Annotated in this window: 95 protein-coding genes (2 of these 95 only partly in view); 45 read left to right on the plus strand and 50 right to left on the minus strand. The window is 71.5% G+C overall.

The genetic code is table 11. From position 1 onward, the window contains the following. On the minus strand, positions 1-117 hold the 5' portion of the coding sequence (locus ACZ7LU_RS01375; RefSeq protein ID WP_471915307.1) for a VOC family protein. It extends 276 nt beyond the left edge of the window; 117 of the gene's 393 nt are visible here — the first part of the coding sequence; the start codon lies at positions 115-117; the stop codon falls past the left edge of the window. Between the two features lie 236 nt (positions 118-353). On the opposite strand from ACZ7LU_RS01375, the gene ACZ7LU_RS01380 reads away from it, so the two are divergent. Continuing rightward, positions 354-1,517, plus strand: a complete 1,164-nt coding sequence (locus ACZ7LU_RS01380; protein WP_471148357.1) for a S1 family peptidase — start codon at positions 354-356, stop codon at positions 1,515-1,517. A 46-nt stretch (positions 1,518-1,563) separates the two neighbouring features. On the opposite strand, the gene ACZ7LU_RS01385 is transcribed toward ACZ7LU_RS01380, so the two are convergent. Both ACZ7LU_RS01385 and ACZ7LU_RS01390 read right to left on the minus strand, forming a co-directional pair. Then, positions 1,564-3,237 (minus strand): FAD-binding oxidoreductase, encoded by a 1,674-nt coding sequence (locus ACZ7LU_RS01385; RefSeq protein WP_468085248.1) that lies wholly within the window; start codon positions 3,235-3,237, stop codon positions 1,564-1,566. 116 nt (positions 3,238-3,353) lie between these two features. Continuing rightward, complete coding sequence (locus ACZ7LU_RS01390) at positions 3,354-4,271, minus strand: sigma-70 family RNA polymerase sigma factor (protein WP_468085249.1); 918 nt, start codon at positions 4,269-4,271, stop codon at positions 3,354-3,356. 86 nt (positions 4,272-4,357) lie between these two features. Here ACZ7LU_RS01390 and ACZ7LU_RS01395 point away from each other — a divergent pair, with 86 nt between their 5' ends. Then, entirely contained in the window at positions 4,358-4,816 is a 459-nt protein-coding gene (locus ACZ7LU_RS01395; RefSeq protein ID WP_471915308.1) for a carboxymuconolactone decarboxylase family protein, read from the plus strand. Here the strand turns inward: ACZ7LU_RS01395 and ACZ7LU_RS01400 are convergent. After that, positions 4,801-5,064, minus strand: coding sequence for a DUF397 domain-containing protein (locus ACZ7LU_RS01400; RefSeq protein WP_471915309.1), 264 nt, complete (start codon positions 5,062-5,064; stop codon positions 4,801-4,803). The two genes, ACZ7LU_RS01395 and ACZ7LU_RS01400, sit on opposite strands and share 16 nt — an antisense overlap. Beyond that, the gene (locus ACZ7LU_RS01405) at positions 5,061-5,888 is read right to left on the minus strand and encodes a helix-turn-helix domain-containing protein (protein WP_471915310.1); all 828 of its coding nucleotides are present in this window, start codon (positions 5,886-5,888) and stop codon (positions 5,061-5,063) included. Before ACZ7LU_RS01405 ends, ACZ7LU_RS01400 begins: the two co-directional genes overlap by 4 nt. Positions 5,889-5,972: 84 nt before the next feature. Between ACZ7LU_RS01405 and ACZ7LU_RS01410 the strand changes: the two genes are divergently transcribed. Continuing rightward, entirely contained in the window at positions 5,973-6,509 is a 537-nt protein-coding gene (locus ACZ7LU_RS01410) for an ATP-binding protein (protein ID WP_471915311.1), read from the plus strand. A gap of 525 nt (positions 6,510-7,034) precedes the next feature. Here the strand turns inward: ACZ7LU_RS01410 and ACZ7LU_RS01415 are convergent. Both ACZ7LU_RS01415 and ACZ7LU_RS01420 read right to left on the minus strand, forming a co-directional pair. Further along, positions 7,035-11,525 carry a DUF6531 domain-containing protein gene (locus ACZ7LU_RS01415; protein WP_471915312.1) on the minus strand — a complete coding sequence of 1,497 codons (4,491 nt, stop codon included), beginning with the start codon at positions 11,523-11,525 and terminating at the stop codon, positions 7,035-7,037. A gap of 137 nt (positions 11,526-11,662) precedes the next feature. Further along, positions 11,663-12,283 (minus strand): hypothetical protein, encoded by a 621-nt coding sequence (locus tag ACZ7LU_RS01420; RefSeq protein ID WP_471915313.1) that lies wholly within the window; start codon positions 12,281-12,283, stop codon positions 11,663-11,665. Between the two features lie 167 nt (positions 12,284-12,450). On the opposite strand from ACZ7LU_RS01420, the gene ACZ7LU_RS01425 reads away from it, so the two are divergent. Next, the gene (locus ACZ7LU_RS01425) at positions 12,451-13,035 is read left to right on the plus strand and encodes a hypothetical protein (RefSeq protein WP_398305616.1); all 585 of its coding nucleotides are present in this window, start codon (positions 12,451-12,453) and stop codon (positions 13,033-13,035) included. Positions 13,036-13,122: 87 nt separating this feature from the next. On the opposite strand, the gene ACZ7LU_RS01430 is transcribed toward ACZ7LU_RS01425, so the two are convergent. Beyond that, the gene (locus ACZ7LU_RS01430) at positions 13,123-17,022 is read right to left on the minus strand and encodes a GH92 family glycosyl hydrolase (protein ID WP_471915314.1); all 3,900 of its coding nucleotides are present in this window, start codon (positions 17,020-17,022) and stop codon (positions 13,123-13,125) included. 155 nt (positions 17,023-17,177) lie between these two features. On the opposite strand from ACZ7LU_RS01430, the gene ACZ7LU_RS01435 reads away from it, so the two are divergent. The 7 genes from ACZ7LU_RS01435 to ACZ7LU_RS01465 all read left to right on the plus strand — a co-directional run bounded on the left by ACZ7LU_RS01435 (position 17,178) and on the right by ACZ7LU_RS01465 (position 25,171). Further along, positions 17,178-18,152: an epimerase gene (locus ACZ7LU_RS01435; RefSeq protein ID WP_471915315.1), complete on the plus strand. Its 975-nt coding sequence runs from the start codon at positions 17,178-17,180 to the stop codon at positions 18,150-18,152. Positions 18,153-18,498: 346 nt separating this feature from the next. Continuing rightward, positions 18,499-19,932, plus strand: coding sequence for an N-acetylglucosamine/diacetylchitobiose ABC transporter substrate-binding protein (gene ngcE / locus ACZ7LU_RS01440; RefSeq protein WP_471915316.1), 1,434 nt, complete (start codon positions 18,499-18,501; stop codon positions 19,930-19,932). 116 nt (positions 19,933-20,048) lie between these two features. Continuing rightward, positions 20,049-20,996 carry a carbohydrate ABC transporter permease gene (locus ACZ7LU_RS01445; protein ID WP_471214818.1) on the plus strand — a complete coding sequence of 316 codons (948 nt, stop codon included), beginning with the start codon at positions 20,049-20,051 and terminating at the stop codon, positions 20,994-20,996. A gap of 21 nt (positions 20,997-21,017) precedes the next feature. Next, positions 21,018-21,911: a carbohydrate ABC transporter permease gene (locus ACZ7LU_RS01450; RefSeq protein ID WP_471915317.1), complete on the plus strand. Its 894-nt coding sequence runs from the start codon at positions 21,018-21,020 to the stop codon at positions 21,909-21,911. Positions 21,912-22,061: 150 nt separating this feature from the next. Further along, the gene (locus ACZ7LU_RS01455) at positions 22,062-23,324 is read left to right on the plus strand and encodes an extracellular solute-binding protein (protein WP_468713259.1); all 1,263 of its coding nucleotides are present in this window, start codon (positions 22,062-22,064) and stop codon (positions 23,322-23,324) included. 27 nt (positions 23,325-23,351) lie between these two features. Next, on the plus strand, positions 23,352-24,299 hold the full coding sequence (locus ACZ7LU_RS01460; RefSeq protein WP_398305633.1) for a carbohydrate ABC transporter permease: 948 nt from the start codon (positions 23,352-23,354) through the stop codon (positions 24,297-24,299). Further along, positions 24,299-25,171 carry a carbohydrate ABC transporter permease gene (locus tag ACZ7LU_RS01465; RefSeq protein ID WP_468306365.1) on the plus strand — a complete coding sequence of 291 codons (873 nt, stop codon included), beginning with the start codon at positions 24,299-24,301 and terminating at the stop codon, positions 25,169-25,171. Before ACZ7LU_RS01460 ends, ACZ7LU_RS01465 begins: the two co-directional genes overlap by 1 nt. Before the next feature lie 73 nt (positions 25,172-25,244). On the opposite strand, the gene ACZ7LU_RS01470 is transcribed toward ACZ7LU_RS01465, so the two are convergent. The 8 genes from ACZ7LU_RS01470 to ACZ7LU_RS01505 all read right to left on the minus strand — a co-directional run bounded on the left by ACZ7LU_RS01470 (position 25,245) and on the right by ACZ7LU_RS01505 (position 34,787). Beyond that, positions 25,245-25,547 (minus strand): putative quinol monooxygenase, encoded by a 303-nt coding sequence (locus ACZ7LU_RS01470; RefSeq protein WP_471915318.1) that lies wholly within the window; start codon positions 25,545-25,547, stop codon positions 25,245-25,247. 76 nt (positions 25,548-25,623) lie between these two features. After that, positions 25,624-26,907: a homoserine dehydrogenase gene (locus ACZ7LU_RS01475; protein ID WP_471915319.1), complete on the minus strand. Its 1,284-nt coding sequence runs from the start codon at positions 26,905-26,907 to the stop codon at positions 25,624-25,626. Then, positions 26,904-27,434 carry a flavin reductase family protein gene (locus tag ACZ7LU_RS01480; protein ID WP_398305641.1) on the minus strand — a complete coding sequence of 177 codons (531 nt, stop codon included), beginning with the start codon at positions 27,432-27,434 and terminating at the stop codon, positions 26,904-26,906. The genes ACZ7LU_RS01475 and ACZ7LU_RS01480 overlap by 4 nt, the downstream gene beginning before the upstream one ends. After that, positions 27,431-28,198, minus strand: coding sequence for a transporter substrate-binding domain-containing protein (locus ACZ7LU_RS01485; RefSeq protein ID WP_471915320.1), 768 nt, complete (start codon positions 28,196-28,198; stop codon positions 27,431-27,433). Before ACZ7LU_RS01485 ends, ACZ7LU_RS01480 begins: the two co-directional genes overlap by 4 nt. Further along, on the minus strand, positions 28,188-28,742 hold the full coding sequence (locus tag ACZ7LU_RS01490) for a gamma carbonic anhydrase family protein (protein WP_398305647.1): 555 nt from the start codon (positions 28,740-28,742) through the stop codon (positions 28,188-28,190). The genes ACZ7LU_RS01485 and ACZ7LU_RS01490 overlap by 11 nt, the downstream gene beginning before the upstream one ends. Before the next feature lie 3 nt (positions 28,743-28,745). Continuing rightward, positions 28,746-29,894 (minus strand): MupA/Atu3671 family FMN-dependent luciferase-like monooxygenase, encoded by a 1,149-nt coding sequence (locus ACZ7LU_RS01495; RefSeq protein WP_471915321.1) that lies wholly within the window; start codon positions 29,892-29,894, stop codon positions 28,746-28,748. Next, positions 29,887-32,907, minus strand: coding sequence for a beta-ketoacyl synthase N-terminal-like domain-containing protein (locus tag ACZ7LU_RS01500; RefSeq protein ID WP_471915322.1), 3,021 nt, complete (start codon positions 32,905-32,907; stop codon positions 29,887-29,889). Before ACZ7LU_RS01500 ends, ACZ7LU_RS01495 begins: the two co-directional genes overlap by 8 nt. A 29-nt stretch (positions 32,908-32,936) precedes the next feature. Next, a complete protein-coding gene (locus ACZ7LU_RS01505) occupies positions 32,937-34,787 on the minus strand; it encodes a non-ribosomal peptide synthetase (protein ID WP_471915323.1) in 1,851 nt (616 codons plus the stop codon). Between the two features lie 569 nt (positions 34,788-35,356). On the opposite strand from ACZ7LU_RS01505, the gene ACZ7LU_RS01510 reads away from it, so the two are divergent. The 9 genes from ACZ7LU_RS01510 to ACZ7LU_RS01550 all read left to right on the plus strand — a co-directional run bounded on the left by ACZ7LU_RS01510 (position 35,357) and on the right by ACZ7LU_RS01550 (position 47,243). Further along, positions 35,357-36,073 (plus strand): MmyB family transcriptional regulator, encoded by a 717-nt coding sequence (locus ACZ7LU_RS01510; RefSeq protein WP_471915324.1) that lies wholly within the window; start codon positions 35,357-35,359, stop codon positions 36,071-36,073. 152 nt (positions 36,074-36,225) lie between these two features. Beyond that, a complete protein-coding gene (locus ACZ7LU_RS01515; RefSeq protein WP_471916452.1) occupies positions 36,226-37,104 on the plus strand; it encodes a DMT family transporter in 879 nt (292 codons plus the stop codon). 140 nt (positions 37,105-37,244) lie between these two features. Beyond that, entirely contained in the window at positions 37,245-38,444 is a 1,200-nt protein-coding gene (locus ACZ7LU_RS01520; protein ID WP_468085267.1) for an ROK family transcriptional regulator, read from the plus strand. Positions 38,445-38,566: 122 nt separating this feature from the next. Continuing rightward, a complete protein-coding gene (locus ACZ7LU_RS01525; RefSeq protein WP_398305665.1) occupies positions 38,567-39,667 on the plus strand; it encodes a sugar ABC transporter substrate-binding protein in 1,101 nt (366 codons plus the stop codon). Positions 39,668-39,862: 195 nt separating this feature from the next. Continuing rightward, positions 39,863-40,663 (plus strand): ATP-binding cassette domain-containing protein, encoded by an 801-nt coding sequence (locus ACZ7LU_RS01530; RefSeq protein WP_362991728.1) that lies wholly within the window; start codon positions 39,863-39,865, stop codon positions 40,661-40,663. Then, positions 40,660-41,979: a sugar ABC transporter permease gene (locus tag ACZ7LU_RS01535; protein WP_471915325.1), complete on the plus strand. Its 1,320-nt coding sequence runs from the start codon at positions 40,660-40,662 to the stop codon at positions 41,977-41,979. The genes ACZ7LU_RS01530 and ACZ7LU_RS01535 overlap by 4 nt, the downstream gene beginning before the upstream one ends. A gap of 126 nt (positions 41,980-42,105) precedes the next feature. After that, the gene (gene dxs, locus ACZ7LU_RS01540; RefSeq protein WP_468306392.1) at positions 42,106-44,034 is read left to right on the plus strand and encodes a 1-deoxy-D-xylulose-5-phosphate synthase; all 1,929 of its coding nucleotides are present in this window, start codon (positions 42,106-42,108) and stop codon (positions 44,032-44,034) included. Positions 44,035-44,168: 134 nt separating this feature from the next. Further along, complete coding sequence (locus tag ACZ7LU_RS01545) at positions 44,169-45,698, plus strand: amino acid permease (protein WP_468085270.1); 1,530 nt, start codon at positions 44,169-44,171, stop codon at positions 45,696-45,698. Between the two features lie 21 nt (positions 45,699-45,719). Continuing rightward, positions 45,720-47,243, plus strand: a complete 1,524-nt coding sequence (locus ACZ7LU_RS01550) for an ArnT family glycosyltransferase (RefSeq protein ID WP_471915326.1) — start codon at positions 45,720-45,722, stop codon at positions 47,241-47,243. Here the strand turns inward: ACZ7LU_RS01550 and ACZ7LU_RS01555 are convergent. Further along, positions 47,240-48,235, minus strand: coding sequence for a hypothetical protein (locus ACZ7LU_RS01555; protein WP_471915327.1), 996 nt, complete (start codon positions 48,233-48,235; stop codon positions 47,240-47,242). The two genes, ACZ7LU_RS01550 and ACZ7LU_RS01555, sit on opposite strands and share 4 nt — an antisense overlap. Positions 48,236-48,258: 23 nt before the next feature. Between ACZ7LU_RS01555 and ACZ7LU_RS01560 the strand changes: the two genes are divergently transcribed. The 5 genes from ACZ7LU_RS01560 to ACZ7LU_RS01580 all read left to right on the plus strand — a co-directional run bounded on the left by ACZ7LU_RS01560 (position 48,259) and on the right by ACZ7LU_RS01580 (position 55,135). Next, the gene (locus ACZ7LU_RS01560; protein ID WP_468306400.1) at positions 48,259-49,461 is read left to right on the plus strand and encodes a CapA family protein; all 1,203 of its coding nucleotides are present in this window, start codon (positions 48,259-48,261) and stop codon (positions 49,459-49,461) included. A 215-nt stretch (positions 49,462-49,676) separates the two neighbouring features. Continuing rightward, positions 49,677-51,914: a cache domain-containing protein gene (locus ACZ7LU_RS01565; RefSeq protein ID WP_468085273.1), complete on the plus strand. Its 2,238-nt coding sequence runs from the start codon at positions 49,677-49,679 to the stop codon at positions 51,912-51,914. A 6-nt stretch (positions 51,915-51,920) separates the two neighbouring features. Next, a complete protein-coding gene (pgsB, locus tag ACZ7LU_RS01570) occupies positions 51,921-53,564 on the plus strand; it encodes a poly-gamma-glutamate synthase PgsB (protein WP_471915328.1) in 1,644 nt (547 codons plus the stop codon). Then, on the plus strand, positions 53,561-54,043 hold the full coding sequence (locus ACZ7LU_RS01575) for a poly-gamma-glutamate biosynthesis protein PgsC/CapC (RefSeq protein WP_125515658.1): 483 nt from the start codon (positions 53,561-53,563) through the stop codon (positions 54,041-54,043). The genes pgsB and ACZ7LU_RS01575 overlap by 4 nt, the downstream gene beginning before the upstream one ends. Before the next feature lie 15 nt (positions 54,044-54,058). Then, positions 54,059-55,135: a C40 family peptidase gene (locus ACZ7LU_RS01580; RefSeq protein WP_468085275.1), complete on the plus strand. Its 1,077-nt coding sequence runs from the start codon at positions 54,059-54,061 to the stop codon at positions 55,133-55,135. A gap of 9 nt (positions 55,136-55,144) precedes the next feature. Here ACZ7LU_RS01580 and ACZ7LU_RS01585 read toward each other — a convergent pair whose 3' ends face one another. Further along, positions 55,145-55,516, minus strand: coding sequence for an NYN domain-containing protein (locus ACZ7LU_RS01585; protein ID WP_468085276.1), 372 nt, complete (start codon positions 55,514-55,516; stop codon positions 55,145-55,147). A gap of 67 nt (positions 55,517-55,583) precedes the next feature. Between ACZ7LU_RS01585 and ACZ7LU_RS01590 the strand changes: the two genes are divergently transcribed. After that, complete coding sequence (locus ACZ7LU_RS01590) at positions 55,584-56,654, plus strand: PLL family lectin (RefSeq protein ID WP_471915329.1); 1,071 nt, start codon at positions 55,584-55,586, stop codon at positions 56,652-56,654. Between the two features lie 63 nt (positions 56,655-56,717). Here the strand turns inward: ACZ7LU_RS01590 and ACZ7LU_RS01595 are convergent, their stop codons facing one another. The 5 genes from ACZ7LU_RS01595 to ACZ7LU_RS01615 all read right to left on the minus strand — a co-directional run bounded on the left by ACZ7LU_RS01595 (position 56,718) and on the right by ACZ7LU_RS01615 (position 63,744). Further along, a complete protein-coding gene (locus tag ACZ7LU_RS01595) occupies positions 56,718-58,850 on the minus strand; it encodes a 3-hydroxyacyl-CoA dehydrogenase NAD-binding domain-containing protein (protein WP_471915330.1) in 2,133 nt (710 codons plus the stop codon). Continuing rightward, a complete protein-coding gene (locus tag ACZ7LU_RS01600) occupies positions 58,847-60,073 on the minus strand; it encodes a thiolase family protein (RefSeq protein ID WP_471915331.1) in 1,227 nt (408 codons plus the stop codon). Before ACZ7LU_RS01600 ends, ACZ7LU_RS01595 begins: the two co-directional genes overlap by 4 nt. Before the next feature lie 694 nt (positions 60,074-60,767). Continuing rightward, positions 60,768-62,045, minus strand: a complete 1,278-nt coding sequence (locus tag ACZ7LU_RS01605; RefSeq protein ID WP_468085278.1) for an HRDC domain-containing protein — start codon at positions 62,043-62,045, stop codon at positions 60,768-60,770. A gap of 78 nt (positions 62,046-62,123) precedes the next feature. After that, positions 62,124-62,786, minus strand: a complete 663-nt coding sequence (locus ACZ7LU_RS01610) for a response regulator transcription factor (RefSeq protein WP_016643199.1) — start codon at positions 62,784-62,786, stop codon at positions 62,124-62,126. Between the two features lie 298 nt (positions 62,787-63,084). Beyond that, positions 63,085-63,744: a DUF3000 domain-containing protein gene (locus ACZ7LU_RS01615; protein ID WP_398305712.1), complete on the minus strand. Its 660-nt coding sequence runs from the start codon at positions 63,742-63,744 to the stop codon at positions 63,085-63,087. Between the two features lie 85 nt (positions 63,745-63,829). On the opposite strand from ACZ7LU_RS01615, the gene hemE reads away from it, so the two are divergent. Beyond that, positions 63,830-64,903 (plus strand): uroporphyrinogen decarboxylase, encoded by a 1,074-nt coding sequence (hemE, locus tag ACZ7LU_RS01620; RefSeq protein ID WP_471915332.1) that lies wholly within the window; start codon positions 63,830-63,832, stop codon positions 64,901-64,903. A 99-nt stretch (positions 64,904-65,002) separates the two neighbouring features. On the opposite strand, the gene ACZ7LU_RS01625 is transcribed toward hemE, so the two are convergent. The 3 genes from ACZ7LU_RS01625 to ACZ7LU_RS01635 form a co-directional block, all read right to left on the minus strand. Continuing rightward, positions 65,003-65,929 (minus strand): NAD-dependent epimerase/dehydratase family protein, encoded by a 927-nt coding sequence (locus tag ACZ7LU_RS01625; RefSeq protein ID WP_471148308.1) that lies wholly within the window; start codon positions 65,927-65,929, stop codon positions 65,003-65,005. 345 nt (positions 65,930-66,274) lie between these two features. Next, the gene (locus ACZ7LU_RS01630; RefSeq protein WP_471915333.1) at positions 66,275-67,660 is read right to left on the minus strand and encodes an FAD-dependent oxidoreductase; all 1,386 of its coding nucleotides are present in this window, start codon (positions 67,658-67,660) and stop codon (positions 66,275-66,277) included. 38 nt (positions 67,661-67,698) lie between these two features. Then, positions 67,699-68,676: a DUF4349 domain-containing protein gene (locus ACZ7LU_RS01635; protein ID WP_471148303.1), complete on the minus strand. Its 978-nt coding sequence runs from the start codon at positions 68,674-68,676 to the stop codon at positions 67,699-67,701. A 121-nt stretch (positions 68,677-68,797) separates the two neighbouring features. Between ACZ7LU_RS01635 and hemG the strand changes: the two genes are divergently transcribed. Continuing rightward, the gene (hemG, locus tag ACZ7LU_RS01640) at positions 68,798-70,264 is read left to right on the plus strand and encodes a protoporphyrinogen oxidase (protein WP_471915334.1); all 1,467 of its coding nucleotides are present in this window, start codon (positions 68,798-68,800) and stop codon (positions 70,262-70,264) included. A gap of 4 nt (positions 70,265-70,268) precedes the next feature. Next, the gene (gene hemQ / locus ACZ7LU_RS01645) at positions 70,269-70,997 is read left to right on the plus strand and encodes a hydrogen peroxide-dependent heme synthase (protein ID WP_398305728.1); all 729 of its coding nucleotides are present in this window, start codon (positions 70,269-70,271) and stop codon (positions 70,995-70,997) included. Positions 70,998-71,013: 16 nt separating this feature from the next. Here the strand turns inward: hemQ and ACZ7LU_RS01650 are convergent, their stop codons facing one another. The 7 genes from ACZ7LU_RS01650 to ACZ7LU_RS01680 form a co-directional block, all read right to left on the minus strand. After that, the gene (locus ACZ7LU_RS01650; protein WP_471915335.1) at positions 71,014-72,615 is read right to left on the minus strand and encodes an alpha/beta hydrolase; all 1,602 of its coding nucleotides are present in this window, start codon (positions 72,613-72,615) and stop codon (positions 71,014-71,016) included. A 109-nt stretch (positions 72,616-72,724) separates the two neighbouring features. Next, positions 72,725-73,501 (minus strand): TIGR04222 domain-containing membrane protein, encoded by a 777-nt coding sequence (locus tag ACZ7LU_RS01655; protein ID WP_468085285.1) that lies wholly within the window; start codon positions 73,499-73,501, stop codon positions 72,725-72,727. A 93-nt stretch (positions 73,502-73,594) separates the two neighbouring features. Continuing rightward, positions 73,595-74,350 (minus strand): DUF4142 domain-containing protein, encoded by a 756-nt coding sequence (locus ACZ7LU_RS01660; protein ID WP_468306434.1) that lies wholly within the window; start codon positions 74,348-74,350, stop codon positions 73,595-73,597. 142 nt (positions 74,351-74,492) lie between these two features. Continuing rightward, positions 74,493-75,578, minus strand: coding sequence for a TIGR04222 domain-containing membrane protein (locus tag ACZ7LU_RS01665; RefSeq protein WP_471915336.1), 1,086 nt, complete (start codon positions 75,576-75,578; stop codon positions 74,493-74,495). Positions 75,579-75,582: 4 nt separating this feature from the next. Then, on the minus strand, positions 75,583-76,899 hold the full coding sequence (locus ACZ7LU_RS01670; protein WP_471915337.1) for an MbnB/TglH/ChrH family RiPP precursor modification enzyme: 1,317 nt from the start codon (positions 76,897-76,899) through the stop codon (positions 75,583-75,585). A gap of 82 nt (positions 76,900-76,981) precedes the next feature. After that, positions 76,982-77,749: a DUF4142 domain-containing protein gene (locus ACZ7LU_RS01675; protein WP_398305746.1), complete on the minus strand. Its 768-nt coding sequence runs from the start codon at positions 77,747-77,749 to the stop codon at positions 76,982-76,984. Positions 77,750-77,917: 168 nt separating this feature from the next. Next, complete coding sequence (locus ACZ7LU_RS01680; protein ID WP_468085685.1) at positions 77,918-78,625, minus strand: peptidyl-tRNA hydrolase; 708 nt, start codon at positions 78,623-78,625, stop codon at positions 77,918-77,920. A 58-nt stretch (positions 78,626-78,683) separates the two neighbouring features. Between ACZ7LU_RS01680 and ACZ7LU_RS01685 the strand changes: the two genes are divergently transcribed. Continuing rightward, positions 78,684-79,613 (plus strand): ABC transporter ATP-binding protein, encoded by a 930-nt coding sequence (locus tag ACZ7LU_RS01685; RefSeq protein WP_471915338.1) that lies wholly within the window; start codon positions 78,684-78,686, stop codon positions 79,611-79,613. 35 nt (positions 79,614-79,648) lie between these two features. Continuing rightward, complete coding sequence (locus tag ACZ7LU_RS01690) at positions 79,649-80,317, plus strand: ABC transporter (protein ID WP_471916453.1); 669 nt, start codon at positions 79,649-79,651, stop codon at positions 80,315-80,317. 59 nt (positions 80,318-80,376) lie between these two features. Here ACZ7LU_RS01690 and ACZ7LU_RS01695 read toward each other — a convergent pair whose 3' ends face one another. From ACZ7LU_RS01695 to ACZ7LU_RS01705, 3 genes are all read right to left on the minus strand, one after another. Then, a complete protein-coding gene (locus ACZ7LU_RS01695) occupies positions 80,377-80,553 on the minus strand; it encodes a hypothetical protein (RefSeq protein WP_468713215.1) in 177 nt (58 codons plus the stop codon). Between the two features lie 10 nt (positions 80,554-80,563). Continuing rightward, on the minus strand, positions 80,564-81,418 hold the full coding sequence (locus tag ACZ7LU_RS01700) for a polysaccharide deacetylase family protein (RefSeq protein ID WP_471915339.1): 855 nt from the start codon (positions 81,416-81,418) through the stop codon (positions 80,564-80,566). Between the two features lie 118 nt (positions 81,419-81,536). Beyond that, on the minus strand, positions 81,537-82,229 hold the full coding sequence (locus tag ACZ7LU_RS01705; RefSeq protein WP_471915340.1) for an alpha/beta fold hydrolase: 693 nt from the start codon (positions 82,227-82,229) through the stop codon (positions 81,537-81,539). 260 nt (positions 82,230-82,489) lie between these two features. Between ACZ7LU_RS01705 and ACZ7LU_RS01710 the strand changes: the two genes are divergently transcribed. The 7 genes from ACZ7LU_RS01710 to ACZ7LU_RS01740 all read left to right on the plus strand — a co-directional run bounded on the left by ACZ7LU_RS01710 (position 82,490) and on the right by ACZ7LU_RS01740 (position 88,156). Next, complete coding sequence (locus ACZ7LU_RS01710; RefSeq protein WP_468085293.1) at positions 82,490-82,960, plus strand: hypothetical protein; 471 nt, start codon at positions 82,490-82,492, stop codon at positions 82,958-82,960. A gap of 162 nt (positions 82,961-83,122) precedes the next feature. Continuing rightward, the gene (locus tag ACZ7LU_RS01715) at positions 83,123-84,331 is read left to right on the plus strand and encodes a methyltransferase (protein WP_471915341.1); all 1,209 of its coding nucleotides are present in this window, start codon (positions 83,123-83,125) and stop codon (positions 84,329-84,331) included. A 139-nt stretch (positions 84,332-84,470) separates the two neighbouring features. Next, positions 84,471-85,688, plus strand: coding sequence for a Cmx/CmrA family chloramphenicol efflux MFS transporter (locus ACZ7LU_RS01720; protein WP_471915342.1), 1,218 nt, complete (start codon positions 84,471-84,473; stop codon positions 85,686-85,688). Further along, positions 85,685-86,104 (plus strand): RidA family protein, encoded by a 420-nt coding sequence (locus ACZ7LU_RS01725; protein WP_471915343.1) that lies wholly within the window; start codon positions 85,685-85,687, stop codon positions 86,102-86,104. The genes ACZ7LU_RS01720 and ACZ7LU_RS01725 overlap by 4 nt, the downstream gene beginning before the upstream one ends. A 45-nt stretch (positions 86,105-86,149) precedes the next feature. Then, positions 86,150-86,728: a TetR/AcrR family transcriptional regulator gene (locus tag ACZ7LU_RS01730; RefSeq protein WP_468085297.1), complete on the plus strand. Its 579-nt coding sequence runs from the start codon at positions 86,150-86,152 to the stop codon at positions 86,726-86,728. Positions 86,729-86,850: 122 nt separating this feature from the next. Further along, positions 86,851-86,964: a tryptorubin family RiPP precursor gene (locus tag ACZ7LU_RS01735; protein ID WP_398305779.1), complete on the plus strand. Its 114-nt coding sequence runs from the start codon at positions 86,851-86,853 to the stop codon at positions 86,962-86,964. A 139-nt stretch (positions 86,965-87,103) separates the two neighbouring features. Beyond that, on the plus strand, positions 87,104-88,156 hold the full coding sequence (locus tag ACZ7LU_RS01740; protein WP_471915344.1) for a cytochrome P450: 1,053 nt from the start codon (positions 87,104-87,106) through the stop codon (positions 88,154-88,156). Here the strand turns inward: ACZ7LU_RS01740 and ACZ7LU_RS01745 are convergent. Then, on the minus strand, positions 88,153-88,917 hold the full coding sequence (locus ACZ7LU_RS01745; RefSeq protein WP_471915345.1) for a class I SAM-dependent methyltransferase: 765 nt from the start codon (positions 88,915-88,917) through the stop codon (positions 88,153-88,155). The genes ACZ7LU_RS01740 and ACZ7LU_RS01745 overlap by 4 nt on opposite strands. 345 nt (positions 88,918-89,262) lie before the next feature. On the opposite strand from ACZ7LU_RS01745, the gene sph reads away from it, so the two are divergent. Then, positions 89,263-90,249, plus strand: coding sequence for a sphingomyelin phosphodiesterase (gene sph / locus ACZ7LU_RS01750; RefSeq protein ID WP_471915346.1), 987 nt, complete (start codon positions 89,263-89,265; stop codon positions 90,247-90,249). Positions 90,250-90,265: 16 nt separating this feature from the next. Here the strand turns inward: sph and ACZ7LU_RS01755 are convergent, their stop codons facing one another. The 3 genes from ACZ7LU_RS01755 to zapE form a co-directional block, all read right to left on the minus strand. Beyond that, complete coding sequence (locus ACZ7LU_RS01755; protein ID WP_471915347.1) at positions 90,266-90,880, minus strand: DinB family protein; 615 nt, start codon at positions 90,878-90,880, stop codon at positions 90,266-90,268. 69 nt (positions 90,881-90,949) lie between these two features. Further along, positions 90,950-92,311: a PhoX family protein gene (locus ACZ7LU_RS01760; RefSeq protein ID WP_471915348.1), complete on the minus strand. Its 1,362-nt coding sequence runs from the start codon at positions 92,309-92,311 to the stop codon at positions 90,950-90,952. Positions 92,312-92,481: 170 nt separating this feature from the next. Further along, a complete protein-coding gene (zapE, locus tag ACZ7LU_RS01765) occupies positions 92,482-93,573 on the minus strand; it encodes a cell division protein ZapE (protein WP_398305797.1) in 1,092 nt (363 codons plus the stop codon). 36 nt (positions 93,574-93,609) lie between these two features. On the opposite strand from zapE, the gene ACZ7LU_RS01770 reads away from it, so the two are divergent. The 4 genes from ACZ7LU_RS01770 to msrB all read left to right on the plus strand — a co-directional run bounded on the left by ACZ7LU_RS01770 (position 93,610) and on the right by msrB (position 96,941). Beyond that, complete coding sequence (locus tag ACZ7LU_RS01770; RefSeq protein ID WP_471915349.1) at positions 93,610-94,398, plus strand: pyrimidine reductase family protein; 789 nt, start codon at positions 93,610-93,612, stop codon at positions 94,396-94,398. A 136-nt stretch (positions 94,399-94,534) separates the two neighbouring features. Continuing rightward, positions 94,535-95,017: an indole-3-glycerol phosphate synthase gene (locus ACZ7LU_RS01775; protein WP_468085305.1), complete on the plus strand. Its 483-nt coding sequence runs from the start codon at positions 94,535-94,537 to the stop codon at positions 95,015-95,017. Positions 95,018-95,107: 90 nt separating this feature from the next. Continuing rightward, positions 95,108-96,520: a UDP-N-acetylmuramate--L-alanine ligase gene (murC, locus tag ACZ7LU_RS01780; RefSeq protein ID WP_471915350.1), complete on the plus strand. Its 1,413-nt coding sequence runs from the start codon at positions 95,108-95,110 to the stop codon at positions 96,518-96,520. A gap of 13 nt (positions 96,521-96,533) precedes the next feature. Next, entirely contained in the window at positions 96,534-96,941 is a 408-nt protein-coding gene (gene msrB, locus ACZ7LU_RS01785; RefSeq protein ID WP_398305808.1) for a peptide-methionine (R)-S-oxide reductase MsrB, read from the plus strand. Positions 96,942-97,309: 368 nt separating this feature from the next. Here the strand turns inward: msrB and ACZ7LU_RS01790 are convergent, their stop codons facing one another. After that, positions 97,310-100,348 carry an AfsR/SARP family transcriptional regulator gene (locus ACZ7LU_RS01790; protein ID WP_471915351.1) on the minus strand — a complete coding sequence of 1,013 codons (3,039 nt, stop codon included), beginning with the start codon at positions 100,346-100,348 and terminating at the stop codon, positions 97,310-97,312. 244 nt (positions 100,349-100,592) lie between these two features. On the opposite strand from ACZ7LU_RS01790, the gene ACZ7LU_RS01795 reads away from it, so the two are divergent. Continuing rightward, positions 100,593-103,094 carry a tetratricopeptide repeat protein gene (locus ACZ7LU_RS01795; RefSeq protein WP_471915352.1) on the plus strand — a complete coding sequence of 834 codons (2,502 nt, stop codon included), beginning with the start codon at positions 100,593-100,595 and terminating at the stop codon, positions 103,092-103,094. Between the two features lie 351 nt (positions 103,095-103,445). Here ACZ7LU_RS01795 and ACZ7LU_RS01800 read toward each other — a convergent pair whose 3' ends face one another. The 7 genes from ACZ7LU_RS01800 to ACZ7LU_RS01830 all read right to left on the minus strand — a co-directional run bounded on the left by ACZ7LU_RS01800 (position 103,446) and on the right by ACZ7LU_RS01830 (position 112,283). Then, complete coding sequence (locus tag ACZ7LU_RS01800) at positions 103,446-104,702, minus strand: hypothetical protein (RefSeq protein WP_468713190.1); 1,257 nt, start codon at positions 104,700-104,702, stop codon at positions 103,446-103,448. A gap of 144 nt (positions 104,703-104,846) precedes the next feature. After that, positions 104,847-106,157: a M28 family metallopeptidase gene (locus ACZ7LU_RS01805; RefSeq protein WP_471915353.1), complete on the minus strand. Its 1,311-nt coding sequence runs from the start codon at positions 106,155-106,157 to the stop codon at positions 104,847-104,849. Positions 106,158-106,352: 195 nt separating this feature from the next. Continuing rightward, complete coding sequence (gene rbsD, locus ACZ7LU_RS01810; protein ID WP_471915354.1) at positions 106,353-106,742, minus strand: D-ribose pyranase; 390 nt, start codon at positions 106,740-106,742, stop codon at positions 106,353-106,355. Continuing rightward, positions 106,739-107,680: a ribokinase gene (locus ACZ7LU_RS01815; RefSeq protein ID WP_471915355.1), complete on the minus strand. Its 942-nt coding sequence runs from the start codon at positions 107,678-107,680 to the stop codon at positions 106,739-106,741. Before ACZ7LU_RS01815 ends, rbsD begins: the two co-directional genes overlap by 4 nt. Before the next feature lie 55 nt (positions 107,681-107,735). Further along, the gene (locus tag ACZ7LU_RS01820; protein ID WP_468560992.1) at positions 107,736-109,682 is read right to left on the minus strand and encodes an ABC transporter permease/substrate-binding protein; all 1,947 of its coding nucleotides are present in this window, start codon (positions 109,680-109,682) and stop codon (positions 107,736-107,738) included. Beyond that, a complete protein-coding gene (locus ACZ7LU_RS01825; protein ID WP_471915356.1) occupies positions 109,672-111,204 on the minus strand; it encodes a sugar ABC transporter ATP-binding protein in 1,533 nt (510 codons plus the stop codon). The genes ACZ7LU_RS01820 and ACZ7LU_RS01825 overlap by 11 nt, the downstream gene beginning before the upstream one ends. Then, a complete protein-coding gene (locus tag ACZ7LU_RS01830) occupies positions 111,201-112,283 on the minus strand; it encodes a LacI family DNA-binding transcriptional regulator (protein ID WP_471915357.1) in 1,083 nt (360 codons plus the stop codon). The genes ACZ7LU_RS01825 and ACZ7LU_RS01830 overlap by 4 nt, the downstream gene beginning before the upstream one ends. 355 nt (positions 112,284-112,638) lie before the next feature. On the opposite strand from ACZ7LU_RS01830, the gene ACZ7LU_RS01835 reads away from it, so the two are divergent. Next, positions 112,639-113,025 carry an SH3 domain-containing protein gene (locus tag ACZ7LU_RS01835; RefSeq protein WP_398305838.1) on the plus strand — a complete coding sequence of 129 codons (387 nt, stop codon included), beginning with the start codon at positions 112,639-112,641 and terminating at the stop codon, positions 113,023-113,025. A gap of 35 nt (positions 113,026-113,060) precedes the next feature. On the opposite strand, the gene ACZ7LU_RS01840 is transcribed toward ACZ7LU_RS01835, so the two are convergent. Further along, positions 113,061-114,383: a DUF1266 domain-containing protein gene (locus ACZ7LU_RS01840; protein ID WP_471915358.1), complete on the minus strand. Its 1,323-nt coding sequence runs from the start codon at positions 114,381-114,383 to the stop codon at positions 113,061-113,063. A 49-nt stretch (positions 114,384-114,432) separates the two neighbouring features. Then, positions 114,433-114,475: the 3' end of a cytochrome P450 gene (locus ACZ7LU_RS01845; protein ID WP_471915359.1), read on the minus strand. 1,259 nt of this gene lie beyond the right edge of the window; 43 of the gene's 1,302 nt are visible here — the last part of the coding sequence; its start codon lies off the right edge, out of view; it ends in the stop codon at positions 114,433-114,435.

A 114,475-nucleotide genomic window follows, 5' to 3' on the forward strand; every position in this document is an offset into this window, starting at 1 on the left:
CGCGATGAACGGGCCCCATTCAGCGGCGATTTCAAGGCCCAGCAGGTCCGCGAAGAACTCGGCGGACTCCCGGTTGTCCCGGGCGTGGACGATCGTGTGATTCAGCTGTACCGACAAGGAATGCCTCCAACAGGCATGTCCCGGCACCTCCATGCCTCACCCGGCCGGTGACCGGCACGCGATGCCGCCGTGGATCTTACACCGCGTCCTGATCGGGCCTGGACTTGGCTGCGTGGGCTCTCTACGCTCATCCGTACCACGGTGTGAGAGCGCTCTCTTCTCGCTCCGCATCTTCACGGTTCCTCGCAATTCCGGTCCACCACACCCCTGTTGGAACGACGAGAGGTCCCCCTGTGAGACGCAAGACCAGTGCACGTCTCGGCCTGTCCGCGTTACTGCTCGCGACCGCCTGTGTCGGCACCGCGCTCGTCCCCGCCGCTGCCGCCGACCCGGGCACCACCTCCTCCGGCTCCGCGAAGGCGCCCGCCTCCGATGGTCTTCTGCGGGCCATGGAGCGTGACCTCGGCCTGTCGCCCGCCGCCGCGCGTGAGCGGCTCGCCGATGAGCGGCGGGCCGTCAAGACCGAGCGTGCGGCGCGGAAGGCGGCCGGGGCGGCGTACGGCGGGGCGTGGTTCGATGCCGGGCGCGGGCGGCTCACTGTCGCCCTGACCGAGCGGAAAGCCGCCGCCGACGTGCGTGAGGCGGGCGCCGACGTCCGGTTCGTCGCGCACAGCGCCGCCCGCCTCGACGCGGCGAAGAAGCGCGTCGACAAGCTCAAAGCGCCGAAGAACGTGGCCAGTTGGCGGGTCGATCCGCGGGCCAACCGCGTCGTCGTCGACGTCGTCGAAGGGCACCGTGCCGACAACGATGTCAGCACCTTCCTCCGGCGCGCCCGCGCCACTGCCCCCGTACGCGTGGACACCGTCCCCGAGGCGCCGAGCACCTTCGCCGCCGGGACCGTGGGCGGCGACCCGTACTACACCGGCAACGTCCGCTGCTCCATCGGCTTCTCCGTGCACGGCGGCTTCGTCACGGCCGGGCACTGCGGTGGCGTGGGCGCGAGTGTGCGCGGCTGGGACGGATCCGCCATCGGCTCGTTCCAGGGCTCCTCGTTCCCCGACAACGACTACGCGTGGGTGTCGGTGGGCAACGGCTGGTGGACCGTGCCGGTCGTGCTCGGCTGGGGCACCATCCCGGACCGGCTCGTGCGCGGTTCGGCGGAGGCGGCGGTCGGCTCGTCGATCTGCCGTTCCGGCTCCACCACGAAGTGGCACTGCGGCACTCTTCTCGCCAAGAACGAGACGGTCAACTACTCGGGCGGCGCCGTCGTCCGCCAGCTGACCAAGACCAGCGTGTGCGCCGAGGGCGGCGACTCGGGCGGCTCGTTCATCAGCGGCGACCAGGCGCAGGGCGTGACGTCCGGCGGCTGGGGCAACTGCAGCAGCGGCGGCGAGACGTGGTTCCAGCCGGTGAACGAGATTCTCCAGCGGTACGGGCTGCGGCTGCACACCGCGTGACCCGAGGTGCGCCCGGCGCGTGCAGCCGCCGGGCGCACCCCGCTCGTCACCGCGCCGGGCGGATCGCCAGCCGGTGCCGGAACTCGTCGCGCGGGTCGTACTTCGCCTTCACCCGTTGCAGGCGCGGGTAGTTGTCCTTGTAGTAGAGCGTGTACCAGGGCACGCCCGAGGTGTTCTGCTCCGGGTCGGCGAGGTCGGCGTCGGGGTAGTTGATGAACGCGCCGTCGCTGACGGCGCCCGGCACCGGGACGCCGCCGCTGTCGGCGTACACCCCGCGGTACAGCGAGCGCACCCACTCGGTCTCGCGGGTGCCGTCCTGCGTCTCCGCGTCCCAGCCCGCCATGTAGACGGCCTTCAGGATCGAGTCGCGCTGGGCGACGGCGGTGGCGTCGGGGGCGACCTTGCGGGCGGCGCCGCCGTACGCGACGAGCCACAGCGTGCCGCTGATGCGCTCGGCCGGGTCGTCGGACGGCCGCAGGTGTTCGTGCAGGACGTCGATCTGCCGGTCCGTGAAGGTCTTCCGCAGGTACGCGCTCTTGACCTTGAAGGGCGAGGATCTGGTGTCCGTGATGGAGGTCAGCGCGTTCAGCCACGACAGCGGGGGCCTGCGGATCGCGGGCTCGGCGCCCACCCCGCGTCCGACGGCGGCGATGTAGTCGTCCACGAGCCGCCGCGCGCCCGGCACCGCCGCGTCGATGACACCGGCCAGGACGGCGCCGGAGCCCGCCGCCTGGGTGGTGTTGACCATCAGCACGCTGAACAGGTTCGCGAACGGCGAGTCGGGGTCGCTGTTGCGCTCGTGCCACTCGCCGTGGTTGCGCATCAGGGCCTTGAAGCCCCGCGCGTCGAGGTCCTTCCAGGTCCAGCCCGCCCGGAAGGCGAGGAAGGAGCCGGGGGCCTTGGGCAGCAGCTTCGTCGGGTCGTCGCCCCGGGCGCCGGGGGTGCGGAACCAGTAGCGCGTCACGATGCCGAAGTTGCCGCCGCCACCGCCGGTGTGCGCCCACCACAGGTCGTGGTGCGGGTCGTCCGGGTCGCGCTTCGCGACGACGGCGCGGGCGGTGCCGTCCGCGTCCACGACGACGACTTCGAGGGCGTGCAGGTGGTCCACGGAGACGCCGTCGCGCCGCGACATCACGCCGTACCCGCCGCCGACCACGTGCCCGCCGATGCCGACCTCGGCGGTCGCGCCCGCCGGAATGGTCACCCCCCACCCCAGGAACAACTCGCGGTACACCTCGGCCAATTGGGCGCCTGGCTGCACACAGAACGCCCGCTGCTTCGCGTCGTACGAGATCTCGCGCATCGGCGACATGTCGATGACGGCCTTGATGTCCGGGTGGTCGACGAAGTCCTCGAAGCAGTGGCCGCCGCTGCGTACGGCGATGCGTCTGCCCTCGCGCACGGCGCGCTGGACGGCGTCGACGACCTCGGCGGTGGAGTGCACCACGCGGTAGTAGTCGGGCTTGCCGATGAACCGCCCGTTGCAGCCGCGCTGGGTGAGGGAGAGGTAGCGGGGGTCGTCGGGACGGATGGGGTCGGTGGAAGCGCCGACCGCGGCGACTGCGGTGACCGGCGCCCCAGTCGCGCCGGCTGCGGCGGCCGCGGTGCCTGCGGGCGCGAGGACCGGCGCCGCAAGCGCCGCCGCGCCACCCGCCGCCGTGGCCGCGAGCACGCGCCTGCGAGTCGGGGCGGGTGATGAATCGGACCGTGGCTCTGTCATGGGTCGTCCCCCGAACGGTGAGGTGTGGTTGACCCACCACCATCACGACGCGTGTGACCCCACACATCCACCGTGCGGCCAAGCGACGCGTGCTCCACAGGGTGCAGACGCACCCCTTAGGGGTGGGCCCGCAGACGGAGCGCTTTCCGGCCAGCGGGCAGCTTCATGCGCGCGAGTTCGGCCGGGTCGACCACAGCGGTGATCTCCGTGATGCGGCCGTCGGCGACGGTGAAGGCGAGGAGGGAGAGCGGGGTGCCGTCCTCGCTCCAGGAGATCACGCCGGGGTGGCCGTCGACGTGCACCGGATGCGCCCGGACCACGCTGCGCGCCACCCGCGCACGCGTGGCGACCTCGGTCGCTCCGAGCGTGACGAACCGGCCTTCCGGCGTGTGGACGGTGAACTTCACCTCGGGGTGGAGAATCTCCAGCAGCCGCTCGAACCGGCCCTCACCGGCCGCCGCCAGGAAGGCCTGGACCACCTCGCGCTGCTGCCGCCCGGCGCTCTCCTGCTGCCGGGCAGCCCGCACTTTCCTGCGGGCACGGCTGGTGAGCATCTTGGTCGCGTCGGCGGACTTGCCGAGAATCGTGCCTATCTCCCCGTGCGGTACGGCGAACACGTCGTGCAGCACGAACGCGAGCCGTTCGTCCGGGCGCAGCGAGTCGAGGACCGTGAGCAGCGCGAGGCCGACGGAGTCCCCGAGCGCCACGAGCTCCTCCGGATCGGGAGCGTTGTCGAGCGTAACGGTGCATTCGGGCAGCCGGTCGTCGAGAGAGACCTCCGGGCGGGTCCGCCCCGACCGCAGTACGTCGAGGCTGATCCGGCCGACCACCGTCGTCAGCCATCCGCCGAGATTGTCGATGGTGCCGGCGTCCTGGCGGGAGAGCCGCAGCCACGCCTCCTGGACGACGTCCTCCGCGTCGGCGTGCGAGCCGAGCACGCGGTGCGCGACGGCCCTGAGCCGGTCGCGCTGCGACTCGAAGGCCTCGGCGATCGAGTCCGTGGGCCGGGTCTCCATGGGCTGGGTGCCGGTCATGTTGTTACCTCTCTCGAAGCCGCTCCGTCATAGGGGTGACGGGCACGAGCCCCGGAACGTAACGCGATGACGAGGAGCACACTCACATGGAAAACCGTCTCAAGAACAAGAACACGCACAACCCCGACCTGTGGACCGCCATCAAGCACCTCCACAAGGCGATCGGCGCCGGAGGCGTCGACCCGAAGCTGCTCACCCTGGTCCACCTGCGCGCCAGCCAGATCAACGGCTGCTCGGCATGCGTCCACGCCAGTGTCACCGGCGGCAAGAAGGCCGGCGAGACCGACGAGCGGCTGCACAACGTGGCGGCCTGGCGCGAGGCGCCGTTCTACACCGACGCGGAGCGTGCGGCGCTGGCACTGACCGAGGGCGCCACCCGCCTCCAGGACGGCGCGGAGGGTGTCACCGACGCGGTCTGGGACGAGGTCAACGTCCACTTCACCGAGGAGCAGATCGGCGCGATCAACCTGGAGATCGCGCTGACCAACTTCTTCAACCGGCTCAACCGCACGGTCAAGGAACCGGCCGGTCAGACCTGGGGCTGAGCCCCGTCAAGGGTCTGCAGGGGCAGGAAGGCGGTCCAGGTCTCGGGCGAGACGGTGAAGTGCGGGCCGTCCGGGTTCTTGGAGTCACGGACGTGTACGGCGGTGGGGTGGGCGGCGATTTCGAGGCAGGCGCCGCCTTCACTGCCGCTGTAGCTGGACTTGCGCCAGGCGTAGGCGACTTCAAGGCACTCGCCGCCCTCGCTGCCGCTGTAGGTCGACTTGAACCACATAAGCGCGGTGCCGCTCATTGCTCTCCTAGCAGACGGTCCAGCAGGTCCCTGGTGTCCTCGGGATTTAGGGCCTGCGTCCGCAGCATCGCACATTTCTGCGTCAGGATCGCCACCTCGTCCGGATCGGCGATCAGTTGGCTTCCGCGCTGGGTTTCGGTGTACGCGAGCCGCTGATGCTCGGGTGTCTCCAGGAGTACGAATGGGCCGTCGAGTGCGGCGTGAGTAATGCGGCCGAACGGCAGGATCTGTAGGGCGAGGCCTGGCAGCTCGGCGTACTCTCGCAGACGCCGCAGCTGCTCGGAGTAGACCTGCGAACCGCCTAGGCAGTCGTGCAGCACTGCCTCCCAGATTACGAAACTGGTCGTCGGCGGAACCTTGCGATGCAGGATCTCCTGGCGCTCTACCCGTGCCGCCACGAACTGTTCGATCTCGTCCTCGTCGAAGACCGGCACCCGACTGCGGAACACTGCTCGTGCGTAGGCCTCCGTCTGGAGTTGGCCAGGCAACACCTGGTTCGCGTACAGCGAGATGGCAATCGCCTCCCGCTCACAGTCCAGGTACTCCTCCGCCCACCTCGGGACCAGGTCCACCTCAGGCATGTGCTCGACCGCCGTCTGCAACGTCCGGTTCGTGCCGAGGAAATCGTCCAGCTGGACCGCCAGGTCCATCTTCAGGGGGCGCCGCCCCTGCTCGATGGAGGCGATCAGCTCCTCGCTGATGAGCAACTGCTGGGCCAGCGCCCGCTGTGTGTACCCGGCCGCCTCCCGGTGGACGGCGAGCAGCGCGCCCACCATCTTCATCGCCGACGCGTTCCTGCGTGACCGTCGCTTTGGGCTGCTCATACGGTTCAACTCCCCACCAGAAGCCGTGCCTTCACACAGTGAACCCGTACATAACAGCTGTACGGGTTCACGCAGTGCTCCATCATGGCCACGGAGCGTGACACTCGTCACGTGAACCGAGAAAGTTTCTACCGGCGCGAACGCCAGTCCATCCCGGCGGCCCGCGCCTTCGCCGCCGCCGCCCTCGTCGACTGGGGGATCGATGGCGAGCGCGCGGACGATGTGACGCTCTGCGTCAGCGAGCTGGCGACCAACGCCCTGCTGCACGGCGTCCCGCCGGGGCGGGGATTTCGCCTGCACTTGAACCACGCCGACGGCGTGCTCCGCGTCGAGGTGCACGACAGCGGAGGCGGCTGGCCCCGATGCGGCGGCATCGAGGACGACGACGATGCCGACGAATCGGGGCGGGGCCTGCTGCTCGTGGCCGCGCTCACGGACAAGTGGGGCGTGACGGAGCGCGACCCGGGAAAGATCGTCTGGTTCGAGCTCAATACCGGCGTCAGTTCCCGAGCATTTCCTCCAGCGCGTGCCCGTACTCGCGGTAGCGCGTTCGCGCCTCCGGGCGAGCAGGTGAATCGGGCAGCAGGAGATCAGCCAGGAAAGCGACCCGCCACATCCTGAACACCTCCCGCCGGGCGGCCGCGTCGCCGTCCGACGCCCCCACGACCAGCCCGGTCGCGATCCGCAACGCCTCGGCGATCAATTCCGCGCCCCGCGCGACCTCGGGGCCGCGCGCGATCGCTGCGTCGACCAGCGCCTGGAGAAGCCGGGTCAGCTGCAGATCAGCACCCAGGCGGCTCATCCGCCGCACCGCGACGGGATCTTCGAGCCGGGACGACACCTCTTCGTAGCCGGAGGACCACAGCAGCAGGGACGGCGCCGCCACGGCGTGGTCCCTCGCGTAACCCAGTTCATCGAAGATCGCCATGACCGGCTCCGTGAAGTCACCGATGTCCCGGATCGTCTCCAGGAGACGCGTCACGTCGTCCCGACGCTCCGACACGAACTCGCCCACGGAGACGTCCGCGAGCGACCACGTCCCGGTTGCGGCGACCGCGCCGATCTCGATGATCCCACCAAGTGGTCCGAAGACGGCACGGCCCAGAACGCTCTCCGACATGCTCATCCTCAACTGCTTTGCTCCACTCAGAAATTGCCCATGAAGTGCTGCATGATCGCCTCACCCTGCGGCAGCACGCGTGGCCCGCCGTTGTTGAGGACGTCCACACCCTCGGGGGTGTTCACAAAATACTCCGGAAGGTTACCGGCGGGCCCACTGTGGTTGCGCAGCACACTGTCGGCGAACTCCCGCGGGACCTCGACCCGTACGACATGGCCGGACGGACCCGCGTATTGCGTGGCGGCCCTGTTGAAGTCGTCGGTCAGATAGACACCCGCGTCCGGCGTGTAATCGCGCTGGTCCTGGATGGACCGGGGCAGAGAGAACTGATCCCCGTGCCAGTTCTGTGAGCCGTGGTAAAGGACGACCGTCTCGCACCCCGAGAGACCGAACGGGTCGATCTGCCGGAATGGATTGGTGACGTATCCGTAAGGGTCGGGTGCCGGTGCCAGCCCGAGGGGGTCGAGCGTGCTGTAGCGGGCGGTTTCCGGGTCGTAGTAACGCTGATAGTTGTAGTGGAGCCCGGATTCCGGGTCGAAGTACTGGCCGGGGAAGCGCAGCGGGGTGTACGCGCTGCTGCGGGCAGGCCAAGTGGTGACGCCCCAGACGGTTCTGCGGGCCTGCCACGCGGTCGTCCCTTGTGCGTCGACCAGTTCCGTAGGCGTCCCGACCAGGTCGGTGACGATGGCGAAGAAGCGGGAGTCGATCTCCGCCCGGTCGGCCTGGCCGATGAGCCGCTCCGTCTGGGCGATCGGGCGCAGCCCGTCGTAGTCCCAGGTCAAAGCGATGTGGTGCGGCACACCCTGGACCGTGGTGAGCTGCTCGGCGACGAGCGGGCCGTCCCAGGTGAAGTCGGTCTGTTCCACCACGTCCGTACCGCCGTCGGCCAGGCGCACTTTCGCGGTGCGGCGGCCCAGCGGGTCGTACACGTAGCGCCAGACCGTTCCGTCGGGTGTGGTCAACGAGGTCAGCCGGTCCTCGGCGTCCCAGGAGTAGCGCCAGATGTCGGGTTTCCGCGACAGCCGGGTCTTGCGGCGGAGCACCACACGGCCGGCTTCGTCGTACTCATAGCGCACCGCCCCCGCACCGGTGAGGCGGTTTCCTGCATGGGCGCGGGTGCCTCGCACCTCCTGGCCGGGGTGGTGGTCGGGCCAGTCGGCCACCGATTGGCGTCCTGCCCCGTCGTACGCGTACGTCTCCGTCCAGTCCTGAGCCCGGACTCCGGTGACGCGGCCGGCCGCGTCGAGCCCCAAGGTGACCTCACCGAGGTACGGGTCGGTGACACCGACGAGGTGACGGTCCGGGCGGTAGTCGTAGGCGCGGCGCAGGACGGGACGGTCCGGGGCCACCACCGTCTGTTCGAGCGGCCGGCCGAGTGCGTCCCACGTCTGGGTGATCGCCAGCGAGTCGTCCATGACACGTCCGGTCTCGCGGCCGCATGCGTCGTGCGAGAACGACACAGCATGACCCGACGAGTCCAGCGCGCACGGCCGGCCCACCGCGTCATAGCTGTGGTGGGCCAGGGCGCCCGTGGGCGTGGTGCGCCGCACGCGGCGCCCCATGGCGTCGTAGGCGAAGGAAAGCGGACGGCCATTGACGCGCTCGGTCAGTACCCGGCCGTTCCTGTCGTGCTCCCAGGTCACCTCGCAGTCAGGCCCCGCGGCCCGCACCAGGCGGCCCGCCGGGTCGTAGGCGAAGGTGCTGACCTGCCCGTCCGCGTTCTTGGCTCGCGGCCGGCCCAGCGCGTCGTAGGAGAGAACGACGCGCTGTCCGGCCGGGTTCATCCGCTCGGCCAGACGACCCGCGGCATCCCGCGTGTAGCGGGTCAGCCGGTCGTCGAAGTCGCTCTCGGCCACCAGATGCCCGGCCGCGTCATAGGTGTAGTCCCAGGTGAGGCCCAGGGGATTGGTGACCTGGACGAGCCGCAGGGAGGCGTCGTGGCGGAATTCGTGACGCACTCCGTCCGGACCGGTGCGCGCGCGGACCAGGTCGAAGTGCGTGTATTCGTACGTGGTGGTCGCGCCGCCGGCGTTCGTGTGGCGGACACAGTTGCCCTCCCCGTCGTACTCCCACGACTCCTGAGAGCCGTCGGGGCCCATCACGCGGGCTATGCGGCCCTCGACGGTCCACCACATACGGGTCGTCGCGCCCATCGCGTCGGTGGTCCGGACGAGGCGGCCGAACGCGTCGTATGCGCGGTGGACGCGTTCTCCGAGCGCGCTGGTGATCTCGATGTGCAGCCCGGCGGCGTTGCACCGGACGGTGGTGGTGGCGCCGAGGGGATCGGTGACCGAGGCGGGGCTGCCCATCCCGTCGTAGGTGAACCGCGTGATCGCACCGTCGGGACCGACGAGTTCGAGACGGTTGCCCCGCTCGTCGTAGACGTGTTCCCAGCACGCGCCGTCCGGCGTCACCACCCGCACGGGCAGGCAGAGGTCGTTGTACTCGGCGTGCGCCTCGGTGCCGTCGGCACGGGTGACCGTGAGGGGCTGCCCGTAGGCGTTGTTGGTGAAGGACGTGGTGTTCCCGAGCGGGTCGGTCCGGGACAACAGGTGGTGGTGCTCGTCGTACGTACTCTGTGTGACCGCGCCGTTCCCGTCGACCTCTCCGACGACCTGGCTGAGGTCGTTGATCAGGAAGCGGTCGGTGTGACCTTCGGCGGAGGTGACGGTGGTGACGCGGAGACCGGGCCAGGCGGGATCGGCGCCGTCGTAGTGGAATGTATGGGCGAGGTGCCCCGCCTGGCCGCCCTGGGCCACGCAGCGGTCCCGGTGGTCGTAGGTGTAGTCGTAGCGGCTGTGATTGGTGTCGGTCCACGAGGTGATGCGCAACCGCTCGTCGTAGCTGAACCTCTGCGGCTTGCCGGACGAGTTGACGACTTCGGTGAGGTTGCCTTCGGTGTATCCGTACCTCTTGACGACGGTGTCCGTGCCGTCCGCGCCGCCACCCGCGAGGACGAGCTCCGTGAGACGTCCGTCCTCCACCGACAACTTGAGGTGGTAGCCCCCGGAATGGCGCAGGGCCATCGGAGTGCCGTGTCCGTCGTAGTCGAAGTCGATGGTGTTGCCGTTGCGGTCGCCGACGCGCTCGATGCGCGAGACACCGCCTTCGGGGACGGAGAAGTGGTAGTGGAGTCCGACGAGGGGGTCCTCGATCCGGAAACCCCCGCCCTGCAGCCGCGTCAACGGACGGCGGGGACCGGACTCGGGCAGCACGGGCTGATGGGGCGGGCAGGGGTGGGGATAGGCGAGGAGCATGCCGTCTTCTGTATGGAAGACGATGCCCTCGTCGTCGACTTCGAGATGTTGGTCGATGGTGGAGGACCAGGACGGGCCGAACCAACGGCCGCTGCGGTAGTCGGAGGCGGCGCGGCGGGTGAACGCGAAGGGGAGGGTGCCGGGGAGGTCGATGTCGGTCTGCGTCAGGAACATCTGCCCGGTGGCCGCGTCCACGGGGTCACCGCACCCCTTGACCTTGCTCTTGACCCGGTTGTAGGCGCCCTTGGCGCCGTTGGCGATCGTGTCACGGCCGGACTTGGCGAGTCCGCGGACGCTGTCGGCCATGCCCTTGAGGCCCGCCCCTTTGAGCCCCTTCAAGCCCTTGCCGAGTTTGGCGGCGGTGGTCAGGCCCTTCATGCCGGGTACGCAGTCCAGGGCGGCGAAGGCGACGTCCATCAGGCCGGCTTGGCCTTTTCGGTATTTGTTGAGGGTGTCCGCGAGGACGATGGCTCCGGCGACGATGACGATGGCGGCGAGGATGGGGCCGCCGATGATGATCGCGATGACGCCGACGACGGCGACGACGACCTTGCAGACCGCGACGATGGCGTCCCAGTTGTCGGTGACCCAGTCGCCGATCTCTTCCCACCACTTGCGGTTGCGTATGCCCGCGTCGGAGGCTTCGTCGATCTTGCGTTTGGCGGTTCCGGCGGCCTCCTCGCGCATCCTGCGGGCGTCGGCGGCCATCTTCTTGGCCGCTTCCAGCGCACTCGTGGCGGCATCGACATCGCCCTGGGCGGACTTCTGGGCCTTTTCGGCGGAGGCGGCGTTGCGGGTGGCGGCCTTGACCTTGTCCGGGTCGGGCGGGGGCACGTCCTTGCCTCCACCGGAGGCTTTGTCGTCCTTGTACTTGTCGGCTTCCTTGCCGGCCTTTTCCATCCAGGAGTCGGCTGAGGTGAGGCGGGACTTGGCGGAGGACAGGTCGGCTTGTGCCTCTCGGCCCTTGACGAGGGCCTTGTCGGCCAGGGCCTGGGCGCGTTCCAGTTCGGGCCAGTAGGCGGCGAGGGCGTCGCCGGCCATGCCGTAGGACTTCTTGAGCTTCTTCAGCTTGTCGGGGGCCTTCTCGAACTTCTCGGTGAAGGCATCGGCGGTCTTGCCCGCCCACTGGAGGATGGCGTCCTCGCCCGCCATTCCCTTGATGTCGCGAAGCACCTTGCCGACGTCGTCGGAGAAGTCGTGCAGGTCCTTGGCGAGTTTGCGCACCCGGTCCGGGTCACCCGGCGTCGGATCCTTGTCCAAGTCCAGGACATGCCAATCTCGCGGCCGATTGCCCGCCATACCGCAACCCCCGTCACTCCCGGCCCCGGTCCGGCCGGGGTCTTCGCCCGCACCGGCCAACGACTCCTCGCCCACTGAAGACGCAGGACTCATTTCGTCTAGTGCGGCTGCTTCTTGCTGATCATGTGGGCTACGCCGAAGGCGCCCCCCGCGGCAACGGCGAGGCCCGCGAGGGCGACCCCGCTCTCCAGGCGCTCCCACCAGAACTTGTGCGGGGCCATGGGCTCGTGGTCCAGCACCGCTTCGAGCAGGTCGGTGCCGCCGGCGTCGAGGATGGTGAACACGTAACCGTTGGCGACGCCGAAGTACGCGCCGAGCGCGGCGAGGATCGCGGCCCAGACGTGCGGTCCGGCCCCGCGGCCGCCGGTGCGGCCCACCACGGCTCCGACGGTCACCGCGAGCACGGCGGCGACGGCCAGATAGCTGGCCTGGAGGCCGCCCTGTGACAGATCCTCGTTGGAGGCGAGCAGGATGCCCGCGTAGACGAGCCCGAGGCCTCCCGCGACGAGCAGGCCGAGGAAGAAGGCCTTGCCGGGCTTCGCGCCGCCACCGGGAGGCGGGAAACCGGGAGCGAAGGGGTAGGGGTTGCCGGGCTGCATGGGCTGCATCGGCTGCTGCTGGTACGGGGCGGCCGGATAGCCGTACCCCGGCTGCGGCTGCACGGGCTGCTGCCCGTACGGGTTGTGCTGCGGCGGCTGTGGCTGCCAGGGCTGGTTCATGTTCCGGTTCCCCCGATGGTGAATGCGATCCCCGCGCAGGTGTGCGCGAGCGGCGCCCAAAGTACCAACATGGCTCGATCCGGTAGCCTGCCCCGGGCTCTTCGCCCTTCAAGCAACCGTTCGCATCATCAGACAATCTGCGCATTCTGTTTTCGGGGGATCATCACATGCGTGTCCGTCGCGCCGTCGGCGCCGCCACTCTCGCTCTCGCCGCCATAGCCCTGCTCACCGGCTGCACCGACAATCCGAACGACAAGGCCTTCGGCGGCCTCGGCGGCGACATGCCCTCGGCGCCCTCCATGCCGAGCATGCCGACTCCGTCGCTCACGCTGAGCCCGCCGAGCGGAATGCCGAGCGACCCCGGCACCTCCTCCGGCGGCAGCTACGGCGGCGGCTACGGCGGCAGCAGCTCCACTCCCACCGCGATGCCCTCGTACAACGCGGACGCGCTCAGCGAGGTGATCGGCGAGAACTGCCGGTACGAGCGCTCCGCCGGGCGGATCAGCTACGACGTCGACATCCAGAACGCGTCGACCGACTTCGCCTACCGGTACAACTTCACGGTGGAGTTCAAGATCGGCGAGTCCGCCAACTCCGCCGTCGCGAGCAGGAGCATCGGCTCCCGGTTCGAGACGGTGACGGTCACCCCGGGCGGCGACCGCTCCGTCACGGTGCACGCCTCGCACAGCACCAACGACCGGCTCGTCTACTCCTGCCAGGTGACCTCCGCCACGAAGTCCCCGTCGTCGTAACACGGCAGCGCGGGGACGGGGTGAACGCGACCGCGCCACACCCGTCCCCGCGTCACACCGTCCCCGCACCGGCGACCTTCCGCCGGATCAGCGGAGCAACTCCACCTCCGCCAGGGTCGCGGAGCCGTCCGGCACCAGCCGGTAGTGGTCGTACGTCCCCGGCCGGGCGACCGTGAAGACCCGGGTCTGCTGGTCCCACGCGAAGGACTCACCGGACCGCTTGTCCAGCCGCTTCCAGCTCTCGCCGTCCTTAGAACCCTCAAGGACCCAGCCGCGCGGCGCCTTCGCCCGGTCGGCGGACGACGTAAGGGTGTACTGGACCGCCTTCGTCCCCTTGGCCGCCGGCAGTTCGATCGCCGAGCCCGCGGCCGACGTGGCATCCGTCGCCGACGTGTCGTCGAAGAGCGCGCCCTCACCCTTGAGGGCGTCCTTCCGCGGTGACGGCACCTTGTCGTCCTGCGTGATCGACACGGGCTGGGCGTTCTTGCCGCTGCCCCACGCCGACGGCTTCGGGCCCATGTCGAACTCCAGGACCCCGCCGCGCGCGACGATCTCGTGGGGGAGCGCGGTCGACTTCCACGCCTTGCCGTTGACCTTGAGCCCCTGCACGTACACGTTCTCCGCGCTGTTCTTCGGCGCCTTGACGACGAGGTCGCGGCCGTTGTCCAGGTGCACGGTCATCTTCGTGAACTGCGGCGAGCCGATGGCGTATTCACCGCTGCCCATGACCAGCGGATAGAAGCCGAGCGACGAGAAGAGGTACCAGGCCGACTGCTCGCCGTTGTCCTCGTCGCCGTGGTAGCCCTGCCCTATCTCGCTGCCGGTGTAGAGGCGGCGGAGGACCTCGCGGACCTTCTCCTGCGTCTTCCACGGCTGCCCGGCCGCGTCGTACATGTACGCCACGTGGTGGGCGACCTGGTTGGAGTGGCCGTACATCCCCATGCGTACGTCGCGTGCCTCGGTCATCTCATGGATGACGCCTCCGTAGGACCCCGCGAACTCGGCGGAGCCGGTCTCCGGAGTGGCGAAGTACGTGTCGAGCTTGGTGCCGAGGCCCTTGCGGCCGCCGTACAGGTTCGCCAGGCCGCGCGAGTCCTGCGGGGCGGTGAAGGCGTACCCCCAGGCGTTGGTCTCCGTGTAGTCGTGGCCCCACACGCGCGGGTCGAACTTCTCCGAAGGCACCCGCCAGACGCCCTTCGCGTCCTTGCCCTGGAAGAAGCCGGGCGGTGTGCCCGCGCCGGCCGCCTTGTCGTCGAAGAGGTTCACGTAGTCGCGGGCACGGTTGAGGAAGTACTCGGACTCGTCCTTGTAGCGCTTCTCACCCGTCTTCTTGTAGAGGGCGGCGCCCATGCGGGAGATGCCGTAGTCGTTGAGGTAGCCCTCCAGCGCCCACGACAGGCCCTCGTGGGTCTCGCTCGGCGTGTAGCCGAGGAACGGCGACGTCTTCATGCCCTTGCGGCCGACGCCCGCGCTCGGCGGGACGACCGTCGCGTTCTTCAGCGCGGCCTCGTACGCGGCCTTCGCGTCGAACTTCACGCCCTTCACGTACGCGTCGGCGAACGCCACGTCCGACGAGGTGCCCGTCATCAGGTCCGCGTAACCGGGCGAGGACCAGCGCGACGTCCAGCCGCCGTCCTTGTACTGCTGCACGAAGCCGTCGACCAGCTCACCCGCCTTCTTCGGAGTGAGCAGGGAGTAGGCGGGCCACGTCGTGCGGTACGTGTCCCAGAAGCCGTTGTTGACGTACGGCTTGCCCTCGACGATCTTCGCGCCCGTGTGGGTCGGGGTGTCGGGGCCGGTCTGCGGCGAGAACGGGGAGGCGTACTTGTACGTCGACTTGCCGCCCGCCGACCGGACCTTCTCGAAACCGGAGTTGGGGTAGAGGTACAGGCGGTACAGACTGGAGTACAGGCTCGTGCGCTGGCCCTCGCTCGCGCCCTCGACCTCCACCTTGCCGAGGATGGCGTCCCACTGCTTCTGGGCCCGGTCCTTGACGCGGCCGAAGGACGTGCCGGACGGGATCTCCTGGGCGAGGTTGGCCTTCGCCTGGTCCAGGCTGATGAGGGACGTCGCGAGCCGCAGGCTGACCGTGCGGTCCTTGCCGGGGCGGAAGCGCAGATAGCCCGTGACGTCGCCGCCACCGCCGCCCTCCAGCTTGCCGCCCGCGGTGACGGGGGAGTCGAAGACGCCGTACACGAAGAGCCGCGTCGCGCCCGTGGACAGGCCGGACTTGACGTCGGAGAAGCCGGAGACGATCCCCTTCTCCTTGTCGAGGGTCAGCCCGCCCTTCTCCGAGACGTTGTCGAAGATGACGCTCGCGTCGTCACCGGGATAGGTGAACCGCATCATCGCCGCGTGGTCGGTCGGCGCCATCTCGGCCTTCAGGCCGTTCTCGAACGTCACGCCGTAGTGGTGCGGGCGCGCCGTCTCCTTCTCGTGCTTGAAGGGCAGCGCCCGCTTGGTCCGGGACGCGCTCGGCGTGTCCTTGTCGACGGACGGCATCAGCTGGAACGTCTGCCGGTCACCCATCCACGGGCTCGGCTCGTGGCTCGCGCTGAACGCCTGGATCGTCGGCAGGTTGTCGTCGTTGTTGCCGCGCGCGTAGTCGTAAAGCCAGCTCAGCGAGCCCGCGTTGGTCACCGGTGTCCAGAAGTTGAAGCCGTGCGGGACCGCGGTGGCCGGGAAGGTGTTGCCGCGCGAGAAGCCGCCGCTGGAGTTGGTGCCGCGCGTCGTGTCGGCGTAGTCGGAGGGGTGCGCCTTCGGCTTCGCCGGGGCCTTCTCCTTCAACGACACGTCGTCGAGCCAGCCGCGGAACTTCGCGGGCCCCTTCGGGGCGTCGTACGCCAGCAGGATCCGGTCGACCGTCTTGCCGCCCGCGACCCGCCCGATGCGCGCCTCGACGTTGTTCCACTGGTTCACGTAGAGCGCCTTGGACGCGCCCTGGCCCCGCGGGGTCAGCGGGAAGCCGTGCTGGTCGACGGCGCTCAGGTCGCTGAGGTACGTGCCGTCGGTGAAGGCGAGGTCCACGGAGACGTTCGTCGCCTGATAGTCGAGGTCGCCCTCGGCCATCGAGGGGAAGACGCGGTAGCCGAGCTCGGTGTTCCGGCGCACCTTGACGTTGACATCGAAGACCTTGTTGTACGAGTAGCCGCGCCCGTCCACCTTGTGGGTGCCCGCGTACCGCAGCGCCTGCTTCCCCGTGAACCCGGCGCGGGACTTGGCGGTGGGGGAGCCGCTGGGTCCGCGGTCCACCAGGCTCAGCATGTCCTCGGGCGCGGGGGCCTCCGTACCGCCGACCGACAGCTGGAGGTCGGCGAGCTGAAGGGCGTCCGCGGCGCCGTTGTTCGCGGTGACGTCGAGGCGGTAGTGCGCGTACGCCGTCCCGTTCTGGAAATCGTATTTCTTCGTCTTGTGCCGGCCGTCGAAGGTCTCGCCCTTGCGCTCGTCGAGGACCTTCCACTCCTTGCCGTCCGTCGAACCCTTGAGGGTCCAGTCCTTCGGGTCGCGCGGGGCATGGTCGTTGGCGGAGGTGAGCGCGTACGTCACGGCCTTGGCGGGGCGGTCCAGCTCGAACTCGACCCAGCCGTCCTTGGCGAAGGTCAGCCACTTGCTGGTCGCCTCGCCGTCGACGAGGTTCGCGGCGACCTCGCCGGAGCCGGTGTTCTCACCGCTCGCCCGGACCTCGGTGACGTGGTCGTTCACGCTGCCCGGGAGCCCGGAACTGAACTCGCCGTTCACCCCGGACGCCTTCTTCTTGCCGTCGGGACCCGTCTCGACGGTGCTCAGCCAGTCCGGCAGGGCCTCGCCCGCCTCGAAGGACGAGGCGAACTCCCGCTCCGCACGGGGCGGCCGCTCGGGCTCGGCGACGGCGGCGCCCTGAGCGGCCACGACGACCGCGAGCGCGAGCACCGGCGCGCCGATGACGACTGCCGGACGTTGGTGTCTGTAGCGGGATCTGCGTGCGGTGTTGCGTGCCGAGTACGGCATCCCCGAGCCCCTCCTTGCGAGTTGGACAACGTTGTCACGATCGCTGCGCAAGGTCTAGTAGGGCGGCAAGTGTCAAGTGGTGTCAAGGGTGCTGACGGGGCAGCGGATACCGACCCGTACGCTCGCCGTACGGCGTCGGCGTCAGGGGAGGGCCAGTGAAGATCGTGCTGCCGGGAGGGACCGGCCAGGTGGGCGGCGTGCTGCGGCGCGCGCTGACCGCCGCGGGACACGAGGTCGTGGTCCTGACCCGACGTCCGGTGCGGGACGGTGAGGTCCGGTGGGACGGCCGGACGCCCGGCCCCTGGACGGAGGCGGTCGACGGCAGTGACGTCGTGATCAACCTCGCGGGCCGCAGCGTCAGTTGCCGCTACACCGACGAGAACCTGCGCGCCATGATGGACTCGCGCGTGGACTCCGCACGCGTGGTCGGCGAGGCGATCGCCGGTGCCAGGAAGCCGCCCCGGGTCTGGCTCCAGATGAGCACGGCGACCATCTACGCCCACCGTTTCGACGCGCCCAACGACGAGGCCACCGGTGTGATCGGCGGGGCCGAGCCCGGCGTCCCCGACTACTGGGCGTACAGCGTCGAGATCGCCCGGAACTGGGAGCGGGAGCAGGAGCGGGCCGCGACGCCCCGGACGCGCAAGGTGGCCCTGCGCTCGGCCATGGTGATGAGCCCCGACCGCGGCGGCGTCTTCGACTACCTGCTGTGGCTGGCCCGGCTCGGCCTCGGCGGGCCGGTCGCGGGCGGCGCCCAGTACGTGTCCTGGATCCACGACCGTGACTTCGTGCGTGCCGTGGAGTTCCTGATCGACCGGGACGACATCACGGGGGCGGTCAATCTCGCGGCCCCCGGCCCGCTGCCTCAGCGGGAGTTCATGCGCGTGCTGCGCGGCGCCTGGGGCATGCCGGTCGGGCTGCCCGCGACGCGCTGGATGGCCGGGCTCGGGGCCTTCGCGCTGCGCTCCGACACCGAACTCCTCCTGAAGAGCCGGAGGGTGGTGCCCGGGCGGCTGACGGAAGCCGGGTTCGGCTTCGAGCACGGTTCCTGGCCGACGGCGGCGGCCGACCTCGTGGGCCGGGCGCGCCGTGAGCGGTCCCGCTCCCGGCGGAACGCGGCACGTTCCTGAGCACGGCCGCGGCACGTTCACGAGCGCGGCCGCGACCCGCACCCGGCCACTCGGGTGACCCGAGGGAAAGTCCATGGAAACCGGCGCGAAAGTCCACGCTTTTGGACGGTGATGTGCGAGAGGTTCGACCGGGGATCGTCGCAGGTCTCAACTCGGACAAGGCTGCCGGGCAAAGTCGTATTCGATCTTGCCCACCCGACGGCGAGTGGACTATACCTGTCCGCGTCCGACGTCAACTGCCCTGGCCGGTGGGAGAACCCGGCGCACGACCCCAGCTTCACACCACCGCGGTGCCGGGGAGGGTCCGGTTCACCGCCTGAGTCCTGGAGAAGGCGAGGACTTGAGCATGGGATCCACCAGCGTCAACCGTCGTGATGTCATGAAGAGGGCGGCGGCCGCCGGTCTGCTCGCGGTGCCGGCCGTGGGGGCGCTCAGCTCCTGCGCCAGCGGAGGCGGCGAGGAGAACAAGGCCGAGAAGGGCACGAAGTCCAAGAAGAACCCGCTCGGGGTGAAGGAGGACGCGGGCCTCTCGGTCTACATCTTCAACGGCGGATACGGCGACAAGTACGCCCAGTTCGTCACGGACATGTACGCCAAGAAGTACCCGAAGGCCGATCCCGAGCAGAAGTCCACCGAGAAGATCGCCACCCAGGTCCAGCCGAAGATCGTCCGGGGCAAGCCCACGGCGGACGTCGTCAACAACAGCGGCGCCGACCAGATGAACCCCGGCAAGCTCGTGCACAACAAGCAGGTCGCCGACCTCAGCGAGGTCCTGGACGCCCCCTCCTGGGACGACCCGGACGTCACCGTGCGCGAGACCCTGGTGCCGATCGTCGAGGAGATGGGCCGCTTCGGCGGCCGGGAGTGCTACAGCCTGAACATCGCGCTGACGGTGTACGGAAACTGGTACTCCAAGAAGCTCCTGGAGGACGGGCTCGACTCCTCGTATCCCAAGACCTGGGACGAGATGCTCGCCGTCTGCAGGAAGGCCAAGGCCAAGGGCATCCACGGCTGGAGCTACCCCGGCGGCCACCCGCGCTACATGTTCTTCAGCATGTACGCGATGTTCGCCCAGCGCGGCGGCCGCGAGGTCACCACCGCCATGGACTACCTGGAGCCGGGCGCCTGGAAGCACGACGCGGTCAAGGACGTCTTCGAGGCCTGGGAGGAGCTGGTCGCCAAGAAGTACGTGCTGACCGGGTTCGACGGCACCGAGGCCCACACCGAGATGCAGACCGCGTGGACGAAGGAGGGCAAGTGCCTCTTCGTGCCCAACGGCTCCTGGGTGGAGAACGAGGCCAAGGACACCACGCCGAAGGACTTCCGCATGACGGTGGGCGCCACGCCCTCCCTGGACTCCGGCGACAAGATGCCGTTCGGCACCCTCTTCGCCCCGGCCGGTGAGCCCTTCATCGTGCCCGCCAAGGCCAAGAACCGGCAGGGCGGCCTGGAGTGGCTGCGGATGATGTACAGCAAGGAGGCCGCGCTCAACCTCTTCAAGGAGATCGGCTCGATGCCGGTCGTCAAGGGCGCCATCGACGGCCTCGAACTGCCCTCGGGCGCGGCGAGCGCGCAGGCGGCGATCAAGGCCGCCGGGGACAACGTCGTGATCCCCAAGTTCTACGACTGGTACAACGAGCTGTTCCGCGAGGACTTCAACAACATGATCCACAAGTTCATGCAGGGCCAGATCGGCACCAAGCAGGCCATGGACACCATGGAGAAGGCCTCCCAGCGGATCCTCAAGGACCCCGACATCACCAAGGTCAAGAAGGCCTGAGCGGCGTGAAGACCGACACCCGGGTGGCCGGCACCCCACCGCCGAAGCCGACGAAGAAGCGGGCGGAGGCCAAGCCTCCGCCCCGCCCGGCCAACTGGCCGCTGCTGTGTCTCGCGATGCTGCTCCCGCCCCGCTTCACCCCCCGCCGCGTCCGCTACGACCGGCGCTACCGCACCCTCGACAAGTACCGCTTCATCGTCGGCTTCCTGGCCGTGCCGCTGGGGTTCTACGCGCTGTTCGTCATCTCGCCGTTCCTCCAGGCGATCTACTACTCGTTCACCGACTGGTCCGGCGGCCCCGTCGCGAACTTCGTCGGGTTCGACAACTACCAGAAGATGTGGAACGACGACCGCTTCTGGGACTCGCTCCAGGTCAGCACCCTGCTGCTGGTCATCGCCCCGGTCGTCACGCTCGTGCTCGGCATGTTCTTCGCCTTCATGATCACCTCGGGTGGCCGGCACCGCAGGGGACAGGCCATCGCGGGCGTCGCGGGCTCCTCGGTCTACAAGGTCGTCTACTTCTTCCCGCAGGTCCTGTCCGTCGCCATCATCGCCGTGGTGTGGGGCCGCGTCTTCAACACCAACAGCGGCCTGATCAACGGCGGCCTGGACAAGGTGGGTGTCGACGGCCCCGCCTGGCTCGGCGGCGACCAGACGCTCGGCCTCGTCGCGCTGCTCACCGTCATCAGCTGGAGCTTCGTCGGCTTCTACGTCGTGCTCTTCTCCGCGGCGATGGGCGCGATCCCCAGGGAGATCTACGAGGCGGCGCTGCTCGACGGCGCCGGCCGCGCCCGCACCTTCTTCAACGTCACGCTCCCGCTGATCTGGGACACGGTGCGCACCGGCTGGATCTACATGGGCATCCAGGCGCTCGACACCTTCGCCATCTGCCTGGTCATGGTGCCGCCGCACGTCCTGAAGGTGACCCCGGTCTTCCTCTACGAACGGTTCCGGGACGGCCAGTACGGCTACGCCACCTCCATCGGCGTGGTCCTCCTCGTCCTGAGCATGGCGTTCTCCCTGATCGTCATGCGGGTCGGGAACCGCGACCGGATCGAATACTGAGACCGCGGGAGCCACTGCATCATGACCACCACGACCACCACCGCGCCCCGCCCCGCCACCACCGACGCGCCCCGCCGCGAGAAGGAGACGGGCACCACCCTCAACGTCTTCTCGCACGCCTTCCTCGTCCTGTGGGTGATCCTCGCCGCCGGGCCCCTGATCTGGGTCGCCCTCACCGCGTTCCGCCCCTCGGCGGAGATCCTCAGCGACCCGATGGGCTGGCCCGCCTCCTTCCACTGGGAGAACTTCACCAACGCGTGGAACAAGGCCAACATCGGCCAGTACACCGTCAACTCACTGATCATCCTGGCCGGTTCGCTGACCGGCACCATGCTGCTCGGCTCGATGGCGGCCTACGTCATCGCCCGCTTCACCTTCCCCGGCAACCGCGTCGTCTTCATGCTGTTCGCGGGCGGCATGATGTTCCCCGTCATCCTGGCGCTCGTCCCGCTCTTCGCGGTGATGGAGAACTTCGGCCTCCTCGACACCCGGCCGGGGCTGATGATCGCGTACATCGCGTACTCACTGCCCTTCACCACCTTCTTCCTGACCTCCTTCTTCCGCACGCTGCCGACCGGCGTGCAGGAGGCGGCGATGGTCGACGGAGCCTCGCACACCCGCACCTTCTTCCAGATCATGCTGCCCATGGCCAAGCCCGGCCTCGTCAGCATCGGCATCTTCAACTTCCTCGGCCAGTGGAACCAGTACCTGCTCCCGCTGCTGCTCAACAACGAGGACGAGAAGAGCTACGTGCTGCCGCAGGGACTCGCCTCCCTCGCCGTCTCGCAGGGCTACCGGGGTGACTGGGGAGCGCTCTTCGCGGGCCTCACCATCGCCATGCTCCCGGTGCTCGTCGTCTACGCCGTCTTCCAGCGACAGGTACAGGCCGGTCTGACGGCGGGAGCCCTCAAGTGACCTGGTGAGGCAGGTGATTTCAGCTTGGCCACGAAAGTGGTCTAGGCCTGTCGAGGCGAATCGGGCCGTGAGTAGTGTCTGCGCCACGGCGCCGCGGGGGGCGACTGGAAGCGCTCAAGTCGACACCGATGTCGAAGGGTTGAAAACAGCATGAGGAACCGAATGGTCGCCACCGGCGCGGCAACACTCGCCATGGCGCTGGGACTTACCGCCTGCGGCGGCGACAGCGACAGCGGCGACAGCAAGACGATCAAGCTCGTCGCCGCCGACTACGGGGACAAGGCGTCCAACGCCTCGAAGGTGTACTGGGCCGAGGTCAAGAAGGAATTCGAGGCGGCCAACAAGGGCTACAAGGTCGACGTCCAGGTCATCAACTGGAACGAGATCGACAAGCAGGTCAAGAACATGATCCAGGCGGGCAACGAGCCCGACCTGCTGCAGACCGGCGGCTACGCCGACAAGGTCGCCGACGACCTGCTCTACAAGGCGGACGAGGTGATGTCCGCCAAGACGCGCGACAACCTCATACCCAGCTTCGCCAAGGCCGGCGAGGTCGACGGCACCCAGTACGGCATCCCGTGGGTCTCCTCCAGCCGCGTCATGTTCTACAACAAGTCCGTCCTCAAGAAGGCCGGCGTCAAGTCCCCGCCGAAGACCTGGGCCGAACTCGCCGACGCCGCGAAGAAGATCAAGGCCAAGAAGGCCGCCGAGACCCCCTACGCCCTGCCCCTCGGCCCCGAGGAGACCCAGGGCGAGACGATGATGTGGGAGCTCGGCAACGGCGGCGGATACACCGACGCGGACGGCAAGTACACCCTCGACAGCCCGCAGAACATCGAGACCTTCGAGTGGCTCAAGACCAACCTGGTCAAGCCCGGCCTCACCTACGCCAACCCCGCCTCCACCGACCGCAAGACGGCCTTCGCCGACTTCGCGGCCGGCAAGGTCGGCATGCTCAACGGCCACCCGAGCCTCATCCAGATGGCCAAGGAGGGCAAGGTCGACTACGGCGTCACGCCCATCCCCGGCAAGGAGGGCCCGCTGGAGTCCACCCTCGGCGTCGCCGACTGGATGATGGCGTTCAAGGACGGCGGCGCGGAGAAGGAGGGCGTGAAGAAGTTCCTGGACTTCACGTACTCCAAGAAGATGCTGGCGTTCGACGAGATGTACAACCTGATGCCCGTCACCCAGGACGCGCTCAAGGAGATGAAGACCAACGGCAAGCACAAGGACTTGGAGCCGTTCTTCGAGGTGCTGCCGAACGCCAAGTTCTACCCGCTCGGCGACACCTCCTGGGACCTCGTGTCCGCCGAGATGAAGAAGACCGGCGGCAAGGCCGTCTCCGACGACCCGAAGCAGGTCCTCGGCGACCTCCAGAAGAAGGCGGAGTCGGCGGCGGCCGACGCCAAGTAGCGGCCGACGCCGAACGAAGGAGTTTCCGTGTCGCTGAAGGCCCCTCCGTCCCCGGCCGGGTCCGGCCGGGGACGGGGCGGGCGCGCACCCAGGCCGGTGAGCCGCCGCAGCGGCCTGGCCCGGCTCGGCCCGCTGCCCTGGATAGCGCCCGTCATCCTGCTGATCCTCGCCGTCGTCGTCTGGCCCGTCGTCGAGCTGATCCGCACCTCGTTCCTCAACATCTCCATCTCCGGCAAGGTGCGCGGCAGCGCCGGGACCGACAAGTTCAAGAAGCTCTTCGAGGAGAGCGACTTCGGCGCCGTCCTCACCTGGACCGTGATCTGGACGGTCGTCGTCGTCACCGCGACGATGCTGCTCTCGCTCGCCCTCGCCCAGCTCTTCAACCAGAAGTTCCCCGGCCGCCGCATCACCCGCTGGGCGCTCATCGCCCCCTGGGCGGCATCCGTCCTGATGACCGCCATCGGCTTCAAGTGGATGCTCAACCAGACCGCGGGCGTGCTCAACACGCTGATGCTCGACCTCGGCCTCATCGACAGCTCCAAGGACTGGCTCGGCAAGCCGGAGACCGCCTGGCCGTGGATGATGGCCGTCGCCGTCTTCGTGTCGCTGCCCTTCACCACGTACACGCTCCTTGCGGGCCTGCAGACCATCCCGCAGGACGTCTACGAGGCGTCGCGCATCGACGGGGCCGGGACCTGGCAGACGTACCGCCACATCACGCTCCCGATGCTGCGGCCCGCCTTCCTCGTCGGCGTCGTCATCAACCTCATCAACGTCTTCAACTCCTTCCCGATCATCTGGGCCATGACCCAGGGCGGCCCGGGCTACGACACCTCCACGTCGATGGTGTTCATGTACAAGCTGAAGGAGACCGACATCGGCGAGTCCGCGGCCATGTCGGTCGTCAACTTCCTGATGGTCGTGGTGCTCGTGCTGATCTTCCTGAAGGTCAGCCGGTGGAACGAGGAGGACTGATGGCCACCGCGACGGCGACCCGCCCTGCGCCGAAAAAGGGCCGCACACCCAAGCGCGCCTTCCGGCCCCGCACCCTGGTCATCACGGCCTGCGCGTGGCTCCTTGCCGCGGTCTTCCTCGCGCCGTACCTGGAGATGATCGTCACCGCGCTCCGCCCCAAGGAGGAGCTCCGCGACCGCACATACCTGCCCCAGAACCTGGAGTGGGCCAACTTCATCGACGTGTGGAAGGAGTCCGAGCTCGGCCAGAACCTCCAGGTGACGCTGCTCGTCGCAGGCGGCGCGACCCTGCTGGTCCTGCTCGTCTCGCTGCCCGCCGCGTACTACACGGCCCGCATGCGCTACCGCGGCCGCAAGCTCTTCCTGCTCCTCGTCCTCGTCACCCAGATGTTCCAGCCCACGGCGCTCCTGGTCGGCCTCTACCGCCAGTTCCACCAGCTGGACATGCTCAACTCGGTCTGGACGCTGATCCTCACCAACGCGGCGTTCAACCTCGCCTTCGCGGTGTGGATCCTGACGGCCTACATCAGCTCGATCCCGCCGGAGCTGGAGGAGGCCGCCATGGTGGACGGCACAAGCCGCTTCGGCGCCATGATCAAGGTGACGCTGCCGCTCGCCCTGCCGGGCGTCGTCACGGCCGTGATCTTCACCTTCATCACGTCCTGGAACGAGTTCGTGATGGGCCTCACCCTGACCACCGAACCGGACAAGCAGCCGCTGACGGTCGGCATCAACAACTTCATCGGCAACTACACGGTGCAGTGGAACTACCTCTTCGCCGCGTCCGTCGTGGCGATCGTGCCGGTCATCGTGCTGTTCGCCTTCATCGAGAAGCACGTGGTGTCGGGCCTCACGGCAGGCTCCGTCAAGTAGTCGGCGGATACGCGGAACGGCCGTCCGGAGGGCTCCGGACGGCCGTTCTTCGGATTACGGGTACGGGCGCGCGTCAGGCCAGCGGCTCGGCGTCGAGCCGTACGACCCGGGCGGGACCGGCGCGGAACGCGGGGCTCGCCGCGTCGGCCTCGACCATGTGCGGGGTGGCGTCGTGCGCGTCGAGCGCCTCCTGCGACGCCCACCGCTCGATGAGGACGAACCGGTCGGGCTCGCCGCTCACCTGGTGCAGGTCGTACTGCAGGCAGCCGTCCTCGGCCCGGACGAGCGGCGCGAGACGCTCGAAGGCGGCGATCTGCTCCTTTCCGCGGCCCGGCTGGGTGGTGATGTGGATGACGAGCTGGATCGGCTGGGACATGGGTGGGACTCCTCTGGTGCTGTGTCGTGCTGTGGTGTTGTCGTTCTGCGCGGCGTCAACGGGCCGCCGGGGATGGCTACTTGTAGATGCGCAGCACCCGGCCCACCCGCCGCACCTGGCCGAGGCCCCGCAGCTCGTCGAGCGCGGCGTGCAGCGCGTGCTCGGGTGCGGGGAACGTGATGAACACGATGCGGGCCCGCGACTCCGAGCCGTGCTGGTCCACCGTGCGGATCGACACACCGTGCCGCGCGAACACCCCCGTCACCTCGGACAGGACGCCCGGCGCCTCGTCGACGTCCGCGCGGACGTAGTACGAGTGCACCAGGTCCCGCGTCGGCCGCATGACCGCGGGCGGGCCGACGGGGACGCGCCGGTGCGTGCCGCGCACCAGCTGGTCCGCCGCGCCCGTCACGTCCCCGAGGATCGCGGACGCGGACGGGCGGGGGCCCGCCCCGTGCCCGTAGAACATGAGCTCACCGGCGGCGGAGGTGGTGAGGAACACCGCGTTGAAGCTGTCACGGACGCTGGCCAGCGGGTGCTCGCGCCCGATCAGGGCGGGGAAGACCTGCGCGCCCACCGCCCCGCCGCCGGAGAAGCGCTCCGCCACGGCGAGGAGCTTGATGTCGAACCCGAACCGGTCGGCCAGCTCGAAGTCCTCCCGTTCGAGCCCGGCGATGCCTTCCCTGCTGACATCGTCCGCCACGACCGACCGGTTGAAGGCCAGCGAGGCGAGGATGGCGATCTTGGACGCCGCGTCGGCGCCCTCGACGTCGGCGGTCGCGTCGGGCTCCGCGTACCCCAGCTCCTGCGCCTTCGCCAGCGCCTCGTCGAAGTCGAGGCCGTCGGCCGTCATCCGGGTCAGCATGTAGTTGGTGGTGCCGTTGACGATGCCGACCACCCGCGTCACGTCCTCCGCCTGCAAGGACTCCCGCAGGGGGCGCAGGATGGGCACCGCGGCCACCGCGGCGGCCTCGAAGAAGAGGTCGACGCCCGCCCGGTCGGCCGCGGCGAACAGCGCGGGGCCCGCGCTCGCGATGAGCTCCTTGTTGGCGGTCACGACGGGTTTCCCGGCGTCAAGGGCCGCCATGACCAGCTCACCGGCGGCCGACGTGCCGCCGATCAGCTCGACCACGAGGTCGACGTCGTCGGCCTTGACCACGTCGTGGGCGTCGCCGGTGAACAGCTCCGCGGCCAGCGCGGGCGGCCGCGGCTTGAGCGGATCGCGCACCGCTATCCGTACGAGCTCGAGCGACAGGCCCGTGACGGACTCGATCGCCGCCCGCCGCTCGACCAGCAGCGCGGCGAAGTCCGCCCCCACCGTGCCGCAGCCGAGGAGCCCGACCCTGACCCGGTGCGTCATGCCGGCACCCCCCGGGCGGGGTCGTGGCAGGGCTGGTGGGTGCCGAAGCGGCGCCGGTGGTAGACCAGCGGCGCCCGGCCCGCCGCGGCCTCCGCTGCGTCGACGCGGCCGAGGACGATGACGTGGTCGCCGCCGTCCGCGAAGTCGGCCACGGTCGAGGCGATCCACGCCGACGCGCGGGCGACGCGGGGCAGGCCGTGCTCGATGCTCCAGGACGTCCCGCGGAACTTGTCGGCCCCGCCCTTGGCCGCGAACGACATCGCCAGGTCGCCCTGGTCGGCGCCGAGCACATTGAGCCCGAAGCGCCCCGACTCGCGGATCACCTCAAGGGTCCGCGACCTTCTGTCCAGGCTGACCAGGACCATCGGCGGGGAGACCGACAAGGAGGAGAAGGCGCTGACGGTCGCACCGCACGGCGCGCCGTTGTGGGCCAGGGCCGTCACGATCGACACGGGTGTCGCCACGCCGGCCATGACGTCCTTGAACGTGTCCTGCAGTACGGAGGGAGCGGTGTCGGTGGTGTTCATCGCGGGTGCCTGTTCCGGTCGGGGGAGCTCGTCGGATCGGGGAGCTCGTCGAACCACGTGTCGAGGAGCGTGGGGTACGCGTCGGACGCGAACACGTCGGCCAGCGCGGCGTCGACGGCACGGACGAACTCCGGGTCGTCCTTCCGCAGGAGGAATCCGTAGCTCTCCTCGCCGAGCCGCACGTCGAGCAGGCTGACGTCGTCCCCGGCCCGGCCGGCGCCGCGCAGCAGGGACAGGAGGATCACCTCGTCCGCCACGATCGCGTCGACGAGCGGGTCGTCGAGGAAGGCGTCCAGGGCCGCCCCGATGGACGGCACACCGGTGAAGGTGAAGGCGAAGCCCGGGTCCGGTGCGCTTTCGAGCGCGGCCTGGCTCGTCGATCCCTGGATGCCGACCACGCGCAGCGGGCCCGCTCGCACACCGGACTTCACGGCGACCCGGTGCGAGGTCCGGAAGATGGGCCTACTGAACGCGTGGCGCCGCAGCCGCTCCTCGGTGATGGTCGTCGACCCGCACTCGATGTCGATGCGGCCCTCGGTGAGCAGGCCCTCCCTCGTGGTGGACGTGACCTCGACGGCCTCGATCCGCGGCACCGGCTCCGTGCCGTCGAAGACCTTCGCGAGGACGAGGCGGGCCAGATCGACGGAGTAGCCGACGGGTTCGAAGGCCGTGCCGTCCGTGCCGGGGGCGACGTAGGAGAACGGCGGAGTGTGCCGCTGGAACCCGACGCGGAGGGTTCCGCGCTCGCGTGCGCTACTCGACAACGCCGGCCGCCTCGGGGCGGGGGCCGAGGGGGCGCAGGCCCGCGCGGTACCGCGCGGCCAGCTCCCGGTACTCGGCGGCCGTCTCGTCGAGCACGGCCACGTCACTGTCGCTCAGCGTCATCAGGACGGTCGCGGGGTTGCCCGCGATGAGGCTCCTGGGCGGGCGGACGGGCCCGGCACTGAGCACCACACCCGCGGAGACCCGTGAACTCGCCCCGACCGACACGCCGTTCAGCAGGACCGCGCCGATCCCGACGACCGTGCCGGCCCCGACCGAGCAGCCGTGCAGGACCGCGCTGTGGGCGATCGTCACGTCGGGCCCGATGGTCAGCGGCTGCCCGGGGTCCGAGTGCAGCATCGCGTGGTCCTGGATGTTCGACCCGCGGCCGATCCGCACACTGCCCTTGTCGCCGCGCACGGTCACACCGGGCCAGAGGCTGACGCCCTCCTCGATCTCGACGTCCCCGATCACCACGACGTCGTCGAAGGCGTAGACGCTGGGGTGGATACGTGGCTCGATGCCCTCGAAGCTGTACGTCTTCACGGCTCAGGCCCCCTTCTTCGGCAGCAGCGGGGAGAGGCGGGCGAGGCTGGCGAGCACCTCGTCCTTGGAAAGTCCGAAGTCGACGAGGCAGGCGACCTCGTCCACGCCCATCTCGTGGAAGCCCTCAAGGGTCGCGCGGGCCTGCTTCGCATCGCCGATGAGCGAACTCGACGTGACGTACCGCTGGAACACCATCTCCAGGAATTCCTGCCGGTCCCGGTCGAGGCTCCGCAGCGTCTCGGACTTGTCGCGCGACTCGCTCTGGCCGGAGGTCGCGTGCTGCGTCACGAAGGAGCTCAGGTACTCGATCATGGCCGGCCTGACCGTCTCCACGGCCTCGTCCATGTCGGCGCCCACGTAGGTGTGCAGCATCAGCGACACGACGCCGGAGTCGGGGTCGAGCCCCACCCGGGCCCGCGCCTCGCGGTAGATGTCGATCCGCTTCTTCAGCTCGGGCGGGCCGAAGTTGATGAGCGCCGACAGGACGTTGAAGCCGTTCTCGCCCGCGAACCGCCACGCGTCCTCGCTCTTGGACGAGGTCAGCCAGACGGGCAGCTCCGGCTGGACGGGCCGCGGGAAGGTCAGGATGTCGTGGCTCTCGCCCAGGGCGTCGGTGCGCTGGACGGTGTTGCCGCGCCACAGGTCCTGCAACTGCTCGCGCGACCGGTTGAGCACCTGGGCCCGGTCCTCGAACGCGTCGGGGTTGAGGACGAAGTCCCGCGCGTGCCAGCCGGGTGCCACCGCGAGATCCACGCGCCCGCCGGACAGGTTGTCCACGAGCGCCCACTCCTCGGCGGCGCGCAGGACGTTGTGGAGCGGGAGGTTGATGCTGCCCGCCCGGATCCGCACGTTCTCCGTGATCATCGCGAGGGCGGCGCCGAGGACGGCCGGGTTGGGATAGGCGCCGCCCGCGTCGGTGAAGTGCCGCTCCGGCGTCCAGATGGCGCCGAACCCGGCCCCGTCGACATAGCGGGAGACTTCGAGCAGCAGGTCGTAGGGGTCACTGTCGCCGCTCAGCCCGGAGAAGAAGATGACGCCCAGGTCGGGCAGGGACGGCGGCGGAGGTGCGTCGGCGGTGGGCTCGGACCCGGACCTCAGCTTCGCCTTGAGGCTCGCCAGCTGTCCGGCGTCGAGGAAGGAACTGTCAGACACGGGCGGGCTCCTGGAGCAGCAGTGACTTGATGACGTTCGTGGTGGCCGCGACCGAGCTGTTCTCGTAGAAGTCCCGGACGGAGAAGTCCAGTTCGAACGTCTCGCGCAGCTTGTTGATCAGCTGGATGGCCATGAGAGAGTTCCCGCCGAGCTCGAAGAACTCGCGGTCGTGGTCGGCGGCCGGGCCCCCGAGGAAGGTCTCGAAGATCTTCGCGACGACCTTGCGGATCTCTTCGGTCGGTCCGTCGAGGTCGTCGTCGGCGGCGGCCGCCGAAGGCGCGGACACCGGAGCGGACGCGGATACGGATGCAGACGCGGGTGCGGGATCGGCCGGGGGCGCGGTCGCAGGCGTGGCGGGAGCGCTCACGTCCTCCGTCCCGAAGCCGAGTACCGGCTCCACCCAGTGCACGTGCCGTTCGAACGCGTACGTCGGCAGGGGCACCATCCGCGGAGCGCTCGCGTACTCCTCGATGGGCACCTCGGGGTCGACGGCCCAGCCGAGCGCGACCGCGTCCGCGAACGACTCCTCCTCGTGCTCCGGCTCGCCCAGGGTCTGCGCGAGGTCGAGGCCAGGACCGGACTCGGACGCGAGGTTGGCCCGCACCAGGTTGCTCATCGAGCGGCCGGGGCCGATCTCGACGAACCTGCGCACGCCCGCCTCCCGCAGCGTCTCCATCGACCCGGCGAAGTCGACGGGGCGCAGCAGGTGGTCCGCCCAGTAGTGCGGGCTCCTCGCCTCGTACTCCGTGAGGAGGCGGCCGGTGATGTTCGAGACCAGCGGGATGCGCGGCGCGTGCAGGGTGACGGTCCCGAGGAACTCGCGGAACGCTTCCGCGGCGTCCCGCATGAGCGGCGAGTGGAAGGCGTGCGACGTCGCGAGACGCTGGTGCCGGACTCCGGCGTCGGCGGCCCGTGCGGCGGCCGCCTCGACGGCCTCGTGGGTGCCGGACAGCACGTGCTGGGCGGGCGAGTTGGTCGCCGCCACCACGAGGTCGCCGCCGGACAGGAGGTCCGCGAACGCGTCGAGGCGGTCCACCGCGAGCATCGCCCCGCTCGGGCAGCGCCCCATGAGCCGCGCCCGCGTCGCGACGAGCGCCGCCGCGGTCGGCAGGTCGAAGACGCCCGCGACGGTCGCGGCGACGATCTCGCCGAGGCTGTGGCCGAGGACGTGTCCCGGCCGGACGCCCGCGTCGATGAGCGAGGTCGCCAGGGCGTACTCGACGGCGAAGAGGAGCGGCTGTGCCACCGAGGTGTCGATGCCGTCGACCTCGCCGTCGGGGCCGAGGTGGGCCCGCACGTCGAAGTCCGTGTGCTCGTTCACCGCGTCGACGGCCTCGTCGAGCCGCCGGGCGAAGTGCTCGTTCGTCGCGGTGAGCGCGGCGCCCATCGCCCGGCGCTGCGTCCCCTGCCCGGCGAAGACGAACGCGATCCCGGCCGGGTCCGCCTCGGCTCCCCGGTGGTAGCGCCCGGCGCGCAGCCGGGTGATCGCCTCGGCCCGGTCGACGGCGGCCAGCGACGCGCGGTAGGGGTGCAGCGTCCTGCCCTCGCGCAGCGTGTACGCGGCCGCGGCGAGGGAGGTGTCCGGGTGCGCGGCGAGGTGGTCGGCCAGCGCGGCGGCCTGGTTGCGCAGGGCGGCCTCGGACCGGGCCGAGAAGGTGAGGACGCTCGGCCCCTCGGCGGCTCCGGGGACGGCGGCGGGCCCGTCGGCGGGGTCGGCCGGGTCCGGCTCGAAGCTCTTGAGGATGACGTGGCCGTTCGTACCGCCCATGCCGAAGGCGCTCACCCCGACCCAGTTGTCCGTGCCGCGGTCGAGGGGCAGGCCTTCGGTGGTGACGAAGTAGCGCGAACCGTCCAGCTCAAGGGCCGGGTTGACCTCGTCGACGTTGACGGTCGGCGGCACGTACTTGTGCTTGAGGACCAGCGCCGCCTTGATCAGGCCGATGATGCCCGCGGCGATGTTGAGGTGGCCGAAGTTGCCCTTGAGCGAGCCGATGCCGCAGGGGTCGCCGTCGAGGCCGTACGCCTGCTTGATCGCCTCGATCTCGATGGGGTCCCCGAGCGCGGTGCCCGTGCCGTGCGCCTCGATGTACGCGATGTCCGTCTGCTTGGCGCCGGAGATCTGGAGGGCGTCGCTCAAGACGTCGACCTGGCCGGAGACGCTGGGGGCGGTGAAACTCACCTTCTCCGCACCGTCGTTGTTCACCGCGGAGGCGGCGATCACGGCGTGCACCTCGTCGCCGTCGGCCACCGCGTCGCGCAGCCGCTTCAGCAGGACGAGCCCGATGCCGTTGGTGAAGACGGTGCCGTTGGCGCCGGAGTCGAAGGGCCGGCAGACCCCGTCGGGCGAGAGCACGCCGCCGACCTGGTGGCGGTATCCGGCCTGCTGAGGCAGGCGCACGTGCACGGCACCGGCGATGGCCGCGTCGCACTCGTCGAGGAGCAGGCTCTGCACGGCGGAGTGGACGGCCACGAGCCCGGTCGAGCACGCCGTCTGCACATTGACGCTGGGGCCCCGCAGATTCAGCTTGTACGAGGTCCGCGTGGCGAGGAAGTCCTTGTCGTTGCCGTGCCGGATGACCATTTCGCCGAGGGATTCGACCAGGTCGCGACGGCGCAGGGCACCGAAGAGGTACGTGCTCATCCCGGAACCGGCGAAGACGCCGATCCGCTGCCGGGTGCGGTGCGGATCGATGTTGGCCCGCTCCAGGAGCGACACCGACGACTCCAGCATGAGGCGCTGCTGCACGTCGAGGATGTCCGCCTCGCGCGGCGAGTAGCCGAAGTACGTGGAGTCGAACTCGGCGAGGCCGTCGAGGACTCCGGCCCGCTTCACGTAGTCCGGGCGCGAGCGCTGGTCCGCGGGGACGCCGGCCGCGGCGACCTCCGCGTCCGTGAGGTCGCTGATGGCGCTCTCGCCGGCCACCAGCTTCCGCCAGAACTCCTCGACGCCGTCGGCCTGCGGCAGCCGGCACTCCATCGACACGATGGCGATCAGCTCGTCGTCACTTTCCATGTTCATCCTTGCTCGGGTAAAGGGAGTGGTTACGGGCGGCGACGGGCGCGCCGGGTCGACAGCACACGGCTCCGCGTGGCGCGGCCCGCGGCGGCCGGGGCGCTCGGCGCGCGGTCGCGCGGCTCGTCGGTCACGGAGGTGAGGAAGCGCCGCTGGGCGTTGAAGGACGCGTGCTCGAAGAGGCGGACGAGCGGGAAGCGCACGCCGAACTCGCGCTGGAGTTCGGAGTGGAGGACCACGATGGTCAGCGAGGTCCCGCCGACGTCGAAGAAGTTCGCCTCGCGGTCGGCCAGCGGCCCCGCCCCGCCACCGGCCACGTCCAGCCAGATGCGTTCGAGCCGGTCGGCCACCGAGCGGCTCTGCGCGCCCGGCTCCCGCGCGGCGGCGGCCCGCTCGTCGGCGGCGCGCCGGGCCCGCTCCTGGACGTGCACCCGGGCGGCCTCCGAGAGCGCCTTCCGGTCGGCCTTGCCATTGGGCAGCTTCGGCAGCTCGGGCAGGAAGAGGAAGGCGGACGGGAGCATGACGCTCATCAGGCGCCCGCCCAGATAGTCGCGGAGCTCCCGCTCGGCCGAGGCGTCGCCCTCCACGACGGCCACGATGACCTTCGTGAACCGGTCCTCCTGCGCGCAGACGAACACGTCGCGGACGCTCGGATGCGACTGGATCGCGGAGCGGACCTCCTGCAGCTCGATGCGGACACCGGCGATCTTGATCTGGTCGTCGGCCCGGCCGAGGACCTCCAGGCCGCCGTCCGCGCCGCGCCGTCCGAGGTCTCCCGTCGGATAGGCGACGACCCGCTCCCCGTCGATCCGCAGCTCGACGAAGGGCGAGACCATCCGGCCGTCGACCAGATACCCGTGCGAGGGGTGGCCGGCGGCGATGTGGATCTCACCGGCGGTGCCGTCGGGGCACACCTCCCGCTTCTCGTCCAGGACGAGGCTGCGCGAGCCGGGGAGGCTCTGGCCCACGGGCTGGATCCCGGGGGCCGGGTCCCGCGGGACGCGGTGGAAGTGCTGGGCCAGCGTCGTCTCGGTGGGGCCGTAGAGGTTCACCACCTGGCACTGAGGGAAGAGCGTCTGCCAGCTGCTCACCAGGGCGCCGTCCAGCGGCTCGCCCGCGAAGAAGGAGAGGCGGACGGTGGGCAGCGGCGCGGTCTGCGCGGCGGCGGACAGCCACACCTTGCCGAGCGAGGGCACCAGGTGGAAGCCCGTGATCTCGTTGTCCCGCAGGAATGCGAGGACGCCGTCGGCATCGAGGTGCCGCTCGTCCGGGACGCACAGCGTGGCGCCCGATATCAAGGGCGTCAGGGCGTCGCGGAACCAGACGTCGAAGGAGAGATTGGTGAGGTGGGCGAAACGGTCGTCCGGGCCGATGCCGAATTCGGCCGACTGCCACTCCAGGAAATGGGAGAGGCCCGTGTGGCTGCCGACGATGGCCTTGGGCCGGCCGGTGGAACCCGAGGTGAAGGCGATGTACGCGTAGTCCTCGTCGTCCAGGTCCGCGGGCGTGGCGCCCTCTTCCCCGGGGGCGAGGGGCCGCAGCGCCACGCGGTGACCGTCCGCGCAGTCGACGGTCGCCCGGGCGGGACCGGAATTCAGCATCGTCTCGCGCCGCACTTCGGGCAGCGAGTCGTCGACGAGCATGACGATCGCCCCGGACATCCACACGCCGAGGACGGCCACGACGGCCGCCGCGCCGCGCCGCCCGAGAATGCCGACGACGTCGCCCCTGCCGATGCCCTGCGCCCGCAGCTCGTCCGCCACCTGCCCGGCGCGGGCCAGCAGCGCGGAGTACGACATCGAATCGGCAGAAGAGGTGATCGCGGTCGCGTCAGCGAATTTCTCGCACGCCCGCTTCAAAAGGGTGTCGACCGCCTGCACGGGTAACTCTCCATGGGATGGGGTTTCGGCCTGAAACGGAAGCGAAACAGAATCGGAAACGAAACGAAACGGAGAAGGAAGCGAATCGGAGACGAATCGGAAACGAATCGAGAACGAATCAAAGGGGGAATCGGAGACGGAACGAATCGGAAACGTTCTCCGTGACATCTGGCGATGATGCTTCCAGTGAAAAACGATCACCGTCAAGCGGCAAATATCTGCCGCCTCGCACCGCATGGCATCGCGTAACCGGCAAATATTTGCCGCTCGTTGGGCGACCCGCGCTGCCGCACCGGCACACCGGCAGGTCAGGGGCGCGGGTGCCGGAGATCACACTGCGTGCTCTGGGAGTGACGGTAGTATGCGGGCTCGGCCGTGATGATCTTGTTTCGGCGGGCCCGTTTCCATTTCGGGCCCGTGCACGACGCGTGTATGGCGCAACTGAGAGGTAATTCCAGGTGGTTCAGCACACCGCGAGGCTCCCGGACTTGTTGCGTGCGTGGCGGGCCACCGCCGGAAAGAAAATGCAGCGCGGCAAGCCGCTGCCCCAGAAAGAAGTCGCCCGGCGCATGGAAGTGAGCGAGCGCTGGTACCGCAATCTGGAGAGCGACGCGGGTGTGCCGCTCACGCCCGACGCGCTGATGCGGCTCTCCACGGCGCTGGCGCTCGGCCCGGACGAACGCCTGGCCCTGTACGGGAACGTGCACGCCGACGCCGACCCGGCCGTACCCGGACGCACCGTCGACGGAGCACCCCGGTGCGCCCTCTCCCAACTCCTCGCCACCCAGGAGCAGTTCCCCGGCTACCTCGTCGACCAGGCCTGGAACATCCTCGACCACACGCCGACCATGGCCACCTGGTTTCCGTGGGTCCTGGAGCCCGGCGCCAATCTCCTGCGCTGGGTCCTCCTCTCGGCCGAGGCGCGCGAACAGCTCACCGACTGGCAGGGCCATGCCGGCGTCTACCTCGCCCAGCTGCGCTTCGCCCTGGTCACGAGCCGCGGCGACCGCCAACTCGGCGCGCTCCTCGACGAAGTGCTCGACGACCCCGAGTGCCGGAGCAGATGGAGCCAGGACCTCAACGTCATCGCGTACCGGCAGGGCCACCGCTTCAGACTGCGCCTCCCGCACGTCTCGGCGGAGGAGATCACCGTCACGTCGCAGGTGCTGCTCCCCGCGTACCGGCAGGAGATCCGTTACGTCCTCCTGCTGCCCGACCCCGCAACCCCGACCCCCATCCCCACCGCGGGCCCGGACCCGGTGACTTCCAGGAGGACACGAACGTGAGCCGAGAGTCGGGAACAACACCGGGAACGACATCGGGAACAACAGGGGCGGCACAAGAGGCGGCGACGCCAGGAGCGGCGGGCACGCCGACAGCGGCCGACGCTCCCGGGCAGCCGAAGAAGAACGAGCAGCCGAAGAAGAGGGAAGGCCTCGTGCTCGCGGCCGCCTCCGTCACGGTGGTGCTGTGGGCCTCGTCGTTCATCTCGATCCGCAGCTCCGGCGAGCACTTCGGCCCCGGCGCGCTCGCCTTCGGCCGCCTCGCGGTGGCGTCCCTCGTGCTCGGCGCCATCCTGCTGGCCCGGCGCGAGGGATTCCCGCCCCGCGAGGCCTGGCTCGGCATCGCCGCCTCCGGAGCCCTCTGGTTCGGCGCGTACATGGTCGCGCTGAACTGGGGCGAGCGGGAGGTGGACGCCGGTACGGCCTCCATGATCGTCAACGTCGGGCCGATCCTGATGGCGCTCCTCGGCGGCTGGCTGCTCAAGGAGGGCTTCCCGCCGAAGCTGATGGCCGGCATGACGGTCTCGTTCGCCGGGGCCGTGGTGGTCGGCATCGCCACCTCCGGCGGGGGCGAGTCGTCCTCTGTCCTCGGCGTGCTGCTCTGCCTGGTCGCGGCGGTGGTGTACGCGGTGGGCGTGGTGCTGCAGAAGCCGACGCTCAAGCACGCCACACCGCTGCAGGTGACGACGTTCGGCGCGCTCGTCGGAGCGGTGGCGTGCCTGCCGTTCGTCGGGCAGTTCGTGTCGGAGGTGGGCAGGGCCCCGACGTCGGCGACGCTCCAGGTGGTGTATCTGGGCGTCTTCCCGACCGCCCTCGCGTTCAGTACCTGGGCCTACGCCATCTCCCACAGCACCGCGGGGAAGATGGGCACGACGACCTACGCGGTGCCGGTGCTCGTCATCCTCATGTCGTGGCTGTTCCTCGGTGAGGTGCCGGGCTGGCTCGCGCTCCTCGGCGGACTCCTCTGTCTGTCCGGTGTCGCCGTGTCGCGCATGCGCGGCAAGCCGCGCGAGGAGAGCTCAGCCGACTCCTGATTTCCGTCAACGACTTGACTGCGGCAGCTCCTTCAGCGGAGTTTGGAGTTCACAACTTGTACATGGCCCGGTACCCGTTCCAGAGGCCGGTGTCACGGGGGACCACAGGTCGCCCGAATGAGGGCAAAGGGTGAGAGTCAATGGAGACTCCGGGGTCGCAGTCGTCTCTGCACCGGGCCAATCTCGAGCGGGTCGTGCGCGCGGTGCGGCTCGCGGGATCGCTCACGCAGGCGGAGATCGCGAGGACGACGGGCCTGTCGGCCGCGACGGTCTCCAACATCGTCCGGGAGCTCAAGGACGGCGGGACGGTCGAGGTCACACCCACCTCGGCGGGCGGCAGGCGGGCCCGCAGCGTCTCGCTCAGCGGTGACGCGGGCATCGTCATCGGCGTCGACTTCGGCCATACGCACCTGCGCGTGGCGGTCGGCAACCTCGCCCACCAGGTGCTCGCCGAGGAGTCCGAGCCGCTGGACGTGGACGCGTCCGCCGCGCAGGGCTTCGACCGGGCCGAGCAGCTGGTCAGCAGGCTGATCGCGGCCACCGGAGTGGACCGTACGAAGATCGCCGGAGTGGGGCTCGGCGTGCCGGGACCCATCGACGTCGAGTCCGGGACCCTCGGCTCCACGTCGATCCTGCCGGGCTGGACCGGCACCAAGCCCGCCGAGGAGCTCGCGGGCCGCCTCGGCGTGCCGGTGCAGGTCGACAACGACGCCAACCTCGGCGCGCTCGGCGAGCTGGTCTGGGGGAGCGGCCGGGGGGTCAAGGACCTCGCGTACATCAAGGTCGCGAGCGGTGTGGGCGCCGGGCTCGTGATCAGCGGGCGGATCTACCGGGGCCCCGGCGGCACCGCGGGCGAGATCGGGCACATCACGCTCGACGAGTCGGGCCCGGTCTGCCGCTGCGGCAACCGCGGCTGCCTGGAGACCTTCACCGCCGCCCGTTATGTCCTGCCGCTCCTCCAGTCGAGCCACGGCACCGACCTGACCATGGAGCGGGTGGTCGGCCTCGCGCGCGACGGCGACCCGGGCTGCCGGCGCGTGATCGCCGACGTCGGGCGGCACATCGGCAGCGGCGTCGCGAACCTCTGCAACCTCCTCAACCCCTCCCGTGTCGTGCTCGGCGGTGACCTCGCCGAGGCGGGTGAGCTGGTGCTCGGGCCGATCAGGGAGTCCGTCGGGCGGTACGCGATCCCGAGCGCCGCGCGTCAGCTGTCGGTCCTGCCCGGGGCGCTCGGCGGCCGCGCCGAGGTGCTCGGCGCGCTGGCGCTCGCGCTCAGCGAGATGGGGGATTCGACCCTTTTGGACGGAACGCTGCCCGCGGGCACCCCTGCCTTCACTTAGATAACGCATGGCACCGTTGTCATCTCGTTAAGGATTTACTCCTTGACGCTGGTGTGGCGGCCGAGTTGACTTCGAGCCACCTCGGCCGCAACGACGCGGCCTCGTCAGGGAGGCACCCCACCATGAACGCAATGACGCGTCGCGTCGTCATAGGCACGGCCGCGGTTTCGATGGCACTCGCCATGACCGCCTGTGGCAAGGCCGGAGACGGCGACGACGACAAGGCGAGCGGCGGCGACGGCAAGACCATCGGCCTGCTGCTGCCCGAGAACAAGACCACGCGCTACGAGACCTTCGACCGCCCCATCATGGAGGCGAAGATCAAGGAACTCTGCTCGGACTGCAAGGTCAAGTACAACAACGCCGCTCAGGACATCGAGAACCAGAAGAAGCAGTTCGACGCGCTCGTCACCCAGGGCGTCAAGGTCATCATCCTGGACGCGGTGGACTACAAGTCGACCAAGTCGTGGGTCAAGCAGGCCGAGAAGCAGGGCGTGAAGGTCGTCGCGTACGACCGCCTCGCCGAGGGCCCCCTCGCCGCCTACGTGTCGTACGACAACGAGAAGATCGGCCGCCTCCAGGGCGGGGCCATGGTCAAGGCGCTCGGCTCCGAGGCCAAGAACGCCAACGTCGTCATGATCAACGGCTCGCCGACCGACCCGAACGCCCCCTTCTTCAAGAAGGGCGCCCACTCGGTGCTCGACAAGAAGGTCAAGAAGATCGCGTACGAGCAGGACATCCCGGACTGGTCGCCCGACGAGGCGAACAAGAAGATGTCCTCCGCGATCGACAAGCTCGGCAAGGACGGCATCCAGGGCGTCTACGCGGCCAACGACGGCATGGCGGGCGGCGTGATCACCGCCCTCAAGCAGCGCGGCATCAAGGTCCCGGTCGGCGGCCAGGACGCCGAACTCGCGGGCGTGCAGCGCCTGCTGAGCGGCGACCAGGACTACACGATCTACAAGCAGATCCGGCCGGAGGCCGAGACCACCGCCGAGATCGCCGTGAACCTGCTCAAGGGCAAGAGCATCGACACCCTCACCGACCGCAAGGTCGACTCGCTGAGCGGCGACTTCAAGGGCATCCCGGCCAAGCTGTACGACGCGCAGGCGATCACCAAGGACGAGGTCGCGGACACGATCGTCAAGGACAAGGTGTACAAGGTCAGCGAGATCTGCACCGCCCAGTACAAGAAGGCGTGCGACGACGCGGGTATCAAGTAACCCCCGCTTGCGGTAAATCCGTTCGTACGAGACGCGGCCCGCGGGCGCGCGAGAGCGCTCCCGGGCCCCTGTACGGAACGGCATTCCCTTACCGGTCCGGTGCCCGCCCCATTCACACCGCCCCGCAAACGGGGGGCGGGCACCGGACCTGCCCTTGCTGCACCACCATTCCCCGCCGGTCAGGCGGCGAAGGAGATGATTCACGTGTCCGCTACGCCCGTGCTGGCGTTGCGCGGGGTCTCCAAGCGGTTCGGCGCCGTCCAGGCGCTCACGGACGTAGACCTCGAAATCCACACCGGTGAGGTGGTCGCCCTCGTCGGCGACAACGGCGCCGGAAAGTCCACCCTCGTCAAGACGATCTCGGGCGTCCACCCGATCGACGACGGCACCATCGAGTGGGAGGGCAGGCCGGTCCGCATCGGGCGCCCGCACGACGCCCAGAACCTCGGCGTCGCCACCGTCTACCAGGACCTCGCCCTCTGCGACAACCTCGACGTCGTCGCCAACCTGTTCCTCGGCAGCGAGCTGAAGACGGCCTCCGTCCTCGACGAGATCAAGATGGAGAAGCGGGCCAAGGAGCTCCTCGACACGCTCTCCATCCGCATCCCCAGCGTCCGCATCCCGGTCGCGGCGCTCTCCGGCGGTCAGCGCCAGGTCGTCGCCATCGCCCGCGCGCTCGTCGGCGACCCCAAGGTCGTCATCCTCGACGAGCCCACCGCGGCCCTCGGCGTCGAGCAGACCGCGCAGGTCCTCGACCTCGTCGAGCGGCTGCGCGAGCGCGGCCACGGAGTGATCCTCATCAGCCACAACATGGCCGACGTGAAGGCGGTCGCGGACCGCGTCGCCGTGCTGCGGCTCGGCCGCAACAACGGCACCTTCTCCGTCGCCGACACCACCAACGAAGAGATCATCGCCGCCATCACCGGGGCCACGGACAACGCCGTCACGCGCCGCAGGGCGCGCACGGCCACGGCGACGAAGGAGGACGCGAAGTGAGCGACCTCGCCAAGACTCCCAAGACCTCCACGACCCCCGAGGCCCCCTCAGGCGCCGCGACCGACGCGTCGGCCTCCGCCGCGCCCGGCGCTGCCGTCGACCCGCGCCTGCTCGTCCGCGAGGAGGGCCTGGCCGGTTACTGGACCGAGTTCAAGCGCAAGATGCGCGGCGGTGAGCTCGGCTCGCTGCCCGTCGTCGTCGGCCTGATCATCATCGCGGTCATCTTCCAGCTGAAGAACGACCACTTCCTGGACGCGAGCAGCCTCGCGAACATCGCGGTCTTCACCTCCGGCCTCGGCATCATGGCCGTCGGCATCGTCTTCGTCCTGCTGCTCGGCGAGATCGACCTCTCGGTCGGCTCGGTGGCCGGCATGGGCGCGGCGGTCTGGGCCGTGCTGAGCGTCACCCACGAGCTGAACGACTGGCTCTCGGTGCTCATCGCCGTCCTCGCCGGCCTGGTCATCGGCGCCCTGCACGGCTTCTTCTTCGCCAAGATCGGCGTGCCCGCCTTCGTGGTCACCCTCGCGGGCTTCCTCGGCTGGAGCGGTCTGCAGATCTGGCTGATGGGCGGCGAGGGCAGCATCAACACGCCCGAGGGCAGCGTCGTCGAGGACCTCACCGGGCACTTCTTCGCCGAGAAGATCGCCGCGTACGGCCTCGCGGGCGTCGCGATCATCGCGTACGCGGGCTCCCTGCTCCTCGACAGCCGGCGCCGCAAGGCCGCCGGGCTCCCGTCGCGGCCGGTCAGCGAGATCGTGCTGCGCACGGCCGTCGTCGCCGTCCTCGCGGGCGGTGCGGCGTACGAGCTGAACGAGCCGGCCGGCGCCCGCGGCCTGCCGCTGGCCCTGGTGCTCTTCCTCGCCGTCCTGGTGATCGCGGACTTCGTGGCGCGCCGCACCACCTTCGGCCGCCAGGTCTTCGCGGTCGGCGGCAACGCGGAGGCCGCGCGACGGGCCGGCATCAACGTCGACCGGATCCGGATCACGGTCTTCGCCATCTCCGGCATGCTCGCCGCGTTCGGCGGCCTCTTCATCGCCAGCCTCTCCGGCGGCGCGACCAAGAGCCTCGGCGGCGGCAACACGCTGATGATGGTGATCGCGGCGGCGGTCATCGGCGGCACGAGCCTGTTCGGCGGGCGCGGCAAGGTCTGGTCCGCGCTGCTCGGCATGCTGGTCATCCAGTCGATCCAGCAGGGCCTGAACATGCTGGGCATGGCGAGCGAGATCCAGTTCATGATCACCGGAGCGGTGCTGCTGGCCGCCGTGGTCATCGACTCCGTTTCGCGGCGTACGCAGAAGTCCGCGGGCCGCGCGTAGCGTTCCCTGTCACAACCCCGCGCCCATCGGGGCGCGGGGTTCGTGCGTTCAGTAGCGGAACATTAGACTCGGCGGACCCGGCAAGGCTAGAACCGCACATCTCAGCTCTACTGCAAGGAGGCACGGGTGCCGCTGCTGACCCGCATCACGGGACCGCGCGATCTGGACCGTCTCAGCCCTGAGGAGCTGAATGAGCTGGCCGGAGAGATCCGCGGCTTCCTCGTCGAAGCAGTCTCCAAGACCGGCGGCCACCTCGGCCCGAACCTCGGCGTGGTCGAGCTCACCATCGCCCTGCACCGCGTCTTCGAGTCCCCCAAGGACAAGGTTCTCTTCGACACCGGCCACCAGAGCTATGTGCACAAGCTGCTCACCGGCCGCCAGGACTTCGACAAGCTGCGCAGCAAGGGCGGCCTGTCCGGCTACCCCTCGCGCGCCGAGTCCGACCACGACGTCATCGAGAACAGTCACGCCTCCACGGTCCTCGGCTGGGCCGACGGCCTCGCGAAGGCCAACGAGGTGCGCGGCAAGGACGACCACGTCGTCGCCGTCATCGGTGACGGCGCGCTCACGGGCGGTATGGCCTGGGAGGCGCTGAACAACATCGCCGCCGCCAAGGACCGCCCCCTCGTCATCGTGGTCAACGACAACGAACGTTCGTACGCACCCACGATCGGCGGTCTCGCCAATCACCTGGCGACGCTGCGGACCACCGACGGTTACGAGCGGTTCCTGGCCCGTGGGAAGGACATCCTGGAGCGCACGCCCGTCGTGGGCAGGCCGCTCTACGAGACCCTGCACGGCGCCAAGAAGGGCCTGAAGGACTTCATCGCCCCGCAGGGCATGTTCGAGGACCTCGGCCTGAAGTACGTCGGCCCGATCGACGGCCACGACATCGAGGCCCTGGAGTCCGCGCTCCAGCGCGCCAAGCGCTTCGGCGGCCCGGTCATCGTGCACTGCCTCACCGAGAAGGGCCGCGGCTACAAGCCCGCCGAGGAGGACGAGGCCGACCACTTCCACGGCATCGGCCCGATCCACCCCGACACCGGCCTGCCCATCGCCGCCGGCGGCATGGACTGGACGTCCGTCTTCGGCGAGGAGATGGTCAAGCTCGGTCACGAGCGCGAGGACATCGTCGCCATCACGGCCGCCATGCTCCAGCCGGTCGGCCTGGAGAAGTTCTCCAAGGCGTTCCCCGACCGCGTCTACGACGTCGGCATCGCCGAGCAGCACGCGGCGGTCTCGGCGGCGGGCCTGGCCACCGGCGGCCTGCACCCCGTCTTCGCCGTCTACGCGACCTTCCTCAACCGCGCCTTCGACCAGCTCCTGATGGACGTGGCCCTGCACAAGTGCGGCGTCACCTTCGTCCTGGACCGCGCGGGCGTCACCGGCACGGACGGCGCCTCGCACAACGGCATGTGGGACATGTCGATCCTGCAGTGCGTGCCCACCGTGCGGATCGCCGCGCCGCGCGACGCCGACCAGGTCCGCCTCCAGCTGCGCGAGGCCGTCGAGGTCGACGACGCGCCGACCGTCGTGCGCTATTCCAAGGGCGCGGTGGGCCCCGCGGTCAAGGCCGTCGGCACGGTCGGCGGCATGGACGTGCTGCGTGAGCCGGGCGCCGAACGGCCGGACGTGCTGCTCGTCTCCGTCGGCGCGCTCGCGCCCATGTGCCTGGAGATCGCCGACCTGCTGAACAAGCAGGGCATCACCACGACCGTCGTCGACCCGCGCTGGGTCAAGCCGGTCGACGAGGCCATGGCGCCCCTCGCCGAGCGGCACCGCGTCGTCGTCACCGTCGAGGACAACTCGCGCGCGGGCGGCGTCGGCTCGGCGATCGCCCAGGCCCTGCGCGACGCGGGCGTCGACGTGCCGCTGCGCGACTTCGGCATCCCGCCGCGCTTCCTCGACCACGCGTCCCGCAAGGAGATCATGGCCGAGATCGGCCTGACCGCCCCGGACATCGCCCGTCAGGTCACCGGCCTGGTCGCCAAGCTCGACGGCCGGTTCGAGCGCGGCAACGCCGCGGTGGACGCCGTGGAGCCCGCCCGCGACTGAGCGCCGCCGCCGGGCCGCGCCGTCAACGCGCGCCGCCGAAGGGCCGGTTTCAGCACCCTGTACGGGTGGTGGGACCGGCCCATTCGCGTGAAAGGGCCCGCGCCGGGGCGTACCGGGTACTCGCTCTCTCGATCATGTCGGGGACGACAAGCGTGGGAGGTACGCCCGTGAGCAGCACCCTCTTCAGGACGAAGAGCGTCGAGCAGTCCATCAAGGACACCGAGGAACCGGAGCACGCGCTCAAGAAGTCGCTGTCCGCCCTCGACCTCACGGTCTTCGGCGTCGGCGTCATCATCGGCACCGGCATCTTCGTACTGACCGGGAAGATCGCCAAGGAGACGGCGGGCCCCTCGGTGGCGCTGGCCTTCGTCGTCGCCGGACTCGTGTGCGGGCTCGCCGCGCTCTGTTACGCCGAGTTCGCGTCGACGGTGCCGGTGGCCGGGTCGGCGTACACCTTCTCGTACGCCTCGCTCGGGGAGTTCCCCGCCTGGATCATCGGCTGGGACCTGATCCTGGAGCTGGCGCTGGGCTGCGCGGTGGTCGCGGTCGGCTGGTCGGGCTATCTGCGGTCGCTCCTCGACACCGCGGGCATGCATCTGCCGCAGGCGCTGAGCGGGACGCACGAGGGGAGCTTCGGCTTCGACCTGCTCGCCTGCCTCCTTGTGCTCGCGCTGACCGGCATCCTGGTTCTCGGCATGAAGCTGTCGTCGCGCGTGACGAGCGTCGTCGTCGCGGTCAAGGTGACCGTGGTGCTGCTGGTCATCATCGTCGGCGCGTTCTTCATCACCGGCTCCAACTACGACCCGTTCGTCCCGCCGAGCGAGCACAGCGAGGGCGCAGGGGGCGTCGCCGCGCCGCTGGTCCAGCTCATCTTCGGGTTCACGCCGTCGAACTTCGGCGTGATGGGCATCTTCACCGCGGCGGCCGTCGTCTTCTTCGCGTTCATCGGCTTCGACATCGTCGCGACCGCCGCGGAGGAGACCCGCAACCCGCAGCGCGACGTGCCGCGCGGCATCCTCGGCTCGCTCTTCATCTGCACGATCCTGTACGTCGCCGTGTCGGTGGTCGTCACCGGCATGCAGAAATACAGCGAACTCTCCACGGACGCACCGCTCGCCGACGCCTTCAAGGCCGTCGGGCACCCCTTCTGGGCGGGCCTGATCAGCTTCGGCGCGGCCGTCGGCCTCACCTCCGTCTGCATGATCCTGCTGCTCGGCCAGACCCGGGTCTTCTTCGCGATGAGCCGCGACGGACTGCTGCCCCTGACGTTCTCCAAGGTCCACCCCAAGTTCGGCACGCCGTACCGCTCGACCATCCTGCTCGGCGTGGTCGTGGCGGTCGTCGCGGGCTTCACCTCCATCGACGAGCTCGCCGAACTGGTCAACATCGGCACACTGTTCGCCTTCGTCGTCGTCGCCCTCGGCGTCATCCTGCTCCGCAGGCAGCGCCCCGACCTGCCGCGCGCCTTCCGCACCCCGCTGGTGCCGCTCGTGCCGGTGCTCTCGGTGCTCGCGTCGCTGTGGCTGATGCTGAACCTGCCCGCCGAGACCTGGATCCGGTTCGGCGTCTGGATGGTGCTCGGCGTCGCCATCTACTTCGCGTACGGGCGCTCGCACAGCCGCCTGCACGCGCGTGACCCGCACGCCGCCGACAACGCACGGTAGTCACCCCTCTCCGTGCACCGTATGCTCGCGCCGCCCTCCGCGTCACCGGGCTCCGCACGCGGTCTGCGGGTGCCGGGCCCGCGCAAGGAGTACGTCCCCGAGGGCGGCGCGCGCGGCTCCTACTGGCTCCGGCTGCTCCCGCTGCTCGCCGCCCTGGCCTGCGCGACCCGGCTGCCGTCCTTCCGGTGGCCGCTGTGGAACCCGGACGAGGGCTATCTCGCCGTCCAGGCACGGATGCTGGCGGACGGCGGCGCGCTCTACGAAACCGTCGTCGACCGCAAGCCGCCGCTCGTCCCCTGGCTCTACGCCGGATCGTTCGCGCTCTTCGGCGACGGCACCCTCCTCCCGCTGAAGGCCCTCGCGGTGGCCGCGCAGCTCCTGACGGCGGTGCTCCTGGTCTCGCTGGCCCGGCGCCGCTGGGGCGACGCCGCCGGCCGCACCGCGGGCGTCCTGTACCTCCTGATCTCCATCGGCCTGCACCCGGAGGACACCCAGGCGGCCGCCTTCGAGGTCTTCATGCTGCCGTGCACGGCGGCCGCCATGTGGTGCGCCGACCGCCGCAGATGGGGCGCCGCGGGCACGGCGGTGGCCTGTGCCTTCCTCGCCAAGCAGACCGGGGGAGCGGTGCTGCTCCCGGTCGTCTGGCTGGTGTGCCGGGGCGGGGTGTCCCGGCGGGACGCGGGGCGCCTTGCGGCCGGGCTCGCCGGGCCCGTCCTCGCCGCGGCCCTCCTGACCAACCCGTCGGGCTTCGTGTTCTGGACGGTGACGGGGTCGGGCGCGTACGCCTCCTTCACCGGGTCCGAACTCCACGTCCTCGGCCGCGGTCTGGTGAACGCGGTGGTCCTCGCGGCGGCCTGCGCGGGGATCGTGCCGCCAGTCGTACGCGTCCTGCGCATCGCCCGCACCGGGGCGGCCGAGCTCTGGCTCTGGCTCGCCTCGTCGGCCGCTGCGGTCCTGCTCGGCTTCCACTTCTTCGGCCACTACTACCTGCAACTCATGCCGCCCATGGCTCTGCTGGGCGCGGCGGCCCTGCAGATCCTGCCGCGCGAGCGGACCGTGCGGGCGGTCACCGTCTCCGGCTGCGCGTGCGCGGTCTTCCTGGCCTGGGGCCTGCTCGCGCCCCGCCCCGAACTGGCCCACGCCACACGCCTCGCGGACACCGTGAGGGCACGCACCGCACCGGACGACCGGGTGCTGTTCTGGGGCATACATCCGGAGGCGTACTGGCTGGCCGACCGCGCCCCCGCCAGCCGCTACCTCACGGCCGGGCTGCTCACCAACTACAGCGGCGGCAGGAACGGCCCGCAGGTGGGCGAGAAGTACGGGGTCGAGGGCGCCTGGCCGGTCTTCCGCGACGAACTGCGCACCCACCCGCCGGCCCTCGTGATCGACGACTCCCGCGGCAAGCCGTACGCCCCCGCACGCGTCCCTTCGCTGCGCCGGCTCCTCGCGGTCGGGTACGAACCGGTGACGCGGGTGGGCGGAGCGGTGGTGTACGTACGGGTGGGGCCTGGGAGCGCCGCCGGTCAGGGTGGGGACACCTAGGAGCGACGCCGCCAGGTGCGCGTGAGGTCCGCCAGCGCGCCCACCGCCTCCCGCGCGTGATCGCGGTCCTCGCGGATCTTCGGGCCGAACTCGATGTGCAGGAACGGGACGTCGTGGGCGGTGGCGGTGCGGCCCTGGACGTTGGTGCGGCCCGCGAGGGGGCAGTCCCTGGCCCAGGCGCGGCAGACGTCGTAACCCCGTTCCCGGAGGGCGTCGGCGAGGTCGCGGCCCTCGGTGAGCGCCTCCCTGCCCTTGCCCGTGGAGGCGACCACGTCGTGATCCGGAGCCGAGTCGTCCGCCATGCCGTGCAGTTGCACACCGGGCAGTCCGCGCCGCACCAACGCGTCGCAGACGGCGTGGAACACGGTGTCCCGGCGGTGCGCGACGTCCGCCTCGTCCCCGCGCCCGGCTTTGCGATGTGCTCCCGCGATGACGAGTACGCCGCCGGGGGCGCGGGTCATGAGCTCCGCGCCGAGCCGTTCGGTGTACCGGTCGGCGACGGGGTGCGGGATCTGGACCGACCAGCGGACGGGGGAGCCGAGGTCGAGGTAGACGCGCCCCCAGCCGCGCGGGGCCGCGCCGCCCTCGGAGCGGTCGGCGATCTCCGCGTACCGCCGCCCGGTGGCCTCGTCGGTGACCGTGCGGACCGCGAAGTCCACGTCGGCCAGGCGGTGTTCGGCCTCCTTGCGGCGGCCGTCCAGGAGCAGCTCGACGCCTTCGGCGACCGTCCGCCGGTCGGTGCGGGACGGCGGGCGGTATCCGGTGTCCTCGCCGAAGGCTGCGGTGTAGTCGATGACCGTCTGCTCCAGGCCGTCGCCGACGCGGTCGCCCGGCGCCGTGGGGGAGGGTCCCCGGCGCTCTCCCGAGGGCTTCTCGTCCTTTCCGGAGGAGCCGGACCCGCACTGGGCGAGCGTGAGGACGCAGGCGGTCACGGCGGCGACAACCCCGAGCTTCTTTGCGACTGCCACCGACCGGGTGCGGGAGTTCATCATGGTTGTATAAAGATAGCCCTGTGATGACACGTCCCTCCCGCAGGCATCTTGTGACCTGTGCGGCCTCCGCGCTCCTGCTGCTCGCCACTGCCGCCTGCGGCCCCTTCGGCGACGACGAAAAGTCCGCCGACGGCGGTCCCTCGTTCACCGTCGCCGCCGCGGGCGACATCCTGATCCACCCCCAGCTCACCGACCAGGCCCGCAAGGACGCCAAGGTGACGGGCAGGGGCGAGAAGGGCATCGACTTCCGGCCGATGATGGCCGGGGTCAAGCCGGTCATCAGCAAGGCCGACCTGGGCATCTGCCACTTCGAGCCGGTGGTCGGCAAGCCCGGGGGGCCCTTCCAGAGCTACCCCGACTTCCTCGTGCCGCCGCAGATCACGACGGCCATCAAGGACGTCGGCTACGACCAGTGCTCCTCCGCGTCCAACCACACCCTCGACCACGGCCCGGCCGGCGTCACCCGCACCCTGAACGCGCTGGACAAGGCGGGGCTGCGGCACACGGGTTCGGCACGAAGCAAGGCAGAGGCGGACAAACCGCTCATCACCGAGGTGAAGGGCGTCAAGGTCGGGCAGATATCCTTCGCCTTCGGCTTCAACGGCCGCGAGGTCCCCAAGGACAAGCCGTGGATCGTCAACCAGAACCGCTTCGACGCGATCGCCGCCGCCGAGAAGAAGGCGCGCGCGGCGGGCGCCGAGGTCGTGATCCTCAGCATCCACTGGGGCCGTGAGAACCAGCCCAACGCCAGCGCCTCGCAGCTCAAGCTGGCCCGCAGGATCGCCGAGGAGACCGGGATCAACCTCGTCCTCGGCCACCACGCGCACGTCGTCCAGCCGATGGAGAAGGTCGACGGCACCTGGATCGCGTACGGCCTCGGCAATCAGATCGCCCGGCACGACGTGCCCAGCGGACTGACCGAGGAGGGCGTCATCGGCTGGTTCGAGTTCGTCAAGCGCGACGGGAAGTGGGACGTCGACGCCAAGTACGTGCCCACCTTCGTGGACATCCCGCCGGACCCGGACGAGACCGGCGCCCTGCCCAAGGGTGCGGTCAAGGACCACCGGCTCCTCGACGTCGCCGCCACGCTGCGGGACGGCGAGCACCTCAGCGAGCAGCAGCGCTCCCGCTACCGCCTCGCCTTCGAGCGCACCCAGGGCACGCTCCTCAACCGGGGCGCCAGCCAGGACGGCCTCGAACCGCTGGAGGAACTGCCCGCGGACTGAGTCCCTCCGGCTGCCCGATCGGGCGCCAAACCCCCGATCAACGCGATCTAGCTCACATTCGGCTTACTTCGTACATCCCTCCGGGGGTATCGCGGGTCAAAGCCTTCCGGAACGCATGACTGTGCGCTTCCGATCCCCGCGTCACTCCAGGAGAGGAGCACCCCTTGGCCGCTTCGCGTTCGAAGCGGCGGCACAAGGTCCGCCGAAGGACCGACATGTCCCTGCTGGGTGGCATACGTCCCCCCATCGCCGTGCTGTCGGTCCTGCTCCTCGCCCTCGCGGGCATCACCGCCCTCACCTTGGGCCGCGCGGGACAGGAAGCCGTCCCCAAAGCGGTCAAGCTGTCCCAGCAGCACTTCGCCGAGGACGGCGCCATCGCGCTGCGCGCCTCCATCGACGAGTCCGTCACCGACCTGAACCGGACCGCCGAGCTCTTCAGCGCCGGCGACCCGGTGCCCGCCGACGCCGTACTCGACAAGATCGGCAGCGTCTACCAGAAGTGGATGGGCACCGCCGTCGTCGAGATCTCCTCGGGCAAGCTCCTCGCCGCCCGGGGCGAGAACCTGCCGCTCACCGCCATCGACCGCGGCAAGCTCGCGGACGACGACGGTCTCGCGCCGCGCATGGTCCGCCTGGAGAACGGCGAGACCCGGCTGCTCTCCTTCGCCCTGCTCACCTGGAAGGGACAGCCGCAGCAGCTCCTGGTCGCCTCCAGCAGCCTGCGCTTCCCCGGCATCAGCCTCGGCAAGTTCCGCTCCATCGCCGTCGTCGGCCAGGACGGGCACGTCCTGAGCACCGACGGCATCCCCGAGCCCGAGCAGGTCCTCACCGACCTGCAGCGCGAAGAGGTCAAGCAGTCCAACAAGCAGCTCAAGTCCTTCGCCAGGTCCGCGGCGAAGAAGGCCCGCACCCATCCGCTCATGTCCAAGGAGCCGGGCTCCGGCGGCTTCCTCGGCGTCAGCGGCCACCTCACCGGCGAGCGCTACCTCGGTGAGCGCGCCGTCGCCGGCTACGCGGGCCTCGCCGGGCCCGAGGCGGGCGAGGCCACCGTCGCCACCCGGCTCGGCCTGACCGTCGTCGCGATGGTCCCGGTCGCCGAGGACCCCACGGCCACCAGCAGCTCGGCCTTCGGGCTGCTCGCCGCGGCCGCCCTGCTCGTCATCGGCGGCGTCACGGTCTTCCTGCTCCTGCGGACCGTGCAGCGCCCGCTGATCCGGCTCTTCCTGGAAGGCCGCCGGCTCAGCCGCGGCGACCTCGAACGGCCGGTGTCCGTGCCGAAGTCCGGCGAGGCAGCCCGCATCGGCGCCGCCCTCGAACGGCTGCGCCGCCAGCTGCTCGGCGCACCCGCGGAACCGGCGGCGGCCCCCGCCCGCCGCCGCAGGTTCGGCAGCCGCACCCTCATCGCGGTCTGCGCCGTCCTGCTGCTCGCCTGGTCCGCCCCGCTCATGCTGCTGCTCAACCGCGCCGGCGACACCGTCGTCGTACCGCAGCAGATCGTCAACGACCAGCGCGAGCGCACCGACACCCTCACCGACCGGGTCCGCCGCGCCCTGAACGAAGGCCACGCGGACCTCACCTCCGTCGCGTCCCTCATGGGCGACCGCACCGAGGCGTCGGACATGGCCAAGGTCCTCGAAAGCACCCTGAACCAGCACACCCGCTACCAGTCCCTGTACGTCCTGGACGCCAAGGGCAAGATCGTCGCGAAGGCGGGCGGCGACCCCCGCAGCCCGTCAGGCAAGGGCCCCTCCGCCAAGCCCATCCGCGTCCTCGACGAGGGCGGCAAGGAACCCGTCATCCTCGGCACCGCCGAAGTGCCGGGACGCGAGGGCGCCGCCGTGGTCGGCGAGTTCCGCATCGACTTCCTCAACTCGCTGCTCAAGCGGCCCGGCCTCGGCGAGGTCCGCGTCATCGACGACGAGCGCAAGGTGATCGGCGCCAACACCGGCTACCGCGAGTTCGAGGGGCTGCCCAGCGGCCGCCTCAACGCGCTCGCCGAGGGCACCGGACAGAAGGTCGGCCTCAGCCCGCGCCCCAGCGGCGTCCTCTACCGCGACGGCGACGACATCCAGATCGCGGCGGCGGCACCCTTCGTCGGCGGCGGCGCCGCCGGATCGCTCGGCTGGAGCGTGCTCAGCTGGCAACCCGCGTCGGGCCTCGCCATCCCCGAGTACACGTACCAGAACCGCACGGTCCTCGCGGGCATGCTCGGCATCACGGCGGCCGCCGCCTGCCTCGGCTGGCTGCACATCGTCGTCGTGCGACCGCTGCGGCACCTCGCCGACCAGGCCGAGGCGCTCGCCGACGGGGACCGCAAGACCGTCCTCTACCCGCGCCACCACGACGAGGTCGGCGCCGTCACCCGCAGCCTGGAACTCATCAGGCAGCAGCTGCCGACGGGCACACAGCGCAAGCGGGACGGCGTCACGGCCGGCCTCGCCGGAAGGAACTGAACCCCCGTGCTCTTCCTCTACACCGTGCTCGTGGTGTGCGGCGCCATCCTGCTGGCGGCCGGCGTCGTCGAACAGCGGCGGCACTTCGCCAGCCTGGAGCACATACCCTCGCGGGTCCTCGTCAACGGCATCCGCGGCAAGTCCTCCATCACCCGCCTGTGCGCGGGCGCGCTGCGCGGCGGCGGGCTCACCACGGTCGCCAAGACCACCGGCACCGCGGCCCGGTTCATCCACCCGGACGCCACCGAGGAGCCCGTCTACCGCAAGTTCGGCATCGCCAACGTCGTCGAGCAGATCGGCATCGTCAGGCGCGCCGCCGCGTACGACCCGGACGCCCTGGTCATCGAATGCATGGCGGTCATGCCGGCCCTCCAGGAGATCAACCAGTCCAAGCTGATCCGCTCCACCATCGGCGTGCTCTGCAACGTCCGTGAGGACCACCTCGCCGAGATGGGCCCCACCCTCGACGACGTGGCGCGCTCGCTCTCCCGCTCCATGCCGGAGGGCGGCATCTGCGTCACCGCGGAGAAGGACCGCTTCGACATCCTCAAGGAGGAGGCCGACGCGCGGAACTGCGAGCTGATCTACGCCGACCCGGAGACGGTGACCGACGACGAGCTGCGCGGCTTCAGCTGGTTCACCTTCAAGGAGAACGTGGCGATCGCGCTGAAGGTCGCCGAACTCCTCGGCGTGGGCCGCGAGGTCGCCCTCCAGGGCATGTACGACGCCCCGCCGGACCCCGGAGTCCTCTCCGTCGAGCGGTACGCCACCGAGGACGGCAAGAAGCTCCGCTTCGCCAACGTCTTCGCGGCCAACGACCCCGAGTCGACGCTGATGAACATCAACCAGCTGCTCGACCTCGGCGCCATCCACCGGCCGCTCAACGTCGTCATCAACTGCCGCCCCGACCGCGTCGAGCGCAACGGCCAGATGGGCGAGATCATCCCCGACCTCCAGCCGGACAAGGTCTTCGTCATCGGCCACCCCGCGAAGTCCGCCATCGATGCGATCCCCGCCGAGTGGCGCTCCCGCGCCGTCGACCTCGGCGGCGACCGGCGCGACCCCGAGGAGTTCATGCGCGAGATGCTCGGGCAGCTCGGCCCCGACTCCTCGCTCGTCGCGATCGGCAACATCCACGGCCAGGGCGAACTGCTCCTCGAACACCTTGCGGAGCTCCCGCCGGACGAGAGTGAGGAGCAGGCCCCCGAGGAGCCCGCGCCGTTCTACGAGCCGCACGTCGACCCGTACCAGCACTACCCGGAGGCGTACGAGAACAGGTACGCGCCGTCCCACACCCAGCCGATCCACGTGCCGGCGCAGCAGTACGGGGCGTACGCGCCCCAGGAGCAGCAGTACGTGTCCCACGAGGCATACGCGCCGCAGGAGACGTACGCGCCGCAGGAGACCTACGCCCAGCAGAGCGGCTACACGCCTCAGCAGCAGTACCCGCAGCACCACGAGCAGCAGCACCAGCAGTACCCCGAACAGCAGCAGCACCACCAGCAGTACCCGCACCACCAGCAGCAGAACCAGCACCCCCAGCACCACGAGCCCCCCGCCCCCCGCGGCCTGTTCGAGCCGCGGGTGCCGCCCGCACCGCCCGCCGCAGACGACACCCAGCAGTGGCACAGCCCAGGAGAGCACCGTTGATTCCCTCCGTCCTCACCCCCGAGATCGCCGCGGTCGGCATCGCACTCGGGCTGCTCTTCTCGCTGGTCTGCTATCTGACGACCAACCTCTCGCCCGGCGGCATGATCACCCCGGGCTGGCTCGCGCTGACCCTCGTCGAGGACCTGCAGCGCGCCGCCATGGTGGTCGGCGTGACCGTGCTGACGTACGCCGGCACGCTCCTCATGCAGAAGTTCGTGATCCTCTACGGCAAGCGTCTCTTCGCCGCGGTCGTGCTGCTCGGCGTGACGCTGCAGGCGACCGTGATGATCGTGCTGTCGATCGAGTTCCCGCTCATGTACGCGAACCAGACCCTCGGATTCATCGTGCCGGGCCTGATCGCCTACCAGCTGGTGCGCCAGCCCAAGGGCCCCACCCTCCTCGCCACGGGCTCGGTGACGCTCATGGCCTACGTCGTCCTCACCGCCGGGATCCTCCTCGGCTTCATGCCGTCCGCCTGATTCCAGGAGCCATTCATGCCGCCCAAGAAGAAGCGCCCCGTCCTGCACGCCGCGACCGTGCTCGCCCTGCTCGCGGGCAGCGCGTACCTGACCGTCGAGCTGCGCAAAGACGAAGAGGCCAAGGCGCCCAAGGTGCAGGCCGTCACCGACACCCCGGGAGGGCTGCACAGCAGCACCGGCCAGGAGTCGGGCGGAAAGCAGAAGTGGGAGCGCCTGAAGAACCCCGAGCGCTCCGTCCTGCGCACCGACGGCGGCAAGGTCCTCGCCACCTTCACGGACGGCGCCCGCACCGCCACCCTGACCGGCCCCAGCCGCACCTTCACCGAGCCCGCCAACACCAAGTCCCGCGTCGTGACCAACGACTGGGTGCGGCTGATGCCGGAGGTCTGGCGCGAGGGCGCGGAGAAGGAGAAGTGGTTCAAGGACTGGTACAAGGAGTTCTCCGGCAGCGAGGAGGACGACATCTTCGCGATGGCGTTCCAGTACGTGGAGGGCGCGCCGGTCAAGAAGGACGACGAGGGCATCGCGTACGCGGGCGACGCCAACTTCGGCCCGCTGAACCCCGACGGCAGCTCCGGCAACGACCTGCGCCTCGAACAGTCCGACTTCTTCGACTACCTCGGCATCCCGTACACGTTCCGCAACGGCACCACCGCGCAGCCGGAGAAGGCGCGCGCCCGCTCCATGGACTGCTCCGGCTTCATCCGCACGGTCTTCGGCTACCGCGCCCGCTACCCCCTGATGGCCAGCGACGGCGTCGGCGACGGCCTGCCCCGCACCGCCAACGGCATGGCGCGCGGCAAGGTCGGCACGGACGTCATCGAGCTCAAGGGCGTCGGCGCGGCCGACCGCCCCAAGTCCATCGACGTCGTCCAGCCGGGCGACCTGGTCTTCTTCAAGCTCGACGCCCGCACCAAGCAGCGCCTGGACCACGTCGGCATCTTCCTCGGCCACGACGCCGACGGCCACAAGATCTTCATCTCCAGCCGCGAAGAGGTCAACGGCCCGACGATCGGCGACAAGGGCGGCACGTCACGCCTCGACGGCAACGGTTACTACGCCTCCACGCTGCGCAGCGCGAAGCGGCTGTAGCTTCGCCCCTCAAGGGGCGCGTACCGTCCTCGGGCCCGCGCACTCCGCGCCCATCTCGCCCACCCTGCGGCGCAGTTCGCGGTCGGCCGTGATCACTACGCACGGCCGGCCCGCCGCCTCGGCTGCCACCTCCACGATGCGGTCGTCGCCGCTGCCGGGCGCGCTCTCCACGCGCACACCCGGCACGGACTCGACACCCCGGGCCGCCCCCTCGACGACGAGGACGACCTCCACCGGCCCCGGATGCCCCGCAACCCCTCTTTCCGCGTACGGGACGAGCGCGTCCCGCAGCCGTTCCGCGGCCCCGCGGCGGTCCTTCCACCACCCGTCGGGCACGGATCCGACGACGTTCGCGGCATCGACGACGACGAGAGTTCTCATGCGGCAAACGTAAACTAATAGGCAAAACGCTGTGCGTCCGTGAACGTGGAAGGGTTGGCGCCGAGTCATGCCGTCGAGGTCCACCAGCACCGGTGCCCCGGATACCGCCCGCTGGCTGCTGCGCGGTCACGACGGCCGCCTCACCGCCTACGCCCGCGCCGATGGAGGCCTCCTGCGCTGGACGGAGACGAGGCCCGGCGGACCGGAGTGGAGCGGCCCCGACTTCTTCGAGGCGCCCGACCTCACCTACCTCACGCTCGCCCAGGGAACCGACGGATACGTGCACTTCGTGGGCCGGCGGGAGCGGCCGGGGGACGACGGCAAGGCCGTCGTCGACCTCGTGCACTCCATCCAGTACCAGTCGGGCAGGCCGCTCATGGACTGGCGCTCGCTCGGCAACCCGCACACCAAGCTCGTCGAGCGCGCCCCGCACCTCGGCGCGCCCACCGCCGCGGTGGACACCGCGGGCACCGTCCACGTCTTCGTGCGGGACGCGGTGGGCAGCGTACGGATGCGCCGCGAGGGCAAGGGCGGCAAGTGGGAGGGGTGGAAGGACTTCAAGGTCCGCGACACCCTGGACGGCATGGCCGCGGTCGCCACCTCCACGGGCCGCGTCGAGGTACTCGCCCCCACGGGCAAGGCCACCCTGCGCTGGGCCCAGGAGCAGCGCGGCGGCGAGCCGCAGCGCGCCGACGACGTGCCGGTCGTGGCCGCCCCCGGCTCCGGCACGGCCCTGGAGACCGCGCCCGACCGCCTCACGTACTACGCGGCCGACGCGCTCGGCGACGGCGTCCTCGCCCACCGCCCGGCGAGCGGCGGCCCGCCGCTGCCCCTCGGCGGCGCCCCCGGCCCCGGCCCCACGGCGGCCCTCCGGACGGCCATAGACGGTTACGACTGCACCGTGCTCGCCCACCGCACGAGCACGGGCCGCCCCGCGCTCGCCGCGTTCCCCACGGAGGACGAGGGGGCGGGCCTGTGGTGGGCCGAGACCGGCGAACCGTGCCTGGGCGCCCCGGCGTTGGCGCTCGACGCGCGCGGCCGCGTGGTCATGGCGGCGATCGGCCTCGACGGCACACTCCGGCTCGCGCGGCAGAAGGCGGAGCCGGGCCTCGCGCTGGCGGCGTGGACCCGCGTCTGAGCCGAACGGCAGTGGGCCGTACGGGAGTTGTCCCGTACGGCCCACTGCCGTTGTCGTGCGGTGTTACGCCGGTACGCTCGCCACGTCCTGCGCCAGGAACCGCTTCCCGTTCACGCGCTCGCTGACGCCCTCACGGTCCAGGTACGGCGTGATGCCGCCCAGGTGGAAGGGCCAGCCCGCACCGGTGATCAGGCAGAGGTCGATGTCCTGCGCCTCGGCGACGACGCCCTCGTCGAGCATGAGCCCGATCTCCTGCGCCACCGCGTCGAGCACGCGGTCCCGCACCTGCTCCTCGGTCAGGACCTTGTCGCCCTGCTTGAGGAGCGCGGCGACCTCCGGGTCGAGCTCCGGCTTCCCGCTGTCGTACACGTAGAAGCCGCGCTTGCCGGCCTTGACGACGGCCGCGAGGTTCGGCGAGACGGTGAAGCGCTCCGGGAAGGCGCGGTTCAGGGTCTCGGACACGTGCAGGCCGATGGCCGGGCCGACCAGTTCGAGGAGGACCAGCGGCGACATCGGCAGACCGAGCGGCTCGACGGCCTTCTCGGCGACGGCGACCGGGGTGCCCTCGTCGATGACGTTCTGGATCTCGCCCATGAAGCGGGTCAGGATGCGGTTCACGACGAACGCCGGAGCGTCCTTCACGAGCACCGCGGTCTTCTTCAGCTTCTTGGCGACACCGAAGGCCGTGGCCAGCGACGCGTCGTCGGTCTGCTCGCCGCGCACGATCTCCAGGAGCGGCAGGATCGCGACCGGGTTGAAGAAGTGGAAGCCGACGACCCGCTCGGGGTGCTTCAGCTTCGACGCCATCTCGGTGACCGACAGCGAGGAGGTGTTGGTGGCGAGGATCGCGTGCGCCGGGGCGACCGCCTCGACCTCGGCGAACACCTGCTGCTTGACGCCGATCTCCTCGAAGACGGCCTCGATGATGAAGTCGGCGTCGGAGAAGCCCTCGGCCTTGTCCAGGACACCGGAGACGAGCGCCTTCAGACGGTTCGCCTTGTCCTGGTTGACGCGGCCCTTGAGGAGGAGCTTGTCGATCTCCTCCTTGACGTACGACACGCCCTTGTCGACGCGCTCCTGGTCGATGTCGGTCAGCACGACCGGCACCTCCAGGCGGCGCAGGAAGAGCAGCGCGAGCTGCGAGGCCATCAGACCGGCGCCGACGACGCCGACCTTGGTGACCGGGCGCGCCAGGTTCTTGTCGGGCGCACCGGCCGGACGCTTGGCGCGCTTCTGCACGAGGTTGAACGAGTAGATGCCCGCGCGCAGTTCGCCGCCCATGATGAGGTCGGCGAGCGCGACGTCCTCGGCGTCGAAGCCCTGCTGCAGGTCGCCGTCCTTGGCGGCCGCGATGATCTCCAGGGCGCGGTAGGCGGCCGGAGCGGCGCCGTGCACCTTGGAGTCGGCGATGGCACGGCCGCGCGCGACGGCGGCGTCCCAGCCCTCGCCGCGGTCGATCTCGGGCCGGACGACCTCGACCGAGCCGTTCAGGACGGAGGCCGTCCAGATCAGCGACTGCTCGAGGAAGTCGGCGCCCTCGAAGATCGCGTCGGCGATGCCGAGCTCGAAGACCTGCTTGCCCTTGAGCTGGCGGTTCTGGTTCAGCGAGTTCTCGATGATGACCGAGACGGCCTTGTCGGCGCCGATCAGGTTCGGGAGCAGCGCGCAGCCGCCCCAGCCCGGGACCAGGCCGAGGAAGACCTCGGGCAGCGAGAAGGCGGGCAGCGCCTTGGAGACGGTGCGGTAGGAGCAGTGCAGACCGACCTCGACGCCACCGCCCATCGCGGCGCCGTTGTAGTACGCGAAGGTCGGCACGGCGAGGCCGGAGAGGCGCTTGAAGACCTCGTGCCCGCCCTTGCCGATGGCGAGCGCGTCCTCGTGGTGCTTGAGCAGCTCGACGCCCTTGAGGTCGGCGCCGACGGCGAAGATGAACGGCTTGCCGGTGATGCCGACACCGACGATGGTGCCCTCGGCCGCCTCCTTCTCGACCTGGTCGATCGCCGTGTTCAGGTTGGCGAGGGACTGCGGGCCGAAGGTGGTCGGCTTGGTGTGGTCGAAGCCGTTGTCCAGCGTGATGAGCGCGAAGCGCCCGGCACCCTGGGGAAGGTCGAGGTGGCGTACGTGCGCCTGCGTGACGACCTCGTCCGGGAACAGCTCGGCCGCACCCTTCAGAAGCTCAGTGGTCGTGGTGCTCACTTGTCGCCTCCGGCGTCCTTGTGGTTCGGGTTCTCCCAGATGACCGTCGCGCCCATGCCGAAGCCGACGCACATGGTCGTGAGGCCGTAACGCACCTCGGGCTGGTCCTCGAACTGCCGCGCCAGCTGCGTCATCAGGCGTACGCCGGAGGAGGCGAGCGGGTGGCCGAACGCGATGGCGCCGCCGTACTGGTTGACGCGGGCGTCGTCGTCCGCGATGCCGTAGTGCTCCAGGAAGGCGAGCACCTGCACGGCGAAGGCTTCGTTGATCTCGAAGAGACCGATGTCGGAGATGGAGAGCCCCGCCTTGGCGAGGGCCTTCTCCGTGGCCGGGATCGGGCCGTAGCCCATGACCTCCGGCTCGACGCCCGCGAAGGCGTACGAGACGAGGCGCATCTTGACCGGCAGGCCGTTCTCCCGCGCGAACTCCTCGGAGGCGATGAGGGAGGCGGTGGCGCCGTCGTTGAGACCGGCGGCGTTGCCGGCCGTGACGCGGCCGTGCGTACGGAACGGGGTCTTCAGCCCGGCGAGGTTCTCCAGGGTCGTCCCCGGACGCATCGGCTCGTCGGCGGTGGCGAGGCCCCAGCCGGTCTCACCGGCCTCGGCGTTGGTGCGACGCACGGAGATCGGGACCAGGTCGGCCTGGATCTTGCCGTCGGCGTACGCCTTGGCGGCCTTCTCCTGGGAGCGCACCGCGTACTCGTCGGCGCGCAGCTTGGTGATCGTGGGGTACCGGTCGTGCAGGTTCTCGGCGGTCATGCCCATGAACAGGGCCGACTCGTCGACGAGCTTCTCGCTCACGAACCGCGGGTTCGGGTCGACGCCCTCACCCATGGGGTGGCGGCCCATGTGCTCGACACCGCCGGCGACGGCGATGTCGTACGCACCGAAGGCGACGCTGCCCGCGACCGAGGTCACGGCGGTGAGCGCGCCGGCGCACATGCGGTCGATGGAGTAGCCGGGCACGGACTGCGGCAGCCCGGCGAGGATGCCGGCGGTGCGGCCGATCGTCAGGCCCTGGTCGCCGATCTGCGTGGTCGCGGCGATGGCGACCTCGTCGATCTTGGCGGGGTCGAGGTCCGGGTTGCGGCGCAGCAGCTCCCGGATGGCCTTCACGACGAGGTCATCGGCACGGGTCTCGTGGTAGATGCCCTTCGGACCCGCCTTGCCGAACGGGGTGCGGACGCCGTCCACGAAGACGACGTCCCTGACGGTACGAGGCACGATGGCTCTCCTCCAGGGTGCGGTTGCGCCACGCCTGCGGCGCGCTTCCTGAAGCCATGCTACTTGTCGGTAACTATGTGGCCAAGGGCTGGTCGGTGGTGCCGCGGCGAGGCGAAGGTCACACTCGGCTGTGGGGCTTCTCCGCACCGGTGCAGGGTCCGTTTTCTCACCCCGCGCGCGGGCCCGGGCAGGCCCAGCCCCGCCGCTCCGCGGCAGCCACCTCCCACCCGCCTGCCCGTTCGCCCCGCACCTAAAGGCCAGGTAGGAGCAGACCTGCCGCTGCGCGGCAGTCACCTCCCACCCACCCACCCGTTCCCCTGCACCTAAAGGCCCGGGTAGGAACAGTCCCGCCGCTGCGCGGCGGATCGTCCCCACCCACCCGCCCGTTTGCCCCGCACCTAAAGGCCGGGTAGGAGCAGCCCCGCCCGTTTGCCCCGCACGTAGCGGCGCGGGTGGGAGCAGGTCCGCCGCTGTGCGGCGGATGTCTCCTCCCCGGCTCGTGGCGGGAAGGTGCGGGCGTCGCGGTCACTGTGCGGTGCGGGGTGCACGGGTGGGTGGGTGGGAGGTATCCGCCGCGGAGCGGCGGGACAGTGGCGGGAGTGCACAGCGGTCGACAAAAGCACCCACCCGCCCACCCACCCAGTCCGTCCGTCGTGCGGTGGGGTGAGTGAGTGGGTGGGAGGGGAGTGGCGGCTTAGGTCAGGGCTGTTACCAAGGCCGGGGTGACCTGGGTGATCTGCCAGGGGCGGGCACCGTAGGCGGCAAGGGCTGCCGCCACCGTGTCCTCGGTCACCTGAGCCGGAGGCTCCCAGCACACGCGCCGGACCGTGTCCGGAGTGATCAGGTTCTCCTGGGGCATGTTCAGCCGCTCGGCAATCGCGGAGACCGCGGCACGCGCCGCGGAGAGCCGCGCCGCCGCGGCGGGATCCCGGTCCGCCCAGGACCGCGGCGGCGGCGGCCCGCTCACCGTCTGGCCGGGCTGCGGCAGCTCGGAGTCGGGCAGCGCCTTGGCGCGATCCACCGCGGCCTGCCACTGCTCCAGCTGGCGCCGCCCCATGCGGTGCCCGAAGCCGGTCAGCCCCGCGAGCGCGTGCACGTTGGGCGGCAGGCCGAGCGCCGCCTCGACGATCGCGCCGTCGCTGAGCACCTTGCCCGGCGACACGTCGCGCCGCTGGGCGATCCGGTCGCGGGCGGTCCACAGTTCCCGTACGACCGCCATCTGGCGACGGCGCCGCACCTTGTGCATGCCGGACGTGCGGCGCCAGGGGTCCTTGCGGGGCGGCGCGGGCGGCGCGGAGGCGATGGCGTCGAACTCCTCGCGGGCCCACTCCAGCTTGCCCTGCCGGTCGAGCTCCTTCTCCAGGGCGTCGCGGAGGTCGACGAGGAGCTCGACGTCGAGTGCCGCGTACCGCAGCCAGGGCTCGGGGAGCGGCCGGGTCGACCAGTCGACGGCGGAGTGCCCCTTCTCCAGGACGTATCCGAGCACGCTCTCGACCATCGCGCCGAGTCCCACCCGCGGGAATCCGGCGAGCCGGCCCGCGAGCTCCGTGTCGAAGAGGCTCGACGGGACCATGCCTATTTCCCGCAGGCACGGCAGGTCCTGGGTGGCGGCGTGCAGGACCCACTCGGTGTCGCCGAGGGCCTCGCCGAGGCCGGAGAGGTCGGGGCAGGCGACGGGGTCGACGAGCGCGGTGCCCGCGCCCTCGCGGCGGAGCTGGACGAGATAGGCCCGCTGACCGTACCGGTAGCCGGACGCGCGCTCGGCGTCGACGGCGACGGGTCCGGTGCCCGCGGCGAAGGCGGCGACGGTCGCGGCGAGGGATTCCTCGTCCTCGACCACCGGCGGAATGCCGTCGCGCGGTTCGAGCAGGGGGATCGGCAGCCCTTCGGGTGCGAGGCCGTCGTCGTCCGGAGGGCCGCCTCCGGTGGTTCGCAGTGAGCTGTCTGCTGCGGTCTCTTGGGCGTCGGTCACCTGTCAAGGGTATCTGTGTATGGACAGCGCCCGTCGACGGAACGTTCCGTCGACGGGCGCGCGGGGGGTGTAAATCAGTCAGTGGATGATGCCGGTGCGCAGGGCGACGGCCACCATCCCGGCCCGGTCACCCGTGCCGAGCTTGCGGGCGATGCGGGCGAGGTGGCTCTTGACGGTCAGGGCGGACAGGCCCATCGAGACGCCGATGGCCTTGTTGGACTGGCCCTCCGCGACCAGGCGCAGCACCTCGACCTCGCGGCCGGAGAGCTCGCGGTAGCCGCCGGGGTGGCTCGGGGTGCCCGGAGGGCGGCGGTGCATGCGGGCGGCGGCCGAGCCGATGGGGGCGGCGCCGGGACGGGTGGGGAGTCCGACGTTCGTACGGGTGCCGGTGACGACGTAGCCCTTGACGCCGCCCGCGAGGGCGTTGCGCACGGCGCCGATGTCGTCGGCGGCGGAGAGGGCGAGGCCGTTGGGCCAGCCCGCGGCACGGGTTTCGGAGAGGAGCGTCAGGCCGGAGCCGTCGGGGAGGTGGACGTCTGCGACGCAGATGTCCCGGGGGTTGCCGATGCGGGGACGAGCCTCCGCGATGGACGAGGCTTCGATGACGTCGCGTACACCGAGCGCCCACAGGTGGCGGGTGACGGTGGAACGGACGCGGGGGTCGGCCACGACGACCATGGCGGTCGGCTTGTTCGGGCGGTAGGCGACCAGGCTTGCGGGCTGCTCGAGGAGAACGGACACCAGGCCTCCTGGGGTGGCGGGACGGGGCCGGCTCGGGGATGAAGCCGGGACGAATCCGTGCTTTCAAGGTCACAAACCTCTTCGGCACCAATCCCTGCCGCCTTTAGGGGATGATCACGATTTGGTGAGCAATAATTCGGGCAATTCGGACATGCGCTCGATCATCCGAAGATCAAACCGAACGCGCCACCTTCCGGGTGACCCCAGCAACGCAAACCCCCGCGGCGTGGGGCCACGGGGGGAATGGGTGTTCGGCGGTTCAGTGAATATTCGACGGTGCCCGGGGGGGCACGGCCGGTCAAGGGGAGAGCGGCCCCCGTCGCTGCGGCAGTGAGACCACGGACCCGTCACCGGGCCCGGCGGGCGGCAGCCCCGCGACCTGGCAGAGCAGGTCGCACCAGGCCGCCAGGTGCGCCCCCGTGTCCGGCACCCCGCCGGTGCCCTCCCGAGGGGTCCAGGAGGCCCGGATCTCGATCTGTGAGGCGGGCGGGCGCTCCGCGAGGCCCCCGAAGTAGTGCGAGGCCGCCCGCGTCACCGTGCCGCTCGCCTCGCCCGCGGTGAGCCCCCGCGCGTGCAGCGCCCCGGTCAGCCAGGACCAGCACACCTCCGGCAGCAGCGGGTCCGCCGCCATCTCCGGCTCCAGCTCCGCCCGCACGAGCGTGACGAGCCGGAAGGTGCCCTGCCACGCGTCGTGCCCGGACGGATCGTGGAGCAGGACGAGCCGCCCGTCCGCGAGGTCCTCGTCGCCGTCCACGACCGCCGCCTCCACCGCGTACGCGTACGGCGCGAGCCGCTGCGGCGGACGTGTCGGGTCGATCTCGATCTCCGGCCGCAGCCGTGCCCCCCGCAGCGCGTCGACCGCCGCGCGGAAGGGCAACGGAGCCGAATCCGCCACCTTCCCCTCCGAACTCTCCATCTCGCCAGCGCCGTCCGACCGTTGTCCCTGAGCCGCAGCCATGCGGGGAAGGTTAAGGGGAACGGCGCCTTCGCGCAGGGAGAGACACCCGTGAGGGGGTCCCCGGTCAACGTGCGAGACTTTCCGCGTGAGTGCCAATGACAGCCGTCGCCCCGAGGGCCGGCAGAACGCAGCGACGTACGACTCCCCCTTCATGAAGGCGTGCAGGCGCGAGGCCGTGCCGCACACGCCGGTCTGGTTCATGCGCCAGGCGGGGCGCTCACTTCCCGAGTACCGCAAGGTGCGCGAGGGCACGGCCATGCTGGAGTCCTGCATGCGCCCCGACCTCGTCACCGAGATCACGCTGCAGCCGGTCCGCCGCCACCACGTCGACGCGGCGATCTACTTCAGCGACATCGTCGTCCCGCTCAAGGCGATCGGCGTCGACCTCGACATCAAGCCGGGCGTCGGACCCGTCGTCGAGAACCCCATCCGCTCGCGCGCCGACCTCGCGCAGCTGCGGGACCTCACCCCCGAGGACGTCCACTACGTCACCGAGGCGATCGGGATGCTGACCGCCGAGCTCGGGTCGACGCCGCTCATCGGCTTCGCCGGTGCGCCTTTCACTCTCGCGAGTTACCTCGTGGAGGGCGGCCCGAGCCGCAACCACGAGCACACCAAGGCGCTCATGTACGGCGACCCGCAGCTCTGGGCCGACCTCCTCGACCGGCTCGCGGAGATCACGAGCGCCTTCCTGAAGGTACAGATCGAGGCGGGCGCCAGCGCCGTCCAGCTCTTCGACTCGTGGGTGGGCGCCCTGTCGCCCGCCGACTACCGCCGTTCGGTGATGCCCGCGTCCGCGAAGGTCTTCGACGCCGTCGCCTCGTACGGCGTGCCCCGCATCCACTTCGGCGTCGGCACCGGCGAGCTGCTCGGGCTCATGGGCGAGGCCGGCGCGGATGTCGTCGGCGCCGACTGGCGGGTGCCGCTGGACGAGGCCGCCCGCCGCGTCGGCCCCGGCAAGGCGATCCAGGGCAACCTCGACCCGGCCGTCCTCTTCTCCACCCGCGAGGCCGTCGAGGCGAAGACCGACGAGGTGCTCGCCGCCGCCAAGCACCTGGAGGGCCACATCTTCAACCTCGGCCACGGCGTCCTGCCGACCACGGACCCCGAGGCGCTGACCCGCCTCGTGGAGTACGTGCACACGCGCACCGCCGTCTGAGAAAGTCCGAAAACGGTCCCTGCCTGCCCGGGCAGGGACTGTTCTACGGCCATCAGGTGCCGGCCCGTACGCCGTGTCGACGTCCAGCGGCCCGCAGGGTCATCGGGGCTTCCCCACGGCCCGCGTGGGGCGCGGGGCGCCGTCCGACGCCCAGAGCGCGGCGAGCGATTCCCGCAGGGTGAACCGCGGCCGCCAGTCCAGCTCCCACTCCGCGGCGCTGATGTCGGCGCACTGCCAGGGCATCGCCGTCGCACACCCCACCGTGCCGAGGGACTCCTCGACGCACCCGGTGAAGCCCGCCTCGACGACCAGCCCGTGCGCCAGGTTGCGCGCCGGGACCGCCCGGCCGCTGCCGATGTTGATCAGGCGCGGCAGCCGCCCCGGCAGGGTGAGCGCCTGCGCCACGGCCTGCGCCACATCGCGCGTGTCGACGAAGTCCCGGTGCGCGGACAGGTCGCCGACCCGCACCGTGCCGTGCGGGGTCCGGGCGACCGCCCGGCGCAGCTCGGCGGTGAGACGGCCCGGCAGTCCGGCCGGCGCCGCCCCGGGGCCCACCGGGTCGGTGACCCGCAGCACGATCGCGTGGAGCCCGGAGTCGACGACGGCGAGCGTGCCGGCCAGCTTCGTGGCTCCGTACGGCGTGACCGGGCGGGCGGGGGAGTCCTCAAGGGTCCGCTCGCCGATGCCCGTCGGCCCGTACTCGGCCGCCGAGCCGAGGTGCACCAGGCGCGCGGTCGGCACCGCCGCGCACAAGGCCTCGCAGAGCACCGCGGGGCCGCGGGCGTTGGCCTCGGCGAGGGTCAGCGGGCTGCCGCCGACCGCGCCCGCGCAGTTGACCACGGCGTCGGGCGCGGCCCGCGTCAGCTGCTCGGCGAGCGCGCCCCGGGTGACGGTGGCGAGGTCGATCCGGAGGTCGTCCACGGAGGCCCGGCCGCCGCGGAGCAGCCGGACGCCCGGCAGGGCGCGCAGCCGCTCCATGACGGCCCCGCCCAGGTATCCGGTGGAGCCAAGGACGAGAATGCGCACGGCCGTCACGCCCCCTTGAGGAGCGGCGGGCGGTGCGTGGTGAACTCCGCGTTCGCGCGGTCGTGGTCGAGCAGAGCTCCGGCGTCGGGAGCCGTCGCTCGTACGGTGTGGTTCATGCGGTGTGTGGTCCCCTCCACGGTCGGGCCGCGGGGGTGTGTCCACCCCGAGGCCCGCCCCCCAACGGCAGGTTCACACGTCGCTGTGTGTGTCCGTGCCGCTCTGACGCGTCACATGGTGCGGCCCGCCCGTGGGGTCTGTGCTGGTTCTGTGAAAGGTGGCGGAAAAGAGACGACGTGCCCTTGAGTGGAGGGGCGTGAAAAGGGGGGCGCGTCAGGGGCGCCCGGCTCAGCTCCGGTCCGCCCGTACCGCCGCCACCGCCTTGCGCGCCGCGATCAGGACCGGGTCCCACACCGGGGAGAACGGCGGCGCGTACCCGAGGTCGAGCGCCGTCATCTGCTCCACCGTCATCTGTGCCGTCAGCGCGACGGCCGCCACGTCGACGCGCTTGCCCGCGCCCTCCCGGCCGACGATCTGCACGCCGAGGAGCCGCCCGGTGCGCCGCTCGGCGAGCATCTTCACCGTCATCGGGGCCGCGCCCGGGTAGTAACCGGCCCTGCTCGTCGACTCGATGGTCACCGTCACGAACCGGAACCCGGCGGCCTGGGCGTCTCTCTCGCGCAGACCGGTGCGGGCGATCTCCAGGTCGCAGACCTTGCTGACGGCCGTGCCGACGACGCCGGGGAACGTCGCGTAACCACCGCCCGCGTTCGAGCCGATGACCTGGCCGTGCTTGTTGGCGTGCGTGCCGAGCGCGATGTGCCGCTCGCGCCCCGACACCAGGTCGAGGACCTCCACGCAGTCCCCGCCCGCCCAGATGTTCTCGTACCCGCGCACGCGCATCGCCAGGTCGGTCAGCACTCCGCCGTGCTCGCCCAGCGGCAGCCCGGCCTCGCGGGCGAGCGTCGTCTCCGGACGTACGCCGAGACCGAGCACCACCACGTCCGCCGGGTACTCGGCGTCCTCCGTCGCCACCGCCCTGACCCGCCCGTCGTCATCCGTCAGGACCTTGGTGACCTCGGCGTCGTTCACCATCCCGATGCCCATGCCGGTCATCGCGTCGTGCACGAGGCGCCCCATGTCCGGGTCGAGCGTCGACATGGGTTCCTTGCCGCGGTTGACGACCGTCACCTCGTACCCGCGGCCGACCAGCGCCTCGGCCATCTCCACGCCGATGTAGCCCGCGCCGATGACGACGGCGCGGCGGCCCGGCGTCCGCGTCAGCGTGTCGAGCAGGGCCTGCCCGTCGTCGAGGGTCTGCACGCCGTGCACCCCCGGCGCGTCGATGCCGGGCAGCGGCGGACGGACGGGCCGGGCACCGGTGGCGATGACGAGCTTGTCGTACGACGTCCAGTACTCCTCGCCCGCCGCCAGGTCGCGGGCCAGGACGCGGCGGCCCGGCACGTCGAGCCGCACCACCTCGGTGCGCATCCGCAGATCGATGGCGCGCTCCCGGTGCTGCTCGGGCGTCCGTGCGATCAGCTCGTCCCGCTCCCCGACGGCGCCGCCCACCCAGTAGGGGATGCCGCAGGCGGAGTACGACGTGAAGTGGCCGCGCTCGAACGCGACGATCTCCAACTCGTCGGGGCCCTTGAGCCTGCGCGCCTGCGACGCCGCCGACATGCCGGCCGCATCGCCCCCGATGACCACAAGTCGCTCTCGTGTGCTGCTCATACGGACACGCTACGACGCGCAGGCCTTACGGAAGCTCCCTAGTCGTCGTCCCCCTCACGCACCGGGACGGCCGGGCCCGCGGGAGCCGCGGCCGGGCGCCGGGAGCGCAGCGGTCGTACGACCCACAGCCACAGGGCGAGCAGCAGCGCGGCCACCGCCGCGAACGGCAGCACCGCGGCGAGGACGATCCCGACCCAGCGCAGCGCCGTCACGAACGCGTCCCAGCCGCCCGCGAGCGCGTCCCCGAACGACGTGTCGTCGTCCTCGGCCCCGGTCCCGGCCTTCGCGCGGCTCTCGGTGAGCGAGAGCGTGATCGTGGCCATGCTCGTGCGGTCCTTCAGCGAGGCCTGCTGGGCGAGCAGCGCCTCCAGGTCGGACTGACGCGTGCTCAACTCCCCTTCCAGGGCCACCACATCGCTCAGTTTCGTGGCCTTGTCCATCAGCTCCCGCACCCGCGCCACGCTCGCGCGCTGCGACGTGATGCGGCTCTTCACGTCGACGACCTGGTCGGTGACGTCCCGCGCCTTCGCTTCCCTGCCGATGAGCCTGCCGGTGCCTTCGAGGGCGGCGAGGACGTCCCCGTACTTGTCCTGCGGCACGCGCAGGACGACACGGGAGCGCTCGCGCCCGTCGCCGTCGCGGGAGGTGTTCTCGTCGCCCACCATGCCGCCGGCGTCCTCGGCGATCCGCCGGGCCTCGTCGAGCGCTTCGGGCACGTCCTTGACGCGGACGGTGAGCTTCGCGGTGCGGATGACGTGGGTGTCGGCCGGCTCGGGCGGCTTGCGCGTGCCGGCGTCGCGGGCGCCGGAGTCGGAGCCGGCGGACTGGTCGGCCCGCCCGCCGCCGACGCCCTTCTCGTTGCTTTCGGGGGCGACACCCGCGGCTTTGCCGTCGCCGCCGCTGTCACTGTCCCCGCCGCTGCCCGAGGTGCACCCCGTGAGCGCGAGCGCGATGGCGAGCAGCAGGCCGGCGAGGACCTGGACGGTGCGGTGGGCGGAGTTCCTTGACGCGTGCATCGGCGTACCCCCGGGGACGGTGAACTGATGCTCCTTCGACGCGGGAGAGGGGCGGAACGGTGTTGCCGACCGGTTCCGATGCGGTCACGGTCGGGACTCGCCGGTCTGAGAGAGTGGAGGCATGCGCGAAACGGACACACGTGCGGGGAACGGCCATGCCGTCGTCATCGGAGGCGGTATCGCGGGGCTGGCCGCCGCGCACCGCCTGCTCACCGCAGACCCGGACAGGCGGGTGACCGTCCTGGAGGCGTCCGGCCGGCTCGGCGGCAAGCTGCACGCCGCCGAGATCGCCGGGGTCCGCGTCGACCTCGGCGCCGAGTCGATGCTCGCCCGCCGCCCCGAGGCCGTCGCCCTCGCCCGCGAGGTCGGCCTCGCCGACCGGCTCCAGCCGCCCGCCACCGCGACCGCCGCCATCTGGACCCGCGGCGCCCTGCGCCCCATGCCCAAGGGCCACGTCATGGGCGTGCCCGGCGACGCGTCCGCCCTGGCGGGCGTCCTCTCCGACGAGGGCCTGCGCCGCATCGAGCGGGACCGCGAGCTGCCGCCCACCGAGGTCGGCGACGACGTCGCCGTCGGCGAGTACGTCGCCGCGCGCCTGGGCCGGGAGGTCGTCGACCGCCTCGTGGAGCCGCTGCTCGGCGGGGTGTACGCGGGCGACGCGTACCGCATTTCGATGCGCTCGGCCGTCCCGCAGCTCTTCGAGGCGGCCCGCACGCACGCCTCCCTCACCGAGGGCGTCCGCGCCATCCAGGCGCGCGCCGCCGCGCGGAGCCCGCAGACCGGGCCCGTCTTCATGGGCATCGACGGCGGCGTCGGCGGGCTGCCGCTCGCCGTCGCCGATTCGGTACGCGCGCGTGGCGCCGAGATCCTGACGGACACGCCGGTCACGGAGCTGCGGCGGACGGCCGACGGCTGGCACGTGGTCACCGAAAGCCGCGTCCACGAAGCCGACGCCGTCGTCCTCGCGCTGCCCGCGCCCGCCGCCGCGAAGCTCCTGGACGCCGAGGCGCCCGCGGCCGCCGCCGAGCTGCGCACCGTCGAGTACGCCTCCATGGCCCTCACGACCCTCGTGTACCGCCGGAGCGAGACCGACCTCCCCGAAGGCAGCGGTTTCCTCGTGCCGCCCGTCGACGGGCACACGATCAAGGCGTCCACCTTCGCCAGCCGCAAATGGGGCTGGATCGACCGCCAGGACCCCGACCTGCTGGTGCTCCGCACCTCCGTCGGACGGTACGGCGAGACGGAGATCCTGGAGCGGGACGACGCGGAGCTGGTCGAGCTGTCCCGGCACGACCTGCGCGAGGCCACCGGCCTGACCGCCGCCCCCGTCGCGACCCGCGTCACCCGCTGGGACGACGGCCTGCCGCAGTACCCGGTGGGCCACCACGCGCGCGTGGCCCGCATCCGCTCCCACGTCGCCGGGCTGCCGGGCCTCGTGGTCTGCGGGGCGGCGTACGACGGCGTGGGCATCCCGGCCTGCGTCGCGAGCGCCAACGCCGCCGTCGACCAGCTGGCGGGCGACTTCGCGGGTGTGCAGCAGCTCACCCGCGACCCGGTGCAGAGCCTGCACGGCGGCGGAGGAGAATAGCCGCATGAGTGACGCTCCCGCCGAAGTCATCGGCAAGACCCCGAACGCCGGCAAGAAGGCGAAGGACCTCAACGAGGTCATCCGCTACACGCTGTGGTCCGTCTTCAAGCTGCGCGACGTGCTCCCCGAGAACCGCGCGGGCTACGCCGAAGAGGTCCAGGACCTGTTCGACCAGCTCGCCGCCAAGGACATCACCGTCCGCGGCACCTACGACGTCTCGGGCCTGCGCGCCGACGCCGACGTCATGATCTGGTGGCACGCCGAGACCGCCGACGAGCTGCAGGAGGCCTACAACCTCTTCCGCCGCACCAAGCTGGGCCGCTCCCTGGAGCCGGTCTGGTCGAACATGGCGCTGCACCGCCCCGCCGAGTTCAACAAGTCGCACATCCCGGCGTTCCTCGCCGACGAGACCCCCCGCAACTACGTCTCGGTCTACCCCTTCGTGCGCTCCTACGACTGGTACCTGCTGCCCGACGAGGACCGCCGCCGCATGCTCGCCGACCACGGCAAGATGGCCCGCGGCTACCCCGACGTGCGCGCCAACACCGTCGCCTCGTTCTCCCTCGGGGACTACGAGTGGCTGCTCGCCTTCGAGGCCGACGAGCTGTACCGCATCGTCGACCTCATGCGTCACCTGCGTGCCTCCGAGGCCCGGATGCACGTCCGTGAAGAGGTGCCGTTCTTCACCGGCCGCCGCAAGTCCGTGGCGGACCTCGTGGCGGGCCTGGCCTGAGAGCCCGTATCAGGCTCTAACGCTCGCGGGGCAGCTTCGCCGACCGCGCTCCGGACGACGGCTCGGGCTCCTTGTGCGGCGCGCACGACGCGTGCCGCCCGGGGAGCCTGCCCTCCAGGAGATACGCCTCGAAGTGACCGTTGACGCACTTGTTGGGGCCGCCCGCGATGCCGTGCGTGCCCGCGTTCTCCTCGGTCACCAGGGCCGATCCCGACAGCCGGCGGTTCAGCTCCAGAGCGCCCTGGTAGGGGGTCGCCGCGTCCCGCTCGGCGGCCAGGATCAGCGTCGGGGGCAGCGTGCCCGGGGCCGTCCGCACGTCGACGGGCCGTTGCCGTGGCGCGGGCCAGTAGGCGCACGGCAGGTTCATCCAGGCGTTGTCCCAGGTCTCGAAGGGGGCCACACGCGCGAGCCGTGAGTTGTCGCGGTCCCAGGTCTCGAAGTCGGTCGGCCAGGGCGCGTCGTTGCACTCGACGGCGGTGTAGACGGCGTTGCCGTTCTCGTTCTCCGCGGCCGCCTTCGGTTCGGGAGCGGCCTGCTCGATCAGCGGCTTCGGGTCGCCCTTCAGGTACGCGGAGAGCGCCGACGCGCGCATCGGCCAGTAGTCGTCGTAGTAGCCGGCCTGGAGGAACGCGCCCTGCAGCTGCCCGGGGCCGACCTTGCCGCCCGCGGGCTCGCGGGCCAGCTCGGCGCTCACCTTCTCGTAGCTGCGCTGGACGGCATCGGGGGTCCTGCCGAGGTGGTACGCCTTGTCGTGCTTGGCCACCCAGATGCGGAAGTCGGCCCACCGCCGCTCGAAGGCCAGGGACTGGTCGAGGTTGTTGCCGTACCAGACCTGCGCCGGGTCGGGGTTGACCGCCGAGTCGAAGACCATGCGGCGCACGTGCGAGGGGAACAGCGTCGCGTAGACGGCACCGAAGTAGGTGCCGTACGAGGCGCCCATGAACGTCAGCCTCTGCTCGCCGAGCGCCGCCCGCAGCACCTCCAGGTCGCGCGCGTTGTTCAGCGACGTGTAGTGGCGCAGCCCGCTGTTGCGCTCCGCGCACCCCCGCGCGTACGCCTTGGCCCGCGCGATGCGCTCCCGCTTGTACGCGGCGTCGGGGTGGGTCGGCGCCTGCGAGGGCGCCTTGCCGAACCGCTTCGGGTCCTGGCAGGACAGCGGCGCCGAGCGGCCGACCCCGCGCGGGGCGTAGCCGACCAGGTCGTACGCCGCCGCGATGCGCTTCCACTCGGGCAGGGCGCCCACGAGCGGGAAGTAGGTGCCGGACGCGCCGGGTCCGCCCGGGTTGTAGACCAGCGCCCCCTGCCGGCCGACCGCCTTCTTCGCCGCCTTCCCGGTGGCCTTGGTGCGGCTGACGGTCAGTTTGATCTGCTTGCCGTCGGGCCGGGCGTAGTCGAGCGGCACGGAGACCGTGCCGCACCGGACGGACGGGGGGAGGCCCTCGGCCTTGGCGCAGGCGCCCCAGCGGATTCCGGCGGCCTCGGCGCGCTGCGCCGCGACGGTGGTGCCGGACGTCTCGGGGGAGGGCGGGCTGCCGCTCGCGCTGCCCGCGGGGGTGGCGACGAGGGCGGTCAGGACCAGGGATCCGGCGGTTCCGTAGCGGGCGGCTGCTGCTCTCATCGCGCTGTCTACCTCTTTTGTCCGGCCGTGCGTTCCGGGTGCTGCTCGAACAAAAGTGATGATTCGTCTGGTATTTGGCGAAGTAAAGCACCGGCCTGCCGGTGTCGGCTCAATGACCCCGTTGCGTCGTCCCGCGCTGCGGCCGCTGCGAAAAGGCGGCCCGCAGCCCCGGATCGCCCGCCGCCCGCACCCCGCGCACGGCGACGGCGATGAGCTCCTCGCCGCGCGCGGGCAGCGCGCCGAGGAGCCGCTGGCCCGCGGGGGACGCCCACCGCGTGTACGGGTGGATCTCCATGCGGGCGATGAGCAGACAGGCGGTGCACAGCAGCAGCGGCAGCGCGAACCAGACCGCGACCGGCACCTGACCGGCGGCGGCCCCCCGCTCCTGCGCCGGCATCAGCACCGCGACGGCGCCGAGGCCGAGGACCACCGCCGTCGCGGCCCGCACCTGGCGCACCGCGGCCGCGACCCCCGAACCGATGCCGTCGGGGACGGCGAGGCCCGCCGCGACGAGCCGGTCCGCGAGCGCCCGCACCGGGTCGGCGGCGGCCGCGCCCCTGCGTACCGGCGCTATCCGCGACTGACCCGCGGGGCCGATCGCGCCGAGCACCGAACGCTCCATGTCGTCGCGGCCCACCGGGTCGACGACGGTCGCCCAGCCGGTGTGCGCGATCAGCAGCCGCCGCGCCCTGGCCATCGCGACCAGCGTCACGTCGGCGACGCGCGAGGGGCCGCCGGACAGGAACGCCGCTTCATAGACGGTGAGTTCGTGCCCGCGCGCCACGGCCCTCTCCTGCTCGGCGGCGCGGCTCGCGGCGAGGCAGAGCCGACCGCAGGAGAGACCGGCCGCGGCCCAGGCGAGGAGGAGCAGGGGTACCCAGAACATGGCGGTTTTCTATGCGAAGGCGCCGCATGGCGCTACGCCCCATTCACTATGTGGACACTCGGTGACGGGTGGATAACGTTCCGTTTCCTGGTGCTATCGGTCGCGGGGCTTCGGCCGGGACGCCGCGGGCGGCAGCGGGAACGTGGGCGACGGCGTGACCGGCCGGGCCGAGCCGGGGGAGTCGGTGGGGCCCGGCGGGGCGGGCGACCTGGTCACGGGACCTGCTGGGCCGGTCGTCGCCGCGTCCCGTGCGAGGCCGTCGAAGTCGACGAGGCCGGTGGCCTCCAGGACCTTGATGTGGTCGAGGACGGTCGTGTTCGCGTCGTCGGCCAGGGTGCGCACCAGGGAGTTGCGGGTGTTCGCACGCACCTCGGCCACCACGGAGAACACCTTGCCGTGGGCCCGGCGCAGGATGTTCGCGAACTTCTCGTCGTACGCCTCGCCGCGCGCGCCGCTCAACTCCGCCAGCCAGTCGCGCTGTTGGCGGCTCGGCTGGCTGGGCAGTTCGAGGCCGAGCCGGGCCGCGACCTCGCGTACCCGCGCGTCGAGGAACGTGTGGCCCTCGACGAGGTGCCCGCCCGCGGTCCGCACGGCCTCGGTGGTGCCGCGCTCCTCGGCCTGCTGCCCGGCGGGCAGTTCCCACAGGCCCGCGAGGCGCACCTTGGTGATGAAGTCCCTGTCCAGCGCGGAGAGCGGCCCGAAGTCGGTGGACACGGTGTCCGCGTGGAGCCGGTCGAGGGCGGTGCCCGAGCGGTCCTCGTAGGACCAGAGGGGGAAGATCAGCGCGGCCAGGGTCGCGACGAGGCCCGCGACGATGAGGCCGGTGCCGTTGATGGTTGGCAATCGCATGGCGCCTCCTGTTGCGGCACCGCACGTTAGTGCGCCCCGGGCGGGGCACGGTCCGATACGGCCGGGAGTACGTCACCTGCCGTACCGGGACCGTGCGCCGACGGTCGCGGCGTGCGCCCTCAGAAGGAGGAGCGCGGGCTGCTCAACATGACCCGCCCCCGCCCCCGCCGCACGAGGAGCCGCCGCCCCCACCGCCGCAGGACGAGCCACCGCCACTGCTGCAGGACGAACCGCCGCCCCCGCCGGAGCAGGACGAGCCTCCGCCGCCGGAACAGGACGACCCGCCGCCCCCACCACCGCCACCGCCCGAGCAGCAGAAACCGCCACCCCCGCCGCTGCTGCCCGACCCGCACCACACGGACGTGCCGCTCCCCGCGCTCCACGCGCTCGCGTTCGTGTACGGGGTCGGGTGCGGGCCGGCGGGAGCCATCGCCGGGACCCGGACGCGGGCGGCGGCGATCAGCTGGTCCCGCAGATCGGGGTGGGCCACAGCGAGGCCGCGCGTGGCCACCAGGTGTGCCGCGCCCGTGAGGTGGCCCGACGAGGCGACGTACCCCCGCAGCGCGTACCGCCCCGCGACGGTGAGCTGCTTCGACGTGACCGCGAGGCAGACGAGGCCGCTGACCATGCCGAAGGCGGCGGCGGGCAGCAGCGCCAGGATGTCGGGGAGCGGAGTGTCGGCGCTGCCCGGCTCCAGATAGCTGTTCGCGAACCTCACCACGGTCAGGACGGCACACACCATGAACCCGAAGAAGGTCAGGAAGATCTGCGCCCCGGCCCAGCGCCGCCACTTCCGCTGCCGCCCCGGCCGCACGAGGAGACCGCGCCGCGCGAGCGCTTCGCCCGTCTCCTGCACCGGCGCGCTCCGCATCACCGCCACCCGCAGCCAGTGCAGCGCCCCGCTGGGCGCCGCGGTGTGGGCGTCGATGACCGCCTGTTCGCCCGCGTTCCTGGCGGCCGGGCGGCTGATGCCGACGACGCCGGGTCCTGCGACGACTAGGCGGCCGTCCTCGTGCAGGCCCGCGATCAGCGAGTCCGCGGCGCGGGCGGGCCCGCCGGAGAGGAACGCGGCCTCCAGGGTGCCCCGGACGAATACGCCGTGCTCGGCGTCGAGCGGCTGCCGCGCCGCGTGCGGGGACCTGGTGCGGCGGGCCGCCACCACGCCCCGGATCAGCTCGGCGGCGGCGAGCGAGACGACGACCGTGTACACCGTGACGATGATGCTCATGACGTCACCGCCTCTGCAGGACGCGGCGGGTGGCGTGCAGCAGCCGTGCGGCGGGCCGCCGCGACAGCGGCGCCGGACCCGACCGCTCGAGCCACCAGTCGCTCAGCCGCCGCCGGACGGCCGCGTCCGCGCCGTCGGGGCGCCCGGCGAGCAGCAGGTGCTCGGCGAAGTTCAGCGCGTCGTGACGGTAGCCGCCGGTCATGGGCCGGGCCCTGGCGTACGCGAGGAACTCGGCGCGGTACGCGGTGCCGAGGATCTCCGGCAGTTCCGGCGCGACCTTCGCGACGACGTCGGCCCGCTTGGCGGCCAGCGCGTGGCTCTGCACCTTCAGGCGCGCGTGGTCGAAGCCCTCGGGCGCCGGGGTGCCCGCGACGAGCGCGGAGAGCAGGGCGGCCTGGGCGACGGCGGTGCGCTGCCGGGCGGCCGGGGCGGCGGGCGGGACCGCGCGGCGGTCGGCCGGGTCCTCGGCGGGCAGCTCGCCGGACGCCTTCACGGTCGCCCGGATGGCGTCCAACTCCCTCTCCAGCTCGGCCGGTTCGGGGAAGTTCTCGTCCCGCTCCAGGAGGACGCCGGGCGGGGAGACGCGGGACGCGAGGTCGGCGAGGATCGCGAGGACGGGCTCGGGCACCGGGTGCGCGTGGCTGTCGTGCCAGACGCCGTCCCGCTCGAAGCCGCCCGCCACGTGGACGTACGCGATGGCCTCGACGGGCAGTTCGTCGAGGGCCTTGGCCGGGTCCTCGCCGCGGTTGACGTGGTTCGTGTGGAGGTTGGCGACGTCGATGAGGAGCCGTACGCCCGTGCGCTCGACCAGCTCGTACAGGAACTGTCCCTCCGTCAGCTCCTCGCCGGGCCACGCGACGAGCGCCGCGATGTTCTCCACGGCGAGCGGCACGGGCAGCGCGTCCTGCGCGATGCGGACGTTCTCACAGAGGACGTCGAGCGCGTCGCGGGTGCGCGGCACCGGCAGCAGGTGCCCGGCCTCCAGCGGCTGCGTGGCGGTGAGGGCGCCACCGGCGCGCACGTACGCGATGTGCTCGGTGACCAGCGGCGAGCCGAGCGCCACGGCCCGTTCGGCGAGCGCGGTGAGGCGCCCCTCGTCGGGGCGTTCCGCGCCGCCGAGGCCGAGCGAGACGCCGTGCGGCACGACGGTCACGCCGCGCTCGCGCAGCCGCACCAAGGAGTCCGGCAGATGCCCCGGACAGACGTTCTCCGCGACGGCCTCGACCCAGTCGATGCCGGGCATCGCCTCCACGGCGTCCGCGATCTCGGGCCGCCAGCCGATCCCGGTCCCGAGCCGCCTCCGCTCCGCCACACGCTCCATGTCGCTCCCCCTTCGTCCCCCTGCGTCCCCAGGTCATGACCCTGCCGGGAGCGGGTGAACCCTCGGGTGAAGACGTTCAGAGCTACATTTGAGGTTCCGGCCGATCGGTGTTGACCTGGCCGGGCGGCGCGGGCGAGGGGCGGGACGTGGTGGAGACGTCGCCGCTCGGTCCGGCGGGCGCGGGCTCGGGGGGCGCTGCCCCGGAGGGCGGGGGCGGCCCGGTGGGGCTGGCGGTCGCGGTCGACGCGGCGCCGTTCGCGATCCCGTCGAAGTCGACGAGCCCGGTGGCCTCCAGCATCGTGATGTGGTCGAGGACGGTCTGGTTGGCGTCCGTGGCGAGCTGCCGGATCAGCGAGTTGCGGGTGCTGTCCCGCACCTGCGCGACGACGCTGAAGACCTTCCCGTGCGCGACGCGCAGCAGGTTCGCGAACTTCCGCTGGTACGTCTCGCCGCTCGCCGCGGTGAGCTCCGCCAGCCACCCCTGCTGCTGCTCGGTCGGCTGGTTGGGCAGCTCCACGCCGAGCTGCGCGGCGACGGTCCTGGCCCGCTGGTCGAGGTCGGTGTGCCCGACGATCAGGTGGTCGCCCGCCTCCTTGATCGCCTTGGTCGGCGCGCGCTCGACGGCCTGCTGCCCCGCGGGTATCTCCCACAGCCCGGCGAGCCGCACCTTCACGAGCAGATCCCGGTCGGCCGCGGAGAGCGGCCCCCACTGGGTCGCCACGGACCCGGCGGCCAGATTGGCGGGCCCGGTACTGGAACGGTCGGCGTACGACCACACCGGGAACGCGATCGCGCCCAGTGTGGCGACGAGTGCCGCGATGATCAGAGCCGTGCCGTTGACGCGCCGCAAGGTGCCTCCCGAGGTGCTCCCGTGTCGCCGGTGATACCGGGGAGTACGGAAGATACGGGCGGGGCGTTCAACCGCGCGAGATGTCGGACGGGGCGGAGTTGTCCTCCCGGGCGGAGTCGTCCTCCGGCGCGGAACCGTCCTCCCGGGCGGGCGTCGACGGCGTGGGCGTCAGCGGCGCAGGGCCGGGTGGTCGGCCACCACCGTGCAGGAGCCCGGGGCGATCTCGGTGAAGCCCGCGTCGCGGACCACCGGGAGGCCGCTCGTCGTCAGGGTGCGCCAGTGCCCGGCCTCCGGGGTGCGGACGGAGAGCGGGAAGCCCGCCTCGCGCCAGGCCGTGCGCTCCTCGGCCGGCAGCTCCCACCAGGCCAGCTGTGCGCCGTGGCCCGCCTGTGCCATCGCCTTGCCCGCCGACATGTCGACCTCGGGGCTCATCCACAGGACCGGGTGCGCCGGGTCGGCGCCGGCCGGGGGCTCCGGGTCGTCCAGGTCCGTGCCCGACACCTGGAGCCGCGCCAGCTCCTTGGGCCAGCCGTCCAGGGGGACCGGCGGGAAGACCCGGACCTCCGCCGACTTGCCGGTGACCGTGATGCCGGGCAGCGCCTCCGCCCTGCGCCACTCGGCGCCGCGCGCCCTGCGCACCACCTTGCGGATGCGGGCGTCCTGCCAGTCGCGCATCGCCTGCGCCCACTCGCCGTCGCCGAGGGACCGCTCGTCGCTCAGCATCACGAGGACGGCGCGGGCCGCGGTCTCCAGGGCGTCGGTGCGGGCCGGGGGAGCGGCGCGCTCGATACGGGCGACGAGGGGCAGCACGTACTGCGGGGCCTCGTCGCGCGAGGTGCTCTCGTGGCGGAAGGGGCTGTCCCGCACGTCGGGCATGGTCGTCTCGTCGCTGGTCACGGCCACCAGTCTGCCAGCGTGCGCGAGGATGGCCCGCATGGAACAGGATCTCGCGGTGCGGCTCCACGGGGTGGGCCGCCGCTACGGCGTGGGCGGCGCGTGGGTGCTGCGCGGTGTCGACCTCGGCATACGGGCCGGGGCCCTGGTGCGGATCGAAGGGGCCAACGGCACGGGGAAATCAACCCTGTTGAGGCTGCTCGCCGGCATCGACGCGCCCTCCGAGGGCCGGGTGACCGGGCGGCCGCGCACGGCGTTCGTGCCCGAACGCTTCCCGGCCGCCCTGCCGTTCACCGCGGTGGGCTACCTCACGCACATGGGCCGCGTCCACGGCCTCGGGCGCACCGCGGCGCGGCGGCGCGCGACGGAGTGGCTGGAGCGCTTCGGCGCCGCCGGGTACGCGCGTACGCCGCTCTCGGAGCTGTCCAAGGGCAGCAGCCAGAAGGTCGCCGTGGCGCAGGCCCTGCTGGCCGAGCCCGGCCTGCTGGTCCTCGACGAGGCGTGGACCGGCCTGGACGCCCCGGCCCGCGCCGAACTCGATCGCGCGGTCGCCGACCGCACGGCGGCGGGCGGTGCGGTGGTCTTCGTCGACCACGATCCGCGGAGGCTCGCGGGGGCGGCGGACGAGACGTACGCGGTGGTCGGTTCCGGTCTGAACCGCCGTACGCCCGAAGCGACTTCGGCGCAGTGGCAGGGGCCGACGGTCCTCATCGAGGTGCAGGGGCCCCAGGGCGTGGAGCTCCCGGAGCCCGTGGCGGAAGCGGCCGTGGGGGAGGCGGTCGTGGCGGAGGCGGTCGTGGCGGCGGGCCCCGGGGCCTCCGACGGCATCACGCGCCTCGTGGTCCCGGGACCGCACTCGGACCGGGTCCTGCGGGAGCTCCTGACGGCACGGCCGCCGTGGCACGTGGTGACGGTGAGGGCCGGGGAGACGGCGACGACGACGGCGGCGCGCGGCGGAGAGGAACTGTGATGTCCTCGGCGTCCACGCGGTCCGCGCTGTCCCCGCTGCCCGCTCTGCTGCGCTATCAGACCGCCCTGCTCGTGCGCTCGCAGCGCTGGCTGCCGCCCGTCATCCTGTACGCCGTGTTCCTCGCCGTCGGCGTGCAGGGCGGGCAGCCCGTCCTGGAATCGCTCGCGTACGCGGCCGGGGTGCTGCTGCCCGTGGCGGCCTGGCTGGTACGGATCTGCGTGACCAACGAGCCGCCCGCGGCCCGCAGTTGCTCCGCGGCGGCCGCGGGGCCGGGGCGGGCCCACCTCGCCTCGCTGCTCGCCGCGTTCCTCGCGTCGGCCGCCCTCGGAGGCGTGGCGACGCTCGTCGTGACGGCCGTCAGCGACGCGGTGAGCACCAATGCGCGGCTGCCGGTGCCACGGCTCCCCGCCGGCATGGCGGGCCTCCTCGCGATGCTGGTCTGCGCGTCGCTCGGCACCGCGCTCGGAGCACTCGCGAACCGGCCGCTGCTGCGTTCCGCCGGGCGGGCCGTCCCCGCGATGCTGCTCGGGTCGCTGCTCCTCCTCGTCACCACGGGCTCCCCGGCGAAGTCGGCTCTCACCGCTCTGACGACGGGTTCGCGGGAGGGCACGGTGCCGCTGCCGCTGGGCGCGACGGCGGGGGCGCTCGCCGTGGCGGCGGGGGCGGTGTGGGCGGCGTGCGCGCTGTGTTCGCGGCGGGGGTGAGCGGGGGCACCCTCTCTGCCCGGGGGCACCCTCTCTGCTGGGGGCACCCTCTTACCCCCTCAGCCGGAGCAGGCCGACCGTTGCGCCTCCTGCCACTCGCACGCCGGGCAGAGCGTGACGCCCTTGCGGGACTCCGGATACTCGGTGGGCTCGCGGCACAGCACGCACTCGGCGCGCGGCTCGTCCGGCGCCGGGCCCACCGCACTGTCCGCGCCGCAGTGGTCCTCATCCGCCATGCGGACCAGCCTAGCTCCGCGCCCCCGCCGCCCCCACTGTCCCGATCTGCTCCGAGACGCGGACGAACCGGAACCCGCGTTCCCGCAGTTCCGGGACGATGGTGCGCAGGGCGCGCTCCGTCGCGGGCGCCGCGCTGCGCGTGCAGTGCATGACGACCACCGAGCCGGGCCGCACCCCGTCCAGCACCTGCCTGGCCACCGCCGCGGCGTCCGTCGCGAAGGCGTCGCCGCTGACCACGTCCCACTGCACCGCGGTGACGCCGCCGGGCGCGAGCGCGCGCAGGGCCCGCCGGTCGTAACAGCCGCCCGGGAAACGGAAGTACGGCACTGCCCGCTCGACCCCCGCCGTGCGGAAGGCGGTGAAGGCGCGCTCCATGTCGGCGCGCATCCGGGCGGCGGGGACCGCGGGCAGCCCGTAGCAGCTGCCGGTGAAGGCGTGGTGGCTGTACGAGTGGTTGGCGACCTCGAAGAGGGGGTCGCGGCCGATGTCCTTGGCCTGGGCCGGGTACTGCTCGGCCCACCGCCCCGTCATGAAGAACGTCGCGGGTACCTTCAGCCGCCGCAGCGTGGCGACCAGCTCCGGGTTGTCGAACCGTTCGCCGGCCTTCGCGCGGGGCCCCTGGTTCGCGGTCATGTCGGCGTCGAAGGTGAGGGCGACGGTGCGGCCGCTCGTCCGGGACCCGTTCGTGAAGACGGGGGTGAGACCGGAGGGGCCCGGCGCGAGTGTGGGCGGGGCGGTCGCCGGGGGCCGGGCGGGGGGACTCGGGCGGCCGGGTGCGACGGTGTCGCCGGCGCACCCGGCGAGGACGGCGGTCAGGGTGCCGAGGGCGCAGAGCGCGGCGCATCTCCGTACGAGAGTGATCACCTAGTGACGATATATCCGTAAAGCTGACAAATAGGGAAAATCGGGCGTTGGTGCGTCCAACGCTCCGCGCCGCCACCCGTCCGGCGTCCGCCCCCCGCGATCCAGCCCCGTCCGGTGACTAGATCCAGCCGTCCAGCGACGCCATGAACGCGTCGAAGTCGTCCCGGTGCATGGTGTGCCCGGCGCCCCGGACCGTCCGCACCTCGAAGCCGCGCCGCGCCAGCTCCTCCTTGAGCGGGCCCCCGACGACGGGGCTCGGGTCGGCGACCTGCACGAGCGAGGGCACGACGGGCGCCGCCGGAGTGCGGTCGACCGCGCCCGCGCCGGACAGCGACAGCGCGGTGTCCGGATCCCACATGGCGAGGGTGGCGGCCTCGATGTCCACGTCGATCTCCTCCCAGCGCGGGTTGAACTTCGCTATGACCTCGCGAGGGACCCGCTGGAACTCCACGAACACCGCGGGATCGACCGCGTCCTCGCCGCCGAGCGCCCACGCGGGGTCGGAGTACACGGCCCGCGCGGGCGCGAGCCGCTCGGCCGCGAGGGCGAGCGCGAGACCGCCGAGCGAGTGCCCGAGCGCGAGCTCCGCGCCGGTCGGCAGGGTGTCGACCAGGTCGTCCGCGAAGATCTCCGCGCCGTACGCGCCGCGCCCGCTCGCCCCGTGCCCGCGCAGGTCCACGCCGATGACGCGGTAGCCCTCGGCGGCGAGAGCGGGGCCCACGCGACGCCACGTCCGGTGGTCCGACATGATCCCGTGGACCAGGAGGGCCACGCGGTCGCCGGTGCCCCATTCGTGGGTGTGCAGCTTCATCGTGCCGGTGCCTTTCTGGTGCGGGAGATGCGGGCGGTACACCTGGATCTTCCGGGGCGGACCCGCCCGCTCCGGCGGCGGGCTCCGCGATGTGACGCACGCAACGGGCTCCGGCCACGCACAATGCAGCACCGGGGCACGGACCGAGGCAGTCTCGGAACGGCCCGGAAGGCGGCCCCGAGCGGGGCCCGAAGGTGACGGAAGGAACCACTATGCGTCCGGTACTCCGCGACGACGTACGGCAGTTAGCGAAGAGATGGGTGGACCAGGCCCGGGCCGACGCGCTGAAGAACGGCGAGGAGCCGCCTCCCGCCTTCTACGACGTGCCCGACGACCAGCGCGCCCCGCTGTTCCACGAAGCGCATTACTGGCACACGCTCGCCTCCGGCCTCTTCCTGGAGCAGTCCGTGCCGCCCCGCCCCTCCGAGACGAACATCCGGGCCATGCGCAGGCACCTCGCGGACTGCGCCGGCCAGCTGCGCTCGATGATGGACCGGCGCGGCGACCTGCTGCCCGAGGGCGCCCGCGAACAACTCGCCACCATCGAGCTGCGCGTGGCCATGGCGCTGGACCTGGTGGAGAACGCCGGTGCGGCCTGGGCCCGCGAGACCGACGCGGCCTGGCACGAACTGATGCTGCTGGCCCGGCTCCTCGACTACGACCCCTCGCGCACGACCGACGACTGGGTGCCGGAAGGGTGGAACAACTTCGCCGGCCTCTATCTGGTCTAGGTCGTGGTCTCCGGTTCAGGTCGTGGCCCGGGATATCCTCGTCTCCGGTACGTCCAGTACATCCGGTACGTCGGTACGCCCGGTAGACCCTCAGGTCCCTGAGATCTCCCGCGTCGCAGCGCTCTACGTGCCCCAGCGCCCCGCGACCACAAGGAGTCCTTGATGCCCCGCATCGAGTGGACCGAGAACGACCGCACCGGCTCCGACACGGGCGCCGGCCCGGACGCTCCCGTGCACAGTGCCCGCTGGCACTCCGAGAGCGGCGCTCCGGCGCCCCGCCGCGTCGTCGTCGCCGACGACCGGACGAAGGCCGACGTGGCCTACCGGCTCGTCTGCGAGGGCACCGCTCTGCTGTGGCGCGGCGACTTCCACGGGGCCCGGCAGCTGCTGAGCGCCCTGGGCCGCCGCGTCGACCGGAAGGCGGCCGCGCCGCGCAAGGCGGCTGCTTCGGGCAAGGCGACGGCGCCCGGCGTCACGGTCGCCGACTCCTTCCACCTGCACCGTCGCGCCCGCGGCCACCGGGCCCGCGTGCTCGGCATGCTGCTCGTCCACCTGGACGGTGACCACGGCCTGGCGCTGCGCCGGGCGCCCGACGTGCGCGCCGCCTGCCGTGAGGCGTACGGACCGCCCGACGGGCCGATGGTGGTCTCCCTGCGCGAACTCCTCGGCGTGATCGGCGCCCACGAGTGGCGGTCCAAGGGGGTGCACGTGCCCGCTCTCGACGACCGGATCCACCCGCACTACGGCGTGTTCTCCCCGGTCAGGGGCGAGTACGTCGACCTGGTGGCGCGGGTGCCGCTGCCGGGCGCGGCCGAGCGGGGCGCGTCCCCGCGGCGTACGGCGTTCGACATCGGCACCGGCACCGGCGTGCTCGCGGCCGTCCTCGCCCGCCGGGGCGTCGACCGGGTGGTGGCCACCGACATCAACCCGCGCGCCATCGCCTGCGCGCGGGACAACATCGAACGGCTCGGGCTCCAGGAGCGAGTGGAGGTCGTCGAGACGGGCCTCTTCCCGGCGGGCCGCGCCACGCTCGTCGTGTGCAATCCGCCGTGGCTGCCCGCCCGGCCGACCTCCGCCGTCGAACAGGGCGTGTACGACCCGGGCGGCGCGATGCTGCACGGCTTCCTGAACGGGCTCGCCGAGCATCTGGAGCCCGCGGGGGAGGGCTGGCTCATCCTGTCCGACCTGGCCGAACACCTCGAACTCCGCACGCGCGAAGACCTGTTGGCATCCTTCGACGCGGCCGGGCTGCGGGTGGCCGGGCGGCACGATATCGCGCCGCGCCATCCGCGCGCCGCGGACGCCACCGACCCGCTGCACGCCGCCCGCGCGGCCGAGGTGACCTCGCTGTGGCGGCTGACCCCGGCGTGAACTGACCGGGCGGGCGGGTCAGGTGGACCGTCCCTTTTTGAAGCAACCGTTTCAGAACATGCTAGCGTCGTCACTCGTCAGTTCTGAAGCAGTCGCTCCAAAAGCGGGGCGGCCGCATGCGACCGGGAGGGCCGCTGCCATGCCGCTTGCGGTGTACATCGTCGGGCTGGGCATCTTCACCCAGGGAACCTCGGAGTTCATGCTGTCCGGCCTGTTGCCCGGCATGGCCGACGACTTGGGCGTCTCCGTCCCCGACGCCGGACTGCTCATCTCGGCCTTCGCGGTCGGCATGGTCGTCGGCGCGCCCCTGCTCGCCGTCGCCACGCTCCGCTGGCCGCGCCGCACGGCGCTCGTCTCCCTGCAGGCCGCCTTCGTGGTGGCCCACGTCATCGGCGCCCTCGCGCCCGGCTACACCGTCCTGTTCGTGACGCGCGTGGTCAGCGCCCTCGCGTACGCCGGGTACTGGGGCGTCGCCGTGGCCACCGCCGTGGCGCTCGTACCGGCGGACGCCAAGGCGCGGGCGGTCGCCGTCGTCGCCGGCGGACTCACGCTCGCCACCGTCGTGGGCGTTCCCGCGGGCACGGTGCTGAGCCAGTTCTCCAGCTGGCGCGCCGCGTTCTGGGCGGTGGCCGCGGCCACCGCGGTGAGCCTGGTCGGCACGCTGCTCGCCGTCCCCGGCGGCCGCGGCGAGGACACCGGCCCCTCGGTCCGGGCCGAACTGCGGGCCATGGCGCGACCGCAGCTGTGGCTCTCGTACGCCATCACCGCCTTCGCCTTCGGGGCGGTCATCGTCACCTTCAGCTATCTGGGGGCGCTGCTCACCGAGGTGAGCGGGGTCTCCGAGGGGTGGGTGCCCGCGGTCCTCGCGCTGTTCGGCGTCGGCGGCATGGCGGGCCTCGTGATCGGCGGACGCACCGGCCAGACCCGTCCCCTCGGCACGCTCGGTCTCGGGCTCGGCGCGCTCGCCGTCTTCTCCGCGCTGCTCGCGCTGACGGCGCACGTGACGGCCGTGGTGATCGTCCTGGTCTTCCTGCTCGGCCTCGTCGGCTACGTCACCAACCCGGCCCTGCAGTCACGGGTGTTCGGCCTCGCGCCGGGCGCGCCGACGCTGGTCGGCGCGGTCAACACGGCCGCGTTCAACGTCGGCAACACCGTCGCCCCGCTGCTCGGCGGCATGGCCATCGACGCCGGGCACGGCTACGCCTCGGTGGCCTGGGTCGGCGCCGCGCTGGCCGCCACGGGATCGGCGGGCGTGCTGTGGGCGGCCCGTCTTCAGAGGGTGGTGCGGGAACGGCCACCGCTGCCCGGGCACCGTACGGCCGTGACCGCTCACGACACCGCGAGGGCCGAAGCATGAGCACCACCGAGCAGCACCGGGACGGTGCCTCGCGCGTCCGCGTCACCGCCGACCCCGACTGGTACGAGTCGGCGGGCATCTCGCTCGGCATCCGCGTCGGCGACCTCGTCTTCACCTCGGGGCAGGCCCCGGTCGACGAGCACGGGCGCACCGTGGGCGCCGGGAACTTCGAGGCCCAGGCGCGCCGGGCCCTCGCCAACCTGTCCACCGTCCTCACCCACGCGGGCTCCGGCCTCGACCGGCTGGTCAAGCTGACGGTCTTCGTCACGGACGTCGCGCACCAGGGCGCCTTCGCCCCGCTCCGCGCGGAGTTCTACGGCACGCCCCCTCCCGCGGAGAGCTTCGTCCAGGTCGCCGCGCTCGCCGACCCGGCGTGGCTGATCGAGATCGAGGCCGTCGGCGCCGTCGGAGGGTGACCCTCCTGTTTTGTAAGCACGTTCCAAAACCTTTACCGTGGGCGCATGGCCAGACCACGAGAGTTCAACGAGGACCGGGTCGTCACCGCGGCCATGGAGACGTTCTGGCGCCACGGGTACGAGGGCACCTCGACGCGCGACCTGTGCGACAGCACGGGTCTCGGCCCTTCCAGCCTCTACAACACCTTCGGCGGCAAGCGGCAGCTCTACCTCCGCGCCCTTCGGCGCTACTACGACACCGCCACCGCCGAGCAGGTCGAGATCCTGGGCGGCAAGGGGCCGGTGAAGGAGCGGCTGCGCGCCATGATGGTCCACGCCGTCGACGCCGACCTCGACGAGACGGGCGCGCGCGGCTGTTTCGCGATCAACGCGGCCATCGAGATCGCCGGGCTCGACCCCGAGGTCAAGGAGGCGGTGCGGCGCAACTTCGACCGGGTGGAGGACGAGCTGTGCGCCGTCGTGGAGGAGGGGCGGCGCGCGGGCGAGATCCGGTCCACCGGCGACGCGAGGACCGTGGCGCGCCGGGTGCAGAGCACGTACTACGGCCTGCGCGTCCTCAGCCGCGTACAGGACGACCGCGAGACGCTGCTCGCCACGGTGGACGGGGCGCTCGCCGACCTGTGACCTGGCGGGGCGCGCGGCCTCTTGGTGCGCTGACGCCCCGCTCACGCGTCCCGCTCGTCCGTTTATCGGATGTTGATCGGGTGCCGCGACGCTCCACGAGTCCATGTCGCCCCTGTTCGGGCATGGGTCCGACGGAATCGACCGGAGGTACGCACATGAAGGTTGTCCGCTCCCTCAAGAAGAAGATCACCGGCGAGAAGAGCCTGAAGGCCTACGCCTGGTACCACTGGTACTAGGCCGACTCGAGCCACTCACCGCGCGCATCCCGCGCGGATGCGCATCCCGTAGGGACGTAATGCGCCGTTGAGGCCCGTGCCCGGTGTGCCGCCCCCAACCGGCCGCCGGGCACGGGCCTCCCGCTCCTGGAGATCTCCGATGGCCATATCCGGTACCGACCGGCTCGCGCGGACCACCCTCTTCACGCCGCGACTCGACGCCCTGCTGCGCGACCACCGCGGCCAGGACGTGTTCCGCCTCGACGCCGACACCGTCGGCGTCGCCGGGCCCGCCCTCACCGACCAGATCCTCGCCGCGCGGCCCGCCACCGAACGCGAACGCCCCACCTTCAAGCCACTCCACGGGCGCTCCATCCCGCGCACCGAGGCGTCCACCGTCATGCGGGCCATCGGCCGCGACGTGCGGGCGGCGCTGAAGAAGCCGGTGCCGGGAAACCTCGACCTCACCGGGGAGTGGCCGCACGTCGGCCACGTCCACCTGCGCGACCTGATCCTCGGCGCCGACCCGTACCGGCTGCGCATCCTCATGGACCGCACCCTGGAGCTGACGCCCAAGCTGACCTGGACGGTCATCGCCACCGGTGCCGCCCTGCCCCGCCGACTCCGGCCGGGCGCACCCGTCACCAGCATCGCGGGCCTGACCGCGGACGCCACCACCTACAGCGACCGCCGCTACGCCATGGGCCTGTACCGGCGTGCCGCCGCCCCCGTCTGCTTCACGGTCTCCACGCTCGTCGCCAACGCGTACTGGCTCGGGGCGCCCTTCGACGACGAGACGCCGAACGAGCACATCCTGTACGAGTCCATGCGACTGCTGCCGCCGTCCTGGAACATCCTGCGGAACGCGTCCCCCGAGTACCCCGCCCTCGACGACCGCATCGGCACCGGCGACGACGTCCTGCTCCTGCCGCTGCTCAGCCACCGGGACCCGGAGCTCTGGGACGACCCGGACACGTTCCGCCCCGAGCGGTGGGCCGCCCTCGACCCCGACGACCACCCCGGCTACCTGCCCTTCGGCCACGCCTCCGAACGCTGCTGGGGACGGCACATGGTGATGCCGCTGGCCGGGATGCTGCTCGACGTCCTGCGCGCCGACGGGGTGACGGTCGACCCCCGGCAGGCCACCGCGAAGGTCCCGCTATCGGGGCTGCTGGGCGTCGACAAGGTGCGGCTCGTCCGCGGCAGGCCTTAACGCGTCCCGGCCACGGTCCCGGGCTCGCGGCGGAACAGGGCCGTCCAGAGGAAGGGCTCACCGAAGAGCTCCGCATCGGACGGCTCGTCCCGCATCCTGCGCAGCTCGACCTCCGTCAGGCCGGCACCGGAGAAGATCCCGCGGAGTGCGTCCGGCGTGTACGCGAGGCCGCCGTGCAGCCGGGCATCGCGGTAGAAGTCCGCGTCGGGCAGCTCGGATCCCATGCCCCCGTCGCCGGCCGCGAAGCAGGTCAGGGCGAGATGGCCACCGGGGGCCAGGACGCGGTCCAGGAGGGCGAGGTAGCTGACGCGGCGGTGCGGCGGCAGGTGGTGGAAGCACCCCGAGTCGTAGATCAGGTCGTACGGTCCCGCCAGCTCGGTCTCCGCGAGCGCGAAGGCGTCACCGAGGTGGAACCGGATGTCGGCCCCCGCCTCGCGGGCGCGCTCCGCCGCCCAGTCGAGGGCGGCGGGTGACAGGTCGACGGCATCCACCTCGTGGCCCAGGGCGGCGAGGTGCAGCGCGTTGCGCCCCGGGCCGCAGCCCAGGTCGAGGGCGCGGCCCGGCGTGAGGAGGCTCCGCTCGGCGTACGAGACGAGGTTCTCGTCCGGCTTGGCCGCGAAGAACGGCACCGGCTTGTCGCGGTCCGCGTAGAAGCCGTCCCACCACCGGGCCCCGTCGGCCGTCCAGCGGTCGGCCGCCGGCTCGAACAGGCCGTCCAGAAGTCTCATCACATCGTCGACCGTGCGAATGCTGCGATCCATCAAGTCCCCTTTCCCGAGGGGTAATTGTATGGGTGGGGTGGTGAAAACCGCAGGTCAGGGGCTTCTTGTGCTGGCCGCTTGGAGGCGCCATGAGGGTGTCCGCGAGCCCGCTGCGGCCGCGTCGGACCCTGCCCACGCCCACCGCCCCAAAAAGCGTCCGCGCACCCCTGGACGGCCGCCAAGGGCCCTTCCTGCGCCAGGCCAGGACCACGTGTTCACGTGAAGTATCCCCAGAAGTAATCACAGCTGCTTGGATGTTCGAGCGCCCGAACAGGGGCACCTCCCGCACCTCCCGCACCAGCCGTCACAGCAGCAGCAACCACCCCCACACATCCAGGAGTTTCAGTGCCGCACACCGCGCTGCGCAGGACCCAAGCCGCCGCGATCACCTCCGTGCTCGCCGCCGCCACGCTCGCCGCCGTCGCCCCGTCCGCGACCGCCGCCGACGCCTCCGCCGCTCCGCCCTCGCTCAAGGTGCTCACGTACAACGCCTTCCTGTTCAGCAAGTCGCTCTACCCCAACTGGGGCCAGGACCACCGCGCCAAGGCGATACCGGCCGCCGACTTCTTCCGGGGCCAGGACGTCGTCGTGCTCCAGGAGGCGTTCGACAACTCCTCGTCCGACGCGCTGAAGGCCAACGCGGCGGCCCGCTACCCGCACCAGACGCCCGTCATGGGCCGGGGCAAGAGCGGCTGGGACGCCACCGGCGGCGCGTACTCCTCGGTGACGCCGGAGGACGGCGGCGTGACGGTCCTGAGCAAGTGGCCGATCGTGCGCAAGGAGCAGTACGTCTACAAGGACGCGTGCGGCTCCGACTCGTACTCCAACAAGGGCTTCGTCTACGCCGTCCTGGACGTGAACGGCACGAAGGCGCACGTCGTGGGCACGCACGCCCAGTCCACCGACCCCGGCTGCGGCAGCGGAGAGGCCGCGGCCACCCGCGCAAAGCAGTTCAAGGAGATGGACGCCTTCCTGGACGCCAAGAACATCCCCGCGGGCGAACAGGTCATCGTGGCGGGCGACTTCAACGTCGACTCGCACAGCTCCGAGTACGCCTCGATGCTCGCCGACGGCGGCCTCGCCCCCGCCGACACCCGCACCGGCCACCCGTACTCCTTCGACACCCGCGACAACTCGATCGCCGCCGAGCGCTACCCCGACGACCCGCGCGAGGACCTCGATCACGTCCTCCACCGCAAGGGCCACGCCCGCCCCGCCACCTGGCACAACAACGTGATCAAGGAGCAGAGCGCACCCTGGACGGTCTCCAGCTGGGGCAAGGAGTACACGTACACGAACCTGTCGGACCACTACCCCGTGACGGCGTACTAGCGGACGTCACCGGCTGTCACTGGCCGACCCTGCCGTCGACGCACTCGCGCAGCAGGTCGGCGTGGCCGCAGTGCCTGGCGTACTCCTCGATGCGGTGCACCAGCAGCTCCCGGACTGAGATCCCTTCCTTCCCCAGCCGCTCACCGAGGTCGGGGTGGCCGGTGAGCACGGCATCGGTGGCCGCCTGCTCGCGTGCCAGGTCGGCGAAGGCGGCGTCGACCACGGCCTGGTCGGCGACGGCTCCGTCGAAGTCCGCGCCGCGCTCGCCGTACAGCTTCGGCACCGGGTCGCCGTCGCTGATCCAGTTGCGCCAGTCCCGCTCCACCTCGACGAGGTGCCGGACCAGGCCGAGGAGTGACATCGTCGAGGGCGGCACCGACCGGCGGGCCAGCTGCTCCGGGTCCAGGCCCTCGCACTTCATGCGGAGGGTCAGGCGGTAGTTCGTCAGGAAGTCGAGGAGTGTGGGGAGTTCGCCGTCCGGGCTGCCGCCCTCGCTGTTGCGCGGGTCCTGGTCCGGGTCGGCCCACATGTCGGGATAGGTGGTCGCCCGGGTCCACCGCGTGGGGTGCTCGTTCCGGTCGTTCTCGCCGCTCTGGTCGCTCTGGTCGCTCTGGTCGCTCATGCGGGTCATGGTCGACCGTGCGGGCCCGGCCCGCCAGTGATTTGTCACCGGGGGCCGGCCCGCTCCTTGCGTCAGGGCCTACTTGTGCCAGGGCCCCGTCACCGCGAACGTCGTGCCGGGCGTGTAGCAGTTCACGTACATCGTGTCGTGGTCGGGGGAGAAGGTGACGCCCGCGAACTCGCCCCACTCGGGCTTCTCGGGGGTGCCGATGTTCTGGCGGTTGCGGGCCATCGCGTAGACCTCGCCGCCCCGGGTGACGCCGTACACGTGCTGGGCGCCGTCGCCGTCCTCGCACACCATCAGGCCGCCGCTGGGCGCGAGGCAGATGTTGTCGGGGGACTCGCCCGGCAGCTGGATGTCGGTGCTCGGGCCGAACACGACGACCAGGGTGAGCCGTCGGCCGGACGGGTCGTACCGCCAGATCTGGCCGAAGTGGTCGGCCGCCGAGCCGTCGCCGCTGCGCGCGAAGGACGACACGAAGTAGACGGACGAGCCGCCCCAGTAGCAGCCCTCCAGCTTCTGCGCGTGGGTGATGCCCTTCTTGCCGAAGTCCTGGTGGCGGATGGGCGTTCGGACGGCCAGCGGATCGGGGACGTCGACCCACTCGATGCCGTCGAAGGTCGCCCCCGTCTCCTGGATCGAGGACAGGTCGGGCACGCCGGGCACCCGCATGGCCTGCAGTCGGCCGCCCGCGCGCAGCGAACCGCGGCCGCCCCCGGGCTTCTTGGGCAGGAAGCGGTAGAAGAGGCCGAAGGGCTTCTCGAAGGCGTCCTCGGTCTCGTAGACCACACCGCGCTTCGGGTCGACGGCGACGGCCTCGTGCTGGAAGCGGCCCATCGCGGTCAGCGGCACCGCACCGGTGCGCCGCGGGTCCACCGGGTCGACCTCGAAGATGAAGCCGTGGTCCTTGGTGTAGCCGTTCGTGCCGGCCTTGTCCTCGGTCTCCTCGCAGGTGAGCCAGGTACCCCAAGGGGTCGGGCCGCCCGCGCAGTTGACGGCGGTCCCGGCGATCGCGACGCGTTCGTCCAGGACCTTGTCCCGCCGGTCGAGCGCGAGCGCCGTACACCCGCCCTTGGCCGCCGGGTCGTAGGTCAGCTCCTTGACGGTCGGCACGCCGATCCTGCCGGTGACGCGGTTCTCGTGGTTGCGCACGAGGTGGACGCCGCCGTTCCTGCCCCGGAAGGCGGCCATGCCGTCGTGGTTGCTGGGCACTCTGCCCTCACCCGACCGCAGGGGCTCGCCCTCGCGGGAGAGAACCTGGTAGCGGAAACCTTTCGGCAGATCGAGCAGACCCTTGGGGTCGGGGACGAGAGGGCCGTAACCGGCCTTCCCGTGCGCGGCCGCGGTGCCCGCGAAGAGTTCCGAAAGGGCGCCGGTGAAGGCGATTCCGGCGCCGAGGGCACCGGTTCGGGCAAGAACCTGACGTCGAGTGGCGGACATGATGGGCAACCTCCTGCTGGCGGACAGGAATGTGACCGGATGTGTGTACCACGCGCATTAGTTCGCGGGAACCACGCGCGTAGCTTCCGTTTCACGTGCCGACTTCGCGCGCCGTCCCGTGTCCCCGCCGGGAGCCCCTGCCCCCGCCGGAGGTCTCCGCCGGGGCGGGGCTACTCGCCCACGAGGCCCTTCGCGTCCCGCGCGAGCGCCGTGAGCCGCGAGATGGCTCGGAAGTACTTCTTCCGGTATCCGCCGTTCAGCATGTCCTCGCTGAAGAGCCGGTCGAAGGGCACACCGGAGGCGAGCACCGGTACCTCTCGGTCGTACAGCCGGTCGGCGAGCACCACAAGGCGCAGGGCGGTCGACTGGTCGGGCACCGGCGTCACGTCGGTGAGGCAGACGGCGGCGAGCCGGTCGGTCAGCGCGCCGTACCGGCTGGGGTGGACCTTGGCCAGGTGTGCGAGGAGGTGCGGGAAGTCGTCGAGCGAGGCGCCGTCGGTGGCGTACGCCGCCTTGGTGACCTGCTCCTCCGAGTACGGGGCGGGTGCCTCGGGCAGGCCGCGGTGGCGGTAGTCCTCGCCGTCGATCCGCAACGCCTTGAAGTGGGACGACAGGCCCTGGATCTCCCGCATGAAGTCCGTGGCGGCGAACCGGCCCTCGCCGAGCTTGCCCGGCAGCGTGTTCGAGGTCGCGGCGAGCGCCACGCCCTGCTCGACGAGCTTGGAGAGCAGCGAGGAGACCAGGACCGTGTCGCCCGGGTCGTCGAGCTCGAACTCGTCGATGCAGAGCAGCCGGTGACCGCTGAGGGTGCGCACGGTCTGCTGGAAGCCGAGCGCGCCGACCAGGTTCGTGAGCTCGACGAAGGTGCCGAAGGCCTTCTGCTCGGGCGCGGCGGGCGCCGCGTGCCACAGGGAGGCGAGGAGGTGGGTCTTGCCGACGCCGTAGCCACCGTCGAGGTAGATGCCGCGCGGGCCCGCGGGGGCGGCGGCCTTCCTCTGGAACCAACGCTTCCGGCCGGAGCCGGAGGCGTGCGCCCCGCCGAGCCCCGCCGCGAAGCCGCTGAGGACGCGGACCGCCTCGGTCTGGCTCGGCTGGTTCGGGTCCGGAATGTACGTATCGAAGCGGACCGAGTCGAAGCGCGGCGGCGGCACCATCTCGGCGACCAGTCGGTCGGCCGGGACGTGGGGCTCACGGGCGCAGAGGGACAGCGGAGCCACTTCGGCTATGGGGCGGTGCCCGGAGGCGGCGGAGGAGGACGACACGGTTCCCCAGCTTAAGGGGCGTGCAAGACTGCGGATATGCGACGCCTGTTCCCTGTGACCGACCAGACAGCAGACCAGACGGCAGATCGGACGGATGAGACGGCCGACCGGGAGTGGAGCCTCGACGAGCTGGCCGACGCCTACGCCTACCCCTCGGGGGAGGCGACCTGGCTGCGCGCCAACATGGTGTCCACCCTCGACGGCGCGGCCCACCACGACGGCCGCGCCCACCCCATCTCCGGCGACACCGACATGCGGATCTTCGGCACCCTGCGCAGCCTCGCCGATGCCGTGGTCGTCGGCGCCGAGACCGTCCGCAAGGAGGGTTATCGCCCGGCGAAAGCACGTGCGGTCTTCGAGCGGCACAGGGCGGCGGCCGGGCAGACGGCGGCGCCCGCCATCGCGGTCGTCAGCGCCGGTCTCGACCTGGACTTCTCGCTTCCGCTCTTCACCTCGCCGGTGACGCCCACGCTCCTGGTGACCGGGGCCTCCGCACCCGCCGACCGGATCGCCGCGGCGGAGAAGGCCGGCGCCGTCGTGGTGATCGCCGGCGAGGGCGCGACCGTGGAGCCGGAGCGGGTGGCGCCCGCCCTGGCCGAGCGGGGTCTCACCCGGCTGCTCACGGAGGGCGGGCCCCGCCTTCTCGGGCAGTTCGTGGCCGCCGGGGCGCTGGACGAGCTCTGTCTGACGGTGTCACCGATGCTCACGGCGGGGGACGCGCAGCGGATCGCGGGCGGGTCCGCTCTCCAGGTCCCCGCGCGCTTCGCGCTGGCGTCCGTACTGGAGGAGGCCGGGTTCCTCTTCACCCGATACCGTCGAACCTGACAATCAGCGGAATCAGCCGTTCCGTTTGGCTTCGGCTGGGCACACTAGATCTCGCAGACCCCGTGCGGCCACGGGGCAGGATGGTTTCCGCAAGGGCCTCAGGACGCGGGGCCCACGGATGAGAAGGGCGCCTGGCGTGTTCACAAGCGTATTGATGATCGAGAAGGCCCTGACCTCCGCCGACGTGGAGTTCGTCACCACCTTGCACGGGGACGAGCCGGTCGCCTTCCATGTACTGCTCCAGCCCAGGGGCGATCAGGCGGACCGGCTGCTGCGGGCCATCGACGACGTCGCCCTCGGCGAGCTGGACGAGGCGGCGCGCGAGGGCGAGACCCCGGAGGGCGAGGAGGCCACGGGCCCCGGCGAGCAGGCGCTGCGGGTCTCGCTGACCGCGCTGCGCGCGGCGGGCTGCGCGGCGCAGGGGCGGCTCATCGAGGACCACCCGCTGGACGCGCTCAAGACCCTGGTCGAGGACGCCGACGCCGACGAGGTGATCGTCCTGACCGACCCGCACTACGTGGAGGAGTTCTTCCACCGGGACTGGGCCTCGCGGGCGCGCCACAAGGTGGGCGTCCCGGTCCTGAAGCTGTTCTCGCACAGCCTGGCCGACGAGGCATAGCCGGGAGCCGGGTGCCTCGGGCGTCGTGGGCCGCGCGAGGCCATAGGCTGGGGCCTGCTCAGTCGTCGTAACACCAGGGGAGACACACGCATGGCACCCGGCCTGCCCCAGTCCATGGCCGACATGGACCGACCGCACTTCATCGGCATCGGCGGCGCCGGAATGTCGGGCATCGCGAAGATCCTGGCCCAGCGCGGCGCCAAGGTCGCGGGCAGCGACGCCCGCGAGTCCGCCACCGCCGACGCGCTGCGCGCGCTCGGCGTCACGGTCCACATCGGCCACGACGCCGCGCACCTCGCGTCCGACGCGACCTGCGTCGTCGTCTCCTCCGCCATCCGCGCGGACAACCCCGAGCTGGCCCGCGCGGCCGAGCTGGACATCCCGGTCGTGCACCGCTCGGACGCCCTCGCGTCGCTGATGGACGGCCGCCGCCCGATCGCGGTGGCGGGTACGCACGGCAAGACGACCACGACGTCGATGCTGGCCGTCACCCTCGCCACCCTCGGCCTCGCCCCGTCGTACGCGATCGGCGGCGACCTGGACGTGCCGGGGTCGAACGCGTTGCACGGCGAGGGCGACATCTTCGTCGCCGAGGCCGACGAAAGCGACCGCAGCTTCCACAAGTACGCGCCCGAGGTCGCCATCGTCCTCAACGTGGAGCTCGACCACCACGCCAACTACGCGTCGATGGACGAGATCTACGAATCCTTCGAGATCTTCGCGGGCAAGATCGTCCCCGGCGGCACGCTGGTCATCTCGGCGGACCAGCCGGGCGCGGTGGAGCTGACCAAGCGCGTCCGGGACCTCGGCGAGCTCAAGGTCGTCACGTACGGCGAGTCCGAGGGCGCGGACCTGCGCATCCACAAGATCACCGCGCGCGGCCTGACCAGCGAGGTCACCGTGCTCCTCGACGGCAAGCTGCTGACCTTCACGGTCTCGGTGCCCGGCCGCCACTACGCGAACAACGCGGTCGCGGCCCTCGCGGCCGGCATCGCCCTCGGCATCCCGTCCCGGAACCTCGCGGGCGCCCTGAAGTCGTACACCGGCGTCAAGCGCCGCCTCCAGCTCAAGGGCGAGGCGGCGGGCGTCCAGGTCGTCGACTCCTACGCCCACCACCCGACGGAGATGACGGCCGACCTGGAGGCGATGCGCTCCGCCGCGGGCGAGGCGGGCGACTCCCGCATCCTCGTCCTTTTCCAGCCCCACCTCTTCTCGCGCACCCAGGAGCTGGGCACGGAGATGGGCCAGGCCCTCGCCCTCGCCGACTCCTCCGTGGTCCTCGACATCTACCCGGCCCGCGAGGACCCGATCCCCGGCATCACCAGCGCCCTGATCATCGACGCAGCCCGCGAGGCCGGCGCCGAGGTCGTGGCCGCGCACGACAAGGCGGAGGCCGTGCGGATGATCGCGGGAATGGCGAAGCCCGGTGATCTCGTTCTCACGATGGGAGCGGGCGACGTCACGGACCTCGGCCCGCAGATCCTGGCCGAGCTGTCGAAGTAAGGGGTTCAGAGTCATGTCGTACGACGTCGAGAAGCCGGACGAGCAGTGGCGCGCGGAGCTGACCCCGTCGGAGTACGCGGTCCTGCGCCAGGCCGGCACGGAGCCCGCCTTCGTCGGTGAGTACACCGACACGAAGACGAAGGGCGTGTACTCCTGTCGCGCGTGCGGCGCGGAGCTGTTCACCTCGTCGGAGAAGTTCGAGTCGCACTGCGGCTGGCCGAGCTTCTTCGACCCCAAGGACACCGACGCGGTCGAGCTGGTCCAGGACACCTCGCACGGCATGGTCCGCACGGAGGTGCGGTGCGCCCGGTGCGGGTCGCATCTCGGGCACGTGTTCGAGGGGGAGGGGTATCCGACCCCCACGGATCAGCGGTACTGCATCAACTCGATCTCGCTGCGTCTTACGCCGGACGAGGGCTGAGTCCCTCCGGGCGGGCACGGCGGCGGGGTCTCCGTCGCCGTGCCGGGTCGCCGTCAGGCGCGAGGTGTTCCCGGATGGGGAGTCGCCGTCCGGGCGGAGGCCTGGGCGGCTTCTGTTTCCTCGGTGAACTTAAATGCAGAGGGCATGCAGATCAATGCTCCCACGGCAAAGGCGATGGCCGGGACCACCAGGAATAGCGGGACCTTCTTCGGGTGTCCCGCAAAGTGCTTTCGTGCCATGCGCTGACGTTCTCCGTTACTCAATAGTAGCCCGGGGTGGCGGAATTCGCTGCCCCGCCGGAATCAAAGCCTAGGGGTAGGGCGCGGCGCAAGAAGTTCGTCGAATCTCCCCATCCGCTTTTTGTGGGGCTAATCCGGAACGGAGAATTCCGCCCGAACCTCGGCGAGAGCGGCCCGGGCCCGCGCCGCTTCGTCCGCCGCCCCCGTGCGGTCCGCGGCAGCCACGGCGGCGGTGAGGTGGGCGGCCGCCGAAGCCGCCCGGCCCAGGCGGTGCTCGGCCGCCCCCAACCCGTGCAGGGCCTGCGCCTCCTCGTGCGTCGCGCCGATGCTCCTGGCCAGTTCGAGGGCGCGCGTGTGATGCTCGGCCGCCTCACGGAAACGAGCCGCCGAATACAGCGCGCTGCCCATTCCGTGCAGCGTTATCGACGCGTTCCGTCGGTCGCCGAGACGGCGGAACGAGGTCAATGAGTCCTGGTACAGGTCGAGCATTTCGTTGATTTCCCTCGACGCATTCATGGTGTTCGCCAGATTGACCTGTGCCATGGCGTGTTCCGCAGCGGTCCCCGACGTCGCAAGTATATTCCGGGCCTGTTGGAGAAGGTGCCGAGCGGATTCCTTCTGCCCGATGCGGAGGGCGAGGTCGGATAGATTGTTGAGTACGTGCGCCTCTTCGTGAGAGTCACCCACTGCGCGGAATCTCACGAGCGCGGAATGGAAATGCTCGTCGGCGACCTTGTGGTTGCCGAGATAGAGGTGCGTGATGCCTAAATTGTTCTCCGAGCGGGCGATCTGCCAGGGGTCGCCCGAGCGCGTGCGCAGCGCCAGGGCCTCCTCCTGGTCGGCGAGCGCCTCCGGCAGGCGGCCGAGGTTCCAGCGCAGTACGCCCCGCGCGTGCCGCACTTCGGCCACCGTCGTGTCGTCGATGCCCCGGGCCGTCCCGAGGGCCCGCCCGAGGGTGACGAGAGCCCGGTCGTAGTGGCCGCTGCGGGACAGCGCGGTGCCCAGGTTGATCAGCGCGTACACCTCGGCCGCCGGCTCGCCCGCGGCCCGCCAGTGCGCCGCGGCCGCCAGGTGCATGTCCTGGGTGTGGGCCGAGTACCTCTCCTCGTGGAGGAAGCCCGCGAGCGAGCCGGCGAGCAGCGCCGCCTCGTGCGGCCGGCCGTTGGCCCGGCAGTGGCGCTCGGCCGCGATGAGCCCCGAGCACTCCGCCGCCAGCCAGCGCCGGGCGTCCGCGGGGCTGTTCCACAGGGGTTTCCGGTAGGCGGAAACGTGGCGGGGCAGATTCGGGCGCGGGCGGCGCGGGGCGATCAGCCGGTCCGCCGCGTCGGATGCCTGTACGTAGAAATCGATCAGTCGATGGAGTGCCTGTTCCCGTTCGGCGGCTGCCAGTTCGGAGGACGCCAGCATGCGCGAGTATTCGCCGAGAAGATCGTGAGTGGTGTAACGCTCGGGCGCCGGTTCCTGGATCAGGTGGGCGTCGAGAAGTCCCTCCAGAACACGCTCCGTACGGTCGAGCGGGAGATCCGCAAGGGCGGCCGTCGTGAATGCGTCATAATCTGGGCCGAGTTGGAGGCCGAGAATGCGGAAAACCGCTCTCTCTTCGGCGTCGAGTGTGTGGTACGAGACGTCGAATGCCCGCGCTATCTCCTGTGTGCCGTCCCGGATTTCCCGCAGTCTGCCGTGGCCGTGCGTGAGCCGGTGCAGCAGATGGCCGGCCGTCCAGGAGGGGCGGGAGGCCAGGCGCCGGGCGGCGAGCTCGATCGCGAGGGGCAGCCGCCCGCAGAGCCGCACGATCGCGGTGACCTCGCGGTCCGGGGCGGCATGAGGCTCGTCGGCCAGCTCACGGAACAGCGCGACGGCGTCCTCCTCGGGGAGTACGTCGAGCAGGACAGGACGGACGCCGGGGAGCCCGGAGAGCCGGCGACGGCTGGTGACGATCATCAGGGAGGGCGAGGGGCCGGGGAGCAGCGGCCGCAGGTGGTCGGGGTCGGCCACGTCGTCCAGGACGATGACGGCGCGGCGGCGGCTGAGGAGCGTGCGCCACAGGCCGACGAGGTCGTCGAGTTCGTCGGGCAAATCGCCGGGCGCGATGCCCAGCATCCGCAGCAGCGCCGTGAGGGCGGCCCGGGTGGAGAGGGGATCCTGGCCGGGCGAGTGGGCACGCAGGTCGAGGTGGAGCTGGCCGTCGGGGAAGAGCGGCTCCAGGCCGCGGGCCGCGTGCAGGGCCAGCAGCGTCTTGCCGACGCCGGCCATGCCGGAGATGGCCTGCAACGCGATCACGGTGCCGGCCGACCGGCCCGGCGCCCTGCCCGCCGCCCGGATGATCGTCGTCAATTCCTCCTGTCGGCCGACGAGTTCCGCGTGCCGGGGCAGGGTGTGCGGGGTGGCGACCCGAGGTTCCCTGCGGGGGAGCAGCTCACCCAGGGGAGCCCTGGTCAGGATGAGGTGGTGCAGGCGTGCGAGCGCTTCGCCGGGGTCGGCGCCGAGGTGCTCGCGGAGGTGGCGGCGGACGGTCTCGTACACCTGGAGGGCGTCCGCCTGCCGGCCGCAGCCGTACGTCGCGGTCATGAGCTGGGCGGCCAGTGTCTCGTCGCCGGGATGCCGGTCGAGGAGCGCGGCCACGTCGGGCACGAGCTCGGCGAAATGGCCCCTGCGCAGCTCGATCCCGAACCGGGTCAGATGGGCGGCCAGCTGCTTCTGCGACAGGGTCGCGCGCACGCTCTCCACCCAGGGGCCGCTCAGCCCGGCCAGCGGCTCGCCGCGCCAGAGGGCGGCCGCTTCCCGCAGCAGGTCGAGGGCCGCGCCGTCGTCGGCGTCGTCCGCCAGGGTGCGGGCCCGCGCGGCGAGCTGCTCGAACCGGTGGCAGTCGACCTGCTCCGGGCGGATGTCGAGCAGGTACGTGTGGGCCCGCTGCACGAGCGGTTCGCCGCTGCCGGCGGCCCGGAGGCGGCGGCGGATCCGGGCGGCGTAGGTGTGCAGGCCCGCGCGGGGTTTGGCGGGCGGAGTGTCCTCCCACAGGCGGTGGATCAGGGTGTCCAGGGAGACCGGCCGGCCCGCGTCGAGGGCCAGGGCCGCGACGATCAGGCGTTCTTTCGCGGAGCCGAGAAGATCGAGACGGCCGTCGTATTCCAGCGCGACGGTTCCGAGGACGCGAATTCCGATCTCCACCAGTGCCCCCGTCCGCCGGCCGGCCTGTGTTCTGAATAGGCGTCAAAGAATCGCATGATGTCAATATCGTTCAAATAGTGGCGCTAGATGGTTCACTTCATTGGCTTGTTTTGACGTAAACACTCTTCAGTGCGCGGAGTTCGGTCTGACGGGAACGGCGGACGGGTAGGACGCAGGCGCGCCGTGAGAGACGCGGGCGCCTTGTGGGTCACGGCAGGCCGCGGAACGCGGGAAAGGGCGGGCGATGGACCAGGTGACGGCCCCGGAATTGCAGGCCGGCCTGGCGCTGGCGGCCGCTCGCCCTGCGGTGGCACGCGCCTTCCTGGACACCGTGCGCGCCCGGGCGGACACCGCGACGGCCGCACTCGCCGACGCGTGGGCGTCACCGCGGGCCGGCGCCGACAGCGGAGAGCTGACCCGGTCCCTCGCGGTCGCCCTGGCCGAACAGGCCGCGCACCGGCCCGGACTGGCCGGGGACCTGCGGGCCTGGCTCGGCGCGGCACTGGCCTCCGCCCCGGCCGATGTCGCCAACGCCGTCGGCGGGGACGCCCGCGTGCACGGAACGGTCGTCCAGGCACACGGCATCCACGGCGGAGTGCACATCCACCCCGCGGCGCCCGGCACGGAACGGGCGCGTGCCGTGCCCCGCCAGATCCCCGCCGTGCCCGCCCACTTCACCAACCGCGAGCGGGAGCTGGCCGCCCTCGACCGGACGGCGGCGACGTCACCGGACGGCCCGGTGCTCGCGGTCATCAGCGGCCCCGCCGGCGTCGGCAAGACCACGTTGGCCCGCCGCTGGCTGCTCGGCCTCGCCGACGCCTTCCCCGACGGGCAGTTCTACGCCGACCTGCGCGGCCACTCCGGCAGCGACCCCGCACGCCCGGGCGAACTCCTCGGGCAGCTCCTGCGGGCCGTCGGGGAGGACCGGGTCCCCGCGGACCTCGGGGAGCAGTCCGCCCTGTGGCGGTCGGCCACCGCAGGGGCGCGGATCGCCCTGCTGCTGGACAACGCGGTGAGCGCGGCCCAGGTGCGCCCGCTGCTGCCCGGCGGCGCCCGCGCGCTGACGGCGGTGACGAGCCGGGGGCGCCTGAGCGGTCTCGGCATGGACGGCGCGGCCTTCCATCCGCTGGACGTCCTCGCCACGCACGAGGCGGTGGAGCTGCTCAGCCGCCGGATCGGTGCCGACCGCGTCTCCCGGGAGCCCGAGGCCGCGCTGTCGGTCGCCCGGGCCTGCGCCGGGCTGCCCCTCGCCGTGTGCGTCGCAGCGGCACGCGTGGCGGCGCGGCCCCGGCAGCCGCTGGCCGCGATGGCGGGGGCGCTGGACGGCAGGGGAGGCGGCGGCGCCCTCGACGCGCTGAGAGTGGAGGGGGAGTACGCGGTGCGCGGCGCCCTCGACACGTCGTACCGCCTCCTGCCGCCCGAACACGCCCGCGGCTACCGCATGTTGGGACTCGCCCCCGTGCCGCTGCTCGGCGTCGAGGTCGCGGCCGAGGCCTGCTCCCTGCGCGGGGACGAGGCGGACCGCCTCCTCGACGAGCTGGCCGAGGTGAACCTCCTGGAGGACCTCGGCCCCGACCCGCGCACCGGCACCGGACGGTACCGCTTCCACGACCTGGTGAAGACCCACGCGGCACAGCTGGCCGCGGACCACGACGGGCGCGCCGACGCAGCAGCAGCGGTGCGGCGCGTCGTCGACTTCTATCTGTACGCCGCGACCGAGGCCGAATCCCTCCTGACCCCCAGCCACCGCATCCTGCCCCGCCGCTACGCCCGACACCCCGCCCAGCGGCCGCCGTTCACGGACGCCCCCGGCGCGCTCCGCTGGCTCGACGCCGAACGCACCCACCTCATGGCGGCGCTGCGCACCGCGGCGGAGCGCGGCTGGGACGACACCGCCTGGATGCTCGCCGACGCCATGTTCCCGCTCTTCCTGCGCCTGCGGCCGTACGACCTGTGGATCGAGGCCCACGAGATCGGCCTCGCGGCGGCCCGCCGCGCCGGCGACCGGGCGGCCGAGAGCCAGATGCTCACCTCCGGCGGCACGGGCCTGCGCAACGCGGGCCGGCACGACGAAGCGGTGGCCTGGTTCGGCCAGGCGCTGGAGGTGGCGCGGGAGAGAGTGGCCTCGCTGGAGAGCGGCCGGGCGCAGGGCACGGGCTCCGTCGGCCAGGAGGAGCGGACCGCCGCCCGGCGGGCCGAGGCTCAGGCTCTGCACGGGCTCGGGCAGTCGCACCGGCTGGCCGGGCGGCTCGCCGAGGCCACCCGGTACTTCCGGCTCGCTCTGCCGTTGCGCGAGGCGATCGGCTACCGGCGCGGTGCCGCCCTGACCAGGATCTGCCTGGGAGACGTGGCGTTGGCCGACGGGCGTCCCCATGAGGCGCTGCCCCAGCTGGTAGCTGCCAGGGCGGATTTGCTGGCCGAGGACGACCCTTACGACGCCGCCCGCGCCCTGGCCTTCCTCGGGCAGGCCGCACTGCGGTGCGCGGGCGACGACGGCTCCGCCGTCGAGTCGGCGGAGGCGCAACTGAAGCAGGCTGTAAGGGAGTTCGAGGAGACCGGTTCCGTGCACTGGCAGGCGCGTGTACTGGAGATGCTCGGCGAGGCGGCCGAGGAGCGAAGGGAACCGGAGCGGGCCAGGCGCTGGTACGAGCAGTCCCTGGCCCGCTACGCATCCGTCAGCGCTCCCGACGTGCGGCGGATCCAGGAGCGGCTGCGGGGCCGGGGCGCAGACCTGGGACCGGAGTGACGAGTTCCGCGTACCACGCGCACAGCAGCCGCATGACCTCGCGGTGTGTCAGGGCTGCCGCGGCCGGGCAGCGCACGGGCGGGCGGTACGAACGGCGGGCGTGGGGGATCCAGCCGCCCTCCGCCCGGCGCACCACCACCAGCTCGCACCCCGGGTAGCGCCGCAGGGCGCGTGAGGCCAGTGACGCGGCGGCCCGGCACGGGCGCGGGCGGCCCGCGTACAGCACGTCGGCGCACTGCCGCCACGTCTCCCCCGTACGGCAGCAATCGCACCCACCGGGTCGACCGGAGCAGCAGCAACCGCGGCAGTCCAGGCAGGCGATCACCGGATCGTCCGGGTCGGCGAGCGCGCTCATGCCGGGAGCTCGACGGGAGACGCCGGGACCGGCAGCGGCGGCAGCGACGCCTCGTAGGCGGGCTCGCCGAGTCCGAGGAGCCGGTACATCAACTTCCGTGTGTTGCGGGCGAACCGGCCGGGCTCGGAGGAGATGCGCCGCCCGATCCGCGCGTACTCCGCGGCGGGGTACTCGGCCCGTGCGTAGGCGAGCTGCTCATCGAGCGGGTGTACGGGCGAGAGGGCGGGCGCGGTCCTCGCCAGCTCGGCCGCGGGCGAATCGGGGTTGACGTCCGCGGCCGGGAAGCGGGCCAGCAGGACGGCCGCGCGGGTGAGGGTGGCGTACAGCGTGACGGAGCCGTGGTCGCCGATCACCCAGTCCGCGGCGATCAGCGGCACGCGCCAGTCGGTGTCCGGCGGCAGGACGACGATGCCCCGGCGCCGGGCGGCGGCCAGCCAGGACCGCACCTGCCAGTCGCCGTGCCCGGACCAGACGTTGGGGTGCACCAGGACCGCGACCAGGTGGCGGGCCGGGTCGAGCTCGGTCAGGAGCCGGGGCAGCAATGCGTCCAGACGGTTGAACGACGAACCGAGACCCCAGGTCGAGGAGACGAGGACCAGGCGCTGTCCGCGGCGCAGCCCCAGCGCCGCCCGGTACCGCCTCCGCAGCGGCAGGCTCGCCACCAGCCGGTCGTGGCAGGCGTCCCCCACGACTTCGCTGACGGGCAGGGCCTCCGGGCACGTGCGGGCGAGCGTGGCCAGCTCCTCGCGGTGGGCGAGCGCCAGCGCCTTCGGCACCACCTTCCCGTGCCGCGTCAGATACTGCCGGCCCAGCTCGCCGACGGTCCGGGGCGCGCCCGGGTCGCGGTCGTCCGTGAGGCGGGACAGTTTGATGTGTCCCGCGCCGTGCGGCATCCGCAGCAGCGGGCCCCGCAGCCGGTGGACACCCTGGGAACCGGCCGCGAGGACGAGGTCGAACTCCATGCGCAGCGCCGCCTCCCACGGCAGGACCGTGTCGCCCAGGGCGCGCAGCACGCGCTCCGCCCCGGCGTTGAAGGCGTGGGGCGCGATCGTGAAGTGGGTCTGGATCCGCAGGTCCGACTCCAGGAGCGGGAGCAGATCCCGCAGCCGGCCGCCGTACACCTCGGTGTGCACGACGACCAGCACGCGCTTGCAGTCGGTCAGGGTGAGCCACTGCGCGTCGTGCCCGGATCCGGGGCGGAGCCCGGACCCGGGTAACGGCTTCGTCGCGACGGCTCTGCTCTCAACCACCATGGTGCCCCCCGGTGTTGTGTTCTCCTGATGGACAGGACGCTTCGGGTCGGGGGTGCCCCGGAGCGCGGGCGGAAAGCTTGCGCGAGGCTTGCGGGATCCTTGCAGGAGCCGCCCGCCAGCGGTTCGCCCAGCGGTTTCAGTGCCTCAGAACGTCAGCTTCCAGCTGTTGATGTAGCCCGTGTCCTGCGCGGCGACGTCCTGGACGCGCAGTTTCCAGGCGCCGTTGGCCGGCTCGCTGGATGCGTCGACCGTGTACGTCGCGATGACGTTGTCCGCCGAGTCGTTGCCGCTGGAGTTCTTCAGGCGGTACGCCGTGCCGTCGGGTGCCAGCAGGTCGACGACCACGTCGCCGCGCCAGGTGTGCCGGATGTCGACGTCGACCTTGAGGGTCGCGGGCGCGTTGCCGGTGCGGCCGGTCACGTCCACCGTGGAGGTCACCGCGGGGCCGTTGTCCGGGACGGCGACGTCCGTGGTGTTCTCGTACGTGTCGCCGGGCGGGACCGTGGTGCCTGCGCCGAGGGTCCAGACCGCGTGGGCGATGGCGTCGCTGTTGCGGTCAAGGGCCGTGTCGTTGATGTTCGACGTGGTGTCGCAGGACGAGTGGTAGCAGCGGTCGAAGGCCTGGCCGGCCGTGCCGCCCCACTTCTGCGCCTGCGCGCTGGTCTTGGCGCGCTCGGCGCCGGTGAACAGGCCGCCGACCGGGATGCCGACGTTCATGAACGGGGCGTGGTCCGAGCGGCCGTCGCCCTGCGTCTCGATCTCCGTGGGGACGTTCAGGCCCGCGTAGAAGTCCTTGAACGTCTTCTCGATCGTGGGATCGTCGTCGTAGACGAAGTAGCCCGGGTTCGGCGACCCGATCATGTCGAAGTTCAGATAGCCGCTGACCTTCGAACGGTCCGCCGTCGGCAGGTTGTTGACGTAGTAGCGCGAGCCGACCATGCCCAGCTCCTCGGCGCCCCACCAGGCGAACCGCAGGTGCTTCGTCGGCTTGAGCTGCGCGCGCGAGACGGCGAGCGCGGTCTCCAGGACCCCGGCCGAGCCGGAGCCGTTGTCGTTGATGCCGGGGCCCGACGAGACGCTGTCGAGGTGCGCGCCCGCCATCAGGACCTGGTTCGCGTCGCCGCCCGGCCAGTCGGCGATCAGGTTGTAGCCGGTGCCGCCGCTCGCGGTGAACTGCTGGATGCGGGTGGTGTATCCCGCCGCGTCCAGCTTCGCCTTCACGTAGTCGAGGGATGCCTTGTAGCCGGGGCGGCCGTGGGCGCGGTTGCCGCCGTTGGCCGAGGCTATGGACTGGAACTGGGAGAGGTGCGCCTTGACGTTGGCGAGCGGTATGTCGGGCGCCGCGAGCGTGGGCGAGGGGGCGGCCGGCGCGGCGACGGCGGGAGCGGCGGTGGCGAGCAGGCCGCCGATGGCCAGGGTGGCGGCACCGACGGCCGCACGTCTGAAGAGGTTCATGTGGGGCTCCGTATTCCGAACAGCGAGAGGGACGGAACGTGCGAGGCGCCCCGCGACGCGGGTGCCGCGGGGCGCCTTTGGAGCTGTGCGTTGCCTGATGTTGAGGGCGCGACGACCCACCGTCAAGAGCGGAAACCGGTCACATTGCGGTCAGCCGTGTTCGTATAGCGGACGACTCCTCGGCGGCCGTCGGGCTCAGAAGAAGACACCGCACCTCAGCAGCACATTCGCGTACGGCCGCGCCTCACCGGTGCGGACCACCAGGCGAGCCCCGGCCGAGCGACGCTTGAGTTCCTCGTGCGGGACGAGGTCGAGCGCCGGAAGGCACTCCCGCAGCAGCCGCGCCGCCGCCGGATTCGCCTCCCGCACCTCCTGCGCCGCCGTCCCGCCCTCCACCACCAGCTCGGCGAGGAGGCCGTCGATGACCTCCGCGAAGGACGGGACCCCGGCCCGGAACGCCAGGTCCACCACGCGCGGGCCCGCCGGGATCGGCATGCCCGCGTCGCAGACGAGCACCGTGTCCCCGTGCCCCAACTCGGCCAGCGCGCCAGCGAGATGACGGTTGAGGATGCCCGACTTCTTCACCGGGACGAGCCCTCTCCTGCGGCGCCGGGCAGCTCCGAAGCCGTCGGGTACGAGTCCTGCGCCCCCTTGCGGGTGACCGCCGCCGCACCCACCCGTACCGCGTACGCCGCCGCCGTCGGCAGGTCCTCGCCGAGGCCCAGGCGCCAGCCGAGCGCCGCGGTGAAGGCGTCACCCGCGCCCGTCGTGTCCACCGCGTCGACCCTCGGGCTCGGCACCCGCACGGCCTCGGAACCGTCGGAGCCGTCCGCGGTCAGCGCGCCCTCGGCGCCCAGCGTGATCACCACCGAGCGGGGGCCGAGCGCGAGCAGCCCGCGCGCCCACTCCTCCGGGGTCTCGCCCGCCTCTTCACCGAGGATGACGCGCGCCTCGTGCTCGTTCACCACCAGCGGGTCGCAGGCGGCGAGCACCTCGGCGGGCAGCGGGGCCGGCGGCGACGGGTTGAGGACGAAGCGGGTGCCGGGGCGCAGCGTGCGGACGACCTCGGCGACCGTGTCCAAGGGGATCTCCAGCTGGCTGGAGACCACCCGGGCCGCCGCGAGCAGGCCGCTCGCCGCGCGGATGTCCTCGGGGGTGAGGCGTCCGTTGGCACCGGGGGACACCACGATGCTGTTGTCGCCCGACGGGTCGACCGTGATCAGCGCGACCCCGGTCGGCGCACCGCCCACCAGCACACCGGCCGTGTCCACACCGGCCGCCCGCTGCGCGTCCAGGAGGAGCGTGCCGTGGGCGTCGTCGCCGACCCGGGCGAGCAGCGCCGTGCGGGCGCCGAGGCGGGCCGCGGCCACCGCCTGGTTGCCGCCCTTGCCGCCGGGGTGGACGGCCAGGTCGGAGCCGAGCACCGTCTCGCCGGGCGCGGGGCGCCGCTCCACGCCGATCACCAGGTCGGCGTTGGCGGAGCCCACGACCAGCAGCTCGTAGTCGGTGTTGTCGGCGTTCATGCGCTGATTCCTGCTTTCGTACGGTGTGGAGGCGAGAGTCACGAGACGTCGCGGGTCACGAGAAATTGTGCACGTTCTTCGCCGTGACGACCTTCACCGGGACCTTCACCGTCTCCTGGACCTTCTTGCCCTGCGTGGCCCGCACCGCGTTGCGGACCGCGATCTTCCCGAGCTCCTTGGGCTGCTGCGCCACCGACGCGTACAGCGTGCCCGCCTCGACCGCCTTGAGGCCGTCGGGCGTGCCGTCGAAGCCGACGACGGGGACGGAGTCGCCCGCCTTGTCGCCGAGCGCCTTGACCGCGCCGAGCGCCATCTCGTCGTTCTCGGCGAAGACGCCGTTCACGCCCTTGTTGGACTGCAGGAGGTTCGTCATGACGTCCAGGCCCTTGGTGCGGTCGAAGTCCGCGGGCTGCTTGGCGACGACGTCGATGCCCGGGTACGCCTTGATGCCCTCGGCAAAGCCCTGCCCGCGCTCGCGGCTCGCGGAGGTGCCTGGCGTGCCCTGGAGGACGACGACCTTGCCCTTGCCGCCGAGCTTCTCGGCGAGCGTCTTCGCCGCCAGCCTGCCGCCCGCGACGTTGTCGGAGGCGACGAGCGTCGCGGTCTTGGCCTTGTTCACGCCGCGGTCGGCCGCGACCACCGGGATGTCCTGCTTGTTGGCGCCGCGCACGGCGGGGCCGACCGCGTCGGAGTCCACCGGGTTGACGATGATCGACTTCACGCCCTCGCCGGTGAAGTTCTGCAGCTGGTTGGTCTGCTGGGAGGCGTCGTTCTGCGCGTCGGTGACCGTCAGGTCGATGCCCGCCTTCTCGGCCTCGGCCTGTGCGCCCTCCTTCATCTGGACGAAGAAGGGGTTGTTGAGGGTGGACAGCGACATGCCGATCTTCGTGGTCGTGCCCGACGAGCCCGAGTTGAAGAAGGAGACCGCGCCGACGACGGCCGCCACGACCACGGCGGCGACCGCGTACTTCACCGCCTGCGGCCCCTTCCCGCGGATGCCCCCGGCCGCCCCCGACGAGGCCCCCGGCGTCGCCCCGGCCCGCCGCCGCAGCGTGTCCAGGAGGACCGCGAGCGCGATGACGACACCGATGACGACCTGCTGCCAGAACGCCGACACGGACAGGAGGTTGAGCCCGTTGCGCAGCACCGCAAGGATCAGCGCGCCGATCAGCGTCCCGGACGCCTTGCCGACGCCGCCCGCGAGGCTCGCGCCGCCGATGACGACCGCGGCGATCGCGTCGAGCTCGTAACCCTGCGCGGCCTGCGGCTGCGCGGAGACGAGGCGGGACGCGAGGACGATGCCCGCGACGGCCGCGAACAGGCCGGAGAGGGCGTAGATGACGAGCTTCTGCCGCTTGACGCGCAGCCCGGACAGGCGCGCGGCCTCTTCGTTGCCGCCGATCGCGTACATGGAGCGGCCGATGAACGTACGCCCGAGGACGACGGCCGTCACGAGCCCCATCACGACCATCACGATCACCGGGACCGGCAGCCAGCCGCCCACCGTGTCACCGAGGTGCGAGACCGAGTCGGGGAACGCGATCGGGCTGCCCTGCGAGATCACCAGGGAGAGGCCGCGGGCCACCGACAGCATCGCCAGCGTCGCGATGAACGGCGGGAGTTTCCCGTACGAGACGAGCAGGCCGTTGACGAACCCGCAGGCCATGCCGGTCGCCACGGCGAGGACCACCGCGAGCCAGACCGGCAGCCCCTCCGAGGTCGCCGTCCAGGCGAGGACGGTGGCCGAAAGGGCGGCCACCGAGCCGACCGACAGGTCGATGCCCGCCGAGACGATCACGAACGTGACGCCGAAGGCGAGGATCGCGGTCACCGCGGCCTGCACGCCCACGTTGAGCAGGTTCTGGGTGGTGAGGAAGTCGCCGGACAGCAGCGACATCGCCACGACCAGGACGATCAGGGCGCTCAGCGCGCCGTTGTCGAGCAGCACGCGGCGGAGCGAGGCCGCGCCACCCGCGTCGCGCTTCAGGGTTTCAGTGGCCACGGGAGCCCTCCGCTTCTTCTTCGTTCCGTACCGCCGCGGTGCCGACGGCGAGCGCCATCACCGCGTCCTGGGTGGCCTCTTCGGCCGTGAGCTCGCCGGCGATCCGGCCCTGCGCCATGACGAGGACCCGGTCGCTCATGCCGAGCACCTCGGGCAGATCACTGGAGATCATCAGGACCGCGTGCCCGGCGGCTGTCAGTTCGTTGATGAGCTGGTAGATCTCGACCTTCGCGCCCACGTCGATGCCGCGGGTCGGCTCGTCGAGGATGAGGACCTTGATGTCGGCGAGCAGCCACTTGCCGATGACGACCTTCTGCTGGTTGCCGCCGGACAGGGTGCGGACGTGCTGGCCGAGCCCGGCCATCCGCACGCCCAGCTGTTCGGCGATCCGCGCGGCGTCCCGCTGCTGCCGCCCGAGGTCCACGAGCCCCGCGCGCGTCGCCGAACGCAGCGTCACCAGACCGAGGTTCTCCCGCACCGACGCGTCGAGGAGGAGCCCCTGGCCCTTGCGGTCCTCGGGGACCAGGCCGATGCCCGCGCCCATCGCCGCGTTCACGTCGTGCCGGGGCAGCCGCTCGCCGTGCACGTCGACGGACCCGGCGTCGTACGGATCGGCGCCGAACACGGCGCGCGCCACCTCGGTGCGGCCCGCGCCCACCAGGCCCGCGAGGCCGACGACCTCACCGGCCCGCACCTCGAAGCTGACGTCGTGGAAGACGCCGTCCCGGGTGAGGCCCTCGACGGACAGCAACGGCGGTCCGGCGTCCGGGCGTTCGCGCGGATACTGCTGCTCGATGCTGCGGCCCACCATGAGGCGTACGAGCTCGTCCTCGTCGGTCGACGCGGGCACCTGGTCGACGCTGCGGCCGTCGCGCAGGACGGTGACGCGGTCGCCGAGCGCCGCGATCTCCTCCAGGTGGTGGGTGATGAAGACGATGCCGACGCCGTCCTCGCGCAGCGTGCGCACGATCCGGAAGAGCTTGTCGACCTCCTCGGAGGTGAGGACGGCGGTGGGCTCGTCCATGATGAGCACGCGCGCGTCCAGGCTCAGCGCCTTGGCGATCTCGACCATCTGCAGCCGGGCGATGCCCAGTTCGCGCACCTTGGCGCGCGGCGACACCTGGACGCCGACCCGCGCGAGGAGCACCTCGGCGTCGGCCTCCATCTTCTTCCGGTCGACGAGGCCGAAGCGGCGCGGCTGCCGCCCGAGGAAGATGTTCTCGGCGACGGTCAGGTCGGGGACGAGGTTGAACTCCTGGTAGATGGTGGCGATGCCGAGCCGTTCGGCGTCCTGCGCGCCGTTGATGCGCACCTCGCGCCCCTCGGCGAAGATGCGTCCGCTGTCGGGCCGGTAGGCGCCGGAGAGCATCTTGATGAGGGTGCTCTTGCCCGCGCCGTTCTCGCCGAGCAGGACGTGCACCTCGCCGCGGCGCAGATCGAAGTCGACGGAGTCCAGGGCGACGACGCCGGGGAACGTCTTGCGGATGCCTTCGATGCGCAGCAACTCGCTCTGGTCACTCACGGGTTGCTCCTTCGAGATCGTACGGAAGTGTCCTCGCCGCTACCGGTGTGCGCGCCGGCGCCCTCACCGGTCTCCTCGCCGCAGGAACGGCGGACGACGAGGCGGGCGGGCAGGGTCACCGAGCGCGGGCTCCTGCCCTCGATCCGGTCGACAAGGGCGCGCACGGCGGCCCGGCCGAGGTCGGCGGTCGGCTGGGCGATCGCGGTGACCGGCGGGTCGGTGTGCACGAACCACGGGATGTCGTCGAAGGCCGCGAGCCCGATGTCGTGCGGCACGCGCAGGCCGTGCGCGCGGATCGCGTCGAGCGCGCCGAGCGCCATCAGGTTGTCGGCGGCGAAGACGACGTCGGGCGGCTCGGGCAGGGCGAGGAAGCGCTCGGTGGCGCGCCGCCCGCTGGCGGCCTGGAAGTCGCCCTGCCCGATGTACGCGTCGGGCAGCGCGGTGCCGTGCTCGCGCAGCGCGTCCCGGAAGGCCTCGACGCGCTCGCTGCCGGTGGTGGTGGCGGCCGGGCCCGCGATGATGGCGAGCCTGCGGTGGCCGAGCCCGTGCAGGTGGGCGACGAGGTCGCGGACGGCCTGCCGCCCGTCGGAGCGGACGACGGGGACGTCGGCGCCCACGCCGGGGATCCACCGGTCCACGAAGACCATCGGGGTGCCGGCCCGCACGGCGTCGAGCATCAGCGGCGAGCCGCCGTCGGTGGGCGACACGAGCAGCCCGTCGATGCGCCGGTCGAGCAGGGTCCGTACGTGGTGGTCCTGGAGCTCGGGCCGTTCGTCGGCGTTGCCGATGATCACGCTGTAGCCGAGCGCGCGGGCCGCCTCCTCGACGGACCGGGCCAGCTCGGTGAAGTACGGGTTGAGCACGTCGCTGATGACCAGGCCGAGGGTGCGGGTCTGGTCGGTGCGCAGGGACCGGGCGACGGCGTTGGGCCGGTAACCGAGCGCCTCGACGGCGGCGACGACCCGGGCGCGGGACGCGGGGCTGACGGAGGGGTGACTGTTCAGGACGCGCGACACGGTGGCAACGGACACACCGGCCTCGGCCGCGACGTCCTTGATGCTCACCGAACTCGGGGTCATCGTCGGTCCACCTCCTCGTGGAATCGATTACACGGAGGATTGGAAACGATTACACAGGGCCGTGACAAGGGGGGAGAGGGCGGTGAACGGCGAGTGAGACCTGATCGTGATGGTTGCCGGGAGGCCTGCGTACCGCAGAGGTGGCCGGGGGTGTGCCTGCGTACCGCAAGGGTGGTCGGGGGTGTGCCTGCGTACCGCAGAGGTTTACCCGCACTTGCACCGCTGGTTTGACGTGTCCTCGACGAGGCGTCCGTAGAGTCCTGCCGCGTCAGACCGTCAGACCATCAGACCGCCGGATCGTCAGCGGCCTGCCTTGCGGGACCGTCGACGCGTCCATGAACCGGGGGAGTCAGCCATGCGCGTTTCCAAGCCACGCATATGCGCCACCACCTTTGCCACCACGCTCGCCGTCGCGGCGGCCGTGCTCACGCCCGTCGTCACCGCGGCGCCCGCCCAGGCCGCCGCCCCGTGCGGCAAGACGGCACCCGACCGGGACAACAGCACCTGGCGTGCCACCGCCAACGGGGTCAACATGCGCTCGGGCTCCAGCACGGGATGCCGGTCCAACGGCCTGGCCGCACGCGGCGACAAGCTGGACTACCACTGCTACACCTGGGGCCCCTGGATCGGGGAGACGCGCACCGCGTGGACGTACGCGCGCAACACCCGTACGGGCGTCCAGGGCTGGCTGCGGACCGACACCATGAGTGACTTCGGCAGCGACGTGTACTGCGGCTTCTGACGGGGCGGGCGCGGGGCAAGCCCGAAGGCTACGGTTCAGGCCTGCTGGAACGGCACCGTGAGCCAAGGGCTGTCCGGGTCCGTCGTCAGAGCCCGGTGGGCGCGCAGCACGTCCGTGTACCAGGAGCCGAACGACTCCTCGTCGAAGTGCAGGCAGCGGCCCAGGACATAGCCCGCGGAGAACGTCTCCCAGGAGGGGTACGCGGCTCGCGCGGCGCCGGAGGCGCGTTCCAGGGCCTTGATCAGTTCCGCATGGGTGGCGTACCGGGCGCCGCGGCCCCAGCGGGCCATCTTCGATGCGCGGCCGATGTCCCAGGCCGCGACGGTGGTGACGTGACCGTCGGGCGGCAGGAGCCCGTCGGCGCGGAAGCGGGCCTCGTAGCGGAGCACCTTGCCGACGAGGCCCCGCAAGTGCCCGACGAACTGGTCCAGTTCGGCGTCCTCGCCGGGGCGGTGCGGTTCGTCGGGGCCGCCGGTCTCGACCACGCGGCGGCGCAGCGCCGCCTCCACCTCGTCGCGCCAGACCTCCGGGTCGACGCGGGGCCCGTGCCGCCGGATCAGGGCGGTGCGGGCGTCGAGGACGAAGTCCCAGTACCAGGGGCTGACGTCCCGGGTGAGCAGCCGCTCTTGGAGGGACAGCCAGTCGTCGCGGTCCTGCACGCCCCACCACTCCGCCAGGCGGCCGACTTCGTTGTGGTGGCCCGCGCCGTGCCAGTCGACGGTGTTCCAGGCGTCGCCATTGGTGAAGCACAGGTGCGCGCCGCACGCCAGGCCGTGCAGGAGCGCGCTGCCGGGCTCGGGGGTCCTCGTGCGGCGGGTGTCGATGCGGTTCGCGAGGCCGTCGGAGCGGTGGTACTTGTCGTGCAGGTCCGACCAGACCTGCCGCTCGTCGTCGGTGGTCAGATAGAACTGCTGGCACGGCGTCGCCGCGTTCACGACGAGGAAGTCGACGTCGTCCGGGCAGCCGACGGCGAGCGAGTCCAGCGTGACGTACTCGTAGACGACGGCGGGATGCGGGCGGGGCAGGACGCCCGCCGTGTACACCTGCGCGACCTTCCTGCCGTCCGGCAGGTCGACGGTGAGCAACGGGCTCTCGGTGGCGTCGCGTTCCGTCCCGGTGGCCGGGACCGGGCGGTACAGGCCCTCGACGGCTATCGCCCGCAAGTAGCCGTAGGCGTCGTCCGCCCGGCACAGCTCGTACAGGTGCTGCTCCAGGTCGGCGGGGGCCTGCCAGGGACTGCCGTCCGCCGGTGCGGGGAAGTCGGGGAAGACCTCGTCGTGGAGCTCGCCGTCGTGGAGCTCGTCGTTGTGGAGCTCGTGGTCGTGGAGCTCATGGTCGTGGAGCTCGTCGTCGTGCATGGGCGTGCTTCTCCGCTCGGGCGCTGCGCTGGTTTCGCGATCTTGCACCTTACGCGGGCGCCACCAGGCGCAGCGACTTCAGGCCGTTGATG

It is taken from the genome of Streptomyces sp. NPDC039462, from assembly GCF_055639375.1.

What these genes read in the sequence shown, in the direction of transcription:
- ACZ7LU_RS01615 (WP_398305712.1), bottom strand. Translation starts at nt 63,744, where the DNA reads ATGGCTGCGGCTCAGGGACAACGGTCGGACGGCGCTGGCGAGATGGAG.
- ACZ7LU_RS01390 (WP_468085249.1), bottom strand. Translation starts at nt 4,271, where the DNA reads ATGACCGGCACCCAGCCCATGGAGACCCGGCCCACGGACTCGATCGCC.
- ACZ7LU_RS01470 (WP_471915318.1), bottom strand. Translation starts at nt 25,547, where the DNA reads ATGTCCCAGCCGATCCAGCTCGTCATCCACATCACCACCCAGCCGGGC.
- ngcE (WP_471915316.1), top strand. Translation starts at nt 18,499, where the DNA reads ATGGGATCCACCAGCGTCAACCGTCGTGATGTCATGAAGAGGGCGGCG.
- ACZ7LU_RS01395 (WP_471915308.1), top strand. Translation starts at nt 4,358, where the DNA reads ATGGAAAACCGTCTCAAGAACAAGAACACGCACAACCCCGACCTGTGG.
- ACZ7LU_RS01635 (WP_471148303.1), bottom strand. Translation starts at nt 68,676, where the DNA reads ATGCACGCGTCAAGGAACTCCGCCCACCGCACCGTCCAGGTCCTCGCC.
- ACZ7LU_RS01730 (WP_468085297.1), top strand. Translation starts at nt 86,150, where the DNA reads ATGGCCAGACCACGAGAGTTCAACGAGGACCGGGTCGTCACCGCGGCC.
- ACZ7LU_RS01715 (WP_471915341.1), top strand. Translation starts at nt 83,123, where the DNA reads ATGCCCCGCATCGAGTGGACCGAGAACGACCGCACCGGCTCCGACACG.
- ACZ7LU_RS01545 (WP_468085270.1), top strand. Translation starts at nt 44,169, where the DNA reads ATGTCGGGGACGACAAGCGTGGGAGGTACGCCCGTGAGCAGCACCCTC.
- ACZ7LU_RS01400 (WP_471915309.1), bottom strand. Translation starts at nt 5,064, where the DNA reads ATGAGCGGCACCGCGCTTATGTGGTTCAAGTCGACCTACAGCGGCAGC.
- ACZ7LU_RS01735 (WP_398305779.1), top strand. Translation starts at nt 86,851, where the DNA reads ATGGGTCCGACGGAATCGACCGGAGGTACGCACATGAAGGTTGTCCGC.
- ACZ7LU_RS01800 (WP_468713190.1), bottom strand. Translation starts at nt 104,702, where the DNA reads ATGGTGGTTGAGAGCAGAGCCGTCGCGACGAAGCCGTTACCCGGGTCC.
- ACZ7LU_RS01445 (WP_471214818.1), top strand. Translation starts at nt 20,049, where the DNA reads ATGCTGCTCCCGCCCCGCTTCACCCCCCGCCGCGTCCGCTACGACCGG.
- ACZ7LU_RS01590 (WP_471915329.1), top strand. Translation starts at nt 55,584, where the DNA reads ATGCCGTCGAGGTCCACCAGCACCGGTGCCCCGGATACCGCCCGCTGG.
- ACZ7LU_RS01705 (WP_471915340.1), bottom strand. Translation starts at nt 82,229, where the DNA reads ATGAAGCTGCACACCCACGAATGGGGCACCGGCGACCGCGTGGCCCTC.
- ACZ7LU_RS01725 (WP_471915343.1), top strand. Translation starts at nt 85,685, where the DNA reads ATGAGCACCACCGAGCAGCACCGGGACGGTGCCTCGCGCGTCCGCGTC.
- ACZ7LU_RS01550 (WP_471915326.1), top strand. Translation starts at nt 45,720, where the DNA reads ATGCTCGCGCCGCCCTCCGCGTCACCGGGCTCCGCACGCGGTCTGCGG.
- ACZ7LU_RS01680 (WP_468085685.1), bottom strand. Translation starts at nt 78,625, where the DNA reads ATGCCCGACGTGCGGGACAGCCCCTTCCGCCACGAGAGCACCTCGCGC.
- ACZ7LU_RS01430 (WP_471915314.1), bottom strand. Translation starts at nt 17,022, where the DNA reads ATGCCGTACTCGGCACGCAACACCGCACGCAGATCCCGCTACAGACAC.
- ACZ7LU_RS01655 (WP_468085285.1), bottom strand. Translation starts at nt 73,501, where the DNA reads ATGTTCTGGGTACCCCTGCTCCTCCTCGCCTGGGCCGCGGCCGGTCTC.
- ACZ7LU_RS01560 (WP_468306400.1), top strand. Translation starts at nt 48,259, where the DNA reads ATGACACGTCCCTCCCGCAGGCATCTTGTGACCTGTGCGGCCTCCGCG.
- ACZ7LU_RS01755 (WP_471915347.1), bottom strand. Translation starts at nt 90,880, where the DNA reads ATGACCCGCATGAGCGACCAGAGCGACCAGAGCGACCAGAGCGGCGAG.
- ACZ7LU_RS01630 (WP_471915333.1), bottom strand. Translation starts at nt 67,660, where the DNA reads ATGAGCAGCACACGAGAGCGACTTGTGGTCATCGGGGGCGATGCGGCC.
- ACZ7LU_RS01475 (WP_471915319.1), bottom strand. Translation starts at nt 26,907, where the DNA reads ATGACGCACCGGGTCAGGGTCGGGCTCCTCGGCTGCGGCACGGTGGGG.
- ACZ7LU_RS01525 (WP_398305665.1), top strand. Translation starts at nt 38,567, where the DNA reads ATGAACGCAATGACGCGTCGCGTCGTCATAGGCACGGCCGCGGTTTCG.
- ACZ7LU_RS01745 (WP_471915345.1), bottom strand. Translation starts at nt 88,917, where the DNA reads ATGGATCGCAGCATTCGCACGGTCGACGATGTGATGAGACTTCTGGAC.
- ACZ7LU_RS01510 (WP_471915324.1), top strand. Translation starts at nt 35,357, where the DNA reads ATGGAAGTGAGCGAGCGCTGGTACCGCAATCTGGAGAGCGACGCGGGT.
- ACZ7LU_RS01420 (WP_471915313.1), bottom strand. Translation starts at nt 12,283, where the DNA reads ATGAACCAGCCCTGGCAGCCACAGCCGCCGCAGCACAACCCGTACGGG.
- ACZ7LU_RS01815 (WP_471915355.1), bottom strand. Translation starts at nt 107,680, where the DNA reads ATGAACGCCGACAACACCGACTACGAGCTGCTGGTCGTGGGCTCCGCC.
- ACZ7LU_RS01450 (WP_471915317.1), top strand. Translation starts at nt 21,018, where the DNA reads ATGACCACCACGACCACCACCGCGCCCCGCCCCGCCACCACCGACGCG.
- ACZ7LU_RS01740 (WP_471915344.1), top strand. Translation starts at nt 87,104, where the DNA reads ATGGCCATATCCGGTACCGACCGGCTCGCGCGGACCACCCTCTTCACG.
- msrB (WP_398305808.1), top strand. Translation starts at nt 96,534, where the DNA reads ATGTCGTACGACGTCGAGAAGCCGGACGAGCAGTGGCGCGCGGAGCTG.
- ACZ7LU_RS01650 (WP_471915335.1), bottom strand. Translation starts at nt 72,615, where the DNA reads ATGAGAGCAGCAGCCGCCCGCTACGGAACCGCCGGATCCCTGGTCCTG.
- ACZ7LU_RS01565 (WP_468085273.1), top strand. Translation starts at nt 49,677, where the DNA reads ATGTCCCTGCTGGGTGGCATACGTCCCCCCATCGCCGTGCTGTCGGTC.
- ACZ7LU_RS01530 (WP_362991728.1), top strand. Translation starts at nt 39,863, where the DNA reads ATGATTCACGTGTCCGCTACGCCCGTGCTGGCGTTGCGCGGGGTCTCC.
- ACZ7LU_RS01665 (WP_471915336.1), bottom strand. Translation starts at nt 75,578, where the DNA reads ATGAGCATCATCGTCACGGTGTACACGGTCGTCGTCTCGCTCGCCGCC.
- ACZ7LU_RS01805 (WP_471915353.1), bottom strand. Translation starts at nt 106,157, where the DNA reads ATGAACCTCTTCAGACGTGCGGCCGTCGGTGCCGCCACCCTGGCCATC.
- ACZ7LU_RS01585 (WP_468085276.1), bottom strand. Translation starts at nt 55,516, where the DNA reads ATGAGAACTCTCGTCGTCGTCGATGCCGCGAACGTCGTCGGATCCGTG.
- ACZ7LU_RS01685 (WP_471915338.1), top strand. Translation starts at nt 78,684, where the DNA reads ATGGAACAGGATCTCGCGGTGCGGCTCCACGGGGTGGGCCGCCGCTAC.
- ACZ7LU_RS01385 (WP_468085248.1), bottom strand. Translation starts at nt 3,237, where the DNA reads ATGACAGAGCCACGGTCCGATTCATCACCCGCCCCGACTCGCAGGCGC.
- ACZ7LU_RS01455 (WP_468713259.1), top strand. Translation starts at nt 22,062, where the DNA reads ATGAGGAACCGAATGGTCGCCACCGGCGCGGCAACACTCGCCATGGCG.
- ACZ7LU_RS01695 (WP_468713215.1), bottom strand. Translation starts at nt 80,553, where the DNA reads ATGGCGGATGAGGACCACTGCGGCGCGGACAGTGCGGTGGGCCCGGCG.
- ACZ7LU_RS01405 (WP_471915310.1), bottom strand. Translation starts at nt 5,888, where the DNA reads ATGAGCAGCCCAAAGCGACGGTCACGCAGGAACGCGTCGGCGATGAAG.
- ACZ7LU_RS01480 (WP_398305641.1), bottom strand. Translation starts at nt 27,434, where the DNA reads ATGAACACCACCGACACCGCTCCCTCCGTACTGCAGGACACGTTCAAG.
- ACZ7LU_RS01660 (WP_468306434.1), bottom strand. Translation starts at nt 74,350, where the DNA reads ATGCGATTGCCAACCATCAACGGCACCGGCCTCATCGTCGCGGGCCTC.
- murC (WP_471915350.1), top strand. Translation starts at nt 95,108, where the DNA reads ATGGCACCCGGCCTGCCCCAGTCCATGGCCGACATGGACCGACCGCAC.
- ACZ7LU_RS01500 (WP_471915322.1), bottom strand. Translation starts at nt 32,907, where the DNA reads ATGGAAAGTGACGACGAGCTGATCGCCATCGTGTCGATGGAGTGCCGG.
- ACZ7LU_RS01795 (WP_471915352.1), top strand. Translation starts at nt 100,593, where the DNA reads ATGGACCAGGTGACGGCCCCGGAATTGCAGGCCGGCCTGGCGCTGGCG.
- ACZ7LU_RS01760 (WP_471915348.1), bottom strand. Translation starts at nt 92,311, where the DNA reads ATGTCCGCCACTCGACGTCAGGTTCTTGCCCGAACCGGTGCCCTCGGC.
- ACZ7LU_RS01465 (WP_468306365.1), top strand. Translation starts at nt 24,299, where the DNA reads ATGGCCACCGCGACGGCGACCCGCCCTGCGCCGAAAAAGGGCCGCACA.
- ACZ7LU_RS01840 (WP_471915358.1), bottom strand. Translation starts at nt 114,383, where the DNA reads ATGCACGACGACGAGCTCCACGACCATGAGCTCCACGACCACGAGCTC.
- ACZ7LU_RS01520 (WP_468085267.1), top strand. Translation starts at nt 37,245, where the DNA reads ATGGAGACTCCGGGGTCGCAGTCGTCTCTGCACCGGGCCAATCTCGAG.
- ACZ7LU_RS01835 (WP_398305838.1), top strand. Translation starts at nt 112,639, where the DNA reads ATGCGCGTTTCCAAGCCACGCATATGCGCCACCACCTTTGCCACCACG.
- ACZ7LU_RS01580 (WP_468085275.1), top strand. Translation starts at nt 54,059, where the DNA reads ATGCCGCCCAAGAAGAAGCGCCCCGTCCTGCACGCCGCGACCGTGCTC.
- ACZ7LU_RS01770 (WP_471915349.1), top strand. Translation starts at nt 93,610, where the DNA reads ATGCGACGCCTGTTCCCTGTGACCGACCAGACAGCAGACCAGACGGCA.
- hemG (WP_471915334.1), top strand. Translation starts at nt 68,798, where the DNA reads ATGCGCGAAACGGACACACGTGCGGGGAACGGCCATGCCGTCGTCATC.
- ACZ7LU_RS01425 (WP_398305616.1), top strand. Translation starts at nt 12,451, where the DNA reads ATGCGTGTCCGTCGCGCCGTCGGCGCCGCCACTCTCGCTCTCGCCGCC.
- hemQ (WP_398305728.1), top strand. Translation starts at nt 70,269, where the DNA reads ATGAGTGACGCTCCCGCCGAAGTCATCGGCAAGACCCCGAACGCCGGC.
- ACZ7LU_RS01555 (WP_471915327.1), bottom strand. Translation starts at nt 48,235, where the DNA reads ATGATGAACTCCCGCACCCGGTCGGTGGCAGTCGCAAAGAAGCTCGGG.
- ACZ7LU_RS01830 (WP_471915357.1), bottom strand. Translation starts at nt 112,283, where the DNA reads ATGACCCCGAGTTCGGTGAGCATCAAGGACGTCGCGGCCGAGGCCGGT.
- ACZ7LU_RS01720 (WP_471915342.1), top strand. Translation starts at nt 84,471, where the DNA reads ATGCCGCTTGCGGTGTACATCGTCGGGCTGGGCATCTTCACCCAGGGA.
- ACZ7LU_RS01410 (WP_471915311.1), top strand. Translation starts at nt 5,973, where the DNA reads ATGGCCACGGAGCGTGACACTCGTCACGTGAACCGAGAAAGTTTCTAC.
- ACZ7LU_RS01670 (WP_471915337.1), bottom strand. Translation starts at nt 76,899, where the DNA reads ATGGAGCGTGTGGCGGAGCGGAGGCGGCTCGGGACCGGGATCGGCTGG.